Consider the following 115,343-nt stretch of genomic DNA (forward strand, 5'->3'; position numbering starts at 1 on the left):
ATTAGGGGTAGCTTACTATACTTCCAGAAATTCCGACAATCAATCATTTTTTATAGGAAACCGAAAAAGTAGTTGGTGGTTAGTGGCTTTTGGTATGATAGGCACAAGTTTAAGCGGTGTGACTTTTATTTCCGTTCCCGGAACTGTGGGCAAAGTAGGTACCAGCTATGCTTTCGGAGGTTTTGAATACTTTCAGTTGATTTTAGGGAATTTTATCGGATACGTAATCGTAGCCATGATTCTTCTGCCTTTGTATTATAAAATGAACCTAACTTCTATATATACATATTTAAGTAAAAGGTTTAATTCGGAAGCACATAAAACCGGTTCTGCATTTTTTATTATTTCCAGAGCCATAGGTGCAACTGCAAGATTATATCTCGTGATAAATGTTCTTGACATTTTTCTTTTAAAAAGTTTGGGAGTTCCGTTCTGGGCTACTACGGTATTAATTCTGTTAATGATTCTATTATATACTTTCGAGGGAGGAGTTAAAACAATTGTCTTTACCGATACACTTCAGACTTCTTTTATGCTTATAAGTCTTATTGCCTGCATACTGTTTGTAATGAAAAGCCTGAATTTAGATTTTATTCAGGCAATTGATTCGTTAAATGCTGAAGGCTATTTACACACATTTAATTTTGACTATCATTCGGGGTCATTTTTTTTAAAACATATTTTGGGAGGAATGTTCATCACTATAGCTATGACAGGATTAGATCAGGAAATGATGCAGAAAAACATATCTGTAAAAAATCTTAGGGACAGTAAAAAAAACATGCTCACTTTTGCTACTGTACTATTACTTGTTAATTTCTTATTTTTATTTATGGGAGGGCTTCTGTATTTATATGCTATGAATCATGGGGCTGAATATGAGGTTTATAGTAATGGTGACGTTATAAAAAATATATTTGGATTTAGCGATTCATCAGGTACGATAAAAAATATTATGGGAGATAATTTATTTCCTACCTTATCTTTAGGAGGATATTTCCCTCAATTGTTATCTATAATTTTTATTATAGGTTTGGTTTCTGCTCTTTTTCCATCTGCTGACGGAGCATTAACTTCTCTGACATCTTCTTTTTGTGTCGATATTCTAGGATTACCAAAAAAACAAAACCTTACAGAAAAGAAAAAGAAAATGATAAGAATCAGAATTCATTTGATTTTTACTTTTATTTTTCTTTTATTGATATTGGTGTTTAAGAAAATTAATAATGAATCTATAGTTTACATTATTATGGATTTAGCAGGTTTTACCTACGGTCCTTTATTAGGTCTTTTTGCCTTTGGAATTTTTACAAAAAAATCCCTCCCAAAAAACGGAATGATATTTACCGTTTGTTTAATTGCTCCTATTATTAGCTATTTAAGCAGAATGCTTATTTCTAAACTAGGATATGGAATCGGATTAGAATTAATTATCCTTAATAGTGGATTAACTTTCCTTGGATTATTACTTATATCGCAGAACAAAAACAAAATAAAGATATGAAAACATTAGAAAAGAGAACAGATATTATTTTAGAGTCATCTATAGATACAACTGATAAACTTCAAAAGATTTGTCAGCTTTTATATGATGAAATTGATTATTATAACTGGGTAGGTTTTTATTTTAAAAATGGTGATAAAGACGAGTTGAAACTGGGACCTTATGTCGGAGCTGCTACAGATCATATCATTATTCCCTTCGGAAAAGGTATTTGTGGACAGGTAGCAGTATCAAATGAAACCTTTATGGTTCAGGATGTGAATGAACAGGACAATTATTTATCCTGTAGTATTGATACTAAATCTGAAATCGTAGTACCTATTTTCAAAAATGGTAATAATATTGGTCAAATAGACATCGACAGTCACAAAATAAATCCATTTTCTATAGATGATAAAACTTTCCTTGAAAACCTTTGTAAAAAATTAGGCTTATTGCTTTAATTTTAGAATTTAGTTAAATTTAGTTAAAATATTAAACCTTTTCTTAGTTGCACTGTCAATAGTGCAAATGAAAAATAATAAAGTTATGAAAAAGGTATTAATAGTAAGCGCTTTTGTTTTAGCTTCCGGTGTAGCATTTTCTCAAACAAGTAAAAATGTAGAAGATCCTATCAAAAGAGAAGAAAGAGCTAAAGATCTTAAAGATAAAATGGCAAAAGAACTTAATTTGTCAGAAAATCAGATTAAACAAATCAATGCAATTGACGATAAATATAAGTCTCAGGAAGAATCTCTCCATGCACAGGCAGAAGCTATTCATGAAAAAAGAAAAAAGCTGAGAGAGGATAAAAAAGCTGAAATTGATAAAATTTTTACCGAAGAACAAAGACTTAAATTAAAAGACATGAAGGATAAGTATCATGGTAAAAAGATGCATCATAGCGACAGCAGAAAAGGTAGCTCTAAAAGAAAATAGTCTAATTTATTACCTAATAAAAAATCCGGATATTCTCCGGATTTTTTATTGGTATATTTTTTCTTAAGCAAATTTTTGCATATCAATCAGGTTTTTATAGGTGCCGTTTTTCTCAAGTAATTCCTGATGTGTTCCTTGTTCTATAACTTTTCCTCTTTCCATTACAACGATTAGGTCAGCATTAATAATTGTTGATAAACGGTGAGCTATTACTAATGATGTACGGTTTGTCATAAGATTGTCTAAAGCTTCTTGTACTAAACGTTCACTCTGAGTGTCTAAAGCAGAAGTTGCTTCATCCAATATCATTACCGGAGGATTTTTCAGAATGGCTCTTGCTATGGCTATCCTTTGTTTTTGTCCTCCAGATAATTTAGCTCCACCTTCTCCAATGGAAGTGTCAAACCCTTCAGGCTGTCTTTCAATAAATTCTAATGCATTAGCCACTCTTGCAGCATTCATAACATCATCCATAGATGCATTAGGATTACTTAATTTTATGTTATTAGCTATTGTATCATGAAATAAAATAGATTCCTGAGTAACCATACCTAAAAGCTTTCGATAACTTTTAAGGTTCAAATCTCTTAAATCATGTCCATCAATCAATATTTTACCTCCAGAAACATCGTAAAAACGAGCTAATAAATTAGCTAAAGTAGTTTTTCCACCCCCACTCTGTCCTACAATGGCAACGGTTTTTCCGATAGGTATATTAATCGTAACATCTTGTAAAACCGGTTGTTTTTCTTCATATTGAAATTCAACATTTTGGAAAGTAATACCCTGTTTAATTTCTGTTAATTCTACCGGATTTTCAGGTTCATATATTTGAACGCTTGTTTCAAGAGTTTCAACCAATCTGTCAGTAGATGCACTACCTTTATGTAAATTAGTTAAAGAAGTAGAAAGGGTTTTTGCCGGTTCCAGTAATTGAAAAAACAAAGCTATATAAATAAGAAAAGAAGATAAATCCATTCCTTTTCCTTCAAGAATCAGTGTACCTCCATACCATGTAATAACAATCATTGCTACCGAACCTAAAAATTCTGATGAAGGTGATGCCAATTCATACTTTTTCATCATATTTATAGATAGTTTTCGTAAGTACAGCACGCTATTCATAAACCGCTGTCTCATGGATTCTTCAGCATTGAATATCTTAATTACCTTTCCTCCGTTTAATGTTTCATCAATGATAGATAAAACATTTCCTGATTCATTGAGTCCTCTACGAGCATCTTTTTTTAAGCTTTTACCTATGGATGAAATAATCCATGCCATAAATGGTAAAACCACCAACGCAATGATAGTCAATGATGGACTTATTATAAGTAAAGAGGCTAAAGTTATAAGAATAGAAAACGGAGTTCTAAATAGTTCCAAAATTGCATTTAAAATATTTCCTTCTACCTCTCCTACGTCTCCGGAAAGCCTAATCATAATATCTCCTTTTTTTCTCTCTGTAAAAAAAGAAACCGGTAAAGCCAGAATTTTATCAAACATAGCCAGACGGAGATCTTTTGAAACTCCACTACGTAATAGAACTATAAAATACTGGGCAATGTATCTGAAAACATTACGTAATAAAAATAAACAAACTACCGCTATACACAAATAGGTCAGAAACGTTTTAGCTCCTACCTGTTCTATATTATGTTGAAGATATAAATAAAATTCATATTTAAGCCGTGTAAACCATCCCGACCAACCGTCTGTTATTTGTTCCTGCACATGGGCAAGTGTTTCTTGTTGTTTTACACTTCCTCCCAAAAGCATGTCTAAAATAGGCATAATGGAAAGAACGGAAACTACAGAAAATAAAGAATATAAAATATTAAAAAAAACCCCTGAGAAAAAGTATTTCTTGTAGGGATAAGCAAATTGTTTAAGAATTTTTTTAAGTGAACTCATATGATGTAATAAGCTTACAAAGGTAATTAATTTTTTTTGTTAATTTAAAAACTAGCCTGTATACCTATATGCACTTTTGAATCTGAAAAGTTGACCGGTTCTGAATCATGTTTACCAACAGCATAATTAAGAGAAAATATACCAAAACGTGTTAAAAAATTAATTCCGATTCCGGTTCCTAATAAAAAAGGATGAGAATTTCTGTATTTATTTTCGGTCCAGGCTACATCGGCAAAAACTGTAAAAAACATTTCTTCAAAAGGAACATATCTATACTCTAAAGAAGCAGCCAGATAAGCATTTGCATATATAGATTGTTCATTAAAACCTCTTATGCTCTTTAGTCCTCCCAATCTATATAATTCATTAATTGTTAATGTATCAGATAATAATGTTGCAGCATCAACTCTGGATTTTATATAATGAGAAGATGAAAGTTTAAAGAGTTTTTCTATTTTAGCAGATAATTCATACTCAGTTAGATTGTTTTGGTTTTCCGGAATATTCCTAAAAATACTTCCTTTTATTGCATACAAATTTTTATTTCCCAGCAGGGAAAGATTACTTTTTTCCAAATATTGATAGGTTAATCCTAATCCTGACTTTGAAAAGTTGCTGTTATTGGTATCTGAATTTAAAACATATCTAGAATTTTCAAAACTTCCCTCTACTCCTATTCTTTGGTTATAAGAATATTGATAGTATAAGTGCTCTTTAAGTTTTATATTAGCAAATGTACTGTCTTGCTTGAAAATGTTTAGTTGAGTTTCCGTACCTAATTTTGTTTTAAATAAATAGGGTACATGAACCTGAAAATCAAAGTTCTGAGATTTTTCCGGCGTGGATAACCAGTTTAAATTTATGGTTTCAAATGAATTAAATATATTACCCAATGACAAACGTATCTGCCCGTTAAGCTTAAGTTTTCCGTTCTGATCGTTTCCAAAACCTAAAATTCCATCAAAAGAACTCGCTTTTTTCTTTTTTAAATATAAATATATAGCTGTCGAATCGGGTGTAAATAATACTTGAGGATTTTTATCTTCCAGAATAAAATTTGATGCTTTTAATTTATCCGATATTTCTTTAAGCCTTGAATCTTCATAAGGCTTACCTATAAAATCATATTCCAATTCTTTTTTTATTCCTTTCGGGAGATTTGTATACCCAGCAATAACAAAAGAATTAATTATTCTTTTATTGTTTAAATCAACAGAAACTGTAGCTTCAACCGGTAGCTTTGAAAAATTAAAATCTGTTGTAATCTGATTAAATGCATACCCTTTTTTAAGGTAGTAATAATGTATTATATTTACTAAAGAATCTACGTTTGAAGTAGAATAATCATGTTTTAAATGTACCGCCAACTGAGAAAGAGAATCAAGTTTTACAAGAACTTTTTTATAAAATACTCCTCTGGTAATATATATATTTACATCTTTCTCCCCTTGTTTTACTGAATCTATTTTCAAGGTATAAAACCCTTGATTTACAAGTGAATCAAGTACAGAATTAATTTTTTTAGGTTGTGCTGATATCTTGAACCATAACTGCTTTTCAGTATAAAAATTTAATTTTTTATTCTGTTCCTGAGCAGATACTAACACAACAGACAATAAAAAAACTATATGAAACAGATATTTAACATTCATATACAGTCTGTTAAAAGAAGAATAATTTAAGATATTAATTACAAATTTATAATTTATTATTAAGATTAATGCAAATACTCATTACTGTTGTTCTCAATATAAGTGATTGGAAATAATTACAAATATTTTAATGCTTAGAGTTTTGTTCAGATTAATTTTTTGAGTTTAAAAATTGTTTATTTACTTTCTTCCATTTTTCTGGATATTTATTTAAATAACTTTGGTGATATGATAACGGAAACAACATAGATGTTTTATCTTTACTTTTAAAATTAGTATAAATTCTCTCTGATTCATTTACAGGTATTCTTGGATCCCTGCCTCCATAAAGAAATAAAACAGGTATTTCGATTTTTTTTGCATATTCATCCGGATTCATTTCAAAAGCGTTAAAACCGTTAACTACTCCTCCCCAGAAGGTAACTAAATACGAAAGAGTCTTTCCTACATAAGGTATTTTCATTCGAACTTTAACAGCATCAATCATTTTACCGTACGGAGCTTCCAGAATAATACCTTTTACATTTAAATGATAATCATGCTGTGCTTTGATTATGGCTGCTGCACCCATTGAAAAACCTGCCAAAAATATATTTTCTTCATTAAGATCATTACGTGCATATTCATACGCTTGTCTGACATTTTCCGCTTCTTTATATCCAATGGTACACTGATTACCGGATGAATTACCGGCACCATTAAAATCGACTAACAAAACACTATATCCCAAATCTTCATAAACGTAGGCTCGATCCAGCATTGTTGATTTCTCTGCACGAAAACCGTGAAAAAGTAAGATAATGCCTTTAGATTTTTTTTCTGGTGATAATAGCCAGGCTTCTAAAAACTTGTCTTTTCCCAACTTAATTTTTTTTACTTCATAACTTTTTTCCGGTAAAATATCAGAACTGGGTTTAGGTATATCAATTCCCTTTATCAATGTTTTAAAATCCAACTTTAAATTACTTCCGGAAGTTTGTTTTTCAACAAAATGAGTAAGGCTATATGCTTGTAAAGCTAAAAAAACATTAATAATTAAAAACAGGGATAGTATTATTATAATAAAGAACTTTAACCATCTATTTTTTATCATGAATCCAAATATATATATTAATTAAATAAAAAAACTTTAAGCCGTTTTAAATTCAAACTATGTTATGAATTGTATTAATAATAATTTAACTCTAATATCTGTTAAAAATTATTAATTTCGTGTATTAAATTTAAGATATAATTTTATGGATCTTCAAGACCAGTTAAAAAAACTTTTTCCTGAGCATGAATTTCAGGAAGAAGAACAACAATCATCTGAAGAACATTCTTTGTTTTTACAGGACGAACCTATAGTGTGTAAATATGAAAAAAAGGGAAGAAACGGGAAACCTGTAACTATTCTTGAAAATTACAACGGTTCCGATGAAGATTTAAAAATGCTTGCAAAAGATATAAAATCGAAATTAGGTGTAGGCGGTTCTGTTAAAGATGATACGATTGTAATCCAGGGAAATTTCAGAGATAAAATAATGGAACTCTTAAAAGAGAAAGGTTTTTCTGTGAAGCGGGTCGGCGGTTAAACCGAATTCAGAAAAAATATAAATTTTAGTTCTTAATTCAAACCACATGCAAAATGACACAAAAATTAGCAAATTCAGAATTAATTCTTAATCCAGAAGGTAAAGTATATCATTGTAATTTAAAACCTGAAGAGCTTGCAGATACTATTATATTAGTCGGAGATCCGGATAGAGTTCCTAAAGTATCAAACTACTTCGACACCATTGAAGTTGCTTCTCAAAAACGTGAAATAGTTTCACATACCGGTACGTACAAAGGTAAAAGACTTACTGTAATTTCTACAGGAATGGGAACAGATAATATTGACATTGTTCTTAACGAACTTGATGCTTTAGCAAATATAGATTTTGAAAATAAAGAAATCAAATCAACTCCTACCCAGCTCACTTTCGTACGATTAGGAACCTCAGGATCTTTACAAGCAGATATACCTGTAGATAGTATAGTTGCTTCTGCTAAAGGTTTGGGGTTTGACGGGTTAATGAGCTTTTATAATCATACTGAGAGCTTTTATTCAGATCAAATGATTGAGGAATTTGTCAATCAGACTCAGTGGAATTCTAAAAGAGCACTACCTTACCTTGTAGATTGTTCCGAAGATTTGTTACATCATATAACAAAAGACTCATCCATTTATCAGGGAATTACAGCAACAGCGATAGGATTTTACGGACCTCAGGGAAGAATTTTGAGGTTGGATCTGGATGATCAGGCTATGAATGAAAAACTTGCAAATTTTCATTATCAACATCATAGAATCACAAATTTTGAAATGGAAACATCTGCCATATATGGCTTATCCAAGCTTATGGGGCATAAAGCTTTATCATTAAATACCATAATAGCCAATCGTGCTTCAGGTACATTCAGTACTGATCCGTACGCTGCTATAGATTCAATGATAACATTTGCCCTTGACAGACTTAGTAAATTTTAATCTTATCTTTATTTAATCAAATGAAATATATTAAAATAAAAGCTTTTAAATTGTTTTTTTTAATTGCTTTAACCGTAGGATATTCTTTTTCCTATGCTCAAACTGAAAGGCCTAAATTAATTATTGGTATTGTCGTTGATCAAATGCGAATGGAATACCTTTACAGGTACGATCCTTATTTTTCAAACAAAGGTTTTAAACGATTGATAAAGGATGGATTTCTTTATTCAAATATGCATTATAATTATGTACCTACACACACTGCACCTGGACATGCATCTATATATACAGGTACCACACCTGTAAATCATGGAATTATGGGAAACAGCTGGTATAACCGGGAACGTAAAAAGAAAATGTATTGCACTGAAGATGATACAGTAAGTCCTTTAGGAACACCGGCTCAGGAAAGTGAAGGTAAAATGTCTCCTAAAAATTTACAGTCTACAACCATTACAGATGAATTAAAATTGTCAACAAATTTCAGAGGCAAAGTTTTTGGAGTAAGTATGAAAGACCGGGGGGCTATTTTACCTGCCGGTCATTTTGCCGATCGTGCGTACTGGCTTTCGGATAATGGAAACTTTATCTCAAGTACATTTTACGGTAAAGATTTTCCTGCTTGGGTAAATACGTATAATCTGGAGAAAAAGTATATGAAATATATTAATGAAGGATGGAACCTTTTTAGAGATAAATCTCTATATAAAGAGAGCCTTTCAGATAATAATTCGTATGAAATGATGTCATTTACGGCAGATCAAAAAGCTGTATTTCCATATAATTTAAAAGAAGCTTACGATAAACAAGGTGCAAAAGTTTTAAAATCCACTCCTTTTACAAGTGATATGATCGTTGATTTTGCTAAAGAATTAATTGTCAGAGAAGATTTGGGTAAAGATGCTGATACTGATTTTTTAGCTTTAAGCTTTTCTGCCACTGATGTGATTTCTCACATGACTTCGCCAAGATCTATGGAAACTCAGGATACTTATATGAGATTAGATGAAAATATTGCTGATTTACTCTCATTTTTAGATGCCAAAATAGGCAAAAACAATTACTTATTGTTTTTGACAGCCGATCATTCCGGTGCTGAAAACCCTCTTTACTTAAATGATAATGGATATGAAGTTGCTTCTATTGATTACAAAGAAGTAACAAAAAAACTTAAAGATTTTTCTGTACAGACTTTCGGAAAAGATTTTATTGAAACTTATTCTACACAAAACATATATTTGAACGAAGATGCTATTACATCATCAGGTAAAAACCCAAATGAAATTATTGAAAAATTAGTCTCTTATGTAGAAAGTTTTCCTTGGGTTAAACGAGTGTATACTGAAGCTCAAATTTTATCTGCTAATCCTACTGATGAGCATGCTTCAATGATTTTCAGAGGATATGATAAAACTCAAAACGGGCAATTATATGTTCTTTTAAAGCCTGCATATATGGAATATATGAAGGAAGGAACTACCCATGGTGCAAGCTATACTTACGATACGCATGTACCTGCTCTATTTTACGGCTGGAAAATTCATCATGGAATAAGTCATAAAAAACAAGTGATTACCGAAATAGCCCCTACTTTGTCTCAAAAAGTACAGATTACATTTCCTAATTCAACTTCTGCTCAGGTCCTTAATGAAATTTTAGAATAATTTTTAAAAATTAGAGTTGAAAGACCTTGGCTATTGAACTATTAACTTCAAACTCTGAGGTCTTTCAAAATTATCACCTGTAATTTGAACCATATATATTCCTGATTCAAGCTCTGAAATTTCCATTTCAGATTTATTATTCACTTTTTTTATCAACTTACCTTCTTGGTTATATAAAAATATTTTTTTTATTTTATCAGGATTTGTACACAGGATGCTAAATCTGGAAGTTGCTGGATTGGGCGAAATTTGGTAGTCTGTTTTCTTATGAGTAGTTTCATCAACAGCCAGCAATGGATTGATTATATTCATGGTTAACAAAGCCCAACCTGCATCTCCGATATAACAAGGAGGACTGGGGTATAAACCGTTGTATTCTCTGAGAAGCAAATTAAGTTGCCTATTGGCTTTATTCAAATTTTCATTTTTAGAAAATATATAACCTACAAAAGCATTAAAATATTGATTTTTTTTTCGGAGTGCCAGTCTGGAAATTTATGTTCAACCATTTTTCTTGAGTATTCTGAGCGCAAATCACTGAATTGATCCACTTCAAATAACTGTGGCCATAGCGTAGGTACTATTCCTCCCTTATTTCCATACCAAATATCGGGATTCGAATTTATATTCAGTTCCCATTTATATAAATCTGTTGTATAATCATATAATAAATTTTGAATTGCAACCTTACAATTTTCAGCTTTATTTTGATAATATTCTGCTAAAACCTGGTCATTATAAATTTCATTTTCTATTTTAGATAAATACAAAAAACCTTTATAAACTTCACAATTGTCCATCGTATAATAAGCAGAATAATCTTTTTTGGCAATAGTCAAATTATTTTCTTTCAAAAGATTATTTATAACATAGTGTGCAGAAAGTTCTAATTTCTTTTTAACATCAACAGTAAAAAGTGTTAAGTCTTTGGAATGTTTATAATACTCATAAGTAACAACCCAGAAAAGTGCTAAGGCACTGTCTTCGGCATCTATATCATTGCAGAAATATTTTAAATTTTTATTGATACAAGTAGTACCTTCTCCTGAAAGGGTATAATAATGATTTAAGATATTACCTCTAGAATCTAAATGCTTGATAAACCAATCTATCCATAGTTTCACAAAATTAAACTTTTCAGAATGTTTACTATTTAAAATACCTAAACAAGCAATATGGCTGAAATAAGGATAAACAGAAAAATACGCATTCCCTGATAGGGAATCTTCTATTACCGGATAGTCACTTGTTTTTATCGCACCATACGAAGTTAATTCACGATTAGTATATTGCTGACGAAAAATATACCCGGCTAACCTATCTCTATCCTCCTCTGTAAAGTTTTGACTATATGCTGAATTATGGATTTGAAAGACAAGTAAACAAATTATAAAATATTTTTCCATAAACTATTGATTAAACAAAATTGTTTATCTCAAATATAATTGTTTAGGAAAAACTATTTCATTAAAATTTACTTTTTATTGACCATATAATAACTAATATATAATATTATAACCCAGACAGGTATTAATTCCACGGATAATTCCATGCCTGTCATCCACATAATCGGTAAAATAGCTGCAAGAAAAATCAAACAGATATAATTTCCTACAGGATACCAGAAAGCTGGAAATTTAGTTTGAACTATCCCCTGTTTTATTTTATTTTTTTTGAAGTATAAATGGGTTAGGCTTATCATTATCCAATTAATAATCAGTGCAGAAACAACTAAAGACATAAGATAACTAAGAGCTTTTTCCGGAATTAATTTATTAATAACAACACAGATTGCAGCAAATAGTGCCGACACTAGTATTGCCATAATAGGAACATGGTTTTTGTTTAAACGAATTAAAAACTTAGGTGCGTTTCCTTGTACTGCAAGGCCATAAAGCATCCGACTATTACTATAAACACTACTATTATATACGGATAAAGCTGCTGTTAACACTACTAAATTCAAGACATTTGCAACAATACTGGTGAAATAAAAAGTGGTACCTAATATAGTGAACTGAAACCCTTTTAGTGAGCTGAATATAGTTACAAAAGGACTGCTCCCCGGGGTTATATCTCGCCAGGGAGATAAGGAAAACAAAATAATTAAAGCTCCAACATAAAAAATTAAAATTCTATAGATTACCTGATTAGTTGCTTTCGGAATGGTTTTTTCAGGATTTTCAGCTTCTGCAGCAGTAATGCCTATAAGTTCTAATCCGCCAAAAGAGAACATAATAAAAGCCATAGCTGCTAATAAGCCCTGATATTTACCTTCTGCATCTAATGAAAATATTCCTTTTGGAAAAAAACCACCGTCATTCCATAAATTAGAAATACTGGCTTGTGGACCTGCACTTCCGCTTATTAAAAGATACGCTCCAAATGCAATCATTGCTACAATGGCAAAAACTTTTATAATTGAAAACCAGAATTCAGCTTCTCCATAAATTTTAACGTTCGCAAGATTCAATAAATTAATAACAACAAAGAAAAAAAGACTGGATAACCACAAAGGTATTTCAGGCCACCAAAACTGTACATAAACACCTATAGCAGTTAATTCTGACATGCTGACCAATATATAGAGTATCCAGTAATTCCATCCGGAAGCAAAACCGGCAAAATTACCCCAGTATTTATATGCAAAATGGCTAAAACTACCGGATACGGGTTCTTCAACGACCATTTCCCCTAATTGTCTCATAATCATAAATGCTATAAAACCTGCAATGGAATAACCTATAATAACAGAAGGACCAGCCAAAACAGCTGCCGGACCAATTCCTAAAAATAATCCTGTACCTATAGCTCCGCCCAAGGCAATTAACTGAATATGACGATTAGAAAGGCCTCTTTTTAATCCTTTTTGTTCTTTAGACTCTTTATTTTTCAAGATCTTTGTTATTTTAAATTGACAGCTTCGCAAATATAACTGAAATGAGCTTAAATAAAAAAGAAAACCGTTCATATTATCCTGTTTAATATATTTTTATTTAAATCTTTAGAATCAAAACATTTCTGTTTAAATTTGCAACTTGTTTTAAACAATTTACCTGATATATTACTCATGTACAAAGAATTTTCTCTTTCTGAAAAAAAACGGATTCGTTCCGGAGTTTTTGCTTTTTATTTTGCACAAGGTATATGTTTTGCCAGCTGGGCAAGCAGGATACCAGATATTAAAAATTACATGAACATGGATGATGCTTCATGGGGAAATATTCTTTTAATGCTTCCTATCGGGCAAATTTTAGGTATGGCTCTTTCGGGATTTCTTATTTCTAAATTAGGAAGTAGAAAGGTCTTATTAATTGCCCTGCCTTGTTATAGTTTATGTCTAATAGCTATCGGATTGTCTCCTAGCCCTTTATTACTAGTAACCAGCCTTATTTTATTTGGTTTTTTTGGTAATTTTTGCAATATATCAGTAAATACGCAAGGAATTATAGTTGAAAATATTTATAATAAATCCATTATGTCTTCTTTTCACGGAGGTTGGAGCGTAGCCGGTTTTGTAGGATCTTTATTTGGTTTATTACTTGTTAATCTGGGGCTTGAACCTTATCAGCATTTTATACTGATTCTTTTTATCGTAGTTATATTTATGGTTATAAATTATAAATATTTACAGCCTGACATGAAACCCCGAGAGGTTAAAATTTCTGTAGATTCTCCGGTTGAAAAAAAGAAAAATAAACCGGAAAATTTTTTATTTTTCCTGGGTATAACAGCTTTCTGTGGAATGGCTTCAGAAGGAGCCATGTTTGATTGGAGTAGTATTTACTTTGAAAAAATAGTTAAAGCACCTGAAAATATAGCTCCTTTAGGTTTTGCTGCTTTCATGGTTATGATGGCTTCTGGTAGATTTTTCGCTGATGCTGCCACCCGTAAATGGGGAAGGTTAAGAATTGTACAAATTTCCGGAATCTTAATTTCCTTCGGGTTATTTTTAGCTGTAATATTTCCTCACATTATCGTCACTACTATTGCTTTTATGATTATAGGATTAGGGGTTTCAAGTATCATCCCTGTAATATACAGTCTGGCCGGACAAAAAACTAAAATTCCTACAGGCATGGCACTTACTATTGTTTCCAGTATAGGATTTATCGGTTTTTTATTAGGCCCTCCTATCATTGGTTATATTTCTCATGCAAGTAATTTAAGATACTCTTATGCTTTAATAGGAATATTTGGAATTTGTATTTTTGTATTATCATCCAAATTAAAAATATTTAAAGAAAAAGATTAAATTTATTTCTTTTTTAATTTATCAAGAGTTAGTGCAAGATAATATCTGACATTTAAACCCGTAAGAAGTAGTATATAAAGATAATAAGGTCTTGAATAATATTTTTTGATAAATATTTTCATGGCTCCAAAAAATCTTTGATAATATTGTTTATTTTTGACTGTTGATTTTCCTTTGTAATGAACAACTGTAGATTTCCCATAGTAGTAATTTTGATATCCTAATCTTAAAATTGTATAGCTAAGATCAATATCTTCTCCATACATAAAATAGGATTCATCAAATCCTCCCGCTTCTTCATAAACTTTTCCGGAAACCCAAAAAAAAGCTCCTGTAAGAATTTCAATTTTCCCGATTTCATATTCACTTATACTAACATTGTAATATCCTTTAGACTGTATATTTTTGGAAAAAAATTTCAAGTACGAAAAAAGCTTACTGAATGTATTACTAGGGTTAGGTATGTTTCTTTTAGATTCTAAGCGATAATTTCCATGTTCATCAGTCATACGAACACCTATAGCTCCCAAATTCTGTTGGTTTTCTGAAAAAACATATAGTTCTTCAAGTGCTGTTTGTGATACTATGACATCGGGATTAACAAAAAGTATATATTTTCCTGAAGACTTTTGAAAAGCTATGTTGTTAGCTTTTGAAAAACCTAAATTTTCAGAATTTTGAATCCATGTAATTTGAGGGAAATCTGAAATTATAAATTCATAACTCCCGTCAGACGAATCATTATCTATTACTATAATTTCAACATTTAAATTTCTGGAAGCATCATTAACACTTTCCAAACAACTTTTTAAATAAAATTTCGAGTTATAATTAACTATAATAACAGAAAGTTGTATCATTTATTTTAGCCCCTGCTGATAAGGAATCCTGTTTTGTATGGACCGTATTAATGTTAATTCATCTGTATATTCAAGTTCATCGCCAACCCCGATTCCCCTAGCTATTGTCGTGAATTTTGCGCTCGTTTCTCCAAGCATTTTATATAAATAAAACATCGTAGTATCTCCTTCAATAGTTGCGCTTAATGCAAATATAATTTCCTGAGTATTTTCTTCTTTTACACGAGTAACTAATGGTGTAATACATAAATCCGATGCACTAATACCTTCCATGGGAGATATTCTTCCTCCCAAAACATGATATTTACCACTAAATTGTTGGGTACTTTCAATAGCCATAACATCTCTAACATCTTCTACTACGCAAATAATATTTCCATCACGGTATGGATTTGCACAAATAGAACAGATTTCAGTATCAGATAAATTATTACATTCTTTGCAATGTTTTATATCATGTACTAAATGCCCCAATGCCTGTATAAGATTATCAGTCTGAATTTCTGGTACATCTAGAAGGTGTAAAGCTAAACGTAAAGCCGTTCGTTTTCCTATACCCGGAAGCTGTGAAATTTCTTCCACAGCTTTTTCTAAAATTTTACTGGAAAAATTCATTTCCTGAATTATTTTTCACCAACAACTTTTTAATGTCCTATGGATGTTAAATATTTTTCTGCATCCAAAGCTGCCATACAACCTGAACCCGCAGCAGTAATTGCTTGCCTGTAACGTTTGTCTGCAACATCTCCGGCAGCAAAAACTCCAGCTATATTTGTTTCTGTAGTAAAAGGTTTTACTGTAAGATATCCGGTTTCATCCATATCTAATTTCCCTTTGAATATATCTGTATTAGGTGAGTGTCCAATAGCGATAAACAGACCGTCAACGTCAAGAATTTTTTCTTCTTGGGTTAGATTATCAATGACTACAGCCTGAGAAACCAAATTATTTTCGCCTTTAAGATTAGTTACTTCATGATTATACATCAATACTATGTTGGAGGTAGCTTCTACTCTTTCCTGCATTATTTTAGAGGCTTTGAGATAATCTTTACGAACAACCATATAAACAGTTTTGCATATCTTAGCCAGATAAGTAGCCTCTTCAGCAGCCGTATCTCCTCCACCTACAACAACAACGTTTCTACCTCTGTAAAAAAAGCCATCGCAAGTAGCGCATGCTGATACTCCTCCTCCACGATATGTATCTTCAAATTCTTTTCCCAAATACTTTGCACTTGCACCGGTAGAAATAATAATCGTACGTGTCTGGTATTCATTACCGGAAGAAGTTTTTATTGTGTGAAATTCTTTTGAATTACTACCAAAAACAACTTCTGTGACTTTGTCTACGATAACTTTTGTACCAAATTTTTCCGCCTGATTTTGTAATTGTATCATCATTTCTGGACCGGTTATTCCTTCAGGATAACCCGGAAAGTTTTCAACTTCAGTAGTAGTAGTTAACTGCCCACCCAGTTCCATTCCTGAAATTAAAACAGGGTTCATTTCTGCACGTGCGGCATAAATTGCAGCAGTAAATCCCGCAGGACCAGAACCGATAATAACAGTTTGTAAAATATTTATATTTTCTGACATTATTTATGTATTAATGAATACTGCTAAATTACAAAATTAATAATTGAGTTGTCTTGTTGTAATATTTAATTTTCAGATACTGTTATTATCAATATCTTTCAACAGACTATTTAATTTTTATTTTTTTTATAACCATTTTAATTTCAGTTATTAAGGAAATAAAAAAGGTTTCTTTTTTTTAATTTTATAATAGGAACTTAAAAAATAGATTAATTCTTTTCTTGATTCTCTTATACATTCATTTATCATATCATAATCTGTTGGAAAAGCTACTGGTGTTTTTTTTATCAGATCTAATTCCCTACGATTAAGAGCTCTCTCATCACCTTCAAATTCAGCAAATACAGATTCAAAAATAAATTTAGAAGTTATAGATGATTCACGCCTAACATATCCATATAAATCATAAATTTCAATATTTCCATTTGGATCATAAACTTCAATAGTTGCATCTAATTTAGCATCTTTTGTCCTTTTAAATTCAGTAACTGTAGCTCTTACTATAACATGCTTATCTACTTTTTTAGTATTCCCTAAAGAATCTTTTATAACATTACCCCTTCCATCTTTTTCATATTCCCAGCCATCAACAATATCTTTATCAAAGTTTTTTGATTTTTTTGTAAAATCATCTTTTCCAATATATAAACGATTCAAAACTACCCTTATCTCATGATCCATATTATTAGGTTTACTGGTAGAAATACGCATCCAGAAACTATTTACTTCATTATTTAAGTTATATAAAAGATTATCTTTAAAGTTTTCAGGCAGTGGATGACCTGTTTGATTTACCGCAGTTACATACATCCTTTCAATGCCATTTTTGTAAGCCTCTTCTAATTTAATATTTACATCTCTGTAATTATAATCTACTTCCTGTACTTCTTTTAGTAGATTATATGCTGATCTGGCATTACTTTTTTTCTTAGTTGTCAAATATTTAAGCGCAGACGTATAGTAGTCGTTTAAAAAATCTTCTTTTGCTTGTTCAAGTTCTAATAAATAGTTTTTTACTGAAAATTTTAATTCTTTATTGTTTTTATATAAAGGTAAATAAGGTTTAATAAGGTTTTCTCTATCATATAAAGTCTTGACCAAATAATATATATCTTTATAATTTGGATCTGATTTTGTTCTCATATTTTGTAAACGGAATTCATCTTGTCTATTTGCTAACATATATGAATTTTGTAATAACTCTAATTGCTTGACTTTCTTTCTCTGACTTGAATTTTTAGAAAAAAGTTTTATAGAGGTTTCAAAGGCTTCTGCATAATTACCTTTAACCATTTTATTGCTTGCAGATTTATATGCACTGCAATTGTATAGTATTGATAGCAATAATGAAAAAATGGAAAATTGAATTAATTTTTTCATAGTAAATGTTTTTAAAATTTTCATAGTAATATGTTAGTTTTGTTGCTTAGGTTGTAACTTTACAGTAAAATTTAATGTAAATTTAGTTATGAATAAATTAAATATAACGCTTTTTTTATACTTATTATTATTAATACCTTGCAATTCGTCATCTCAAGCGTTTAGAAAAATCAATGGTTTTTCTAAAGCTGTTAACGAACGTTTAGAAATTTTCCTGAATTCTACAATTACAAAAACTGATCGAAAAGTTGCTGTTTTTGATTGTGATGGAACCCTTTTGGGTCAAGCTCCTTTTTATCTTTCCGAAGAAGCTATTTACAGCTATGCTAAAGCCAATTTTTATAAAAAGGAAGATGAACTTTCCAAAGTAAAAATGAATTATGTTTACGAGCTATTGCATCCTAAAGAAGAATACGATTATTTACAAAACAGTCTGAATTTTCTGGCAGGTTTATCACCTAAAGAAATAGAGCAGATAGGACTACATACATATCATGAAAAATTTCATGGAAAATTTTATCCTGAAATGAAACAACTTTTAGAAAATTTAAAAGAATATGGATTTGAAATCTGGATAATTACTGCTTCAACTGAAGTTTTATATCAAGGATTTATTAATCAGGAATTAGGAATTCCAAAAGAAAGGATAATTGGAATGAAATCTGTTATAACTGCTGATAATATTGTTTCCAATCAACTAATGATACCATACCCTCAAGACAACGGTAAAGCAGAAGCCATTAATACCTATATTAAAACTCAGCCGTTATTAGTTGCAGGTAATAGCCGTGGTGACATGGAAATGATGAATTTGGCTTCAAAAATAAAAATTATAGTTAATCCAGATAACACATATATTGAAAATGGAATACATTCAGGAGCTATGAAAGGTTATACTGTTAAAGAGTATTGGAATCAAGATCCTGATTGCTTAGAAGTATATTGTAATGATGTTAACGATCATAAAATCTCTTATGCAAGTGAAGAATTTGGTGTTACACCGAACCAGGAACATAAAAAAAATAAATAATTTTTTGTTGACTTTTAAATAATTCCTAATTCATTTCCGGTTTCTTTAATAGCATTAATAGCTTTGTCCAGATTATCAAGAGAATGTGCAGATGAAATTTTAAGTCTTACCCTGGCTTTTCCTGTAGGTACTACCGGGTAAAAAAAACTTGTACTCCATACTCCCCTGTTAAGAAGATTATCAGCAAAATCCTGAGCTAGCTTTGCATCATATAACATTACAGGAATAATAGATGATTCACTTTCCAAAGTATCAAAACCTAAATCTGTAATTTTTTTTCTAAAGTACTTGATATTATTTGAAAGATTAATCGAGAGATCTTGATTTTGAATTAAGATATTAATAATTTTATCTTGAGCGTCTATTACTGGAAAGGAAAAACTATTTAACGTTTTTTGTGATTTATAACGATGTTTTATCTGGTCAATAATATCTTTCTTTCCGGATACAAAATGTCCCAGATTTTTTCCTGAAATATTCCCCAAAGATGATACAATTAAATCTGCTTGATTTTTAATTTGATAGTATTCATAAGTTCCTCTTCCGGTTGTACCTAAAACTCCCGTTGCATGTGAATCATTCAGCAAAATTACAGCTCCAGATTTTTCTGCCACATAACATATATTCTTTAAATCAGCAATAGTTCCATCTAAACTAAAAACTCCATCTGTTACTATAAAAATGTTTTTATAATCAGATAGTTTAGCTTTTTTTAATTGATGATTCAAATCATTTATATCATTATTTTTATAGGAAAAAAAAATTGAATTTCCTGATTTAATACAATCAATTAAAGTATAATGACATTGTTCATCATAAAAAATTATATCCTTTTCAGTAAATAAAGAATCAAATATCCCCCCATAAGCATCCTGAAATGTAGTGAATAATAAAGTACTTTCCTGATTAAGAAATTTAGATATTTTTATTTCAAGTTGTTTAGTTAATGATCTTATTTCATTCATAAAAGGTGTTGTTGATAATCTATACCTTTTAGCAGAATAAAAAGTATCAAAAGTATCACTGGATTGATAAGTGTAATCTAGCCCCAGATAATTAGAAGAACAAAAATTTAAAATTGTTTTTCCATTAATGATATTTTCAAAACTTTTAGAGGAACAAACATTTTTTTCTTTTTGGGATGTTTTCTTTTTATTAATCAATTCTAATTCTGAAGCTGAATAAGACTGGTTATCTTCTGAATACATATAACAACGTTTTTCTAAGGTTTCTCTAACAAATATAATAATATTCTAACAACGATTTTATTAATTAATATTATATTAACACTGGTCTTTAAAACAGGGTTCTTGGATTCTATAATTTATTCATTATTAATGAGTACATTTGTAATTAAGTGACTTAACACTAGATAACATGAAAAAAACAATACTTATTACAGGAGCAAATGGAGGGGTTGCTCAACATTTATCTTCTCTACTTAAAGAAAATTATAATCTTCGTTATTTAACACGTAACAAAAAAAAAGAAAACGAATTTGAATGGGATCTTGTCAATAAAAAATTAGATATCCGGGCATTGCAAGGGGTTAATCATATCATACATTTAGCCGGTGCAGGTATCGCAGATAAACGATGGTCTCAGGAACGAAAAAAAGTTATACTATCTAGCCGAATTGAGTCAGCTCAATTATTATTAGAATCTTTAAAGAAACATTCTTTGCATATTGATTCTTTCATTTCTGCGTCTGCTGTGGGTTACTACGGAATGAAAACATCTGATAAAATATATAATGAAATGGATAAGCCGGGTGATGATTTTTTAAGTGATGTGTGTATACAATGGGAACAGGCGGCTGATAACTTTCTTTTAGAAAATGTTGCGGATAGAGTAGCTAAAGTTCGTTTGGGTGTTGTATTGTCAGATAGTCCCAAGGGGGTTATGGAAATAATAAAAAAAACTATAAAATATTATGTAGGAGCTAATTTGGGCTCTGGTAAGCAATATATGCCTTGGATTCATATTGATGATTTATGCAATATATTTAAAGAAGCGGTAATCAATACTGAAATTTCAGGCACATATAATGCTGTTGCTCCTGAACCAACTACAAACAAAGGATTTACTCATTTATTGGCAGATATGATGGACAAACCTTTAATTATGCCTAATATACCTGGGTTTTTAATAAAATTAGCATTGGGTGAATCTGCTGGGATGATTTTAGAAGGTAGCAGGGTGTCATGCGATAAGTTATTGCAAAGTGGTTATAAGTTTAAATATCCACAGCTCAGAGAGGCTTTACAATCTTTATTATAAAGTTAAATTCTTTAGAAATATTTTAGAATGTATGCACAGTAAAATATTTATTTGAAAATAAATACGTACTCTAAAAACTATTTAATTTAAATCAGACACTAAATAAATTTAATATATATTAAGAAAAATAATTTTGAAAATAAAATTTTTATTGTAAAAAAACACTAATATAACTATAAAAACACTATAATATTACGCTTAAAGCAATATTTATTATTCATTAAATTTACAAATTATCCTTTATTCTAATATATTTATTAAAATTTACACTAAATTATTAATAACGCTATGTTTTATGTATTAAAGTTAAGTATTTGTAACAGTGATAAATTATTATTCATTTTATTATTTTAGATAAAATAAAATTACTATTTTTGAGCAGGTATAAAATTATAGACAGATTATGCTAGTCCAAAAAAAACCAATCTTATAGTATACTATACAAGATTGGTTTTTTATTTAAATATTTTGTTTTAACAATTCTTCTTTTAAATTCCTACATTTTATTTTTAGGATACTGTATGTAAAAATTAGAGGCAGTCTTTAATATATATTCTTCATTAGATGCTGTATCATCAATATAAGATTCCTCCACAGGCTTATCATCATTACCATATAAATCTTTGTAAATATTTGCCCGGATATAATGAAAATACCTGCCGTCTTTGACAATTAAAGAAAGTGCAGTTAATATATCTTTATCTTTAGAATCCTTATATTTATAAAAATCAATAAGAAAAGGAATAGCTTCAATTGCTTTTACTTTAACTAAAGCTTTTTTGTAATTCAAGCCTATAAATTTATCCTTTAAACATGATTCTTTAATAAGCGCTATAACTTCTTTTTTATTACTTGTTAAAAAGGAGATTTGTCTGTCGCTCCATTTTTTATTAGATTTAAAATCGGGCAAATAACCAAATATTTTATTTTCTTCATCAGAAATTGCAGGAATATTCAAGTTATTTTTGCTAACGGATTCAGGATATAGCATGGTATAAGTAAACTTTTCTTTTACAGAAAGTTTTTCAAAATCTTTGTCTGATAATTTAGAAATATCATTTTTAGTATCCTGATTGAGTGATTCCGAAGATTGTTTAAGTTTAGATATCAGCTTTTCAACTTTAGATAAAGCATAGGATGGAACAGCTTCTTTTAAACGGGAATCTTGATATTTTGTTATATTAATATCTTCCTGAGCACTTGCAAAATTGACAGCCCATAAAATACAAAAGAGTAAAATTGTTTTTTTCATAATTAGATTAACTTCATAAAATTTGTATACTTATGCATAAAAATAAAAAAAGAAATAATAATAAACATTCAAATTGTGAAAAATATTCTTTTTTATATAAATAAAGTTATAAATTAAACTTTATTTTAAAACAAATATATAACAATATCTAATCCAATATATATTTTAAAATAAATTAAGCGATAGTTATTAAGAAACTTTAAATCTTATAATAAAAATTTATACTTATTTTAAGATACAAACAGGGATCCATGGTTAAACATAAATCCCTGTAGATATACTAAATTATGTATTTTAAAAAATATTTGTCCTGATTATATTTTGAGAACGTTCCGGACCAACGGATACTAAGTATACATCAATACCCAAATAATCTTCAATAAAATGCAGATACTCCTGAGCGACCTGAGGCAATTCTTCGAAAGTTTTCACATTTGAAATATCTTCTTTCCAACCCGGTAATTCTTTATATACAGCCTGGTAACCTTCCAACTTCTCTGTTGTTGCAGGAAATGAATCTATAAGTTTGCCCTCAGAAGTTTCATAAGCAGTGCAAACTTTAATGGTTTCAAAACCGCTTAAAACATCTAATTTTGTAATTACCAAATGAGTTATTCCGTTGATCATACAAGAGTATCGTAAAGCGACCAAATCCAGCCAACCGCAACGTCTTGGCCTTCCTGTAGAAGCACCAAACTCATGTCCTATCGTTCTTATATGCTCACCTGTTTCATCTTCAAGCTCGGTAGGAAAAGGTCCGTTTCCTACACGTGTGCAATATGCTTTTGATACCCCGATAAGATTTTGAAGGCTTGTGGGAGGAACTCCTGCTCCTACAGATACTCCTCCGGTAGTTGGTGAAGATGAAGTAACATAAGGATATGTTCCGAAATCAACATCCAGCATTAAGGCCTGTGCTCCTTCAAAAAGTATATTACTATCTTGTTGAATGGCATAATTTAATTCAAATTCACTTTCAATTATACGGTTTTTTAATCTCTGACCGTATTCGTAGTACTTTTGAAAAATGTCATCAAAATATAACGGTTCTTTATTGAAAAGCTTTTCGAATAAAGCATTTTTAACCAATAAATTTTCCTCAATTTTAGCTTTAAGAATTTCAGGATTTAATAAATCAATGGCTCGAATTCCCACCCGGGCCACCTTATCCTCATAACAAGGCCCAATGCCTCGTTTAGTTGTTCCTATCTGACTTTTACCGGCAAACTCTTCCCTGTAAGTATCAAGCAGAATATGGTATGGCATGATAATGTGTGCACGACTGCTAATGTAAACATGATCGGTTGCTAATCCTCTTTTTTCAATCTGATCGATTTCATTAAAAAATGCTTCCGGATTAACAACAACTCCATTTCCTATAATACATTTACCTTTGCACTGAAGAACTCCGGACGGAAGAAGATGCAGTACAAATTTATCTTCGCCTACATATACTGTATGACCGGCATTATTTCCTCCTTGATATCGTACTACATAGTCAGATTTTTCCGCTAAAACATCTGTTATTTTTCCTTTTCCTTCGTCGCCCCATTGCAAGCCGACAACAACATACGTTGACATATTTTTTGTTAAATTTTAGTTATTAAATAGTTTCAGGAAAGAAACACAGAGTAGATTCTTTCCTTACAAAATTAAAAGAATTATTGAAATAAATTCATTTTTCATAATAAAAATCAATTGTTTTTTATCAACAAAAAATTCTTTACCTGTTAAAAACTTTCATCTTTTCAAAATTATCTCAAAGAGCATACTCGATTATTTTAAAACTCTTTTAAATCTCTTATTGTGAATTTCCATTCCGGTGTCTTTACTATTTCGTCATCTAAATTTAATTCATACCAAGGCGATAAATCCAAATTATTTAAATTTTTAACTATATGTATACTTTGTGCAGGCATGTAGCTTTGTGCCAGCATATAAACTTTTTTATTGTTTTTAGGATTAACTGCCATATCTACGATAATCATAGCATGTCCCGGTGATCCACCTTTTATAAATACATCTCCTATTTTCATATCTCCGTATCTTTTTATTTTCATTTCTGAAGATAATGAATATGTACCTGCGTAAATATATGTATAAAATAAATATTTTTTAAAATTTGAATAGCTATAATCCGGATTCTCTTTCCTTACCCATTTAAATTGATTTCTTACAAATTGTACTCTGAAACCCTCTGCCCATTTCTTAAATTCTATATTAAAATCTTTATTAAAACTAAAATGAATGTCAGAAAATCTTTTTTCACCATATAAGTATTCTGCACGTAATCTTATGACAGCATCAGCACATTGTTGTAAATTCTGGTCACCAATATCTATATTTAAAATCGCTGCATGTATATTCTTAGGTTTTAATCTGCCATCGTAATAATATACTTTTGCTGTGTCGGGCAATAATGGAAAATTACGTAAATAATGTTCAAACGAATTATCCTGTACCAAAGTTCTTACATATCCTGAAGGTACTTCAAAGCGACTCTGTATTGTATTTCCTTTGGCTATTACAAATGATTTTTCATTTTTTAAATTAATAAAGTTAATGCTATCATTGCTCTTGGAAACTTTATTTCTTGAACATCCAGTTAATAACATAAAAAAAAGCAAAAGGACAAAAAATACTTGATTTACCATGTATAACATTTATTTGTAAAACGATTATAAAAAAGATATAGTATATAAAATAATAAAGCCTGATTACTTAATCAGGCTTTATATTTATAAATTTTAATGTCTTGCCGGTATATTTTTTAAAATTTCAAGTAAATAGATCCAGTATTTCTGAACTGATGAAATGCTGACTTTTTCTTTAGGAGAATGAGCTCCTTTAATCGTAGGACCAAAAGATATCATCTCCATTTCAGGGTATTTTTCACCAATAATTCCACATTCCAGTCCTGCATGACAAGCCATAACCATTGGTTTTTCTAAATTTTGATCTTGATATATTTTTATTGCAGTTTTAAGAATTTCTGAGTCAGGATTAGGTTTCCATCCAGGATATGAACCTGAAAATTCAACATTCATTCCTGCAAGACTCAAAACAGATTTTAAGGAATCAGCTAGCCATAATTTACTACTTTCTACGGAAGATCGGGTTAAACACAAAATTTTAGCTTTTCCATCGATAAGTTCAACTCTGGCTATATTATTAGATGCTTCAACCAAATCTGCTATTTCAGGACTCATTCTAAAAACACCATTATGCAATGCAGTCAGAGCTGAAACAAATGTAAAAGTATCCTCCTTAGTTAACGTTTGATTTTGTGAATCCTCCCAGCTTAATAAAATTTCTAAATTTTCTTCAATATTTTTGAATTCCTCTACTATATCTTTTCTTAACCGATCAAAAATACTTTCGATGGTATTCTTTTTTTCATTAGATATCACAAACTTAACTGTTGCTTCGCGAGGGATTGCATTTCTTAATCCTCCCCCATCGAAAGATTCAACTTTAATACCTGAATCAAGAAATGCATAAAGAAAACGGCTGACCAATTTGTTAGAATTTCCTAATCCCTTGTGAATATCCATTCCAGAATGTCCTCCGTGCAATCCTATAATTTCTAATTTTGCACTAATCTCATGAGAGTTAGCGGCTTCAAGCGGGTACGTTTTGAAAGCTGAAACATCGATTCCTCCAGCACAGCCTATGTCAATTTCATCGTCTTCTTCAGTATCTAAATTTAAAAGTATGTCACCTGATAAAAAACCTTCCTCCAGTCCAAAGGCTCCAGTCATTCCTGTTTCTTCATCAATGGTGAAGAGTGCTTCTATATCGGGATGTTCAATATTATCTGATGCAAGAATGGCCATTATTGAGGCCACTCCAATCCCATTATCTGCGCCTAAAGTAGTTCCTACTGCACTCACCCAGTCTCCTTCAATCTGCATTTTTATACCCTCTGAGTCGAAATCAAAATTTACATCATTATTTTTTTGGCAAACCATGTCGAGATGAGACTGCAAAACCACCTTTTTTTTAGTTTCTAAGCCAGAAGTTGCAGGTTTTTTTATTAAAATATTTCCTACTCTATCTTCTAAAGTCTCTAAATTTAAAGAATTACCAAAATTTTTAATAAATTCACGTACTTTTTCTTCTTTTTTTGATGGTCTCGGAACTGCATTCAAATCAGAAAAAAAATTCCATAACTTGTGTGGCTCTAATGACCTTATTTCTTGATTTATCATATTATTTTCTAAAATTTACAATTTGTATTTTTCAAAGTTCGTAATTTTTCATTTAAACTTAAAATTATTAAAATTGATTCTTTACTGATTAATACCAATCTTACTTATCTGAACTTTCGTTAATTTAAATCCATCATTAAAATGCTTTTTTTTATTTAATAACTTTATAACTCTAATTTATTCCTGAATTTTGTTTTTAAAATGACACACAGCTGGTTTTAAACTAAATATGTTACATATAAAATAATTTTTAGCTAATAATCAGAAAAAATAGAAATTAAAATAAATAAAAATATATTAGTTTATCAACCATTTTTCCTTTAATTTGAAATAATTTTCACATATATACGTTATAAACATATTAAAAATAATACTGTGAGTTTTAAAAAAAATGATCCTAAAATAATAAAAGGCTGGGTATTTTACGATTGGGCCAATTCTGTATATTCACTCGTAATTACATCAACAATATTTCCTATTTTTTATTCAAGTCTTACAACCGACACATATAAGAAAATATACAACTCATATCAGGATGTCTGGTTTGATGAGCCCATTCAATCAAAAATCGAAATTTTAGGCCATTTTTTTGCTCCTGATGCATTATTTAGTTATTCTTTAACTATTTCTTTTATTCTTGTTGTTTTATCTACTCCTGTTTTATCTTCCATAGCGGATGTAACAGGTACTAAGAAAAAATTTCTGAAATTTTTCTGTTATTTAGGCTCGTTTTCCTGCATGGCTCTTTTCTTTTTTACGGATAAATCAAGAATAATCTATGGATTATTTCTTAATGTTACGGCAAGTATTGGCTTTTGGGGAAGTTTAGTCTTCTATAATTCGTATCTTCCTGATATAGCAACTGAAGATGAACAGGATAGAGTTTCAGCAAAAGGTTATATAATGGGGTATGCAGGTGCAATGATATTATTGATTCTTTGCCTTGTTCTTATTGAAAAAGTAGCTAATGTTGAAAATAAAGAATTTTATACCCGCTTAAGTTTCATTTTAACTGGAATCTGGTGGTTAGGATTTGGACAATATACTTTTTCTGTTTTGCCTGACAATCCTAAACAATCAGGAGTTAGAAAAAGAAGCCTTATACTAAGCAGTTTTTCTAATCTTAAAAAAATACAAACTGAACTATTCGAAATAAGAAACTTGAAATACTTTTTATTTAGTTTTTTCTTCTACTCTATCGGAATTCAAACTATTTTTTTAATGGCTGCTTTATTCGGAGCCAATGAAATTAACCTCAATAGTTTTAAACTAATCATCTCTATACTTCTCACACAATTAATTGCTATAATCGGAGCTTATCTTTGTTCGGCTTTATCTAAAAAAGTTGGTAATAAAATGGTGCTGATTATTTGCATCTGTATCTGGATAGGTATTTGTATTGCCGGTTTCTTACTTGATAAAACCAATCCCAATATTGAATATTATTTTTATGTCGTAGCCGGAATGGTAGGTCTTGTCATGGGAGGTATTCAGTCTATATCCCGCTCTACGTATAGTAAAATGCTTCCAGAAAAAGATCAGCATATTACAACAACTTATTTTAGTTTTTATGATGTAATTGAAAAATTTGCTATAATTGTAGGTTCATTTATTTACGGACTTTTAATAGATTTAACTGGAAACATGCGTTATTCGATTCTTGCTATGTCAGTGACATTTATTATAGGTTTGTTTTTCATGTTTTTTGTTAGATTCAAAAATACAAATACAATTAATTAATAATGTAACAGATTATTATAAACTTAAAAGCAAATATTTTAGATTCAATGAAAAATTTAGAAACTATCCAGGAATTTTCTATCATTGGAATTTCTGTAAGAACAAATAATACTGATAATAATGCATCTGTAGATCTAGGTGTATTATGGGAAAGATTTTATCTTGAAAATATAAGAAATCAAATCATTAATCGTATTTCTGAAGATATATATTGTGTGTATACCGATTATGCTTCTGATTATAAAGGAGAATATACGGCAATTATTGGTTATAAAGTAGATTCTATTGATTTTATTCCTGATGGGATGACGAGTTGTTCTATTTCACAAGGAAATTTTCTAAAATATAATGTGAAAGGTAGCATTGCATCTGTAGCAAGCGTATGGCAAAAAATATGGGCAGAAGATTCTGTACTTAATAGAGAATATACTGCTGATTTTGATGTATATAAGAGCGTATCCACAGATATAGATCATATTGATATGGATGTCTTTGTCGCTGTATCTTTACGCTAGTTGACTTTATTTATTTATTTTCTTAAATTAGGAAGTATATAAATTAAATGATATTTTACCAAATTATCAATGGGTTTTTTCACAATTTCTCCAACGGAAACGTGATATTCTGAAGCAACGGTTTTAATGATATCTTCATAGTAATGGGCTATGGAACCGATAAAATTTATCTCTACCGATTTTGCTTCGGCAAAAATAAGAACCTGATTTTCAAAAAAAGCTTTAAATGATTCATAAACAAGATTTAAAATAAAAGGTTCTCTTTTATGCTCTGCTATAAATCGATTAAAAGTAGCTATATAGGAATTAGCCTTAGGTTTTTGATATACATTTTCTAAAACATCTTCAATTGATAAATTATATCTTTCTTTAAAAGCCAAAGATAAATATTTGGGCATTTTATCTGTAAAAAATGAGTGCAACAACTTTTTTCCTAAATAAACACCACTTCCTTCATCGCCCAGAATCCATCCCAGCGAAGGAGTTTCTTTTTTTAAATTTGATCCGTCAAAATAGCAAACATTAGAACCTGTTCCTAAAATGCATATAAGTGCAGGTTTTCCAAAATATGCAGATAGAGCTGCTCCTTTTAGATCATGATCAACCTTAATTTGTGCATTTACGAAAATTTCATTTAATGGTCTTTTAATGATATTATTTAACGCGTCTGAAGAACAACCGGCTCCATAAAAAAAAACAAACTTAATTTGTGAAGAAAGTTCCATCAGCTCCTTCATATTTATAAGTGCATTTCTTACTATTTCTGAATTTACAAAACGTGGGTGAAGTCCTTCAGATTCCATTTTTTTAATCTCTTTACCATCAAAACTTACAACTACCCAGTCGCATTTTGTTGAACCTCCGTCTGCAATTAATATCATTTATAAAATTTTAATATGCTAAGTTAAGTTTTTAATCATAAAAATTGTAAAACCTTTATACTAAATATAATTATCTTCATATTTATAAGTTTTTAATACTTAACTTATTAATTTATGTATAATTTAAAAGTTAATTCTGTAAATTTGATATTCTAAAATTTATATAAATATATGACAACAAAATATGCTCCTATAGACAAAAATTTGTTTATCAAAAACAGACAAAAATTTGTTCAGAAAATGGCACCGAAATCCATAGCATTTTTTAACAGCAATGATATTTATCCTATCAGTGCAGACAGTACTTTACCTTTTCAACAGCACCGCGACATATTTTATCTTTCTGGGATAGATCAGGAAGAATCAATATTGGTTATCTGCCCCTATGCATATCTGGAAGAACATAGAGAAATGTTGTTTGTAAGAGAAACAAACGAACATATAGCCGTTTGGGAAGGTGAGAAATATTCTAAAGAGCAGGCGTATAATGTTTCGGGTATAAAAAACGTATATTGGTTACAGGACTTCAATAAAATCATTGAAACGGTAATTCCACAAATGGATAATATTTATATAAATATAAATGAACATTATCGTGCTGAAAAAGTTGTTGAAACCCGAGAAGACAGATTTATAAAAAATTTGCAGAAAAAATACAGGGCTCATAATTATCTGAGAAGTAACCCTATTCTTCAGCATTTACGCTCAATAAAAGAACCTGAAGAAATTGAACTGATTCAAAAAGCTTGTAATATTACTGAAAAAGGATTTCGAAGAATTTTACCATTTGTTAAACCTGGTGTATGGGAATATGAAATTGAAGCTGAATTACTTCATGAATTTATAACCAATAGATCGAAAGGATGGGCTTATACACCAATTATTGCATCTGGAAAAAATAGCAACGTTTTACATTATATTCAAAATAATAAAGATTGTAAGGATGGTGAACTGATACTTTTGGATGTTGGTGCTGAATATGCAAATTATTCTTCGGATATGACCAGAACTATTCCTGTAAACGGAATCTATTCGGATAGACAAAAAGAAGTTTATCAAGCTGTAATGAATGTAAAAAATGAATCTACCAAGTTATTAATTACCGGGAATAACTGGTATAGTTATCATATTGAGGTTGGGAAAATTATGACAGAAGAATTATTAAAGCTTGGATTGTTAACCAGAGAAGATATAAAAAATGAGGATCCAAAATGGCCGGCATATAAAAAATATTTTATGCATGGTAATTCACATCATATGGGACTGGATACTCATGATTACGGAATACTTACTGAAACCTTTGTACCCAATATGGTTTTTACTGTAGAACCTGGAATTTATATTCCGGAAGAAGGTTTTGGAATAAGAATTGAAGATGATGTCGTTATCCAATCTAATGGAGAACCTTATAACTTGATGAGAAATATACCTATTGAAATTGAAGAAATTGAAGATTTAATGAACTCTAAATAAAACTATTAAACCAACCTTAAAAAACTATTATTAAATGTTTAAATACAGAGAAATTGAAAGAGTAAAAACTATATCAAAACAGGATTTTTATCAAAAATATTACAAAACTCAGACTCCGGTTGTAGTTGAAAAACTAACAGAGGAATGGCCGGCCTATAAAAAATGGAGTTTTGATTATATTAAACAGGTTGCAGGTGATAAAATTGTTCCTTTATATAATAATGATCCTGTAAGTGCTGATAAAAAAGTAAATGAGCCTGATGCCCGAATGAAAATGTCTGATTATGTTGATATGCTTCTAAAAGGACCAACGGATCTGCGTATTTTTTTATTTAATCTTATTAAGCAGGTTCCTGATATGCAAAAAGACTTTTTCTTTCCTGACCTAGGGCTGAAATTACCAATAAAAGATTTACCTATGCTTTTTTTCGGTGGTCAGGGCTCCAATGTTTTTATGCATTTTGACATTGATTTGGCTAATATTTTACATTTTCATTTTGATGGTGAGAAACAATGTATTCTCATGTCTCCTAATGATACAAAATTTATGTATAAAATTCCCTATGCTACTATATGTAGGGAAGATATAAATTTTGATCATCCGGATTTTGAAAAATGGCCGGGACTAAAACACGTAACCCCTTACCGTGCAAGATTAAGTCACGGAGAAATGCTTTATATGCCGGAAGGCTGGTGGCATTATATGCAATATCTTACCCCTGGTTTTTCTATGAGTTTACGTTCTTTAGCATTAAAACCTGCTAATTTCACCAACGCAGTTTTAAATATTTTCGTTAAAAGAATTTATGATAATTATATGCGAAAGCAAAAAGGCCAAAAATGGATTGATTATAAAAATGAACAAGCTATTGTTAACACTAATAAAGTTTTAGCTTCCATTCACTAAGAGCTATTTTTTTGTATATTCAAAATAATTTTTGACAAACTAAAATTAATTATTACATTTGGAAAAATAATATTTATAAAAATATGACAACATTACTTTACATCGGTGTATGGCCTTTCGCTAAATTTGTAGGTTTTTTATTATTTTTAACTATTGCATTAGCTGGTTTCTGGTGTCTGACATTTCTTATTAGCATATTACCTTATTGGCTGACATACGGAATTGCAGAAAATGCCGGAAAAGTGAATGCTGATGTTAAACCTGAAGATGTTAAAAGGAAAACATTGCCTCAACAAGAAGGTATCGAGGTTGTTTATACAAAATAAGTTTTCAATTTACTATAAATAAAAAAAACTCCTGAAATTCAGGAGTTTTTTTTATTTATAGTAATATCTGTCTTAAGATATGAATTTTAGAGCTTCATTAGCTATTTCCAACTCTTCATTTGTCGGAATAACTAAAATTTTGATTTTTGAATCATTGGTTTGAACTTCTACCACATCATCCGGAGAGTTTAAATTTTTATTTTTATCTTCGTCAAGTTTAATACCAAAGAAATCCAAATCCCTACAGATAAGCGAGCGTAAATTGAAGTCGTTTTCGCCAATTCCTGCAGTAAAGACAATTGCATCTGCTCCGTTTAATGATGCAAGATAAGAACCTATATATTTTTTAACACGATAAGCATATAGATCCAGACATAATACTGAGTCAGTATCGCCATTATAATAAGCAGCTTCTACGTCTCTCGCATCACTCTTTCCGGTCATTCCTAACATTCCTGAATTTTTATTTAACAAAGTGTCCAGATCTTCAAATTTAACGCCACATTCCCGAACCATATAAAATAAAACTGAGGGATCTATATCTCCGCTTCTGGTGCCCATAACCAAGCCGCTTAATGGCGTAAATCCCATTGATGTATCAATGCTATGTCCATGTTCATCTACTGCAGTAATACTTGAACCATTGCCTAAATGAACTGTTATTACTTTTGCATTATTATTTTTAAGATAGCTTGCTGCCTGAGCTCTAACGTATTTATGACTGGTTCCGTGTGCACCGTAGGCACGAATCTTGTGATCAGTATAAAAATTAGCAGGTATAGCATATCTATATGCTTTAGGTGGCATAGTTTGATGAAAAGCTGTATCAAACACTGCTACTTGCGGGGTATCAGGAAAAAATTGCTGAGATACTTCTATCCCTAATAAATTTGCTGGGTTATGAAGTGGAGCCAAAGGACTCATTGCTTTAATTTCATTTTTAACCTCATCCGAAATTAAGGTAGGTATACTAAATTCTCCTCCCTGAACTACCCTGTGACCTACAGCTTTAATTTCGGAAGGATCATTAATTACTCCGATTTCTTTATCTGTTAATAATTCGACAATTAATTTCATACCTTCAACATGGGTCGGAAATTCCTGCTTTATTACTTTTTTTTCAAGAACATTGTCTTTCAAAAATCTATGAGTAATGGTTCCACCGGTAGTTCCTATACGTTCAACTAATCCTTTCGATATCACAACAGAGGAATTCATTTCCAGCAATTGATATTTGATGGAAGAGCTTCCTGCATTTATAACTAATATTAACATATTGTAGATTTGATTTATTATTGCAAAAATAGTCTTTTTAATTGGATTTATTTTAGGACTATACAGATAATGTAGCTTATTGTTTAAAACTTTATAACGATTACTTAATTATAAAAAATCACTTCAATTAATAAAATATTATTCTTTAAATCATTAAAAAACAAAATCCGGAAGTAAATTCCGGATTTTTTTATTATTGAAACGCTAAATTAATATCTGTATTCATCAGATTTAAACGGTCCTTCAACAGTTACTCCAATATAATCTGCCTGTTTGGTTGACAGAGTATCCAATTCTACACCAATCTTAGCTAAGTGTAAACGAGCCACTTTTTCATCCAGATGTTTTGGCAAAGTATAAACTTTATTTTCATATTTTTCTGAATGTAGCCACAGCTCTATTTGTGCTAAAGTTTGATTACAAAAAGAATTACTCATGACAAAGCTTGGATGTCCAGTTGCACATCCTAAATTTACCAGTCTGCCTTCTGCTAAAACAATAACGTCTTTTCCGTTTAAAGTATATTTATCCACCTGTGGTTTAATAGTTACTTTTGTATTCCCATAGTTTGTATTTAACCATGCCATATCAATTTCATTATCAAAATGTCCAATATTACAAACTATAGTTTTATCTTTCATCATTTCGAAATGTTTTCCCTGAATGATGTCACAATTTCCTGTACATGTTATAACTATATCTGCCCGAGAAATAACATTATCCATTTTTCTTACTTCAAATCCATCCATAGCAGCCTGTAAAGCACATATAGGATCTATTTCTGTAACAATTACTCTTGCTCCCGCACCACGGAAAGAAGCCGCAGAACCTTTGCCTACATCACCATAGCCTGCAACCACTACAACTTTTCCTGCAAGCATAATATCTGTAGCTCTTCTGACAGCGTCTACTGCTGATTCTTTACATCCGTATTTATTATCGAATTTAGACTTTGTAACAGAGTCATTTACATTGATTGCAGGAATAAGTAACGTTCCGTTTTTTACTCTGTCATGCAACCTATGTACTCCGGTTGTAGTTTCTTCGGAAAGACCTTTAATACCTTTGACAAGTTCTGGATATTTATCCAAAACCATATTAGTTAAATCTCCACCGTCATCTAATATCATATTTAAAGGCTTTCTTTCTTCACCGAAAAATAAAGTTTGTTCTATACACCAGTCAAATTCTTCATCATTCATACCTTTCCAAGCATAAACTGGTGTTCCGGCTGCTGCTATAGCCGCTGCTGCATGGTCTTGAGTTGAGAATATATTACAAGAGCTCCAGGTTACTTCGGCTCCTAATGCCTGTAGAGTTTCAATTAGAACTGCCGTTTGGATAGTCATATGCAAACATCCCGCAATTCTAGCTCCTTTTAATGGCTGTTCGTCTTTATATTCTTCACGTAAAGCCATTAATCCCGGCATTTCCGCTTCTGCTAATTCAATCTCCATTCTTCCCCAATCTGATAAAGACAAATCTTTAACTTTGTATGGAATATATTCTGTTTTTGTACTCATATCTACTTTATAAATTTTTAAATTATTCTTTTTAATTAAGAAATATAACTGTTAAATTTTATATATCTAAGAAAGTTGGTTTTCAATTGTATTTTTAATGATCTCTGCCTTTTTGGTTAACTCCTGCTCAGTCCAGAGTAAAGAAATCGGAATTGTTACTGTTTTGCTCATTATTTCATCTGATTGTGAATAATCTGCATTTGCATAATTAGGTAATAATTCTTTATGTTCTTTATATAGAGGTGCCAATGTTTTTATCAATTTAAGATGATCCCATTTTCTTATATAGTGCCAGTTATTATCAAACCAATATGCATTACCAATTCCATTGGAAGCTAAAGCTTGAGATACATTTCTGGCTTTTTCCTGTGATGGCAGAAATATGCTTAAAAAAGATGCATTGTCTCCATTTTCATCGGGAATTCTTCTGAATTCTAATCCTTCAATTGTCTGTAATGAATCTTTAATAAACTTCTTGTTTTTTCTTTGTATTGATAAGATAGTGTCCAGTTTGCCGAATTGAGCTAAACCTACAGCCGCATTTAATTCTGAGATTCTGTAATTTAATCCTAAGTATGGATGGCTTTCAGCACCACGGTTGGTTCCTACATGATCATGCCCATGATCTGTATACTGGTCCGCATGTTTATAATATTCTTCATTATTTGTAATCATTGCTCCTCCTTCTCCACACGTAATCGTTTTTACAAAATCAAAAGAAAAACAACCTATATCTCCTATCGTTCCTAAGTATTTTCCGTTATAGGTAGCTCCAAAAGACTGACATGCATCTTCAATAAGAAGGATACTATGTTTTTTTGCAATGGATTGCAATGCAGAAATATCAGCCATTGAACCGCACATATGTACAGGCATAATCACTTTTGTTCTGGAAGTAATAGCATTTTCAACAGATTTAGGATCCATTGTAAGTGTATTATCAACATCTACCAGGACCGGAATAGCTCCTACGCCTAAAACTGCTTCAAAACTAGCAACAAAAGTAAATGTCGGAAGAATTACTTCGTCTCCGGCTCCTACACCTGCAACATTTAAAGCCGTAATTAAAGCTGTAGTTCCACTACTGGTTAATTGTACGTGGCCAACATGCATTTTTTTCTCTATGGCATGTTCCAACTCTTTAGCTTTCCAATGATTGTTTCTTACAGATTCAAAATTGTAACGCATTAAAATTCCACTTTCAATAACATCATTCAGGTGTTTTTTTTCTTCTTCACCCCAAAGCTCATATCCTGGCATATATTATTTTTTTAATTATTTAAATAAAATGATTAACAAAGATAATGATTTGACGTGAAAAAATTTAAATCTTTATGAAAGAAAAAGAGGGGATATACAAGCAGGGTTGATTTCTAAGGATAAATAATTGATAAGACTAATTAAATTCCTAATGGGCAGAAAGTCAATTAACTGTATATTCCCCTCGCTAAGAAGACATATCTTAATACTATTGTTTTCTAATGAACATTAATATTCCGTAAATGTAATAATAATTTTCAAATATCAATATTTTTTTTAATAAAAAAGAAAAAAACCTATTGCTTTATATTATTTGTTATTATTTTTAATAATACATCTAATATTGACATTTTATTATTAATTGATAAATATTCTTGCTTGTATTATATTCAAACACTATTTTTAATACATTTGCATTAATAACACTTAAGAAACTTTATCATGGGTATAAGAATTTTGCCATATTACATTATCCTGTCATGCTTGTTGGGCTCCTTCAGTTTACTATCAGCACAAATTATATCTTCGTCTGCTATTAATATCAAAGACCAGAATGGTAATTCAGGATCTGTTTTAGTTAATTGTGACTATAAATTTGATATCAATGGTTGTATTTCTTTAACAGCGGAATACCCTGAAATCAATTCATCAACAGACTATTCTGTGACTTCCATAAATTATAGTCCCATTGGTAATTTTTCTGAAGGAAATGAGATTCTTATCGATAGTGATGATAAATGGAGCAATGTACAGAATCTTCCTTTCAACTTTTGTTTTTATGGTAAAACCTATAATTCTATTGTTGTAGGAGACAATGGTGTCATAAGTTTTGATACGGAATCTGCCGGGACTGAATGTCCTTATACTATTGCCGGCTCAATACCTAGCGAAGCACTAATTCATAATGCCATATTTGGAGCTTATCATGATATGACCAATGATAATGATGTGTTTGGTTGTACCAGCGATTGTGGGAAAATATCTTTATATACGACTGGCACTGCTCCGTTTAGAAAAGCTGTTGTAAATTATTACAGAATGAATCATTTTGGTTGCGAAAATGTAAAATCTACTTTACAAATTGTATTATATGAAACAACGAATATAATTGAAGTTTATATTAAAGATAAACCTTATACTTGTGATATAGGTAATGAAAAAAGAGCTTTAATAGGTATCAGTAATGAAGATGGTTCTAAAGGAATATCTCCGGCAGGAAGAAATACAGGAATATGGGAAACACAAAATGAGGCTTGGAGATTTACTCCCTCCGGAGCAAACAGCACATCAGTTAAGTGGTATGATTCTAATCATAAAAACATTGGTACAGGTAGTACTGTGAATATATGTAACAGGGAAAATCAGTCCGTTTCTGTCGAAGTTACCTACAATACCTGCACTCCTGTTACTTTAACAAATTCTATAAATATTAATTATTCTTCAGACTATCCAGTTATCAAAAGTGTGATTCATAATGAATGTTATGAAGGAGAAACACCTAATCAACTCGTAGATTTTGAAAATCTTATACCGGAAGCTGTAGGAAGCCAAACAGGATTAAAAACCACTCTTCATAAAACACTCTCTGACGCTAAAAATGGTATTAACCCTGTGAGTGGATTGAATACTTACTTAATGAATACTCTTACTCAAACCTTTTATTTAAGAGCTCAAAGATCAGATTCCTGCTTTGATACTTCTGTACTGACAATCAATTTAAAGAGAAAACCAACACTTACAGAAGGAAAAGCTATAATTGTTTGTAGTGAATCAACAAGCGGATCTGAATTAATTTATCTGGGAAATTATAATGCTCAAATAACAGGGTACGAATCATGGATGAGTTTGAGTTACTACAATAGCTACGAAGATGCTACTAAAGGCATTAATCCTATTACAAGCTTACAACTCTCCAATACAACTAAAGTGTATGTTAAAGCTTCTAATCCTGATATGACTGAATGTTTCTCAATTATACCGGTTTCTTTTACGCTTCTTCATGCAATTAAAGCTGATTCCATTGAAGTAAATCTATGTGATGATGATTTAGATGGTAAAGTTATTTATGATTTAACCTCATATCAAAACACAGTTGAAAACAATCAGTCTTTTAGTTTTAGTTATTATGTTTCTCAAAAGAATGCGGAAGAAGGTGTAAATCCAATCTCTGATCCGAAAAATTACTCAATACAAAATAATACCATTATATATGTTAAGATAGAACAAGATGGAGCCTGTTCCACCATCAAAACTATCACATTTAAATTTAAAAATACAGGTGTAAGTAACCTTACTGTAATTACATGTGATGATGGTACGGGGAAGGCTATTGTTAATTTAGAGTCTTACTACAATCAAATGGCTGAAAATGCAGATATAACACTTGAAGGAATTTATCTCACTTATCAAGGAGCAGCATCTAAAGATTTGTCTCAAAAAATTTCAAATCTTTCCAGTTTTACGGTTATAGCACCTTCAACAACAGTCTATGTTAGATTTACGGATAATTCAACTTCTTGTAACTTTATTCGTTCAATTGAATTTAAAATTATACAGAAAATCGAAAAAAAACCTGAATATTATATTTGCGATATTAATAATAAAGGAGAGGTAAATTATTACCTGCCCTATTTAAATTCAATATATTTAGCGGGTTACCCAACCTCAAGTATTACTTATTATAGTTCTTTAGAAGACTATAATTCTGGAAAAAATCCTATTACTTACATACTAGTTAAAGGTGAAACAACAGTTTATGTAAAAGTAAATGTTATATCAGGATGTGCTTATTTATATAAGGTAAATCTTAAACTCAAGCCTTTTACGGTAAATAACGTTGAAAACATTGCGGTTTGTGATCAAGAAAATGACGGTAAAGAAACATATAATTTAAATAGTCTTCCTACTCTTTTCAACTTAAGTAATTATATAACTATTTTTTATTATAGTTCAGAAGAATCAGCGCTTGTTGAATATAAACCTATTGTTTCTACTTCTGCTTATTTAATAACTGCTGCAACCAGTAAAATTTATATGAGAATAAATTATGCGGGTACTTGCCCAACTATTATACCTGTTCAGTTTGATCTGATTGAATCTGTAGTTACTAATGATTTATCTCCTATTAATGTTTGTGATAAAGATTTAAACCAAACGGAAATAGTAGATCTATCTTCTTCAATTACAGAAAGTGGTATTGATAGTTCAAAAATTTCAACAGATTTTTATCTTTCCCAAGCTGGTGCTGAAGAACAAAAAACAACAGAAAAGATTAATGATATAAAAAATTTCGTAGTAAATAAACAAGTAACTACGGTTTATATAAGATTTCAAAATAAATCTACTGGTTGTTACTCAATCAAACCTCTAAATATAATTATGAATACATATCCGGTTGTTATTAAATCCGGGTTATATGTATGTGATTTTGCAAATGACGGAAAAGAAAATATTTCATTAAGTTCATTAAATTCTCAACTAGTAAACGATACTAAAGGCTTTTCTTTTAGTTATTATACCACTGAGGAAAATGCTTTAAACCTGCAAAATGAAATTACTACTTATGATGTTACTACTTCAACAACATTATATGTAAGAATTTCTTCAAACTCTGCATGTTATGTAATTCAAAAGATTAATTTTCAGTTATCATCCCCTCCTACTGTTTATAGTCAAGTTATTGAAATATGCGACAATAATGCAGATAATAAGGAAGTTGTTGACCTGACCTTGTATGAAAAACCTTTAGTAAACAACACGGTAAACACTTATACGTTTACTTACTACATCTCATATGAATCAGCTTACCAAAATTCTCAATCAATAAACAACGCTAAAAATTATACAATTACTAGTTTTCCTGCAACTATTTATGTAAGAGTTCAAAATTCTCTTAACTGTTTTTCAATAGCTGAATTAAATTTTAATACAGCTAACATAATTAATGCTAAAAATGGAATTGCTAACTTATGTGATAATAATTCCGATATGCAAGAATATGTTGATATAACTTCTTATGTTTCAAACATGCTCATATCAACAGATCAAAATATAACTATTTCGTATTATAAAACAGAACAAGGTGCTAATTCCAAAAATTCAGCGGACTTGATTGATAATCCGGAAAAATATTCTGCAACATTTGCGCAGGAATATGTTTGGTTACGGTTTGATAATCCGGATACCGGATGTTATACTATACGTTCTCTAGAAATTAATATTACTCCTCTTCCTAAACTAATTAATGGAAAATATTTAGTATGTGATACTAATATTGATAATCGTTTTACACTTAATCTGGATGATTTGAGATACGTAGTTATTTTCAATCCGGATGGTTTTACTTTTACTTATTTTCATTCAATTTCTGATGCTCAAAATAACAATAATCAAATAACTGATTTTCAAAATTATACAGTTGAAAAATTTAATAAAGACATTGTTGTAAAAGCGACTAATGAATTTGGTTGTAGCTCAATAAGAACTGTTACCTTATATACGGCTGATAAAATACCGGTTTCTGCGGAATCTGTTATCATAGAAAACTGTGATAATGATTTTGATGGTATAACTAGTTTTGATTTAACATCTGTTACTTCTGACATTACAAAAGATTCTACAGCCATATTTACTTTTTACAGTACACTTATCGATGCTCAAAATCAAACAAATAGTATAAGTAATCCTTCAAGTTATAGTAATATTAATCCTGTTAATGATATGGTGTATGTTAGAATATCTTCTACTAAGTATTGTCCGTCATTAAGTAGCATAAATTTAAAAGTTTTACCCGTTCCGGTAAGTCCTTTGGAAAAAGATCTAAAAATTTGTCCTAATAGTATTTTGGTACTTAATGCAGACACTGGAAACGAAGAAGATTATTATGAATGGAGTACTGGTGATAAGGGGTATAATTTACATTCAATAACAATTAACAATGCCGGAACTTATCAGGTTACAATAACAGGAACCAACGGATGTAAATATACTTACAAAACAACAGTAACAGAATACTCTAAAATTGTTATCACTGACTTATTCGAAGGAGATGATTATATTACAGTAATTGCTGAAGGGCCTCAACCTCTTGAGTATTCAATGGATTTAATAAACTGGCAGGATCAAAACACTTTTTACAATTTAAAACCAGGAGTATATACTTTTTATGTACGTTCAAAAGCTAATGGATGTATTTCCGTTCAGAAAAAAGGAGTTATCTTTAAAGTAACAAATACAATAACGCCTAACGGAGATGGATTTAATGATAATTGGCAGTTATGCGGATTAGAAAATTTTGACTCTCAACCATCAAAAATAAAAATCTTTGACCGATATGGTAAAGAAGTATTTTCACAAAGCTCAAATACTTGTTTCGTATGGAATGGTTTTTACTTAGGAAGGCCATTGCCTACAACTTCATATTGGTATGTCATCGATATAATTGATGGAAGACAATTTACCGGATGGATATTACTCAGAAATTATGATGAAGATTTTCGCTAAACCAAATTAAGTAAAAATTAACCTTAATTTTATAATTTTAATGTATTGATTAAATAGTAAATTTGAATAAAATAAAGACTTAATAAAATGAATGAATTAAAGTTTAAAACAAATATAGATTGTGGAGGCTGTGTCAATGCTGTTACAAACTATTTAAATGATGTTAAAGGTATTCTTAAATGGTCTGTGGATACTTCTATACCTGAAAAAATTCTCACTGTAGAATCAGATACAGCAACAGATGAAGAGATTATAAATGCTGTTAAAAAAGCCGGTTTCAATATTGAAAAAATATAAATTTAAATTTCATTAACAAATTATATAATACGTTGATTTACATTAACGTATTTTTTTTAATTTTTAATTTAACTTCTATAACTTTTTTGCACTAAAAATTTTTATCCATATAATTATGAAATCATTAATTATTTAATTTGTAATTTAATTGCAACTTCAACTTACATTAAAGTAATAATTTAATTATAGAGATACTTATTAAAAAAATTGAATTGTAGAGATATAATAAGTTCTCGATTAATGAAAATAATTACTATTCCTAATGACTTTTTATAAATATTTTAAAGTTTGTAGAAATTTGTATGATAATCAATATAGTAATTTTCAAATATTATTTTAAACATAAATAGTTGAATATTAATTTTATATCAAGATATAACATAAAACAATTATTGAATATGTACAACTTTTTGAAAAACATTATAAAATTTATTATTTTTTAATCAAATGTAAATAATAACAATTAATTTTGCAGATATTGTAATATTATATACTATGAATCAACGATATCTCTCACCTGTATTTACTCTGTTCCTGATTATTTTTATAACTTGTGCAACTTTTGCTCAGTCAACAAAAGATCCTGTCATTCAAATTGTTGATCATAATTCTAACCCTAATCCAGTTATTTCTTGTGATTATAAATTTAACAGTCCCACCAAAAAATGTTTAACTTTAACTGTTAATTATCCGGAAATAAAAAAAACGTCTGATTATATAGTTAAATCCATTGAATATCTTCCTGTGGGTAATTTTTCTGACGGAGCAGATGTCTCCATAAAAAAAGAAGATGACTATTGGAGTAGCCTGATTGAATTGCCCTTTTCCTTTTGTCTGTATGGTAAAAATTTCAATTCATTAATCTTAAATGATAATGGTTCCATTTCATTTAATACTCCTGATTACGCAAATCAAGGAGCTCCTTATAATTTACCTATAGCTAATGATGAAGTAAGCTCTGTGTTAAATGAAGGAAAATTGTTGTCTTATTCCATCTATGGATTGTTTCATGATTTGATTCTGGATCCAAATTCCTTGGAATGTATATCAACCGGAGGTTGTGGTAATATAACCACTTATACTACAGGAACAGCACCCTATAGAAAATTTGTTATTAACTATAACAATATGAATCACTACGAATGTACCAGCAACATAAAATCGACCTTTCAGATTGTTCTTTACGAAACGACAAACATTATCGACGTGTATGTCAAACAAAAGCCTAATTCTTGTAAAAAAACTAAATTTGAGAAACGTCCTAATGTTGCTTTAATAGCTATAACTGATGGTAGTGGAAACGGTATAGCCCCCGCGAATAGAAACGATATAACTGAATGGAATACAGATAGCTCTGGCCCTGAAGCCTGGAGATTTGAACCTCAGGGTATTATCACTCCTGAAATAACCTGGTATAATGCAGATAATGAACCAATTGCTTATAACAATCAATCAGTTGAAGTATGCCCTACTTTAGATACTACCTATAAAGTAGAAGTTAATTATAATTCATGTGGTGTAGAAAAATTAACAACTTCTATACCTATAAAATTTAATACTGAATTCCCTTCAGCTAAATCAATAGAAAAATATACCTGTTTTAATTATGGTATTCCGATTACAGTAGATTATAAATTGCTAGCTAACGAAGCTACTTTGGGAAATCTGGAAAAATATAATTATTATTTTTATAACAGTTACGAACAAGCGATTAAAAATTTACCAGCTGACCGAGTATCTTCCGTTTATACATTAAACACTTATGATTCTAAACTGATTTATTTAAGAGTAGAAAATAAAGATAATCCTAGTTGCAATACAATAGTAGATTTAGTATATTATTTTAAAGAAAAACCCGATCTTACTGGAGAACAAAGCTTTCATATATGTGCAAAGAAAGGTAAAGAAACTGTCATTAAGGATATAATAGCTAATGGCCTAATAGATTTTAGAACTAGAAATGCTGAATGGTGGTCATTATATTTTTATACATTAGAAGATGCTCAAAATTATAAGGAAGGTGGTAATATTAAACCTATTGATGTTTTAAAACTTCCTCCTCCGACTTCTTCCACTAAGGTTTATGTAAGAATTATTAATCACTGGGTACCAGATTGTTCTGTCTTAATTTTACCAGTAAACCTATTAGTTCATGAAGAAATTGAACTTACAGAACTCCCCCCTTATATCAGTTGTGATCCTTTTTCGTTTGATGATGATTTGACTAAGCACATAATTAATGATTTTCCGGATTATCAAAAATATTCATTTACTTATTACAAATCAAATAATGATGCTGAAGATCAAATCAATCCTATTTCAGAAAATACTTCTGTATATCCTAATGTAACCAAATATCCTGTTAATAATGGAACTACCATATATATCAGAGTCAACAATTATGGAAATGAATATTGTCCACCTATCATTAAACTTAGCTATCAATTAAAAATTGGCAGTATTAAAGACATAGAGTTCAAAGTATGTGATACTGAAAATAAAGGGAAGGTTGAAGTTAATTTAGAATCTTATTTTAATCAGGCAAAAGGAAGTATTAAGGTTTCAAATGTTAAATATTACGATTATTTTGGAGAGATAAGTTATGATAAAATAAAAAATTATGATATGTATGATACAGCTTATATTAAAGTATCATACACTGAAGATGGCTGTGATTTTTCAATGAGCATTTTTATAGAATATCAAAAATATATTCCAAAAATGACGAGTTACCCTGTATGTGATTTAACACATAGCGGCAAAGAAAAATTCACACTAAAAACACTAGACTATACATTTATACTGGGTTATCCTCTTAATTCTAAAATATTTTATTATGCAAATGAAAAAGATTTAGGTACAGGTAAAAATACAATTAAGGAAATGGATGTTATTGCTAATCAAGATAACTTTGTTTATATAGAAGTATTGGTTTGGGAATCTTGCCATTTTTATTATAAATTACCTTTAAAATTAGTACAACAGGTTTTTGCTAATACCAATAATTATAAAGCTAAAATATGCGATAACAACCTGGATGATAAAGAAATACTTGATCTTACCATTTATAAAAACAATGTAATTGAGACCACAGATCTGAATAGCTACTCTTTTTCATATTATTTAACATATAACGATGCTCACAGCTCTTCCAATGCTATTGTTTTACCAACTAAATATTTGGTTCAGAATCTTTCTTCCAGTGTAATCTATATAAGAATTGATGATAAAAATTCGACATGCTTCAGCATAGTTGAATTGACATTTGAAAATATAAACTTTATTCAAGCAGAAAATGCTTCAGAATATTATTGTGATATCAAAGGTAATGGATACAAAGACGAGATTAATATTATATCATTAGTCAATGAAAAAATGATACCGGACACACCATATACTTTAAAAATATCATTTCATGACAACGAAGAAGACGCTAACAATCACTCTGAAACATCAATAACAAAAGATCCTGAAAAATATTATTTTAATAACGAAGCTCATATATGGGTCAGATTTCAAAAAGAATCTTGCTATATCATAAAAAAACTAAGTTTATACATGGAAAAAACTCCAAAACCCCGACCAGCTTTTTATACAGTCTGCGACGAAAAATTTGATGGAGTTTACATTTTAAATTCAAAAGATGTAGAAACAATTAATGCAATGATTATAAGAGAAAATACAGATCAATATACTTTCAATTATTATCAAGATAACGCCGGAACTATTTTGATAGATCCATTAACCACTGTTTTAACCTCCCTTCCAAATTCAAATCATGTTTTATATGCAAAAGCTTCTAAGAACGGATGTGAATCATTAATTACATCAATTACCATATCAACTGTCAGTCAGGTGCCTTTAGTTTCTATCAGTGAACCTGCACAACAATGTGATGATAATTTTGACGGAATTGCTTCTTTTAATCTTTCAGAATACGTTAAGCAATTACATGATCCTTCTCAGCCTCTTCCTGAAAATCCTCAATACAGTATTTACAGCTCATATGATGATGCCCGCAATCAGAATAATCCCAAAAGCTTAACAAACTATACTAACATTAAGCCTAATGAAGACGAAGCTTATGTAAGAGTTAGCTCTACCTCTCATTGTCCTTCTATCATGAAAATTAATTTGGTCGTACTGCCATTGCCTGTCAGTTCATTGGCTAAAGAATACAAAATATGTCCTAATGAATCCTTAGTTATCAACGCTGATACCGGTAATACAGAAGATTATTATAAATGGAGTACAGGAGAAGAAGGAACCAATTTAACAAAAATTACCATTAACGTAGCAGGAAACTATTCAGTTACAATATCAAACTCCAACGGATGTAGTTTCACTTATACAACATCAGTAACCAATTATGAAACAGTAAATATAAAAAGTACTGATGCAGGTAATGATTATATAAGTGTAAATGCAGAAGGGCCGGCCCCATTAGAATATTCAATTGATAAAATAAACTGGCAGGACAGCAATGTATTCAATAATCTGGAACCGGCTGTATATACCATCTATGTACGTTCTAAAAATACACCATGTAATCCGGCAAGTACCAAAGCCGTAATTTTTAAAATTCCTAATCTGATAACTCCTAATAACGACGGATATAACGATTCCTGGACCATGTGTGGCTTAGATTTATTCAACGGTGAAAAATCCTCAATAAAAATCTTTGACCGATATGGTAAAGTTATATTTGAGGAAAACTCCGACACTTGCTTTGTTTGGAATGGCTACTATTTAGGCAGGCCATTACCTACCAATAGTTATTGGTATTTGATAAATATACCTGATGGAAGAAAATTCACCGGTTGGATTTTATTAAAAAATTATAATAGTCTTCAGATGAAATAAACGAATAAAATATTAAAACAAAATAACGCCGGAATATTTTCCGGCGTTATTTGTTATCACAAATGATTTTTAATTAATCTTTTATTTTTTTACTAACACCAATTCATCTTTACCATTTAGGTCCTGTTTCATGATTTGGAAATTAAGTACATTATCCTTAAATGTTTTCTTTAAATTTTTGCAAAAACCTCGTACCACTAAAGAGTCAACCTGAAAATGTAATTCCTCATTTTCAGTTATCTTATACTTACCATAAGTAGACGGAAAACAATCATTGCCACAAGGTGCAGTATAATAACTCTCATAAGTTAAATCATCATTTAATTTCAATCTGTTGCCATATACATAGAATTCAGAATCTTGCTTGTATAATTTATATTCATTGAGATTTTCATATCCGATGACCGCATTGGTTGACCACTCTCCCACTAAGTTATGAGATTGGGCAGATACAGATTTACTTAAAGTTAAAAGTGCGGTTATTAATAAAAATTTTATTTTCATGTTGAACTGGTTTTCACTATAGATGCTAAAAGAATTAAAAATCCATAATTATTTAAAAAATAATTCTTACTGATTACAGTCTGATAGCTTCAAATAATTGGGACGGATTTACAATTTCATCCTGAGCAGCTACTAATTGTAACTCATATTCTCCTAATTTGTGAGTTTCAAGCATTACAGAGTATACGGCAGAAGTCGTATGCTCTAAAGCCTGTTTTTTCGTTTTACCTAACAACAAATGAGTCAATAATAATCCGGAAGTTAAATCTCCTACTCCTACGGGTTGACGTACACCAAAATCTACCAAAGGACGTGAAATATGCCAGTTTTCTTCTTTTGAAACCAATAACATCTCAAACATGTCGGATCTATATCCGGCTCTGCTTAAATGTTTTACCAAAACCATCTGTACTCCCTTGTCAATTAATATACGGGCCGCTTTAATAGTATCATCAACAGAATTTATTTCCTGATCGGTTAATATTTCCAGCTCAAGTAAATTGGGTGCCATAATGTCACTTACCTGTATGGCCTGGTTTTTAAAAAAGTCAGACACTCCCGGAGCTACAATACAACCTTTTTCTGGATGCCCCATAACTGGATCACAAAAATACAAAGCATTAGGATTCTTAGACTTAACCATTTTTACAATTTCTAAAATAGAGTTACCTTGTTCGGGTGACCCAATATAACCGTTAAGAACAGCATCACATTTTTTAAGCTGATTAATACTATCAATTCCTTTAACAATATCTAAAAGATGATTGGCAGTCATAACCTCTCCGGTCCACTGACCATATTGCGTGTGATTAGAAAACTGTACTGTATTTAAAGACCAGACCCCCACTCCACATCTCTGCATTGGAAATTCGGCCGCACTGTTCCCTGCATGTCCGTAAACAACATGAGATTGAATTGATAAGATATTTTTCATTGACTCTATGGTAAATTTATTAATAAACAAATTTACAAACTTTTACAACCATTTTAACAATTAAAAGAAAGGCTGTAAGTAAATATCCATAATATATAATAAAAAATTAAATTCATGTTAAAAATCGTTAAAGCGCAAAAATCATTAATTTTTTGGTATTACTTTTGAAAGTGAATAAGCATTATAACAAGTTAATATAATTTGTACTATGAAAAAAAATAGATTTGAAATTAAACGAATTGCTTCTTACATTATAATTGGTGTAACCAGTGCTCTGGTATCAGTAGGCGCTATCTCATTCGCCATGAATAAAAATACCAAACTAGGCGATTTCGAATTATTTAAACAAGATAAAAAACAAGAGGCTTATTTTACCTCTGCATCTTCTAATTTATCTAATTATAACCCACCGGATCTTACTCTTGCAGCTGAGAAAACAATTAATGCAGTGGTTAGTGTAAAAAGCTATGCTGCGTATACGCAACCTCAAAGAAAACAAATGATAGATCCTTTCGATTTCTTCTTCGGAGATCCTTTTAACAGCTCTCCACGTCAAAAACAACAGCAGGATCCTAAAGACACCCCAAGCGGTCTGGGTTCCGGAGTTATTATTTCTTCTGACGGGTACATAGTTACCAATAATCACGTTATTGACGGTTCTGATAAGATTGAAATAACTCTGAATAATCAAAAAACATATACAGCTACTCTGGTAGGAACTGATCCTAACTCAGACATAGCTTTGTTAAAAATTGATGAAAAAGGACTAAGCTTTTTGAACTTTTACAATTCTGATAATGTAAAAGTAGGTGAATGGGTACTTGCCGTTGGTAATCCTTTTGGCTTAACATCAACAGTAACCGCAGGAATCATTTCGGCAAAAGGAAGAAGCCTGGATCTGTTACGATCTAACTCAAGAGCTCCTATTGAATCATTTATTCAAACCGATGCCGCAGTTAATCCCGGAAACAGTGGAGGTGCTCTGGTTAATACCAATGGAGATTTGATAGGAATAAACACTGCAATTTCTTCACATTCCGGAACCGGAACCTTTGAAGGATACAGTTTTGCAGTACCTTCCAACATTGCTAAAAAAGTGGTTGAAGATATCCGTAAATACGGTATCGTACAACGAGGATATTTAGGAATCGGAGCTCTGGATTTAAGTGATGCCAGCGCCGTAAAACAATATAATACTCAAAATAAAGCTTCATTAAAGCCACAACAAGGAGTATTGGTAACTGAGGTTCAGGAAGACGGAGGAGCTAAAGATGCAGGAATTAAAAAAGGAGATATCATCACCCAGATTGAGGGTAATAATATCAAAAATTTCCCTACCCTTTCTGGTATTATCGGTGAGAAAAGACCCGGAGACGAAGTAAAAGTGACTGTTTTAAGAGACGGATCTTCTAAAACATTTACTGTTAAAATTAAAGATGCTAAAGGTGGAACATCAGTTAAAACCAAAGCAGATTTAAGTGTAGCTGAAAAACTGGGTGCCGAGTTTCAGGAACTTACTGAACAGCAAAAAGTAAACTATGGTTTAGAAAGCGGAATTGGTATTGTTAGTGTTGACAACAACGGAAAACTAAAAGCTGCGGGAATAGGTGAAGGATTCATTCTGATTGAGGTGAACGATAAACCCGTGAATAGTGAAAAAGATATTGAAAAAATACTAAAGAACTATAAAGGTACGGTTTCCGTAAGATACGTAGATCCGTATGGAAGAATTTACCGTAGAGGTTTTAAAATGGAATAATAAGTAGTTTATCATATAGCTAAATAAGTTTAAATAAAAATGCAACTGTTTATTTACAGTTGCATTTTTTTATTCCATAGACTATATAAAACACAAATTATATTTTGGATTATTTTAATCACTTTTTGCAATTTCAATGGTAAGTAATCATAGTTATATTAGGGTTTATTAAACACTTTCTATATTCCGTGTCAAAGAAAAGACCAAATACCAAAAGTTACTGTTTTATAAGTATTAATTTTTTACTAAAATTATTCCTGTTATTATAAATACAAAACTTTACCATCTTAATGATAATAAATTAGTTAGGGATTTAAAGAAATAAAACTTTGTTTAGCTATGCAACATTTTCCAAAGTTCATCTTTTAATTCCACAAGATGGGCTCCGGTCACCGCTGAAATAAATATCAGTTTAAAATCTTCTGGAAAGGTTTTTCTTATTTCCTCTTCCAGTTCCTCATCTATCAAATCTGATTTAGAGATGGCTACTAACTTACTTTTATCAATAAGTTCCGGATTATATTCTTCCAGCTCTTTAAATAAAATCTGGTATTCTTTATAATAATCCTCAGCATCCGCAGGTATTAAAAATAACAATACAGAGTTTCGTTCAATATGTCGTAAAAAACGATGTCCTAACCCCTTTCCTTCGGCAGCACCTTCAATAATTCCCGGAATATCTGCTACAACAAAGGACTGATAATTTCTGTATTGAACTATTCCTAAATTGGGCACTAAGGTTGTAAATGCATAATCGGCTATTTTAGGCTTAGCAGAAGTAATAGCAGACAATAAAGTGGATTTTCCGGCATTTGGAAAACCTACCAATCCTACATCTCCCAATAGTTTCAGCTCAAGCAAAATAGAAGCCTCTTCTCCGGGAAGACCCGGCTGTGCATATCTGGGGGTCTGATTAGTCGGTGATTTAAAATGTGAATTACCTAAACCACCTTTTCCTCCTTTTAATATAATTATTTCCTGCTTATCCTCCGTAATTTCGCAGATAACCTCTCCATTTTCATCCTTAGCTACTGTGCCTACGGGTACTTCAATGTATATATCAGTTCCGTTTGCACCTGTCAGTTCCTGTTTTCCTCCCGGTTTACCATCATTTGCTTTTATATGTCTTGAATATTTTAGAGCTAAAAGTGTCCATAGCTGGGCATTTCCTCTTAGTATAATATGACCACCTCTACCTCCATCACCTCCATCGGGTCCCCCTTTAGGTATATATTTAGCTCTGTGTAAATGAGCGGATCCTGCACCTCCATGTCCGCTTTTACAATATATTTTCACATAATCAACAAAATTTGACTGCATAACTACTTTTTCTTTTTATAAAAAAAGGATTACTATTTGCAATAATAATCCTTTTCGCTTTATTTTTTTATTATTATATCCATTTAACCAGCACATCTGATAATACGGCTGTTATTTCTTCCCTGTTTCCTTCTCCTTCAATATCAACAAACTTTTCCTGATCTATGTAGTATTGAGAAACAACGGCTGTTTTATCGTAATATTCTTTGATCCTGTTTCTGATGATGTTTTCGTCAGCATCATCGGATCGGCCGCTGTCAATACTTCTTTTCTTAATTCTATGCACTAGAGTTTCATCTTCCACATTTAAAGCAATCGTTACTTTAACAGTGGTTTGGAAAAGCTCTTCAAGTAAAGAATCTAATGCTTGTGCCTGACTGGTAGTTCGGGGATATCCGTCTAGGATAAATCCTTTTTGCTCAGAATTTCTTTTAAGTTCATCCTTAAGCATTTCTGTAGTTAGTTCATCCGGCACCAAACTTCCTTTATCCATGTATGATTTTGCCTCTATACCCAGCGGAGTATTGTTTTTCATGTTGTATCTAAACAAATCTCCGGTGGAAACATGTTTTAACTGAAATTTTTCGGCTAAAATCTCTGCCTGGGTACCCTTTCCGCTTCCCGGGGGGCCAAATAACACGATTATGTTCATTTTATATTGGGTTTGGTTACTCTTCTTTTAGCTGATACAGATCTTTGTAATTTCGTCCTAAACCATCATAATCCAAACCGTATCCAACCACAAATTTATTAGGTATATTCATCCCTATAAGGTCTATATTTAAATCTTTTTTATAAACTTCGGGTTTGAAAAATAAGGTAGCAATTTTAATGCTCTTCACAGGTTTCATTTCCAACAGGCTGTATAAATATTCCAATGTATTCCCCGTATCTATAATATCTTCTAAAATGATAACATGTCTGTTGGTTATATCAATAGTTACATCCGTTACTAACTTGATTTTTCCTGAGCTTTCTGTACCCTGATAGGAGGCCAGTTGTAAAAAACCTATCTCACAATCACCTTCATATTGTTTTAGAAAATCACTGAAAAACATAATTACTCCATTTAAAACACCTAAAAAAACAGGTACTTCATCTTTATATTCTTCATACAGGGTATTCGTCATTCGTTTAATTGCATGCTCAATTTCCTGAGAGGTAACAAAAGGAGTAAATGTCTTATCCTGAATTTTAATTTCTTTCATATAAATTTAAATACAGCGCAAATATAATGATATTGAATTAATTTGAAAGTCCGTTTTAAGTGAAAATTCTTTTTTATACAGATGTTTTACTGAATTGTTACTTTTCTGAAAATTTACTGGGCGGAACAATTAATACCGGAACTTCCGATTTTTTTATAACATCTTTGGATACGCTTCCCAAAATGGCTTCCATGATAACACCTCTGCCATGTGAGCCCATAACAATCAAATCTGCATTTCTTTGTGTGGTTTCACTGAGTATCACTTCGGCCGGTGTTCCTTGCTTTATTATGATTTCAACTTCTACTCCTTCACCTTTTAATTTCTTTTCATAAGTAACCAACTGCTGTGTCTCATCTTTCATTCCAGCTTCTTCCAGCTCCGGTAAATACTGAAATCCGATATCTCCGATTACAAAGCCCAAATCCAAACTGGCAACATGCAATAAATATATTTTGCTTTGAGTGGCTTTAGCATAATAAACTGCTTCTTCCAAAATATGATCCGTAGATTCGGAAAAATCTACAGGTACTATCATTGATTTCATAATCCTAGGTTTTAATTATCTTTCTTTAAAGATAAATATATTTTTTTAATTTTATTATAAAAATCCTTATATAATAAATTTTACTACTTTTGCAGACTAAGATTTATAATAAGAAAATGCAATTATTCACACAAATAGCTCAATTACTACTATGTCTTTCTATATTAGTAGTTCTTCATGAAGCAGGACATTTTTTTGCTGCTAAATTTTTTAAGACAAAAGTTGAAAAGTTTTATTTATTTTTCGATCCCTGGTTTTCCTTATTTAAGAAAAAAATCGGAGATACGGAATACGGAATAGGCTGGCTTCCTTTAGGTGGTTATGTAAAGATAGCCGGAATGATTGATGAAAGTATGGATACGGAACAAATGAAAAAAGACCCGCAACCCTGGGAATTTCGTTCCAAACCCGCCTGGCAGCGTTTAATAATTATGCTTGCCGGTATTATTGTCAATATTATTCTAGCTATCGTCATATATGCCTGCTTGCTAATGACTACCGGTGAAAAAACCATTGATGCTCAAAAACTGACTAACGGATATTCATTTTCCGAAGCGGGTAAAAAGTTAGGATTTAAGGATGGGGATAATATTTTAAAAGTGGATGGTAAAACCATAGCTTCATTTAATTCTTTACCTATAAATATTTTATTTGGTGATCATGTTACCGTTCAGAGAGATGGAAAGATTATTAATTTCAATCTTTTGCCCGAAGAAAAAAAACATGTTTTAACAAGTGAAGGCCGAGGATTCATTTCACCAAGGATCATTACCCGTGTAGATTCTGTACTTTCAAATGGTACAGCCTATAAAGTTTTGCAAAAAGGTGATGTAATCACAGGAATTAATAATACCCCTACTCCGTATTTTGATCAGTTTAAAACAGAATTAACCAAACATAAAAAGGATACTATTAAGCTAGATATCATTCGTAACCATCAGGCTTTAGTAAAAAGTATTTATGTACCCGATAGTGTAGTCTTAGGATTTTCAACGGATGTAGTGGCTTCATTAAAAAATGCGACCACTTATAAAAAATACGATTTTCTAGATGCCTTCAAAAGAGCTCCGGTTTTGTCATGGGAAATGTTAGTAATGCAGATTAAACAGTTTAAGTTAATTATAAATCCTAAAACTGAAGCATACAAACAGGTTAGCGGTCCTTTACGATTATATAAAGCATTCTCCCCTGAATGGAACTGGGAACAATTCTGGAGTTTTACTGCTATGTTTTCTATTTGGCTGGCTTTTCTGAATATTCTGCCTATTCCCGGATTAGACGGAGGACACGCCTTGTTTACTATAGTTGAAATGATTACAGGACGTAAATTAAGCGATAAAGCTATGGAAAAGGTTCAAATGGTTGGAATATTTATTATATTGGGACTGATGATCTTGGTTTTCGGAAATGATATCTGGAACATTGTTCAAAGCATAATTAATAAATAAATTACAAATAAAATTTTGTAATTAAAAAAAAACTAATATATTTGCACACGCAAAATCCTCCTTAGCTCAGTTGGTTAGAGCATCTGACTGTTAATCAGAGGGTCGCTGGTTCGAGCCCAGCAGGAGGAGCAAAAATTATAAAAAGGTTATAGATTCTTACATCTGTAACCTTTTTTATTTACTAAAATTTGCCTTTTTTCTGTAAGTTGTAATTATCATCTGTTTATTTATTCACTAAATCCGTGAATCATTTTTTATCCTAATAAAAAGTAATATAACTACTACTCACTATATCTAAATACGTATTTAATCTGTATATTTCCATATAAATCCTCTACAGGTTTTACTATTTCCTAAAACTGCATCACTTACACTGCAATGAGATGCATTAACAAGTTTAGCTGCCACAGTGATACTTGGATATTTAGCCAGAAAATTACCGGACAAATCATATTGATTGACTGCTCTTATTTTTTGTTTAGGAGGCGTAATTTTTTTAGGTTGTTTTCCTTCCAGCCATATAAATCCTTTGGCATGATTCGTATTAGATTTGATGGCTTTACGTATTCCTGATTCTGATAAACCTGTCTTTTGAGCAGCTTCTTTTATACTTGAAAAAATTTTTAATCGATTGCCTTGTAAATCAAACTGACTAATTACTTTAAAGGTATTAAAAACTAAATCTGCAGTTTCTATTTTTTGAGGAGCAGATCCTTCTTTCCATATAAATCCTCCTGCTGTATGACCTTTTCCTTGAAGACATGAGCGGATACTCCCTCTGTTTATTTTAGTAAGCTTTTCAGCTTCTTGTATATTTTTGTATCCGGCCACATATTTTCCTTTTTTGGTATAACAACTTAGAGGTCTCTTAGCTATAGTGAGTTGGACAGAAGGAACGTCTGAGGGATCATTTCCATTTTTCCAGATAAATCCTCCGGCATGTAAACGTTCTCCTAAAACAGCTTTCCCAATGGATGTAGAATTTATCCCTGTTAATTTAAAGGCTTCTTCCCTGCTGATATAGGTTTTTATGTATTTCCCTTCCAGGGTATATTGAGATACAGGCTTGAGCGCACTCATGCGAAATCTATCTTTAGATTGCTGGGAAAAATTGTAATAAGATACTTTTTTGAGCCCCGACGCTATAAGTTTTTTTGTTAGTTCGGAAGGGGTAATTATGTAAAGATTCTCTGCCATATTATTTAAGGGATCATTATCCTTATGCATTACATACAGATGTTTCTTTTTTATATCCGGCAATCGCTTAATAAAAATTGAATAGACCATTCGGGATGTCATAAAAGTTCTTTTTTGATAATCCTGGCTGACTTCAAACTGTAAACATCTTACCTTTCCTTTTGTGTATTGTTTCTTTTGACTTAAAATAAGATCAGTGCTTCTATATTTAATACCTTGTAATGAATAAAGTTTTCTGGCCAGAGATTTAACTCTTCCTTTATTAGAAATCATATAAGAGCCCTCATAACCCGGAATTTCTTTCCAGATTTCCCCTTGCATATCTTTTAAAGAATGGTTTTCGTACGGATATAGACCTTTTATATTCATATTTGTAAGATAAATTACCTTCTATTGAAACTGTAAAACTAGTATATTTTCAGATAAAAAACTATCAATCATAGTATTTGTTCAATGTAAAGTATTTTTATATTCTAACAAAATTTATGGATTTTCTTTCAACCATTTTTGCCATCTTTCGGCAGTTTCGGCATAGGTACAAATTATAATTTTACCATTTTCTACATAATAATCCAAATGATGTACCGGCAATATTTTTTGAATTATTCCAACCAGTGACATTTCTAAACTAATATCATCTCCTCTTTGAATATTATTGGTTTCAATGACTTGTTTTACCCCTTTGGATAATTCTATTTTTCCATGAGATTCTTTGACATATAATTCCATCTCTTCTTTTAACTTTGAAAATTTAAACGTAATTTTTTGAGTAGATAGAATAGCGCTTACATCTCCTCCTACCGGAGCATTGGGTAGGTCCAGATTATTCAGCACAACCACAGCGTTTTCTACTATGGTTGGTGTAGTACTTTGGGTTAAAACTATAATCTCAGCAATCAGTTTACTGTCATTTATAGATTTTATAACTTTTGCATCTTCCTTACGCTCATCTCCAAATTCTGCCATAAAAGAAATTGCCTGAGATATTAAATTAGGAATCCTATAGTTTTCTGACTTATCTCCCATTGCATTAAGAACTCCTATAAGATGCATATCTATGACTCTTTCCTCTGCAACCGGATCAAAATCTATTAAATCTGGTTGTGGTTCAGGTTTCTGTCTGTTTAATAATTTTTTTAGTTCGTTTATAGTTAATTTTTTGTTTTCTGATAAATTTAACTGATTTATTGATTCTATTCGTGTAAAAAGACTTACCTCGACATTCACTATTTTTTTGTATAATTCGGAATTATTCATAGTCATATTTTTATAATTAGTTACATTTTGACCTATGCATGAGGCAAGGTTGAATATTATTGCTGTTACGATTAATATTTTTTTCATTTTCAGCTTTTTATTAAGGACCTGTATATGTTGCAGGATGTGTTACTATTGAACTTGTTGTAGTTGCATTCCATATTTGAAGGATTCTCGATTCCCAAAAAACATTTTTTAAGGTTAATGGTTCTGGCGGAGGAATGATTCCTTTAATATTACCTCCTGTCAAATTTATTACAGTAAGTACATCAGGAACATCTAAATTAAGGTGAACCCTCGTTTCAAAATCAATATGTGTATAAGCCCAGGGCATTGTAGCACTTGCTGTATCTGAAGAAGGCTTATCTTTTAAGGTTGCTGTTTTACCTCCATTTGAAATGCTATATACCCCATCAGCATATCTGGGATTTAATCCGATTCTATCCAATGTCCAGTCTGGATAATGGCTTATATGTCTTTGATTATAATCTCGTACAGTAGGCCTTGTCATTCGTTTAGCGACATCCCATCGCTCTCTTCCTCCTTTTTTCCATTGAACAAAGGTATACATTTCTGTTGTGTTCGGTTCTTTGACCGTAAAATCAGCAGAAAAATCTTTAATTTGTATCCCAGAGGAATTCGTTGCATATAAATTAACATCTATTTCCAAACTAACTAAATTATTAGAAATCTCCACCGATTTTACTAAACTTTCTTGTTTTACTGAGGAAGCCGCTTGAAATGATAAAACCTTAAAATAAATTTTCATGCTGGTAAAATCGCTTAAAGGCTGTCTTGCCAAATCTCTCCACCAGTCTAAGGGCATGGTATAGGATGCTTTTCCGGAGGCATCCAGTTTTAATGCAGTATCTCCGTTAGTATAGCTGCTAAACGTTTTTACAGGCACCCGGTCTTTCGGTAAATTGTTTTTATCCCAGCTACCGGCTATACCAACCGTATTTTTCAATAATTTTTTGTCTATTTTGACCACCTGTATATCTATAAATTCTCCCGGAGTTCCCTCCGAAATATCAAATTCCAGATTGGGATAAAGGGCGTTGAAAAGAGTTCCGTCTTTTTTTAAAACCACGGTATATTCATTTTGTCGGGCTTTAATCTGTATTTTCTTCTTAGGAGCCGGAACCGGAGCTGCTTCCGGATTTATTTCCGGTTCGTTAACCTGTCCGCTGTCGGTTATTTTCACCTCTACTCCTCCATAAAGGCAGGGAATAGTGCTTTTTAGCAGTAATGGCGGGCGCTCCTGAACTTTCATCATTCCGGTGTTTTTCCAATCTCCTAAAGTCATTGCTGCTTTACAGGGCAGGGAACAATTCGGACTTTTTTTACAGTTTCCCGTAAAAATAAGACTGAAGGAACTTTTTTCTTCAATGGTTGCCGTTTTCTTTTCCTGTGTGGACGGTGTATCAAAATTCACCTTAAGAATTCCTTTCGGAGCCGTGCATAAGGAACATTCCAGTTCGGCTCCGTCAATAACCAGTAAATCCTCTAACGCTGCCTGCCTCTCTTCTTTTCTTTTTTTTCGTTCGGGCTCCAGATATTTACTGTTTTCTTCCTCCAAAAGTAGTATTTCGCCGTTTTTTTTATCTTCCGGCGTGGCGGTTCTGCCCATGGTAGGAAGTTCTTCAAATTCTTTTTCCTTTAGGTCTCTTTCCTTTGCTTTTTCCAGCATTCGGGAATAGTTGCTTCTTTTATTCAGCCAACCCATAGTACGGTGTATTTTGTGTGATTATATTGATGAGTTATTTTCAGGGATGCTTCCTGTAAAATTCCTGAATTATATATAAAACTGCCCAGGTATAAAGAGCCGGAATCTGTTTGTGCCGGTTTTCCTTTTACGGTAAAAGTAGTTTCTTCGTTGGCAGAATGGGATATACACTTCCAGTTTTCCGAAAAGATATCCTCTGAATATGGAAATACAATTTTCCGCATAACGCTTTCATCAGGTGTAAGACTCCCCAGATGACTCCCGTTAAAGAACATGCCGTACATAGTATAACTGAGTATATACTCCGATATTTTTTGCTCGTCTTCCAGCACCTGGCTCAAAAAGTCAAAATAATTTTGTACGGAAGCTCCTCGGTTGAAGGTTTCCAGCTGTTCCCGTTCCTGATGCCAGCGTTCTTTGATTTTTTTTAAGTTTTTAATGGAAACTATTTTTCCCTCACCGGTGAGACAGATTCTGAGATCATCAAAAATATAGGCTGTTTCCTTAAGCAGATTAAAAGCGGGAGCTGTTGTACCTTGTATAAATTCCGTCTGAAAACCAAGAAGATGGAAATGATGCAAACCGTTAGCCTTTCCGGTATACATAATCCCCGTGTTCCTTATCCATATTTTCTCCCTAGATTTTGCGAAACCTTCCCGCAAAGTATGGCAGGTTCGGAAACGGTAGCGGTAAAGTTTCCGGGGCTGCATTTGTATGTTATCCAAGTGTTCCGTCTGCATTATAAAACTGTCTTTTTCTGTTTGTATTTGGTTCATAGCCCAATTTACCCCAATACGATGACCAATGCAGGTATTCGTTCCTTAGTTTTTTTAGCTTTCTATCCCAGTCCTGCACACAAATAGTATCCAGATCCGTTTCTCTCTCGGGGGGAGATTCCGATCCGGTATTTCCGGTTAGAGCCTGAGGATTGAGCGAACTCCTTTCTTTTCTTAGTACCCAGTCTTCATTTTCCTCCAGGGTATATATCTGCAACCGCTCTTTGATGGTTTGAAGAAATTCATTGCCATCTAAGGAATATTTATCAATTTCTCCGGGTATATAGGCATTTCCAATATAAATTTGGGATTCGTCCCTCATAAAATGGAGAAAAATATAACTGTATTCTTTTCTTAGGTTTCGTTCCCCTATAATTTTCATATAAGGACGTTTTGCATATCCATATTTCCCCAATTTCAATTGAGACTCGGTATACCATCCGGTTCGAATGAGCTGGTGGTAGTAGGCTTCTATTTTCTTATACCTCAGTGGACCTCCTTCTTCAATCAGTCTTTTTTCACTTCCTGTATCGATATAGTTGGTATAACTGCCTCCAATATCGCTGTGCACGCCCGGAAAATTCCTCTCTATGCGTTTTTCACCGGGTTTTATCCGGGTAAGGGGGAAATAGGTACGGTGCTCGTCCATGGAAGTGAGATGTACAATTTTCTGCGGATTGCCCAGTTCATCCAAATGCAGTTTTTTAATTTTTTCTCTAAAACTGGGAAATATGAGGCTGTCGGGGTCATAGGACGCTACCGTATCGTAAATTCCTAAAAAACGCACCCGTACCTGTACGGCTTCCACCAGTTCCCGATCTATTCCTGCTTTAAGCAAGGCCAGGCCTAAGTTGCCCATGGCAGGCAGTTTTTGGTTTTTTAGCCATTGTTCGTCTACACGGGTACCCTCATGATCTTTATAATATGCAGCCTGGATGCCCGTGCGACCTGCACGGCTGGGTTGGATTTGTGCTGCATATTCCCTTTTTTGCAGGTTATAAGCACAATACCGGGCCGCAGCTGCCCCCCGGCTAAAACCAAAAATATCCAAAGTGAGAAGGATTGAATTAAGCTGAGGATTGTTTTTTTTATATTTTTGAATAGCATCGTCAACTCTCTTAACCAGTTCTTCACAGCCTTTGGTAACCTTTTCCGGAATGCCGGTGTCGCCGCTTCCGTAGGCATAACCCCGGGTGGAATCCCCCTCCCAGACCTCGGTGCCAATGCCTTCCACATAAATGGTATAATCTCTTTTACAGCTCATGGATTTGCGGGCCACATTGGAAAAATCGTTCAGGTAGCTGTTGTTTTCAATATCTACCCGTTTCCCAAACAACCAGTATTTCTTTTTCTGGGCCATGGTGGTGTAGATTTCTTTTTCTTCTTTTGAAGGTGAGCCGTATCCGTCCACCCCTCGTACCTTTTTCCATATTTTGGTATTTTCCCGGTTGTTCAGCGTGCCGTCAAAAAACAGCCCGTAGGTTAGGGAAAGGTTGCCGGGCGTGTCCTCCGGTTTTCCGGAATTATAGACTAATACTTTTCCCATATCAGAATATTTTTACTTGGCTTTGGTATAAGCCTGTTTTTTTTTCTTTCGTTTCCAGCCATACGGAGGCATCCGTTTGATCCTGGCTGATTCGTATCGTTAGCCACAATTCTTCCCCGGGACTCAACTGACTGCCCACTTCCTCAAAGGCCTGAAATATTTCTTCTTCATTAAATTTTACGTATCCTCCACAATTTTCTTTGTTTACTTCTTTCCACCGAAAACTTATTTGTTTAGGAACCGGCCGGGGGATGGGAGTATTCCATTTGAGCTGCTGCGGAATGCGGAACTGATTAATCTGAACATCTCCAAAGAGAATTTCTTCTTCTCCATTATAAAAATCTAAGGTCATTTCATCCAAAATCGCTTCTTCAGGTAGAACAAAATTTACCTTCCAGGGATAAGGTTTACGATAGCTGTCCCACAGTCCGAAAGGAATGGGTTTCCCCTGATGGGCCTGCTGCACTTCCGGGGGTACTATTCCCGGGTTTTTCATTACCGATTCCTGATATTCTGGCCTAAGCATACTATATACCGGTTCTTCTTTTAATTTATCAATAACCTCTTGCGGAATAGTGTTTTTTTTTGCCTGGTATCTTCCTATTTCTATCTGCCTTCCTACACCCCCTACCCAGATAACGACCACTCCTCCGGGGGCAAAACCTACATTAATAGTTCGGTATGATTCTTTAAAAGGTTCCGGTCTTTGCTTGTTCATGGAAGGAGTGTAATAGCCCCGGGAGAAAAGCCGGTAGATTTTTTCCCGATCAATGGCTGTATCTACTTCGTAAAAGGTTTTTTCGGCATAGGAAATCCAAATCACATGCAGGCGGTCTGGAAGGGGTTTGAGCCCATTGCTCATGCTTCGCCCTTCACTTCCCCATTCTCCATTGTCTACAATACCAGAAAATAAGCTGGTAAATCTGCCATCGTTGGATTCCAGCCCTCCTCTAAACACATCTACCGGATAGCCTGACGGACAGGAAATCGTTTCTTTCCATTGAAATTTTTCATTCATCTGTTGTTTGTTTTGGTCCTGACAGGAAACTGCTACGACCGAATTAAGTATCAGTAGCACAAGCAGGTATTTTTTTATCTTTACAGGATTCATTTTTTTATCTAATTTAAAACTTTATTTTTTAGCGGTAACAGTTTTTGTTTATCTCAAAATATTTTTACCTCGCTTTGGTGTAAGCCTGTTTTTTTTCCGTTGGCCTCCAGCCATACGGAGGCATCCGTTTGATCCTGGCTGATTCGTATCGTTAGCCGCAATTCTTCCCCGGGACTCAATTGACTGCCCTGTTCCTCAAAGGCCTGAAATATTTCTTCTTCCTCAAAGGTTACTGCTCCGCTTTTTAAAACCTTGTTTTTATCTATCCAGCTAAAGGTTATTTGTTTAGGAACCGGCCGGAGGGTGGGAGTATTCCATTTGAGCTCCTGCGGGATGCGGAACTGATCAATCTGATCATCTCCAAAGAGAATTTCCATTTCCCCATTATACAAAAACAGTGTCATGTCATCCAAAACCGCTTCTTCAGGAAGAACAAAATTAACCTTCCAGGGATAAGGTTTACGATAGCTATCCCACAGTCCGAAAGGAATGGGTTTCCCCTGATGGGCCTGCTGCACTTCCGGGGGTACTATTCCCGGGTTTTTCATTACCGATTCCTGATATTCTGGCCTAAGCATACTATATACCGGTTCTTCTTTTAATTTATCAATAACCTCTTGCGGAATAGTGTTTTTTTTTGCCTGGTATCTTCCTATTTCTATCTGCCTTCCTACACCCCCTACCCAGATAACGACCACTCCTCCGGGGGCAAAACCTACATTAATAGTTCGGTATGATTCTTTAAAAGGTTCCGGTCTTTGCTTGTTCATGGAAGGAGTGTAATAGCCCCGGGAGAAAAGCCGGTAGATTTTTTCCCGATCAATGGCTGTATCTACTTCGTAAAAGGTTTTTTCGGCATAGGAAATCCAAATCACATGCAGGCGGTCTGGAAGGGGTTTGAGCCCATTGCTCATGCTTCGCCCTTCACTTCCCCATTCTCCATTGTCTACAATACCAGAAAATAAGCTGGTAAATCTGCCATCGTTGGATTCCAGCCCTCCTCTAAACACATCTACCGGATAGCCTGACGGACAGGAAATCGTTTCTTTCCATTGAAATTTTTCATTCATCTGTTGTTTGTTTTGGTCCTGACAGGAAACTGCTACGACCGAATTAAGTATCAGTAGCACAAGCAGGTATTTTTTTATCTTTACAGGATTCATTTTCAGCTAAAAGGTTAGGTTCACCCTTTATTGATTTTAGCATCAATGGCTCCTACAATGGTTGAAATTCCTGCACTTTGAACCCAAAAATCGCCTCCTATAATTTTATAGGTCGAAGTTGAGGTAGTTTCTGATAAATTTCCGTTTACGGTTACCTGTTTATTTTCATACACCCTCTGATTATACGAAAAAGAAGTATGAGTATGAGCCTGAGCTACCTCTAGCTCATTATCATTTCCTACCCGGGTGCTCAGGTTATTGCCTACATTGATCGTAAAATCATTTCCTACAGTAAAATCCATATTTTTAGGTGCATTCACAGAAATGTTGCCTTCCCCGTCCATAAACATTTTATTTCCACTCGGATCCTCCATGAGTATAGAACCTTGTCCTTCGGCATCGTTGAAAACAATCTTGGTTCCACTCCTCGTTTGTAATACTTTAATGTCATTTCCTTCGGTGTAATAAGCAGCTATCTCTCCTCCATTATAGGCAGTTCCCAAAACTATCGGCGCTTCCGCATTTCCTCCCTGAAAAGCACATACCACAGTTTCGCCAATCTCCGGATTAAAATAGGTTCCCTTATCGGTTCCGCTGTGGGGCTGTATGATCTGTATCCACGGAGTTTGCTGATTGTTCGGTTTTTGCCAGATAAATTGCACACGGACTCTTCCCATTCGTAAAGGATCTTTGTTATCGGTCACGGTAGCATGTTGTATCTGGGCTTTAGGTGTATCCTGCTCATTATAATACGTGGGAACCGTTAAATCTTTTGGAACTCCTACAAAGGTATTGGTATAGCCTTCTCCATCCGAAAATTCGTGAACGATTTCTGTGATACGGTAAGATTCTATAGGAATTTTGCCTGTTTTAAAAGTTGTATTGCCCGGCATGTAGGCATTCATTTTAGCAATATCTCCGATTCTTACTTCAGGATTATTGGTGGTTGCTTCTATAAAAACCAGGTTTTGCTGCTTCTTTCTTTGTCTGAGCACAGACTCTTCTATATCCACCTGATTTTTATGCAGCAGACTCTGATCATAATGTGCAGTAGGAATTGCTGTAAATAAAGTTTCACTGGAGTTAACCGCTGACTGCTGAAAAGGATTTTCTGATTGCTGCACTGCCTGACTTTCTGAATGTATGGTATAATCGGAAGCTTGTTTAGGGTCGTAAGCTGTGTAAGAAAATTTTTGGGGTCCGGTTTCCATTTTCAGTTCAAAATCGTAGATATCTTCTCCTTCGGTAAGTTCTACTATGCGGCTACCCCAAGCTGAAAAGCTGAATATTTCTCCAGTATAAAATAAATACTCCCCATATCTTTGAGCTAAATTTTTAAGAAACTGGAGGTCTGTCTGATTATATTGGGCTATATATTTTAATTTATCTTTAAAATTCGGATTAACATCAAAAGAGACTAAATTCTGCGGATAGTCTTGAGTTACTTCTTTTATAATCTCTTCAAAGGTTTTATCTTCGAAACTGCGACAGTGAAGCCCGTTGTCCATAAGGTAAGCAGGGGATTTTCCTTTAATGATAATTTTTTTTACCCCGTCTTTCTTTTGGCTGGAGACAGAAGTAATAACACCTGTCCAAACAGATGCTGCCTTCCCCCATTGGCGAAAGGTAAAGCTAATGCGGCTGCCCAGATACTGCCTAGAATTCTGTAATATATAAGAATCAGACTCTCCAAACTCATCCGGATCAGCCGTCAGAATGAATTCGTGATCCGCATTGAGTTTCTGGGTTAATTTTAATTGTATGCAGGTATTTGAAAAAAACGGGGTTCCATTGATTTGTACTCCTACATTAACAATATGAGAGTCTCCGTACAGGTTTTCTTTATTTCCACCGTATCGGGCTATACTTCCGCTACGCTTGTTAAGTTCTTCTATTTCTTGTTGACTGAATAATTTGAAGGATTTGTCTTCATCGGATGAGAATGGTTTCATAAGCTATATAACTAATTATTAAAATTAAAAATATTACAAAAAATAAATATAAGGTAAATTTATCAATTATTTTAATATAATAATTATTTTTTAATAATATAATGAATTATAGTAATAATATCAGGTTTTAACCTTACTGAAATCTTATTCATGATATTTTTTATATTTATTAAAAAATAACCATTTATATCTTTCTGTTTTTAATCGGCTAACCATGACTGGGACAGAAAAAATAAAGCTATTTTAATGGTTATCACAGCACGAATGTTTATATCATGAAGCTATCAAAATATGTATATCTTTAATAGTACAATTTTTTTGATTTTATCCCTGATATTTCAATGCTTTTAAATTATTTAACACCAAGTGATATTGTTCACTTTCTATGATTTAATGACCGCAGAGGGATTTCTTTCAATGCTCTGGATGTATACAAAAAGGGAGATTTACCCTATCTGGGACTCAAGGAAGGAGCCGAAATACTTTTTAAAGGTGAAACGATTGAAACTCTTATCGGTTATATTAAAAAAGCCAATCGGAAGGAAGATGTGCTGGAATTAGAAAAATTATCTAACTCCGATAAGGTAAATACAATTGTCTCTGAAAATTAAAATGTTTTTAAACTTAATATTTTTATAGTTAATTAAAAAACCGCTCAATATTAAACGGTTTTTAATTGTAAAATATAGTTTAAGGTTTTTCCCCAGAATAAAAAATCACCCAAGTTCCATAAGGATTATCATCATAATTTAAAGGATTTAATTTATAACTCATATCTAAAATCCCATCTCCATCATAATCTGCTGGTGTGGGTATATGTCTGGAAGTTATTGTTCTCAAGCCAAATCTAGAGTTATAATGAGAAGAAACTATATTCCAGCCACCTCCAGGTACAATACAAGACAAATCTAATATTCCATCTCCATCATAGTCTCCAGGCAAAAAATATTTTGAATATTGATTTGCATAATTTCCTCTAAATTGTTGATCCCATTTTCCAAAACCATTTGCCGCATAATCAACATACCAAATTCCAGTATCTTTATTTACTACACTTAAATCAGTTTTACCATCTCCATCGTAGTCAGCAGGTACTGGAATCGAATTTTCACCTCCATAGGCACCTTTTTTAGATTGCCAATCCCATTTTCCAAAACCATTTGCTGCATAATCAATATACCAGGTACCGCTTTCATCCTTTATACTCAAATCGGCTTTACCATCTCCATCATAGTCAGCAGGTAATGGAATTAAATTGCTACTTCCATATGCACCTTTTTTAGATTGCCAAAACCATTTGCAGCATAATCAATATACCAAGTACCGTCATCACACTTTACACTTAAATCAGCTTTACCATCTCCATCATAATCAGCAGGTACTGGAATTGCTTCCTCTCCTCCATAATTTCCATAAGATTCTACCCATTTCCAAAGATTATTTTCCTTCTTAGAAATTGTACTATTGCTAATGTCACTTAATATGTCCATATCATTCTGAGAACATGACATAAGAAATGAAAGTAATAAAAAAGTAGTAATTTTTTTCATATAGTTTAATTTTTATTCAATAACAAATATAATATTTTTATGTCTCTTTTTATTATCCAAGTTCACTTTCCATTTTTGTACTATGAAGAATCTGATAGTTAAATTTAACCAGGACTTGAGTCAGCAAAAGATGAAAGCTTCTTACTTGGATGAAAGCGTTATGTTGAACTAATCTAAAGAAAAATTACTGGAGCAGCTCCGGTATATCTTCAGTTTCCGGTTGAAAAATAAATTTAGCAAACACAGGTATTGAAAAGTTTAACTATACTAAATTTCTTTTCCGGAACTTTTAGATTTAAAGAAATTCTTTCTCTACTTTTCTTATGCGTTATCTTTAAATATATCATAGGCAAACCACTTTTATTAGGATTACTTCTTAAGCTAAATCTTGTATAAATCATAGAATATAATTTTTTGGTGACACCAACATGTAAGTTGGTGTCATATTGGTGTCACGAAGATGTAAAATTTGTCTATTTTCCATAATCTTCTTTTTTGATGTATATAAACAAAAAAAAGCATCTATAAGCCACTTTATCCATGGTTTATAAATGCTTTTAAATTTAATTTCAGAATCCGAAATTATTCGTTTTCTGTTACTTAGTGACCGCGGAGGGATTCGAACCCCCAACCCTCAGAGCCGAAATCTGATATTCTATCCAGTTGAACTACGCAGCCTCCTTTTTAGTTTTGCAATATTAGTAATAATTTACTCTAACTTCATAAAAATATTTGAAATTTCTTCAGCTTTTTCCTGTACGTACACTGAATCAATAGGATACAATACCTGAAATATCATTTTGTATGTATAATCCAGGTTTTGCAAAGAAACATAATCGTTTTTCGCATTGGTTTTTCCTAACATTTCAAATTTCTTTAATCTTTCATCTAATGGTTTAAAAGATTCAGCTATGTAATTCACCGCTTTTTCCTTTTCACCCAAATCTATATAAGTCTCCACCATATTACTAACTATAAGTCTGTAATAAGAAGATAATTTATACATATCATCTGTTACGAAAGTTTGCGATTTAAGAGGTAAAGCCAAATAGTAGTTTAACTCTTCCAATACTTGTTTTTTATATTTGTCTGCTAATGCCAATCCTTCTTTTTCTTTTCCTATATAAAAATAGGCACTTATAATTGAATTAAATGAAGGACTTGCCGGATATAAATCCAGTGGTATTTCTGTATTTATTAATTCTAAAACATCATTCGCTCTTTTTTTATCACCGGCTTTTGCTAAGGCAATCGCTGCTGCTCCGCAAGACATTCGGTAATTGAGGATATTACTTCTACAAGTTTCATCAAAATAAGCTTTAGGATCTTTCAGATTACCAAACTTATAATTCATAACTAAATGATAAAGTGTATTCGGATTGATTCTCCCTTGAGTTACTCCATCATCTTTTGTATAAATCGGAACTAATTTGGAAACCAGTCCCTGATATTCAAGATAATTTTGTGAATACATTATATTGGACTGTGAATAGGTACCTCCTGAACTGAAATATATTGATCGGTCCCAATTATAATTGGCAAACAGGTTTAATACCGCCAAAGCATCCTTATTTATTCTTGATTTATTTAAAGTTAGGACCACATTGTCAACCATGAGATTCTTATCTTCCGGTTTTACAATTCCATATTTTAACGCATTGGCTTTGTTTACCGGAATATAAATTTTATTTAAAGGTAAAAATCCGTAATCTCTACCTCCAAAATCCTTTGCATATAAACTTTTTACCGCTTTTTGAATTTTTTTATCTTTAAGAAAAGCAATAGCATCTTTGGCTGACATACTGTCCTGAACCGCATATTTTTTAAATGGAGCAAATTCAGCAGGTATGCTATCATTAGGAAAAGAAGCAAATAATTGTTTCCAGGTATTATGAGACAAAAGAATAACCTGATCGTTTACTCCATCTCTATATTCTTCATGGCTCATTGATGATGGCAATGCCGGAGCTTCATACGTTTTTCGAAGCACCTGATCTATATACCAGGCAGTACCTAATAAGGTATAATTCACCACTTTTGCATCCGAACGGAATTCTTCTGTTTCCTGTAATGCCCATAGAGGATATGTATCGTTGTCTCCATATACGAAAAGAATAGGATTATTTTTATCCAACCCTTGCAAATAACTTTTTGAGAAATCATATGCAGTGTATCTCTTACTTCTGTCATGATCATCCCAGTTTTGAAAACCTACTAAAACAGGCACTCCTAAGGTTATAAAGCCTAATGTTAGAGCTACTTTTTCTTTTTTCAGTAAACTTAGTCCATACATTATGGCTGTGACTCCTAAACCTATCCAGATAGCAAACGTATAAAAAGAGGTTACTAAAGCATAATCCCTTTCCCTAGGCTCAAAGGCCTTGATACTTGTATAAAGGATAATTCCTGCACTGGATAAAAGAAACAAGGCTACTAATGCAAAATTCCTACCCGGATCCCGATTTAATTGAAAGAAAAACCCAATTAATCCTAATATAAGCGGAAGGAAAAAATAAGTGTTGGTCGCTTTGTTTTTATATATAGCTGGTAATTTACTTTGATCTCCGAGATGCCAGTTATCAAAAAAACTGATACCGGTAATCCAATTGCCTTTGGTATTTTCATAATATCCCTGATAATCATTTTGCCTTCCTGCAAAATTCCAAAGAAAATATCGTATAAACATATATCCCATCTGATAAGTCATCATGAAATCCAGATTTTGAGATACTTGAGGTTTCTTCACCTTGATCAGGCTGCTAAACTTATTATATGCAGCTATATCTATTTGATCGTGAGATTTTAAATATTTTAAGGAATCAACCACTTTTTGCTGTTCAGCTGCTACTTTAGGCTGAATCTGATTATATAATTGATCATATAATCCCTGCATTTGTTCCTGCGGCAGATTACTTAAATTATTACTTTGAATATAATCTTCAATATAACTCTCTGTAGTGCTTTTAACATAATCAGGATTAGCCGTAAAATCAGGGTAGCCTTCCATGAGTCCGTAATTTTCCATTACTCCTGAATCCGGATTGTACATCCTTGGTAGTATGCTTACATGTTCCGGATTAAATTTATAAGACCATCTTCTGCTGGTTTCCAAATATCTTCCTGTTTTTTCATCTTTTTCATATACCGGGCCATTATCTTCAACCCCGGTTATTCCCTCCGGATCCAAATATGCCGTATAGTTCGCTCCATAAAATACAGGCCAGTCACCGTACTGGGCTCGGTTATAATAGTCAAGCATTCCTATGGCGTTATCCGGATCATTAAGATTGATCGGAGGATTAGCATTGGCGCGTATCGGTAAAACTATCCAGCTCGAAAATCCTATCAGCATAAACCATATGGATAATATGATGGTATTGGCAGTAACATATTGTTTTTTTACCGTGTATTTTAATGAAAAATAAAATACCAGAAGTATTACCAGAAAAGCAAATACAGAACCTGTGTTGAACGGCATTTGAAGATTATTCACAAAAAATATTTCAGACTTACCAAAGAAAGCCATGGTAAGTGGAAATATGATTTTAAATACTAATAAAAATACGAACCCTACTACTATGTTTGCGATTATAAAACTTTTCCAAGTAAACTTGTATTTTTTAACATAATAAATATATCCTAATGTAGGAACAACCAATATAACCATTAAGTGTACTCCTACTGATAGTCCTATAAGAAGTGAAATTAAAATTAACCAGCGATCGGCTCTGGGAGAATAAAAATCATTTTCCCATTTGCACATTAACCATAATAATAATGCTGTAAAACAAGATGCTGCCGCGTAAACTTCTCCTTCAACCGCAGAAAACCAGAAGGTATCCGTAAAAGTAAATGTTAAAGCTCCTACAGCTCCACTCAACATGAGCATGATCTTTTGAAACCGGGTATAATTTTCGGGCTCAGTATCCACGAAAAGTACTTTTCTTGCTATATGGGTAATCGTCCAAAACAAAAATAAAATTGCAAAGGCACTCATAATGGCCGACATAGCATTTATCACTACAGAATATTTAGTACCATCTCCAAAAGCCAGCATTGCCCAAACAGCTCCTAAAATCTGAAAAAAAACAGCTCCGGGAGAGTGAGTAACTTCAAGTTTTACTGCTGATGAGATATATTCTCCACAGTCCCAAAAACTGAAATTTGGTTCAATGGTTAACAGATAAGTGATTGCTGCTATGAGGAAAACAGCCCAACCGGTAAGATTATTTACTTTCTTATAGCTTGAATTCATTGTGCCTTTATATATAATTTGCGAATATAGTAATAATATTAATTTTTTGTGGAACTGAATAAAGTTAAAAAAGTTAAAACTCTGTTAGTTCTGCCACGGTTAATTTATCAAAATTAAAAGCTATACCCTACTCCCATAGACAAAACCTGATTCCGGATTTCATAATTGTAATAATAGTCATTTTTGGATTTATTAACATTTATAAACCCCAGATTATATCGTAAAGTAAAATTTAAACCGTTTTTCAATTCATAATTTGCTCCGGCATTTATGCCCACATCAAAATTCCTTAGGTTTTTATCTCTTTGATTTCTGACAGATTCCGGATACATGTAATTATTTCTTATTTTATGTTTTTTATATAGGGCAAAATTTACCTGAGGTCCCACTTCTGCTCTTAATCCTTTAATGATACGGTATTGAAACATCAATGGAATAGTAATGTAATTTAATACATACTTTTCATCGTAATAAGAATCGGTATGCCAATAATTCCAACCCCATGTATCGTCTGATTCTGCTCCCTGCATGGAGAATAAAACTTCAGGCTGAATTGAAAATCTTTCTGCTACTGGTACTCTTGCATAGACGCCTCCATAGACACCGGCTTTTGCATTATTTGTAGACATGTCACCATACAGAGAAGATATATTGATTCCTGCTTTTACTCCCAGTTTAATTTGTGAGTTTCCAATAAAAAAAGAAAGCAATAACAAAAGAGTTAATTTTTTTTTCATAAAAAAGAGATTTATATTGTTAGTTGATTAATTTATGTATCAATGACAAAGATAGTTATTATAAAATTATCTGTATTTACCTTTTATATTAAAATACAAATACTTTTTTTCATCTGAAGAATAGAAATAAAATTAAATTCCGATATTTGAACCGTAAAAATTTTGATAGAGATAATCGTATGGGATTTTTTAAAAAGAAACTGGCTTTGTTTTGGTCGTCTGTACATGATACTAAGGAGAACCAATGGATACAAAACCCCATAGAATCTCAAAACAAATGGTTTTCTGAGCTTATTTTAAAAGGTTGTAAAACTCAGTTTGGTAAAGATCATTCTTTTTCAGCAATCAATTCTATAAAAGATTTTCAAGATCTGGTTTCAATTTCCGATTATGAAAATTTAAAACCCTATCTGGAATCAGTAAAAAATGGAGAAGAAGATGTGCTTTGGCCGGGCAAACCTCTTTATTTAGCCAAAACTTCGGGAACTACTTCTGGTACCAAATATATACCTATCACTAAAGATTCGGTACCCTTTCATATTGACGGTGCAAAAAGTGCTTTGCTACACTATATTCATAAACGAAAAAATGCAGATTTTGTAAATGGCAAAATGATCTTTATTCAGGGGAGCCCTGAACTTGAAGAAGTCAATGGCATTAAAGTAGGAAGACTTTCCGGAATCTCTGCTCATTTTGTACCCCAGTACCTGCAAAAAAACCGTCTTCCTTCCTGGGAAACTAATTGTATAGAAGACTGGGAAACAAAAATTGATCAAATTATTGACGAGACTGTTCATCAAAACATGTCTTTAATCAGTGGAATACCTCCCTGGCTGGTTATGTATTTTGAAAAACTGGTTGAAAAAACGGGAAAATCAGTTAGCAGTTTATTTCCTAATCTACAGTTATTAGTCACCGGTGGGGTAAATTATAAACCCTATGAAGAAAAAATTGAAGAATTAATCGGAAAAAAACTGGACATTATACAAACTTACCCTGCATCTGAGGGTTTTATTGCGTTTCAGGATAACGTTGATAGCGATGATCTTTTATTAATGGTAAATCATGGGATTTTTTACGAGTTTATTCCCGCTGAGGAAATAGGCAAAAAAAATCCGATACGACTCACTTTAAATGAGGTGGAATTGAATAAGGATTATGCTATCATTCTTACTACCAATGCAGGATTGTGGGCCTATGAAATAGGTGATCTCGTGCGTTTTGTTAGTAAAAACCCTTACAAAATACTGGTTTCCGGAAGAACTAAGCATTTTACGTCTGCTTTTGGAGAACATGTTATATCGTATGAAGTGGAAGATGCTATAAAAGAAGCGGTAGAAAATACTCAAACCGTGGTTCAGGAATTTACCTTAGCACCTCAGGTTACTCCGAAAGAAGGTCTGCCCTATCATGAGTGGTTTATAGAGTTTGAAAAAATGCCGGATGATATAAATTTATTTGCTAAAAAACTGGACTCTGCACTTAGGTGTAGGAATACTTATTACAATGATTTAATTACAGGTAAAATTTTACAGCCTCTAAAAATTTCGCTAATCAGAAAAAACGGCTTCAATGATTATATGAAGGAAATAGGAAAGCTAGGAGGACAAAATAAACTCCCACGTTTATCTAATGATCGTAAAATTGCTGATAAACTAACTAAGTATTTATTGTAAGTTATCATAATCTTAATTAGTTATTTAGCTATTCTCTTATAATTCATAGTCAGATTACCAACACACCCCTATAAATCTTCATGTATATATTTAAAAATATATAAGAACAAAAGAACAAAAATCAGTTATATTTGTCCAAAGAAATTTAAAATTGAAGTTAGTTGTTGTAGTACCGGTATATAATGAAGCCAAATTTTTACGTGAATGTTTGGAATCATTTGCAAATCAATCGTATAAAAATATTACCTGGATAATTGTAAATGATGCTTCCACCGATGAATCACCGGAAATTATACAAAATTTCATTCAGGATAAACCTGAATTTTTATTCGTGAATCTGACTCATAAATCAGAACACAAACCGGGTGCTAAAGTTGTACGTACTTTTTACAAAGGCTTGAATTCTGTTAATTATAAAGATTTTGACGTAATTGCAAAATTAGATGCAGACATAATACTTCCTCCGGATTATTATGAAACCATGATTACGGAACTTGAAAATAATCCAAAAATCGGTATGGTAGGCGGTTTGGTTTACGTTGAAAAAAACGGCATCTGGAATCATGAAACCATAGCAAGCAAAAATCATATTCGCGGAGCTGTAAAAACATACAGAAAAGAATGCTTTGAAGATATTGGCGGATTACGAGAGACCTTAGGCTGGGACAATCTGGATGTATTATTATCTAGAATGAAAGGTTGGGATGTTAAAGTTGTAAAAAATATCTGGGTAAAACTTTTAAAGCCTACGGCTCATGTATATAAAGATACCAAAGCGCTTAAACTAGGAAAGTATTTTTACAATATCGGTTTAGATCCTGCTCTTTCGTTTATTTCGTGTGCCAAAGCTGCATGGAACGATCGTTCTGTATCTAATTTCTTCATTTCGTACCAATCCTATATATCTATGGTCATAAATAAAGAAGAAAGAAAAATTACACCTGATGAAATTTCATTTATCAGAAAATACCGCTGGAAAGAAGTTTTAAATAAATTCGGTATATGAAAATTGCCATTCTGGAGTTTGAAACCCATACTCATTTATTACTTCAATGGAATGCTTTATTGCAAAATTCAGGAATAGATTATCATTTTTATATTTCATCATCTATTTCCTGTCTAATTCCAGAAATTCCGGATTCACTAAAAACTGTACTGGAAGTTAAAGATTACCCACAACTCTCTGATTTTTTAGCTGATAATGACCTTATTATATTTAACACATTACATCGTAATTTTCAAAAATTTAATTTTTTATTTAAAGAAAAAAACACTCAAATACTTGTACATAACGGAAATTTTTTTTTCAATTCGCGAAAACCGGATTGGAAATTGTTTTTAAAAGTAAAAAATTTACACCTTCAATATTATTACCTTAAATTAATTTTTAAAGAAAATATATATTTTACTAAAAAAATAATTTGTGAAGCGAAAGCATATGCGTTTCTTAATGAAAATATAAAACAACATTTTAGTACTGATGAGAAAAAATATATAACCTTACCTCTTATATACAATAAATTTAACGTAGAGCCTAGTGAACAGAATAAAATTAATATCGTTATTCCGGGAGAAGTTTCTCAAAGCAGGAGAAATTATCAATTAGTTTTTAAACTATTGAAATATTTATCTCCAAAACAGATAATGAAATTCACTTTTTTGGGTAAAATTTCTGACCAGTCGATGTTACAATCCTTACATCTTCTCAAAAAAAACAGGAATAATTCTGTTGAAATTTCGTATTTTAGAGAAAGAATTCCTCAATCTGAATTTGACTTGACCATGAACGAATCTCATTTTGTATTATGTCCTTTACATAAAGAAACTCAATTTTATTTACAAAAAGAAATATATGGTCAAACTAAAGCCAGTGGAAATGAAGCTGATTGTATTTCCTATGGCAAAATAGGAATATTTCCACAACATTACCCGTTGAGTAACTGGAATTCTCTTTATTATGATTCCGCTGAAAACCTTAAAACAATTCTGGAAAATCTTACTATACAGGAATATCATAAACTAAAAAATAATCTTGAAGCTCAATTACCTTATTATGACAAAGAAAAGGTAAAAGAAAAACTTATTAACATGTTAACTATTTTATCCCAATCATGAATTTATTACGTAAAAAGGCAATTGATTTGGCTTATTCTTATTGGCCTTCACTATATAAAAAAAGATTTTTTAAAAAAATAAATCAGTTAAATGCTTTAAACATTAAACAAAGAAATGTAGAATTTGAATTTCTTATTCTCTCTCGTTTTCTTGATAAAGACAGTGTTTTTTTTGATATTGGTGTAAATATGGGATATTATATTTACTATGCGGAACAACTGGTACACCCTGAAAATATTGTTGGATTTGAGCCACATCCGGAACTATATAAAAGAATTAAACATTTATTTCCTAAAATACATACTTCTAATATTGCTTTGAGTAATACTTGTGAAGTTCTCAATTTTAAAGTTCCTATTATCAATTCTCATGAAACAACCGGACGCGGTACTTTAAACACTGAATATAAAGAAGAAAATGAAACTTCTTCAAAGATTTACGAAGTACAGACCGAAACTCTGGACAGATTTATAAAAAATCATCAGATTGAAAAAATTTCATTTATAAAAATTGATGTTGAAGGAGCTGAAATCAAGGTGATTGAAGGAGCTAAAGAAACACTAAGAAAATTTCGTCCGACACTATTAATTGAGGTTGAAGAAAGACACCATAATCAAAACATATGGAATATTATACAGCCTATATTGGAACTTGGTTATCTGTCTTTTTATCTGGACAGAGAAACCCTTGAACTGAAAGAGTTCACCTCTTCTACACCTACTTATCAGAATACATCTGAATTACATAATAAGACAGCATATATAAATAATTTCATATTTTTATCAAAATAATTTTACTAATTCTATGGGTGTAGTCGCTAGACAAGGAATTAAATACAGTATCATCAGCTATTTAAGTTTTTTACTTGGTACATTTTCCACAATTTTCATATACCCGGCAGATACCACTTTTTTGGGCCAATTACGATTTATACAGCCTTCAGCTGAAATTATTTTTCCTTTTGTCGTATTTGGTCTCAGCTATGCTAATATTAAATTTTACCAACAATTTAAAGCTAAAAATCAAAATCTGGATTTTTTAGTTTTTTCTATAAAATTTATTGTAATTAGTTTTCTTATCATTTGTCTACTTTATTGGTTATTTGCCAGTCTTTTCCCTTCAATTGGAAATTCAGACTCCTGGAAAATGAAACAATATGTGCTTCCGGTTATACTTATACTTGCTTTATCGCAGTTATTTTCAAAATATATTTCAAACTTTAAACGTGTTGCCATAACTGGAATATTTGAAAATTTCTTCCCAAAATTAGGATCTTTAGTTGCTTTTATCTGCTTTGTTTATCTGGGTATTTCTGAAATTAATTCTTTATATATTTTTATATTTTTCTTTTTTGCCGCTCTGTCAGGTCTTATTGTTTATTTTCTCAGACTGAACAAAGATAAACCTAGTGGTAGTCTCAGTATTCTTTCCGGTAAAAACTTTCGTAAAGAATTATTTTATTTCTGTATTTTTTCTGTTTTAGGAAGTATAGGAAATCAGCTGGCATTACGTATTGATAACCTGATGATATCCGAATTGATCAGTTATAAACAAAACGGAATATATTCAATACTTATGTCTATCGTAGGATTTCTTTCAGTACCTCTGGCTGGTGTTTTTGCTATTTCAGGTCCTATTATAGTTGAAAAACTTGAAAATAATCAACATGCCGAACTTAATGACTTTTACCAAAAAATATCCAAATTTTTATTTTTATTCGGAACGGTATTACTATCCTGTATATTTGCCGGATGTGATTATCTTTTTTTATTAATGAAAAACGGACACGAACTCAGCGAGGCTAAATCTATTATTTATATTCTGGGTATTGCTACTCTTTTTGATATATCAACTGGATTTAACAGCCAAATTATAACCTATTCTCGATATTACCGGTTTAACATTTATGCAATGCTTCTACTTGCTGTATTAACCATTAGCTCTAACTGGATCTTTATTGTATATTTTAATCTGGGTATTGAAGGTGTTGCAATGGCTACAGCAATATCTCTTACTATATATAACATTATTAAACTAATTTTTAATTATAGAATATTTAAGATTCAGCCTTTTACCCGAGTATATTTATATATACTGATAACCGGAATTTCAGCAGTAATTCTGGCATGGTCGATACCTGATACCTCCAATAACTTAATCAACCTCCTTTTAAAGCCATTGGTTGTGATAATCATTTTTCTTATCATAAATTTGTGGCTTAAATTTTTTCCGTTCAAAGAAATTTTTTCTACAAATCTTAAGAGTTTTTTGAGTGGAAAAAAATAATTTGTACAATTTTTGTAAATATTATAGACAAAGTATACTATTTTATAGACAGTCTCAGTTATTAGTATCTATTATATAAAAGGTATTTAATGTACTTTTGTCATCTTAAGAAGCAATATATGAAATTTATTTGTACGATCCTGTTTACCCTTTTAAGTCTGTTACTTTTTTCTCAGCAAAAAAAAATTTTAAAGGGAAAGGTCTATATAAATGAAACGGGTGAATCTGTTTCGGGTATTTATGTTAAAAATCTTAATTCTGATTATACAACTATAACGGATTTAATTGGAAATTTCTACATGCCTGCCGAGAAAGGAGACGCAATAGTTTTTCAATCCTACAACATTGAAAAAAGAACTGTAATCGTAACTTTTCTTATGCAAGAGAAAGGTATAATGTCTATTCAGCTGGATGTAAAAGAAAAGCAATTGGATAACATCTACATAACTGATTTTAAAACTTACGGCAATATAGAATTAGATGTAAAAAGGATTCCTATGATGAATAAAACGAATGAACTTATGGCGAAATTAGGTAACTTATATCCTACCATGAAAATGGATGGAAGCACTGATGTTGCTACGGAATCAGCTAAGCTAAGTACTATGAAATTTGGTATTGATGCTGTATTTGATGTTCTTTCTGGAGATAATAAAAGAAGAGAGAGACTTTCTGCTTATGAGGAACAGATTAAAGAAATTAAAACTATTCATGAATATTTTGGGGATGAATATTTTTTGGGATTAGGACTTGAAAAAAATCAAATTGATGAATTTATTCTTTATACTTACCTAAATCATGATGTAAGATTTTATTATAAACATGGAAATTATTTTCAGATTTTAAATACGTTTGACAAAAACATACTTGCGTTTAAAGCTAGAAAAGAGAACAAAGTTATTTCTTCAAATCCCAAAATAGGGGAAACTTATTTCCCAGATAAAAAGGAATAATATTCTTACGGATAATCTTCTATATAAATTAAAATCTATTTACATAGTTAAATAGGTTTAACCGACTTTATTTAATTAGTAATTATAATTTTTCACATAACTATGCTTTTTTTTACTAAACAAAAAGAGAGCTTAGAAGTCTTTTTTTAAAACTGGCTATTTAGAATAACTATTTTAAATGATACACATTTTAAAAAATCAGATTAAAATTTACTATTTATTTACAAATAGCAAGAGAGTACCTAAAAAGATACTCTCTCAAACCAGCCCTGTCAAAGGCCTATATATTAACCTTTAAAAACCTTCAATTTTTCAGTAAGCTTAGGTACTACTTCAAATAAATCACCTACTACGCCATAATCAGCCGATTTAAAAAACGGTGCTTCAGGATCATTATTAATCACAACAATAGTCTGACTATTGTTTATACCGGCTAAATGCTGAATAGCACCGGATATACCAATAGCTATATATAATTTAGGTGCGATAACCTTTCCGGTTTGTCCTACGTGTTCAGCATGAGGTCTCCATCCTGCATCAGAAACAGGTTTGGAACAAGCTGTTGCTGCTCCTAAAACATTGGCTAAATCTTCAATAATTTTCCAGTTTTCCGGACCTTTCATTCCTCTTCCTGCACTTACAACAATTTCAGCCTCTTTTAAATCTATTTTTCCTGTATTTAATTCTGAAGATTCAACTTTATAACCAGGATCTGTAGGTAAATTTACCTGCGGATTTTCCTGAATCCCTTGCACAGGGCTTTCTTTACATCCAACGGAGTTAGCAGATACAGTAATAATTAACTTAGATGCTGTGGTTTCCACCGTAGCTATTCCCTTTCCTGAAAATACATTTCTCTTAACTTGAAAAGGAGAGGCTGATATAGGGAGAGAAATTACATTAGTAATGTATGCAGCATCTTTTTCCTTTACTAAAAAAGGAGCTATAGAAGCACTTTCGTTAGAATGAGAAAATAGTATATAATTTCCATCGGCCAATTGTGAAATAACTCCAGCAAAAACTTTAGGATCAAATACTTTTAAAGCTTCATTTTTTACATTTAAAACTTTAGTGGCACCATATTTATATAAATCATCAGGTGAATCGTCTGAATTAATAGTAATAACTGTTACCGTATCACCAATCATGTCTGCCAGTGTTTTTGCATAAGAAACAACTTCAAATGAAGATTTCTTATATTTTCCGTTTAAATTTTCCGTATATGCGTAAATCATTTTTTCTTTTTTAAATTAAACCATCATTATGTTTAGATAACTTTTGCCTCTTCATGTAATAATCGAACCAATTCATCAAGATTATCTTTATCTACCAAAACAACACTGGAACGGGTTTTGGGCTTTTCATAAGCTATAGTTGAAACTTTAGATCCGGAATACTTGGGCTCGATAACTGTTAATGGTTTAGTTTTCGCAGTCATAATACCTCTCATATTAGGAATTTTTAATTCATTTTCCTGTACCAAACCTTTCTGACCTGCTAATACCACCGGTAAATTAAGAGAAATAACTTCTTTACCGTTATCCAGCTCACGGGTTACCTTAGCTATGTTACCCTCTACCTCAAGACCTATAACAGCATTAACAAAAGATAAATCCATTTCCGCAGCAGTCAAACCCGGAACTAAACCTCCGTTATAATCTAACGATTCTTTTCCTAATAAAATTATATCATAATTTCCTTCTCCTGCTACGGCTGCAATTTCTTTAGCTACAATTTCACTGTCAAGCGGTTTTGCATTAATACGAATAGCCTCTTTTGCTCCGATTGCAAGGCATTTTCTCAGTACGGGTTCTACCGAACTGTCTCCTACGGATAAAACCGTAACCTCAGCTCCTTGTTGCTCCTGAAGATAAACTGCTTTACTTAAACAGAACTCATCCTGCGGATTTATAACATATTGTATTCCATTAGTATCAAATTGAGTATTATCTTGGGTAAAATTAATTTTCGATGTAGTATCTGGCACACTACTTATAGCTACTAGTATTTTCATCTTTCATGTTTTTTCTAAGGACTAATATAATAAAAAATATTATGCGTGCATAAGAAATGCTTTTTTTATTTATAATTTATCTAAATATTAATGTATAAGTTTTTATATGTACTCATGTATTAATGTAATTATACGTACTATTTATCCTTTATATAAAACTGAATAAGATATATGAATTGATTTTAATGTTATAAATCAATCTTAGTTACTTTGTAGTAAAATATTAACTTCATAGTAATATAGTAATAATAGATTTGCTATAACAATACAGCATAAAAAACAGCTATGAAAATATTTTTAAGAATAATATTTGTCTTTTGCCTTTTTTATTGTCATGAAATTTTTTCTCAGGGAATTAATGGTAGTATACAGGGTAAAATACTGGTAGATGATAATAAAAACCTAAGCTCTATATGGGTGGAACTGGTTAACGAATCAACTGGCTTTAGTACACGAACACAAACTAATACTACAGGTGAATATTATTTTCAGCAACTTCCACTGGGGGGGCCATACAATTTAAAAGTTACAGACGATAACGGCGGAGAATGGGAAGAAAAGGGATTTATACTTAATCAGGGAGATCAACTTACTGTTGATTTTAATTTACAAGATCAATTTTCTCAATTAGAAGAAGTGATAATCAATGCAGCTCCTGTAACTAAAACCATAGCTAAAATAGGCGCGGTTACTTCCGTAACGGCAACCGATCTGGCTCGTTTACCTGTTAATGGAAGAAACTATACTTCTCTAACAGATTTATCTCCCTTAAGCAGTGGTTCCAACTTATCAGGGCAGTTAGGATCTTCCGTAAATTTCACAATAGATGGGATGACTGCTAAAAACCCAACTTCCGGAGGTAGTACTAATCGTAACGGAGGTCCCTATGCTATATCGATGGAAGCTATAAGAGAATTTGAAATTGTAACCAATCAATACGATGTAACCTACGGAAGAAGTGGTGGCGGAACCATAAGTTCGGTGACAAAATCTGGTACGAATACACTTAAAGGTAGTTTGTTTACCTTTGGTAGAGCTGATTGGCTTTCCAGTCCATACGATATAAGAGGAAACAAACGAAAGGCTGATTTCTCAACTTACCAATACGGCTTTTCCCTTGGCGGTCCGATAATCAAAAATAAAGCTCACTTTTTTATTGCCTGGGATCATCAGGATGATAAACGTCCGATTTACATCGCAGATATTCATAGTATAGAGGATGAAAAAAGATATAATGTTTCCCAAACAACCTTAGACAGATATCTCGCCATTGCCAGAAATAAATACGGAGTAGCTTCTTCTCCTCAATTTGGAGCTTTTAATAAAAAACAAGGTACAGATGCAGTTTTTTTTAAGTTGGATTGGCAACTTAATGATACTAATTTGTTTACGCTTCGTAATAATTACATAAACGATAGTAATCATCAGGCAATCGGCGATAACACATCTATAAATTTATATGAGGTATATGGAGATGTTAAATCTGTAGACAATAGTTTAATGGCTTCCCTCCGCTCCGTCTTTTCAACCCAAGTGACAAATGAGCTTAAAATACAACATTTATATACAGCTGAAAAAACATCTCCTAACAAACAATTACCATCTCAAAACATACCCAGAGCTATTGTAGAAAGAGTTGAATCTGAAATTGAGGGAAAAATGGCTTATACATCTATTCAGCTGGGAGGACAACGATATATACCTGAAAATTTTTATAACAATGTGATACAATTGGTCGATAATGTATACTACACTACTGATCGTTTTAAATATACTCTGGGTATTGATTTGATGTATACCCATATGAATTCACGTTATGGTAGCGAAGCTAATGGTCGGTTCTATTTTTCAGGTTTGGATAATTTTGATACCATGAAACCCTATCGATATACCAGAGAAATATATACTTCGGATGAAGAAAGGGTCAAACAAAATATTCTTGCATCAGGAGTTTATGGACAACTTCAGACACAATTATTCAACGGGTTTCAAATGACAGCCGGCATTCGACTTGATTATACTGATTATATGAATACAGGAAGATTTAACCCTTTAGTTTTTGAAGAACTAGGTATTAAAACCAATAATAAGCTAAATACCTTACAATTTCAACCGAGAATACAGTTTACCTGGGATATAGATAATCAGCATAAAGATATATTACGTTTGGGCGGGGGAATTTTCGGTTCAGACATAAATAATTATGCATTAATAAATAATATGGTGTTTGATGGATCCCGTATGTCTTCTGTAGACCTTGTCGGTAGTTTTGTACCTACACCCGATTTTATAAGCTACAGAGAAAATCCTTTATCGGCTCCGGGAAAAAATCTCTTGTCAGACCCCAGCATTCCTCGTATGACAACTATTAATACCAATGCAAAAAATGCAAAAGTTCCTACAGTTTACAAGGCAAACTTTACCTACTCTCATTTTTTTAACAGCAGGTTTAAAATCGGACTCAGCTTTTATACTACACTGGCACGTCATAATTATATGTATATCGATAGAAATATGGTAGATGAACCTTTTTTCAGAATTGCTTCTGAAGCAAACCGTGCTGTCTATGTTCCTGTATCTGGTATTAATCCTGTGAATGGTGTTACAGACTGGACAACCGGAAGAAAAACCAGCAAGGTGGGCCGTGTTCTGGAACTAACTAGTCAAGGAAAAATTAATCAATTTGCTTTTATTTTTGATACTTCTTATAAATATCATCAAGACGGACAGTTTTCTTTTAGCTATACATGGAATGATTCTAAAGATAATACTTCTTATAATGGAAATGTAGCTAATTCTGCAACCTTATCCTTAATGGTTAAAGAAGATCCTCGCAATCTTAGGAATATGACCTATTCTGATAATCAGTTTCGCAATAAAATTATTTTTTACGGAACCTCTCCTTCTTTCTGGGGCATTAATATAGGACTTAGATTTTCAGGTTTCGGAGGTACCCGGTATTCATTAGCTGTAAACGGAAATGTAAATGGTGATTTTGTGTCCACCAATGATTTAGCATATATTTATAATCCTGATGATTTGACAACACCTGCCCATATCAGAGAAGGATTACATGCCATTCTGGCAAACCCGAAAGTTGAACAAAGTTTTAAAAACTACATCAAAAAAAGTTATGGTAAAATTGCTGAAAGAAATGGTGGTGTTAATCGATTTTACGGCACTTTCGATCTCAGGATATCTAAAAAATTTAAAACTATATTAACTCAAAATATTGAGCTGTCTGTAGACATATTTAATTTTTTGAACTTATTGAATAAAGATTGGGGAGCTGGATATTTTCTGGGTAAGCAGTATATTTATTCTATAAAAAGTTTTGATGCGGATAAAAAGGAGTTCGTTTACACGGTTAATCCTAATGCCGGTATTTCTTCTAGAAACGGTAACCCTTATCAGATACAGATAGGTATTCGATATAATTTTTAAAAACATAATCAATTAATATTATCCAATGAAAAACGCGATTGTAATTTTATTATTCATGAATATAAATTTGTTTTATACCCAAACACGTGTAATTGCACACAGAGGTTACTGGGATACTGCGGGCAGTGCACAAAATTCTCTGGTATCTTTATCCAAAGCAAACGAAATAAAAGTTTATGGTTCTGAATTTGATGTTTTAATAACTTCAGATGGTATCCCTGTTGTAAATCACGATGATGACATACAAGGTCATGTAATTGAGAATACACCCTACTCCCAACTAAGTAACTTAAAACTTCCAAACGGAGAAATTCTTCCTACACTGGAACAATATCTCATTTTGGGTAAATCTTTTGCGGATTTACAATTAATTTTAGAAATTAAACCTCATAAAAAACAAGAAAACGAAAAAAGAGCAGTTCGTGAAGTTTTGGCTTTAGTAAAAAAATATAATCTTGAAAAACAGATTGAATTCATATCATTTAGTATGAATATTTGTAAAGAACTAAAATCTAAAAATCCGAATTCTGAAATATATTATTTGGGAAGCGATGTAAGTCCGAAAACAATCAAAGAAATAGGGTTAACAGGGATCGATTATTATTATAAAGTTTTATTAATCTCTAAACCTGAATGGTTACAGGAAGCAAAAGAAATGGGTTTAAAAATTAATGTATGGACTGTTAATGAAGATAATGACATGCATCTGTTTATTGATAAAAAAATAGATTTTATAACGACGGATGCACCAGTAAGACTTAAAAATTTGCAACAGCCTTCATCTTTAATTAAGTAAATTAACCTTTCAATTTTTTGATCAAAACAAAAAAACCTTACCGGATAGTAAGGTTTTTTATATTATTATATCAACAGTTATACGACTTCTGAAGACAGACCTCTTCGTAATAAAGCATTATTCATGGGAATGAGATCTTCAAGAGAGCCTGTTTTAACCTCACATTTTCCTTTGTAATGAACCAAATAGGTACACTGCTGGGCCTGCTCTAAACTATGACCACATACTTCAATCAGGCTATCGATTACAAAATCAAATGTATTAACATCATCATTATGAAGAACTATTACATGTGGAGTTTCTTCTTCCACTAATGTATCTACATTCTCTCGTTCTTTCCAATTAGGCTGATTATTATAAATCATGGGTTAATAATATTGAAATCCAGTTATTTTTTGACCACTTCTGAACAAAATTTAAGCCATACTTTTCACATTCATTGATAATATCTTCAAAATCATGTTCATATATGCCACTTAACAATAATTGACCGGAAGCATTTAAATTTTCCGCGTATATATTTATATCCTGTAAAAGTATATTTTTATTTATATTAGCTAAAATTATATCAAATTTATGATGACCTAAAAGGCTTGCATCCCCTAATTTGATTTGAATGGATATTCCATTTTTCGTAGCGTTTTCCACTGCATTACCATACGACCACTCATCAATATCTATAGCTTCCACAAAGTTAGCTCCTTTCATTTTGGCAAAAATACCCAGAACTCCGGTGCCACTTCCCATATCCAATACATCTTTGCCTTCAAAATTCATAGACAACATAGCGTGGATCATATTGTAGGTAGTTTCATGATGACCTGTACCAAAAGACATTTTAGGTTCAATAATGATAGGGTAAGGAATATCAGTTCTTTTAGGATGAAAATCTGCATGGAGATAAACCTGATCTTCAATGTTTACAGGTGTAAAGTTTTTTTCCCATTCTTCATTCCAGTTAATATCAGGTGACTTTTGCCTTTGATAGGTAACTTCGACTTGATCTGAGGATAAAACAGGAAGTTCTTTTACAAGTTGTTCGTCATCTGAAGATTCTTTAATATAAGCCATAAAACCTGTATCTGAATCAACAAAACTTTCGAATTCTAATTCAGCCAGATAAGCTATTAAAATATCTTTCCATGGATTCAGAGGTTTTACCGAAAATTGGTATTCTATATACTTCATATATATTATTTGCGAACGCAAATTTAATTAAAAACAAGAAATGGAAAAATCTCAGAACTACTATTTAATTTAAAAAATCAAAAAACATCCGAATCCCTGAAAAGAAAATCAACAAAAGAGTACACTATTTCGTTTATTGCACTCTTAATTTAGTCGATTAAATAATAAAGTTTTTAATGTTACATTAGAGCCCAGCTTTTAACTTAAATTCAAAATTCTCTTACTATAATCAATCTTACTTTCCTGTCTATGAGAAGAAGTATTATCTTCAACTTATTAGCAAAATTCGGAAGAAATTTTCAAATAAAAATGAGGAAATCCTCAATTGATAAAAAAAAACATATTATATAACAAATATGTCAAAAAAATTTTAAAAAAGATATTTTATACCATATTTTTTTTCAGTGTTTTCATTTATAATATAACGTATAAAAAAACTAAAATATTTGAAATTTTATATTAAAAACAATATTTAAATGCATGATTTTAGTCTATTTACGTATAATAGAAACAATTTCGTTATTCAAGTATTGTAACATATATTGACAGATTTTCACCTTTTTCATCTCTGTAAAAGCGTTTAACACCAGATTCAATTTTATATAAATCTTTATTCATGTAAGGAGAAATTTTCATTTTATCATCATCACCCAGATACCCCAAATCATATCCTTGTTCATTTAAAACTACAATCTCGCCGTTAAATTTGTCTCTATCCTGCTGAAGAATAACTTCATCGTAGCTTCCCATATCCAATAAAAGCATCTGACGGTTTCTGCTTGTTCTTTGTGCATTATCCTGAGTCCCTTTTACATTGAATTCGAATTCCTGAATAACTGTGATGAATCTTTGCAATGGTCTGGATACTTCTTTCTTTTCCAGATCTGTGGTTATTGTAACAGCTCGCTTTTTATTTTTAGCTATAAAATAAAGTAATATTGCAGCTAAAACCACTAATGCTGAAAATATCCAAAGAAAAGTATTCATTATTTATTTATTTATAATTTCCGCAAATATAATAATATAAAAACATGTAATAATTAAGTATTTGTTTATCTTTACCTATTATAAATATAATTTATGAAGTTTATTTTAGTATTGATATTCTTTGTTTCTTCTTATAACTTTCAAGTAAAAGCACAAATTTTTACTTTAAAAGATAGTATTACGATCGATATTCCTGATAGTTATATATTATTACAATCAGATGCTTTCAATTCTTTATATTTTGCCTCTTACCAAAATAATTCGCTCATAAAAATAACCCAGGATTTTAAAAAATATACTCTTGAAAATTTCAATCCTACAAAAAAAATATTTATTGTTAATTCCTTATTTGTAGTTATGTGGGACAAAGTAAATAAAACATTGGAATTTTTTGATGATAAACTAAATCTTACTCAGGATCCTGTGAAAATACTGCCTGACCAGATAATTAACTCACAACTTTTATATGTTCAGGATAATAAAAACCTGACCTATTTTGATGAATTTAATTCCGGTTCTTTTATACAATATGATTACAGGAATGATAAAAATCTTGTATTTTCTAATTCTTTAACCGGCAAAATTCTAAAAGATTTTCAATTAAAAGACATTTATGCGACGAAATACAGCCGTTACCTTTTAGCTAAAAAGATTTCTAAACAAGATTCTCTTAACAACTTTAGAATTATTCGTCAAAATAATATGAATGGTGAGGTTCAATATTTTGATATTCCGGATTTAAATTATTATTTCTGGAATGAGAACAAATTCGAATGGATTGATAAAAATTATTTTTACTCCTATGATTTTGAAAATGAACCTAAAAAGATTAAACTCCCTGCAAAGGCTGAAAATTATTATATATTAAACGATCAATTATTTCTATGGAAATCTAAGGTTATGTATCTTTACACTCTGAAATCAGAAATTTAAATCTTAACCCATGCATATTGCAATAACCGGAAATATAGGAGCTGGAAAAACTACTTTGACTCAACTATTAGCCAAAAATTACCAATGGATTGCTCAGTTTGAAGATGCGGATGACAATCCTTATCTGGATGATTTTTATTTTGACATGGCAAAGTGGTCCTTTAATCTCCAAATTTACTTTTTAAGTTCTCGCTTTAATCAAATAAAAGAAATTAGAGAAAGTAAAAAAAACATTATTCAGGATCGTACTATTTATGAGGATGCATATATTTTTGCGGCAAATTTACATGAGATGGGATTAATGCAGACCCGGGATTTTAATAATTACCTTAATCTTTTTAATTTAATGAAAGATTACATTCAGGCTCCGGATTTACTTATCTATCTTAGAGCTTCGATCCCAAAACTGGTAAGTCAGATACAAAAGAGAGGGCGAGAATATGAATCCTCTATCAGCATAGATTATTTGAATCGTCTTAACGAAAAATATGAAGAATGGATTTCTGGTTATAAAGAAGGAAAATTATTGATTGTTGATGTTGATCAAATAGATTTTGTTGACAATAAAGAACATTTGGGACTAATTATCGATCAGGTGGAATCTAATATCCATGGCCTGTTTTAGCATAACGCGAGTTAAATTGTTACTTTTTTGTAGATATAGTTTATTATCATTTTTGATTAATATAAAACTAATAAGGTAGAAACTTTATAATATTTTTTATATGCTAATAATAAAAATATATCTGATAAAACAAAACTTCATCTTACATTCCGATTTTTACTAAATAGAAATTTAAGATAAAGATTTGTAAATATAATTTTAAAGTAATTTATTAATTAGCTACATCACTTATAAACTTGATTCTCATAATTCGTAATTCATCATCAGAATAATCATCACCAAACTCTTGTAACAAAACGGACATCTTATCACTTTCTGACTCCATTAAAAAGTCTATGATTTCCTCCTGTTGATCATCATCTAACAATTCATCAACATAATAATCAATATTTAACTTAGTTCCCTGATAAACAATACTTTCCATTTCACTCAATAAATCATCCATGGAAAGATCTTTAGCTTTGGCTATATCTATCAAATCTAGTTTTCTATCAGTACTTTGAATAATAAATACTTTATGTGAAGATTTATTTGCAACATGTTTTATTACCAAATCTTCTGGACGTACAATATCATTTTCTTCTACATATTGTGCAATATACTCCACAAATTCTTTTCCGAATTTCTTGGCTTTGCCCTCACCAACACCAAAAACATTAGCTAATTCCTGTAATGTGGTAGGATATTGAAAAGCCATATCTTCAAGACTGGGATCCTGAAATACGGCAAAAGGAGGAATATTATTTTTTTTCGCAACTTTTTTACGAATATCCTTGAGATCATCAAACAACTTTTTATCAAGAGCATTCCCTCCTCCTGTAGGCTGAACAGCAATCTGATTCTGTGCATCAATTTCCTTTTCAAAATCAATGTCCTCTGCCATTAATATTTCTCTTGAATTTTTTAAAAATTCTTTTCCTGAAACTGAAAGTTTTAATACTCCGTAAGTTTCTATATCTTTAATTAAAAAATCATGAACAATGGCCTGCCTAATCACTGATTTCCAGAAATTGTCAGTTTTATCTTTACCTATACCAAAATAATCTTCCGTTCCTAATTTATAGGATTTAGTTATTACAGATTCTTTTCCCATAGCAACATTAACCAAATCTTTCAATTTTAATTTTTCTTTGGTTTTTTCTACTATAGAAAGAATTTGTGACACCTGCTCAGATACATCAATTAATGGTTTAGGATGCAATGCGTTATCATCCATTTTTGCTCCCAGACCATTTATTTCATCAAATTCTTCACCGAAATAATGTAGTAGATATTTTCTTCTGGACATTGAGGTTTCAGCATATCCTACTACTTCCTGAAGAAGCTGTAAGCCTACTTCTCTTTCCGAAACAGGTTTAGCGGCTAAAAATTTTTCAAGTTTTTCAATATCCTTATAATCATAAAATGCTATACAATGGCCTTCGCCTCCGTCTCTTCCTGCCCTACCTGTTTCCTGATAATAACTCTCTAAACTTTTAGGAATGTCATAGTGAAAAACAAAACGAACATCCGGTTTATCAATACCCATACCGAAAGCAATAGTTGCACAAATTACATCAACTTCCTCCATCAGAAATTTATCCTGGTGTGTAGCCCTGGATTTTGCGTCTAATCCTGCATGATAAGGTAATGCATTAATTCCGTTAACTCTGAGAAGTTCCGCCAGCTCTTCAACTTTTTTTCTGCTTAAACAGTAAATAATTCCTGATTTTCCCAGATTATCTTTTATATATTTAATGATTTGTTTTTCAGGATTAACTTTAGGTCTTACCTCATAAAACAAATTAGGTCTGTTAAATGAAGATTTAAAGACCTTGGCATCCGTCATTCCTAACGTTTTCTGTATGTCGTCCTGCACTTTAGGTGTTGCGGTAGCAGTAAGTGCAATAATAGGCGTTTTCCCTATTTTTTCTATGATAGTCCGCAGATTTCTATATTCTGGCCTGAAATCATGACCCCATTCAGAGATACAATGCGCTTCATCTATTGCAAAAAAAGATAATTTTATAGTTTTAAAAAAATCAATATATTCTTCTTTGGTCAAAGATTCCGGAGCTACATATAATAATTTGGTTGTTCCGGAAGTAATATCATCTTTAACTCTTTTAATTTCTGTTTTATTTAAAGATGAATTCAACACATGGGCGATACCTTCCTGAGAAGAAATGCCCCGTACAGCATCAACTTGATTTTTCATTAAAGCTATCAAAGGAGACACTACTATAGCTGTTCCTTCCAATATTAACGCCGGCAACTGATAACATAAAGATTTTCCTCCTCCTGTTGGCATTAAAACAAATACATTGTTCCCTTCCAATAAACTGGAAATAACCTGTTCCTGCGGCTCTTTAAATGAATTAAAACCAAAATACTTTTTTAATGACTTAGGTAAGTCTTTTTCTAAAGATTTCATTCTTTAACTTTAGTTTTTTAATTAAATTTGCCATTATTAAAGTTTAAAAATACAATTTAATTTCAAAATACAAAAAAATATTATTTAGTTTGGAAAATGAAAATATATTAAAAGCCGGAAAAGAAACTATTTTGTTTGAAATTACAGAACTGAAATCTTTATATAACCGATTAGGTAGTGATTTTATAAGTGCTGTAAAATGCATTCTGAATTCTAAAGGAAAATTAGTTCTTTGCGGGGTAGGTAAAAGCGCTCATATTGCTAACAAACTCGTAGCTACATTTAATTCTACCGGAACTCCTTCGCAATTTTTACATGCCGCAGAAGCTAAGCACGGAGATCTGGGATTAATTACAAATGATGATGTTGTTATCTGTATTTCTAACAGTGGAACTTCTTCTGAAATTGTTGAGGTAGTCCCTTTTCTTAAAGATTATTCGTCCAAGTTAATAGCTATGACTGCTAACAAAAATAGTATCTTAGCAGAATATGCCGATATATTTCTTGATACTCATATAGAAAAAGAAGCAGATCCTAATAATTTAGCCCCTACCACATCTACAACGGTACAACTTGCTTTGGGAGATGCTATAGCTCTTGCCTTATTACAAGCCCGTGATTTTACATCTTCTGATTTTGCTAAATTTCATCCGGGGGGAGCATTAGGTAAAAAATTACTTTTGAAAGTAGAACAAGTGATTAAACAGGATCGAAAACCGGAAGTAAATTTATCAGCCCATTTAAAAGAAATTATTAACTCTCTGACTTACTCTTCATATGGAATAACCGTCGTTATAGAAAATGATGTTGTTAAAGGGGTCATAACTGATGGAGATTTGAGAAGAACTTTGTCCAAAGATATTGATTATAATGAATTAACTGCTAAGGATATTATGTCATTGAATCCTAAAACCATCCAGAAAGACGAACTGGCTAGTAAAGCTTTCGAAGAGCTGCGTGAAAATCAGATTGGTCAGTTGGTTGTATTAGAAGGGGATAAATATATTGGTATTATAGATTTACATACTTTGTTAGACGAAGGGTTTAAATAATAAAAAAATTATAACTTCGTAAACTTTTATAAAGTAACAGATGAGTAAAAAGAAAAAAATCAATACTGGCGAAATGCCATTTCTAGCCCATGTAGGGGTTTTAAGAAAGCATATACTTCGCTGTTTGGTTGCTGTTTGTGCAGGAGCTGCTTTAGTAGGATATAAAATGCATTTTGTCATGGATCATATAATTTTTGGTCCTGTTCAAAATGATTTTATAACATTCAGAATAATGAACACGGTGAGTGGTTTGTTTGGATCTAAAGAAGTTTTTAGCATGCCAGCTCATTTTCCGATTTTAGTAAGAAGAATATTTGAACAGTTAAATACAGCTTTTTATGTGGCTGTTGTCGGAGGTTTTATCTTGGTTTTTCCATATGTGATTTATGAAATGTGGAAATTCATAGCTCCTGGTTTAAAACCTAATGAAAGGAAAAATTCCTTGACATTTTTTTTATCAACTTATTTTTTATTTCTTTTCGGATGTTGTTTTGGATATTTTCTCATTACTCCTCTAACTATGCATTTCGGGTATTTTTTCAATATTTCGGACACTATCAATATACAGATAGACCTTTCCAATTACATTAGTATTTTGTTACAAACCGTTTTGGGTATGGGATTGGTATTTCTTTTACCTGTAATTGTATATGCTTTAACTGCTGTAGGTATACTGACTCCAAAATTTTTAAAAACCTACAGAAGACATGCTGTAATTGTTATTTTGATTTTAGCAGGTTTTATTACTCCCGGCGATATACCTTCCATGCTGGTTGCTTCTATTCCTCTATATATGTTGTACGAAGCCAGTATTTTAGTTTCAGCCGTAGTATATAAACGAAATTTATCAGATAATAAAGAAGTTTTAAAATCTTAATGGTTTAAATTTTAACTAAACTTTTTTAATACTTTTTTAACTTCAAGTAGATAGTTTCCATTAAAAAGTATAGCATGTACCATTAGGGGATACAATTGGGTTAAAGGTAACCTTTGCTTCCAATTTTTTTCAAGTGAATACTCTTCTGAGTATGCTTCATAAAAACAAGAAGGAAAGCCCCCAAATAGAAGAGTCATACCTAAATCCATTTCTCTATGTCCATAATATACTGCCGGATCTATTAAAACAATTTTGTTATTGCTTGAGACCAAATAATTTCCACTCCATAAATCCCCATGCAGTAAGGCGGGTTTTTCCTCCGGAAAAATTTCATTCAATTTTTTACATACATTTTGTCCTTGTTTTAATTCCTGAGCGCCAATTTTTTTTTGATTAAATAGTATATGAGCTAATTTTAATATTCTACATTCTGAATAAAACTCTTCCCATGTATGAGAAGGTGTATTTATTTGCTTAATACTTCCAATATAATTATCCTCTTTAAAACCGAAACAGGGCTGAACTATTTGGTGCATTTTAGCAAGGGAAACACCAAAATCCTCCCATGAAGGTGTTTTGCTTCTATTATCTGCAATCCATTCTAATACAAGATATTGAATATTATTGGATTCTCCTGTAGCTATTACTTTTGGTACGGAAACGAATCCGGAATCTGACAAGTATAATAATCCGTTAGCTTCTTTTCTAAACATTTGAGGATAGGGTTTTGCCCTATTTAACTTTAGAAAAAAGTTTCCATTTTCTGTTTCAACCCAAAAAGAATTGTTAATATCTCCTCCTGAAAGAGACTTATATCTGATTATTTTGAAGGGCAATTCAGAAAATATAAGATTTAAATCCATTTTTTACTTTAATGTCAGTAATACAAAAATACTATTTATTAAAAAACAGTACTTTTTTACCCTTCAGTTTTTTCCTTTTTAATTACGTTACCATTATGATAATAAATAACCTCAAAAATATTATTTGCAAAAGGTTTATAAGTAACGCTATCGGCTTTTTGACCAGGTACATCTATTTTCTCATTGGGTAAAAATATTATTGTTCGTGAGATATAATCATCATTTTTATATAATAATCTTTCGACCAATATAGACTTATCATTGTCCGAACTATATTTTTTATGCCACCCCTCTTTCTTTTTATTTACAAATCCTCCCTCCCATTCAAGTTTATTCGTATCATTGTAAAATTTAATATAACCGTTTCCATTATTACCTAAATCCACTTTGTATAGTTCTTTACCCTGTTCAGTGTATACAATATAGGTATTAATAAAATTATTCCATCCATCCTTTTCATACTCAATGTGTAGCTTTCCTGAAGGATAAAATATTTGTTGCTTTCCTTTTTCCTCATCCTGTTCATATTTATGAATCTCGGCAGGTTTGTCTGTATTTATATTATAGTAAATGAGATTTCCTTGTAAATAACCCAGTTTATTATAATTTGATTTTCTAATTAGCTTCCATTGTCCGGATTCTGACTGTTTCTGAAATGCTAACCATTCACCTAGTTTACGACCTTTATCTAATTCTCCTTGAGAATATAATTGCTTTTCTGCTTCGAATATTTTAAAATATCCTTGCAATAAAAATTTTTTATTATAAAAAACAGTATCTGTTTCTTTTATATATAAAGAATCAATCGGTTTATTAAAAGTAGAGTCTTCATATTTTATCATAATACTGTGTACTATTTTGGCAGATTTATCTTCTGTATTTTTAGTACAGCTTTGCCATACTACAAATAAAACAAAATATAATAATTTTTTTTTCATTAAAATACTCTTAAAAATTTAATGTCTTTTTTATTTATTAATCTACTATTTTGAGTATCATTGCATTTTTCTGTACCAAAATCACTACTGCCTCTTCCTGCTCCTCTGGAACAAAAACTTACTTTATCTTTAAAAATCAAACCTTCTTCCATTACCTGACTTACTATCTCTACATGCAATCCACTGTAAAAAGATACAATATCACCTCTTTGTACTTCGCTCTTTTTAATTTGTTTAAATATGCCTTCCTCATTCCAGATTTGTTTTGCTGAATAATATTTTGATGAAGAAGTTAAACTATTTTTGCCTGCCATATACAAGGCTTCACCGACAAACAAATTACATGTCCACTTTGCTGAATCTCCATAGAACACTACATAGTATCTTTGATCCCATTTGTCATAAGCTTTTTTCAGACTTTCATAATCAGAATCCTTGACATATTTATTTTTATCCATGCCAGCTAAATACATAAGATAAAATTTTTGTGCATTCACAAACCATTCAGGCTCTGTCCATTTTTGAGAAAAACCTTTAGAGTTAATTGGAAATTTTGGAGGTCTTCTTTTAGCTCCGGCAAGATTAGGGTTTTTAGTGAAAAAAAACCTTTTTCATTATAAAACTCTTCATAACTTTTCATTAATATTGAATCAGCAGCCAATTGCTGTGCTTTTAATGCTATTAATTCTGACATAAACTAAATTTTATACTTAAATATCAAATATAATATTTATTTATATATTATTATAAATATTTAAAGCCTTATTATTTCTGCATAAGTAAAATTAATATTTATTTTTCATAAAAGACATTTTTGTCCTCTATTATTTTTTATTATATTTGCAATGAAAAAAAATTATTTATGTTTTCAAAAAGTTGTGAATATGCCATCCGGGCAACTCTATTAATAGCCAATCATTCCTGTAAAAATCAAAAATCAGGGATTAAGGAAATTGCAGAAGAAATAAATTCTCCTGTCGCATTTACAGCTAAAATATTACAAATACTTACTAAAAATAAAATCATTAAATCATTTAAAGGCCCTACCGGAGGTTTTTATATTGAAGAAATATCTCTTGAAAAAATAAAACTTTCCGATATAGTTACGGCTATTGACGGTGATTCGGTATTCAGGGGATGTGCACTAGGACTTCCGCAATGTTCCGAATTAACTCCTTGCCCTGTCCATGACCGCTTTAAACATATCCGTGAGGAGCTTAAACAAATGCTTACTAAAACATCTTTACAGGATTTGATGCTGGGAATAGACCACGGACTTACTTTTTTGAAAATTGATACCCATTAAATATAACAATTATGAATGCAATCTTTAATAAAACCATTGGTGAAATTGTAGCTGAAGACTTTAGAACTGCTGCTGTTTTTTCTAAATATAAAATTGATTTTTGCTGTAGAGGCGATAAAACTGTTGAGCATGTTTGTGAAAAAAAATCTATTAATTCTGATGAACTGGTTAAAGAACTTGAAGAATCAATAACTTCTAAAAACGAGTCTGTAGATTTTAATTCTTGGCCTTTAGATTTATTAGCAGATTATATAGTTAAAACTCATCACGAATACATCAGGGAAAAGGTTCCACCATTAACACAATTTTTAACCAAAGTCTATAAAGTACATGGAGAAAGAAATCCTGAACTAAAAGAAATACTTGAACTTTTTTTACAATCTTCCGAAGATTTGCTTACACATTTAAAGAAAGAAGAAATGATACTATTTCCTTTTATACGCAAAATGGTTGAAGCAAAATCTAGTAATCAACCGATGCAACCGGGGCATTTTGGAAGCATTGAAAACCCAATAGCCATGATGATGGATGATCATTCAGTTGAAGGAGACAGGTTCAGAAAAATTTCGGAATTATCTCATGGATATACTCCTCCTGAAGGAGCTTGTAATACTTACAAAGTTTCCTTTTCAATGCTAGATGAATTTGAACAAAATTTACACAAGCACATTCATTTAGAAAATAATATCTTATTTCCTAAATCTATAAAAATGGAGGCGTCTTTTAATTAGTAAAAAACCAATGAAAAAAAGCTGGGTCATAATTAGTCTTTTTTATTTTTTTCTTGCTGCATTAGCCGGATTAATTTTAAGATTTTCCCAGCTTTATAATCTTCAAATTCCCTACAATAATTTCTTACATACTCATTCTCATATAGCATTATTAGGATGGTTGTTTTTAATGTATTATACCATAATTTATGATCAATACATACCTGATAATCAAAAAACAAAGCGTAGTTATAACATACTTTTTCAATTAACCCAGCTAAGTGTTTTAGGTATGCTGGTCAGCTTTCCCTTTCAAGGATATGCTTTTTTTTCAATTTTATTCTCTACCTTATACATTGTATGCGCATATGTATTTTGCTATGTCACCTGGCGTTATCTTTGTTGGAATAAACCAGATCAGCTTTTTTTAAAAACATCCTTATTTTTTCTGCTGCTTTCAACATTGGGTATCTGGACACTAGGGATGACAATGGCTAAGCTTGGAAAAGACTCTGTTTTTTACTCTATATCCGTACAGTTTTTTTTACATTTTCAAATAAACGGCTGGTTTTTATTTGGCTTACTGTCTTTTATTATTAATGTATACCATAAATACACTAAAGAGTTTCCAAAAAAAATAAATTGGTTTTATATATCAAGTTTGCTTGCTACATTATTGGGTTTTGCACTCCCTCTAATGAAGGATTTAAAATTAGATATTCTTTATTGGTTGCAAAATACGGGAAATATATTTCAATTGTTTTCTCTTATATATTTTATTAGGTATATTCATCCAACATTAAAAAAAGCATTTAAATTGAAAAGCCAGTATATTTATTATATTTATATAGTTTTTTTAATTGCCTATACATTTAAATCAATCATACAATTACTTTTAATACTTCCAGAATTAACAGAATATTCAATCTTAATCAGAAATCTGTATATTGGATTTATACATCTAGTTGTGTTAGGTATGTACTCTACATTCTTATTTATTTATATTGGATTTTTTTCCTCATTTAAAATCAATACCCAAATTTTTTATTTAGGGGCTATAGTTTTTACCGTAGGATTTTTAAGTACAGAATTTTTACTTTTTTTACAAGGGATATCTTTATTTTTACCATGGAAGGTATCTTTAATATATTTTCAAATGATTCCCTGGTTTTCTCTATTTCTTCTTTTTGGAATCTCAGGCATTATAATTAGCATAATGTTTACATCCAGAAAAAGAATATGATCTAAAATAATAAAACTATACTAAACTAATAAATATCAGTTTTGCAAATAACTAAATTATAAGTAAATTTAATTTAAAATTTTTTAATAAAAATCAGTTAAACATGAAAAAAATAACAAAAATATTAAGCTTACTAGCTTTAGGACTTTCAATGACTATTATATCTTGTAATAAAAATAGTGAAAATTCAGGAAAATCGGATCCTCTAGCAATTGCAGCCAATACAACAGCTGAAGACATACAAAAATCTAAGGAAGAAAGGCGTGCAAATTTACCTGAAAACGTACTGGAAATTGAAGGTGCTGATAATATGCAATACGATATTACAGAGTTAAAAGCAAAGGCTGGAAAACCAATTACTTTAAAACTTACTCATGTAGGAAAAGCCAGCAAAGCTGACATGGGCCACAATCTAGTAATTTTGAAATCAGGAACCGATATAGATGCTTTTGGACGTGAAGCTTTAAAATTTGCTTCCAATGATTATATTCCTACAGATACTTCAAAAATAATTGCACATACAAAATTATTAGGGGGTGGTCAATCAGATACAATTACTTTTACAATAAATGAGAAGGGAACGTATGATTTTCTATGTACTTTTCCAGGACATCATGTACTGATGAGAGGTAAATTAATTGTAGATTAAAATATATATATTTACTAACAAGCAGACTATTAATTGTCTGTTTGTTAGTTCAGTAATAATAAAATTAATAGTTATACTTATCTTTCCATAAGCTTTTTAAATATTCTTTTATTTTACTTTCTTTAGAGTTAATTCCCGGAATATAAAAAGTTTCATTAGATGCTTCTTCAGGAAGAAAGTCCTGATATACAAAATTACCAGGGTAGTTATGCGAATATTTATAATCTACACCGTAATTTAAATCTTTCATCAGTTTAGTAGGTGCATTTCTAAGATGTAAAGGTACTGGAAGATTACCTGTTTTTCTAACAAAAGAAATTGCAGAATCAATTGATAAATAAGATGCATTGGATTTTGGAGAGGTTGCAAGATAAATCGCACATTGACTCAATAATATTCTGGATTCAGGATTCCCAATGACATTGACTGCTTGAAATGTATTATTTGCAAGAATCAATGCTGTAGGATTGGCCATTCCAATATCTTCAGAGGCTGAAATTACCATTCTACGGGCTATAAACTTTATATCTTCTCCTCCTTCTAACATACGAGCCAGCCAATATACCGCTGCGTTAGGATCAGATCCCCGTATAGATTTAATAAAAGCTGAAATTATATCATAATGCTGTTCTCCATCTTTGTCATATAGGGCCATATTTTCCTGTATAACCTTCTTCACTTCATCATTTGTAATATCAATGGATTCATTATCCTTAAATTGCTGAACAACTAAATCTAGACCGTTTAACAATTTTCTTGCATCTCCTCCTGAAAATTGCATGAGAGCTTCTTCTTCTTCCAGATTTATTTTTTTCTTAGACAAAAAAACATCTTCGGTTACAGCTCGGTGGAGTAAATTAGACAATGCTTTTTTATCTAAAGAATAAAGGGTATATACCTGACAACGGGATAATAATGCGGATACTACTTCAAAACTAGGATTTTCTGTGGTTGCACCAATTAATACAATCCAACCTTTTTCTACAGCTTGTAAAAGACTGTCTTGTTGTGATTTATTAAATCTATGTATTTCATCTATGAATAAAATGGGACTTTTGCCGCTAAAAAGATTTTGTTTCTTAGCTTGTTCAATAACCTCTCTAACCTCTTTCACTCCTGAACTTACTGCACTCAGAGTATAGTATTCTCTTTTCGATTCGGATGCAACTATTTCAGCTAAAGTAGTCTTACCCGTACCCGGAGGTCCCCAAAGAATCATAGATGCAATATTACCACTATCTACCATTCTTCTGATAGGAGCTCCTTCACCAATTAAATGTTCCTGATATTGGTATTCATCTAAAGTTTTAGGGCGCATCCTTTCGGCTAATGGGGGTTGATTCATATTATAAGTAGAATTAAATGAATAAATAAATGTACAACCAATTCATATTGTATCAAAAATAATTTATTATATATTTTTTAATACTTTGATAATAAAATCGTTATTAACAATTTTATTATCAAAGTATATTATTATAACTCTATTAAAATTATTAATTGGATTTTAAACAATGGAAATACTTAATTTAAGTTAGTTTTGATAAATAACTTTTCCATTTTTTTTAAGCAAATATTTACCATTTACATTATCAACTTCCCAAACTCCGTTTTTCCAGCTTTTGTCATTTTGCTTAATTAAAACGACAGATCCGGGAACTGAAGCCTCAAACACTTCAACCTTATCTTTAACCTTTAAAACATAAGCAGCTGAAGTTGAAACACTTACAGGAGATAATTGAACTCCATCTTCAAATGTACGGATACAATCATTTTTTAACTGAGACCACTGGTAACCTGCGGAACCTTTACATCCGTGTTTATCGCTGTCATTACCAACCAAAGTCTGATTGGCGGGACGTGAACATGAGCATAAAATACATAAAACTCCTATTAAAATTCCTAATTTTTTCATAAATTTATATTTAAATTTTATTTTCAAAAAAAGGACTTTATTTTATACTTAATATTGAATCCAGATATTCACGATCATTAGCAAGTCTGGGAACTTTGTTCTGACCTCCCAGTTTACCTCTTAGCTTCATCCAGTCATAAAAAAGATTTTTACGTACAGAATGTACTATCGGAAGATTAAGTGTCATATTATTATATCTTTTAGCTTCATAATCTGAATTAAGTCTTTGTAACTCTTTATCCAGTATTTGAGTAAAATGATCTAATGAATCCGGTTCTTTTGTAAATTCAATTACCCATTCATGCGCACCCTTTTCTTTTCCATTCATAAAAACAGGCCCTGCCGTATATTCGGATATAATTGCTTTTGTCTTTTCTTCAGCTATTTTAAGAGCTTTTTCGGCATTTTCAACCATTAGTTCTTCACCAAAAGCATTAATATAAAATTTAGTTCTGCCTGTTACTTTTATTCTATAAGGTATCTGAGAAACAAATTTAACCGTATCTCCAATTATATAACGCCATAAACCACCATTTGTACTTATAATCATTGCATAATTAGTATTTAACTGAACTTCTTCTAAAGATACTATCGTCGGATTCTCATTATAAAATTCATCCATAGGTATGAACTCATAAAATATGCCATAATCTAACATGAGAAGCATATCCTTAGATTGATTAGTATCCTGCATAGCAAAATATCCTTCTGAAGCATTATAAATTTCATAATAATTTATAGGTCTTGAAAATATAGAGCTATATTGTTCCGCATAGGGAGTAAAGCTTATTCCCCCATGGAAAAAGCACTCAATATTAGGCCAGACTTCATCTATATATTTTTTTCCAGTGGTGTCTAATACTTTTCTCAACAAGACCATCATCCAAGAAGGAACTCCGGTGAAACTACCTACATCCTGAGATAAAACCTGCTCAACTATTGCCGGCATTTTAATTTCCCAATCTTTTAACAAGGAAACTTCTTTATCGGGTGTACTTTTCCATTCAGCCCAAAAGGGTAAGTTATCAATAAGTACAGCAGAAAGATCGCCATATTTGGAATCAAAACCATCATAATTTTCGCGTGTACCTCCTAACCTTAAATTTTTACATTCAAATATTTTTGTATCAGGATTGTTAAAAGCGTACATTGAAAATAAATCTTTTCCTGCTTTATAATGACATTCTTCTAAACTATCGTTAGTAATCGGAATAAATTTACTTTGAGCATTAGTAGTACCGGATGATTTTGCATACCATTGAATAGAGCCAGGCCATATAATATCTTTTTCTCCTTTTCTTGCACGAGTTATGTAAGATTCAAACTCTTCGTAAGAAACCAGAGGTACTTGTTTTCTAAAATCTTGATAGGAAGAAATGTCTTTAAAATTATATTTCTTTCCATATTCAGTATCTTTAGCTTTATATATTAGTGTTGATAATATTGCATTTTGAGTATCAATAGGATTGTTAATAAATACTTCCATTTGTTTAACTCTTTTTTTAACATACCATTGTATAAAAGTATTTACGATACCTGACACCATAATTTAAAAGTTTTTTGAATGTTAAAATTACGTATAATCATTTATTAATGCAAAAACATTATTAATAATATAAGATTTGTTACTTACATTACGTTACTAGTTAAATAATATTTATACTTTTGCCTCGCGTAAAAGCATAGCTAACTGATGTATGTATAATTATAGAAAGAAAAAATGAACTTTTCACAGTTAATATTAGATAATAAAAAACTAGATACTAAAACAGCCTTAAATTTTAAGGAAGATAACGAATGGAAAAGTTATTCGTGGAAAGAATTTCACGATTTGATTATGCAAACGGCCCATTCTCTGAAAAAACTGGGTGTACAACCTAATGATAATGTAGCTATTTATGCTGACAATATTCCCCAGTGGATGATCATGAATTTTGCAATATTATCTACAGGCGCCGTTACAGTCCCAATTTACGGTACTTTGACTGCAGATCAGGCTAAATATATCATAGAGGAAGCTGATATTAAAATAGTATTAGCAGGTAATCAGAAACAATACGATAATTTACTAGAAGTATACTCGAAAAGTACTTCTATTGAGCATATTATTGCTGCAAAAAACACTATTGAAATTAAGAGTAAATTTTCTTCTCATTTCCACAAACTAATACAAAATGAATCTGCTCATTTTGATGTTTATGAAAAAGATGACGATGAAATAGCTTCTATCATATACACTTCCGGAACTACCGGAGAACCTAAGGGAGTAATGCTTTCTCATGGAGGTTTTATAAATGTATGTGAAGCTCATATCAAATTTTTTAATATTTATCCTTCTCACGAAAATTCTCTTGTCTTTCTACCTCTAAGCCATGTTTTTGAAAATTGCTGGAGCTCGTTTGTACTTTCGTGTGGTGGAGAGTTGAGTTTTTGTGAATATCCTAAAGAAATTGCCCAGTATTTGCTAGAAGTGAAGCCGACAACTATGTGCTCAGTGCCTAGGTTATTTCAGAAAATATATAATTCTATTAATGAAAAAATCGAAAACAGTTCAAAGGCTGCACAGAAGTTTTTCAAATGGTCTATATCTGTAGGTGCTAAAGTATCAGAGCTTAAAAGAAAAGAAGAAAAAATTCCGTTATCTTTAGCATTAAAATATAACTTAGCCAATAAACTTGCTTTCAAAAAAGTAAAAGAACAACTAGGCGGACGTTTATGGTTTATTCCTGTGGGAGGTGCTTCGATAACTTCCGATATAACACGCTTTTTCGATGCTATTGGTATTCATTTAACCATTGGTTATGGATTAACTGAAACGATGGCTACTGTTACGGCGTTTCCTTTTACTCATTATGAGCATGGAACTGCAGGTAAACCAGTTACGGGAGTACAAGTGGCTATTGGTGATGAGGATGAAGTTCTTATTAAGGGATATGGAGTTTTTAAAGGATATTATAAAAAAGAAGAAGAAACCCAAAAGGTTTTCACAAAAGATGGATGGTTTAAAACTGGGGATGCTGGTAAGTTTGATGAGAAAGGAAATTTAATTATTGTGGATCGTATTAAGGATTTACTTAAAACTTCTAATGGAAAATATGTTTCTCCACAACCTATTGAAAACATGCTAACTAATGATAACTATATACAGCAAGCTGTAATTATTGGTGATAACCAGCCTTACGTTACTGCACTGATTGTACCTAATTTTGAAGCTCTTAAAAAGTTTGCTAAAAATTTAAATATTAAATTTAATTCTACTGATGAACTTGTTTCGATAAAAGGTATTAAAGATTTTTATAATGAACGTATTAATCAATTGCAAGCGCATTTAGCAGGTTTTGAACAAATAAAAAAATTTCAATTACTTCCTTCAGATTTTGATATGAATTCCGGGGAAATTACTCCTACATTAAAAGTCCGACGCAAAATTGTTTTAGAAAAATTTAAATCATTAATTGAAGATATGTACAAAAAATAATTCGAGAGATAATTTTTTGAAAGTAAAAGCAGTATTAAATTAATACTGCTTTTTTTAATTAACTGTTAATTAAAATTATATAAAAATCTTATTTATCCAGTGATTTTTTTACTTGTGGAGCTATTTTTGTTCCATATAGTTCGATAGCATGCATAATGTCTTTATGCTCCGGAGCTCCCACATCCATATGAGCTGCAAACCTTGTTAATCCGAATAATTCTTGCTGATATAATATTTTATCTATTGTTTGATTTACATCTCCAACAAAAATAGCTCCATTAGCACTTCTTCCAGCATTAAACTGACTTTTGCTATATTTCTGCCAGCCTCTTGAGCTTCCAATTCTATCCATTTGAGCCGAATAATATGGATAGTATTTATCTGCTATTTCTTCGCTGTTATCTCCAAATAAAGCATGTGAATGAATACCTACCTGGTAGTTATCCATACTATGACCATTGTTAATATATTCTTGTTTATATAAATCAAACAAGGGTTTAAAATTTGCAGGATTACCTCCAATAATTGCTATCATCAAAGGTAAGCCCAGTTTAGCAGCTCTGATAACAGATCCCGGAGTTCCTCCGGCTGCCAGCCATATATTTAATTGATCATTTTTTGCTCTGGGTAATACTTGCTGATTATTCAATGAGGCTCTAAATTTACCTTTCCAGGTTATATTATTTTGTTCATTTATTTCTAAAAGCAAATTTAATTTCTCTTCAAATAACTCGTTATAATCATCAAGATTGAACCCGAATAAAGGAAATGACTCAATAAAACTTCCTCGCCCTGCCATAATCTCTGCTCTCCCATCGGATATCAGATCTAAGGTGGCAAAATTTTGGTAAACTTTTACTGGATCTGCTGAACTTAAAACTGTAACAGCACTTCCTAGTTTTATATTTTTTGTCATTGTTGCAGCTGCAGCAAGAATAATTTCAGGACTTGAAACTGCATAGTCAGCTCTGTGATGCTCTCCTATACCAAAATAATCCAGACCTACTTCATCCATTAACCTGATTTCTTCTAATAATTCATTTATTCGTTGCTGTGCCGGCTGAATTTTCCGTGTATGTGGATCTATTCTTATATCTCCAAACATGCTTATTCCTAGCTCCATATTTATATCGTCATTAATTGTTTTAGTAAATTTACGACGATTTAGCTTTAAAAATTATTAACCTAGGATAAGAATTTATAGGAGCTGCAAATAAAAAAACCTTTTTAGGTTTAATCTAAAAAGGTTTGTAATTTATGATAAATTTATTATAATTAATTTGAAAGCCATTGCTTAGATTTTTGCAAGGCATTATCCAGTCCTGACGTATTACTACCTCCAGCAGTAGCATAAGAAGGTTGTCCTCCTCCCCCTCCGTTAATTTCACGGGCAAGTTCTTTAACTATTTTTCCAGCATGTAATCCTTTATCAACCAAATCATCAGATATGCCTACTGAAATTGTTGGTTTATCATCTGTTTTTGTACCAATGATAATAAATAAATTTTCTTTTTCATTTTTTAATTGGAACACTAAGTCTTTGATTGCTGCATTGTTTAAATCTGTAATTAAACCTAAGTAATTTATTCCATTTATTTCAACTATTGAGTTTAACCAATTAGATTTTTCATTTAATGCTTTTTCTTTTAATAATATCTCTGCCTGCTTTCTTAGTTGTTCGTTTTCGTTTATTAATTTCTCTACTGATTTAACCGGATCATCTGTATTTTTTAATAAAGCACGCAGTTCATAAAATTGAGTTGTCTGCTCTTTAAGGAAATTTATCCCAACTTCTCCAGTTATAGCTTCTATTCTTCTTACTCCTGCAGAACTTGAAGATTCACTCATAATTTTAAAGAAAATAATATCCTGAGTATTTTTAACATGAGTACCCCCGCAAAGTTCTACGGATTCTCCAAATTTGATAACTCTGACAACATCTCCGTATTTTTCACCAAATAATGCCATTGCTCCCATTTCTAAAGCTTTTTTAAAAGGTACTGAACGATTTTCATCCAAATCCAGTCTTTCATAGATTTTCATGTTCACCTTTTTTTCAACTTCAAAAATTTCTTCATTTGTCAGTTTACTAAAATGAGAAAAATCAAACCGTAGATATTCAGGTCCAACATACGAACCTTTTTGTTCAACATGAGTACCCAGCACTTCTCGTAAGGCTTCATGCAATAAATGGGTTGCTGAGTGGTTTTTTGTTATAGCTTCTCTCCTTTTTTTATCAACTACTGCATTAAAAGGAAATTCAGGGTATTTGGGTAGTTCTTTTACAATATGAACTATTAGATTATTTTCTTTTCGGGTATTGATTATTTCAATCTTTTCATTTGGGTTTTCTATATATCCTATATCTCCTACCTGTCCACCACTTTCAGCATAAAAAGGAGTTACCTGAAAAACCAGCTGATAAAACTCACCGTCTTTATTTTCAACTTTTCTAAATCGTGTAATTTTAACATGTGTTTCCAAAAAATCATACCCTACAAATTCTTCTTCAGAATCATCTTCTAATATTTCCCAGTCATAATTTTTAAATGTACTTGCAGATTTAGATCTTTCTTTTTGCTTAATCATATGCTCTTCAAAACCTAGTTCATCTACTGATAAACCTTTTTCCTCTGCAATAATTCTTGACAAATCAGAAGGAAATCCATAAGTATCATATAATTCAAAAACTACATCGCCGGGTATAACTTTTAAATCAGGGTTCGAATCAATGAAAGATCCTAATCTTACCAATCCTTGTTCTATAGTTCTTAAAAAGCCTGTTTCTTCTTCTTTTATAACTTCAGTAATCAATTCTTCCTGTTGGTCTATTTCGGGGAAAAATTTCCCCATCTGACTTTTAAGAACTGAAATTAATTCAAACAAAACTGGTTCTTTTTTATTAAGTAATCTATATGCATATCCTGTAGCTCTTCGCAAAATACGTCTGATTACATAACCTGCTCCTGAATTGGAAGGTAGTTGTCCATCTGCAATTGCAAATGCCACTGCCCTTACGTGATCTACAACTACTCTAAAAGCTATATCTGTAGCTGTATTATTTCCATATTTGTACCCTGTAAGTTCTTCTACACGCTTAATTAAAGGCGTAAATACATCTGTATCGTAGTTTGATGTTTTATTTTGCAATACCATACACAGTCTTTCAAACCCCATTCCCGTATCAACATTTTGCTTAGGTAATTTTTCTAAACTTCCGTCGGCTTTGCGTAGAAATTCCATGAATACAAGATTCCATACTTCAATGACCTGAGGGTGATCCTGATTAACCAATGTTTTTCCATCAATACTGGCTTTTTCATCGGTCGATCTTATGTCTACATGTATTTCAGAACATGGACCACAAGGTCCTGTATCACCCATTTCCCAAAAATTATCTTTTTTATTACCTAATAAGATACGATTTTCGTCTATGTGCTGCTTCCAGTAATTAAAGGCTTCCATATCACTTGTTAACCCTTCCTTAACATCTCCTTCAAAAATAGTTACATATAAACAATCCTTAGGTATTTTGTATACTTCGGTTAAAAGCTCCCAAGCCCAGTCAATTGCTTCTTTTTTGAAATAATCTCCAAAACTCCAGTTACCCAACATTTCAAACATGGTATGGTGGTAGGTATCTTTACCTACGTCATCCAAATCATTATGTTTTCCGGAAACCCGAAGACACTTTTGGGTATCAGCCACCCTGACACTTTTAGGTTCTTTATATCCAAGAAAAAAGTCTTTAAACTGGGTCATTCCTGAATTGGAAAACATAAGTGTGGGATCATCTTTTAAAACTATGGGTGCAGACGGAACTATCGTATGCTTTTTAGATTCAAAAAAATCAAGAAATGTTTGTCTGATTTGCTGTGAAGTCATATCTCTACTGAATTTTGGCTTACAAAAGTACTAAATTTAAGAGGATTGTTAGTATTACATCCGAATAAAATTATTGTATTTGCGTGTTTTGATTAAAAATAATAATTGATTGTAAATCCTCAAATGGATATTGAATCCACTCAACTTGCTTTTTTATTTTATTTTTTTTGTCAAAATATAACCAAGCGGTAAACTGAACTTTATCATATTTACTGTTATTGTAATAATAAGAATTGTAGTGCCCACTTACAACAACAATACTGTCATTTGCAAGCATTTGATTTATAGAAACTGTTTTAGAACCTTCATACTTTTTATCATTCCAAATAGAAAGACATTTATTTTTTATGTTTTCTTTATTTTTATATGAAGATTGTGAAACGGCATCGTTCCATATAGGATCTGAATCTGAATAAAAATCCAGAAATTGTTCTATATTCTTTCCTTCTGAAAATACTTTGTAATATTCTTCTGTTTTTTTTATATTTTTTCTTTGCTCAACCTGAATACAACTCATAAATATTAAAGGTATAAGCAAAATGATTAAAACTTTATTCATAGTCTACATTTTATAATAGTCAAAAATACAATTTTTCACATAAACCTCAATATATATAAAACACTGAATAACAATGAATTAACAATATAATGATATTAAAACGCTAAAAAAATTAACATATTGAAGTTTATTTAACATTTTTTTAACAATGCATGAATTTTCCTTTGTCTACTGATAATTGGCGGTCTTTTATATGTGATTTCAAGTCTAAATAAATATTTTAACACTTTTTAATTTTTGCCAATTGTAATTTTGCCCAGCAAATGAAACAAAAAAACAATTTATGAAAAGAGTAACATTAGCAGTAGTCTTATTAATGTCTCTTTCTTTTACAGCAATGCAAATTAATGATACTGAAACAGATCATATTACCGAACATTCTAGGCATAATTTAGTAAAAGGAGATACTTTACAATTTGACTCTATTACAAATGATACTTTAACTAAAGAAATTATTAAAAGTATTGAAGAAGAAGCTGTAGAACTTTCTTTATCAGGGAGAGTTTCTTGGTATGGGGACAGATTTCATGGAAGAAAAACTTCCAGCGGTGAAAAATATGATATGAATGAATATACTGCCGCACATAAAACTTTACCTTTTGGTACTAAAGTTAAAATAAGAAATCCTAAAAACGGTAAAGAGGTAATTGTTAGAATTACAGATAGAGGACCTTTTGTTCCTAAAAGAGTTTTTGATTTAAGTAAAGCTGCTTTTGCTGAATTAACTAGTCTTAATGCTGGTGTGTTAAATGTAACTTATGAAGTTTTATAAAAATTAAAAGTAATATTATATGTAAAACTCCGGAAATTTCCGGAGTTTTTTCATATATATAATATTTAGATTCTTTATTTCAAATTAAATAACTTCTCCGTATAAATCAAAATCTTCAGCTCTAACAATTTTAACATTAACGAAACTACCTATCGATAAATAGGTAGATTCCGCAGGAACCAAAACTTCATTATCAACGTCAGGAGAATCATATTCAGTTCTTCCTATAAAATAATCCCCTTCTTTTCTATCAATTATACATTTGTAAGTATTTCCTATTTTTTCTTGATTTAATTCCCAGGAAATCTTGGATTGTATTTCCATAATTTCATTAACCCTTTCTTGCTTTTCTTCTTCAGAAACTGTATCATCTAATTTAAAAGCGGTTGTATTTTCTTCATGAGAATAAGTAAAACAACCAAGTCTGTCAAATCTTTGCTGTGCAACCCATTCTTTTAATTCCTCAAAATGCTCTCTGCTCTCTCCCGGATATCCGACTATTAAAGTAGTTCTAATGGCCATATCAGAAACTTTAGCTCTAAAATCATTGATGAGTCTATTCGTTTTTTCTTTCGTTGTCCCTCTTTTCATTGATTTTAATATATCGTCAGAAATATGTTGAAGGGGAATATCTAAGTAATTACAAATTTTAGGCTGTTCTTTCATGATATCAAGCACATCCTGAGGAAAACCTGTAGGAAAAGCATAGTGAAGTCTTATCCATTCTAATCCATCAATTTTCACCAATTCATTTAATAAATCAGCCAAAGCTCTTTTTTTATAAATATCTAACCCATAATAAGTTAAATCCTGAGCTATCAGTATCAGTTCACGGGTTCCGCCTTTAACCAACAATTTTGCTTCTTTTACCAGTTCTTCGATGGGTGTTGAAATATGTCCGCCCCGCATTAAGGGAATCGCACAAAAACTACAGGGTCTGTCGCATCCTTCTGAAATTTTCAGATAAGCAAAATGTCTAGGAGTGGTAACTAAACGTTCACCCACCAGCTCATGCTTATAATCAGCCCCTAGCGCTTTTAATAAAAGCGGTAAATCTCTGGTTCCAAAGTATTGATCTACGTTAGGAATTTCTTTTTCTAAATCCGGTTTATATCGTTCGGATAAACATCCGGTAACAAATACTTTATCAACTTTACCTTGTTCTTTTTGCTCAACGTAATCTAAAATAGTGGATATACTTTCTTCTTTTGCATTATCGATGAATCCGCAAGTATTAATTACTACGATGTCTCCTTTTTTTTCATGAACTACTTCTTTTCCATTAGCTTTAAGCTGACTCATCAGGACTTCTGAATCATATACATTTTTTGAACAACCTAATGTTATTACATTGATTTTCTTTTTTCCAACCGATTTAGTACGCATAAGTTACTTTTAAGTTTGCAAATGTAAGATGTCTTGAGAAGATATAAAAAATAAATGGTAGATAAAATACTAAACCAGGTCTAAAATTTTCTTAACCCAATTTTTAGTACTGTATTTTTGTAATATATCATCCGGTAAATCTTTGTAATCAGAATTTAGAAATTCATCGGGAATTACAATATTTTCAGGATCTATAAGTAAGATATTGTTAGAATCATAAAAATCATAATTGACAATATCTTTGTTTGTTGTTATCAACTTTTTGTGATAACCTAGAGATTCAAATACTCTGAATGTTAAACCAACTTGCTCAGGTCGCTGTATATCAATCATGATACTTGAAGTATCAATTTTTTCTAAAACAGTATCTCTGGAAACCATGCGGTTTAAATATTTAATTTTGGTACGAATATGCGGTCTGTAAAGATTAATTTGCCTTCTATTAACTACTAAAAATTCATATGAAAAATTTTTTTCGTCTAAAACAGAAGCTATTTTTTCCAAAATTGGAGTTCTATTATCTAATGATGAAATATTAAATGCTTTTCTAGTCTGATTAATCTTTTTTTCCTTTAATTCGTAAATATAGTTAGGAATAAATTCTAAATTATATTTTTTTGCATCGCTTTTATCATAAGTGTAAATTTTATCAAAATAATTAAAGGTGTTAGTAATCGCCGGCATTCTTTGTACTCCGTCATAATGATAAGCTATCATTTGATTACTTTTAGATTTACATAATGAAAGTGTTTCAGGAGATAACCATTCTGCATGTATGATTATAATTTTATCCTGTTTACCTATATGATTTAATTCATTTTTAATGAAATGATATAAGTGATATCTCTTGATATTAGACTTAAAAAATGTCTTATTAATTAAATTTTTAAACCTATCCCATAGGTTTGGATATTTATATCGATTTTCATATATGTCTATATGATAGGCATCAATACCTAACTCTTTCATTGCTGAAACGATATATTTATCGTACCCATAATAATCTAAAGAGATTAAGGTTACTTTCATTATTAATTAAAATTTACTAATTTTTATAAAGCACTAATAAAAAGCATTATTATAACAGTTGCAAATATAACATGTTTTAAAGATTTATTAAATAGTATAAAGATTTTTTGTATTTTTTTTAACTTATTAATTTATTTGCTTTTTTTGTTCCTTCATAAATATCATATTGAAAAAATCTACATTCCAGTTTACCATTAAATAACTTTATCTTTCTGGAAGGTCTTAAACCTACTTTTTTAAAAGCTTCCAAATCTGCTGTTATAAACCAGGAAAGTGTATTTTTATAATTACTTTTTAAAGTATCTCCTATTTTTTTATAAAATTCATTATCATCAATGGATATTCTTTCATCATAGGGTGGATTAAAAACTAATAAAACCGGGAAGAGTTCTTTTTTAGAATCGAAAAAATTCTGTTTTTTTATTTCTATAAATTCTGTTAAATCTGCAGCGTCAATATTAGTTTGAGCAGTTTGTATTGCTTTTTCAGAAATATCATACCCTACTATTTTCCCGGAAAATGGTTTGATACGATTGAGTCTGGTTTCTTTAATTTTATTAAATAATTCGAGATCAAAATTAGCCCAGTTCATAAATCCAAATTTAGTTCTATGTAACTGTGGGGGAATATTCATGGCTCTCATAGCTGCTTCTATTAGCAAAGTTCCTGAACCACACATAGGATCTAAATAATTACCTTTTCCATCCCAACCAGCTAATGATAATAATCCGGAAGCAAGAACCTCATTTATAGGAGCTTCAAAATTTGCTTTTCTGTAACCTCTTTTAAATAATGGATCTCCACTACTATCTAATGATACTGTTACCTGATCATTACTGATATGTAAATGAAACTTGATATCGGGATTTTTAGTGTCAACATCTGGTCTTTTTCCAAATTTTTTTCTAAAGCTGTCTACTATTGCATCTTTCATTTTTAATGAGGCATATTGCGAGTGCGTAAAATACTCTGAATATACCGTTGAATCTATTGCAAATGTCTGATTATTATACAAATATTTATCCCATTGAAATTTTTGAAGTTCTCTTTCAAATATTTTTTCATCTTTTGCTTGAAAAGAATAAATAGGTACTAATATTTTCAAAGCTGTTCTCAGAGAATAGTTAGCTTTATACAAAAATCCTAAATCTCCATAAAATTCTACTGCCCTGTTTTTACTTATTATTTTAGATGCACCTAATTCTTTTAGCTCCTGCACAAGGATATCTTCAAGTCCGAAAAAAGTTTTTGCCTGTATTATAAATGACTCCTGATTTAAATTCATTATTTAGTATTTCTGTAGCAAAAATAGGTAAAAGTGTTAAGATTATTACTAATAAAAAAAGGTTATCCAAGTTGGATAACCTTTTCGTCACAAAATTATGTTTATTTATTCTTTGATAAATTTTAATTTTGATATTTTTCCCTGATCATTTTTTACTTGAAGTATATAAACTCCAGATTTAAGGTTATGAACCGGAATTGCTTGTTGTTGGGTTACATTTTTTTGAATGGTTGTAATATTTCCGCTCATAGTATATAAAGTAATTTCTGAAGGAATATTTAACCCTTTTATATATAGGTTATTATCTTTTACATAAGGTTTCAAAGTTTCTTCAGTCTGAACCATCAGAGTTCTACTGTTCCAATCTATATCTCCCCAAATATCTTCTTCTAAAACTGTTAAAGGCAATCTATCCATATAATATCCTCCCTCTTTTCTTTCAATTACTTTAATTCCATTATCATTAACATAAGGCATGATGATATAATCTCCTCCCTGAACTGAATTGGGAATACTACAATTATATAATGAATTCTTTCGAGAAACAGTTATATCTGTATAAAAATCTCCATTGGAGTAAAATAATCCTATTTTAGTTTTTTCCTGATTACTGGTTGGCATTGAAACTTTAAAGTTTTTTTCCATTTCAGTCTGGAATAACTTATTTATAAAGCTAGCTCCGTTTTCTTGAATGTTTAATTGCATGTAACTGGTAGTTTCAAAATCCGCTGATGCTATGTGTCTTCCACTTGTTTTGTATTCAATTGTCAAGGGTAATCGATCTATCCATGGACTATTTACCTCCCTTTCAAGTATGATTTTTTCACTTTTATCGTCTTCAATATAAGGAACTAAGATAAAATCACTAACATTATCTGGCAATTGGCAAGTATACTGATATCCTTCTTTAGAAAGCACAGTTAACGAATCTCTATAAACTCCATTTTTAGGGTTGTATATTCCGAATTTCACACCTTTATTAGTTAAATCATCAGTTCTCAAATAAATTTTAACTTGTTCTTTTTCTTTAAATATGTATTTATTATCTTCTTTAATTATTCTAAGATGAGAAGTTATTTTTGGATATTTTTTCACAGGAACTGTACCATATTTCTGAATATAAAACCCTCTAATCCAACCTTTAGGTAGTTCAACATAACCACTTGGAATTTTATCCTCTAATGCTAATTTCTTTATATCAACGGAAGAAATATCAAAACCTGCAATTATATTTGAATTTTCATATTTTTTTAAATCACTTTCTTTTATATAAAGTTTATATCCTAATTCTTCATCTGGAATTCTCTTTGAAAGTCTTATATTAAGCTTATGATATAATGGAGTTCCAAATTCAACAATTTTATTTAGATTATCTATTGTTACA

Annotated in this window: 95 protein-coding genes and 2 tRNA genes (2 of these 97 running past the window's edge); 38 read left to right on the forward strand and 59 right to left on the reverse strand. The window is 31.4% G+C overall.

Annotated elements, in window-relative coordinates; genetic code table 11:
• The 3 genes from EQ921_RS08415 to EQ921_RS08425 all read left to right on the forward strand — a co-directional run.
• Positions 1 to 1,504 carry the 3' portion of a sodium:solute symporter gene (locus EQ921_RS08415; RefSeq protein ID WP_128331313.1) on the forward strand. 50 nt of this gene lie to the left of the window's left edge, so only the last 1,504 of its 1,554 coding nucleotides appear in the window; the start codon falls outside the window, past its left edge; the stop codon is at positions 1,502 to 1,504.
• Positions 1,501 to 1,947, forward strand: coding sequence for a GAF domain-containing protein (locus EQ921_RS08420; protein ID WP_128331314.1), 447 nt, complete (start codon positions 1,501 to 1,503; stop codon positions 1,945 to 1,947). The genes EQ921_RS08415 and EQ921_RS08420 overlap by 4 nt, the downstream gene beginning before the upstream one ends.
• Before the next feature lie 85 nt (positions 1,948 to 2,032).
• Positions 2,033 to 2,422 carry a Spy/CpxP family protein refolding chaperone gene (locus EQ921_RS08425; RefSeq protein ID WP_128331315.1) on the forward strand — a complete coding sequence of 130 codons (390 nt, stop codon included), beginning with the start codon at positions 2,033 to 2,035 and terminating at the stop codon, positions 2,420 to 2,422.
• A 63-nt stretch (positions 2,423 to 2,485) separates the two neighbouring features.
• Here EQ921_RS08425 and EQ921_RS08430 read toward each other — a convergent pair whose 3' ends face one another.
• The 3 genes from EQ921_RS08430 to EQ921_RS08440 all read right to left on the reverse strand — a co-directional run bounded on the left by EQ921_RS08430 (position 2,486) and on the right by EQ921_RS08440 (position 7,081).
• A complete protein-coding gene (locus EQ921_RS08430; RefSeq protein WP_128331316.1) occupies positions 2,486 to 4,336 on the reverse strand; it encodes an ABC transporter ATP-binding protein in 1,851 nt (616 codons plus the stop codon).
• A gap of 44 nt (positions 4,337 to 4,380) precedes the next feature.
• The gene (locus EQ921_RS08435; protein ID WP_128331317.1) at positions 4,381 to 5,988 is read right to left on the reverse strand and encodes a BamA/TamA family outer membrane protein; all 1,608 of its coding nucleotides are present in this window, start codon (positions 5,986 to 5,988) and stop codon (positions 4,381 to 4,383) included.
• Between the two features lie 151 nt (positions 5,989 to 6,139).
• On the reverse strand, positions 6,140 to 7,081 hold the full coding sequence (locus tag EQ921_RS08440) for a S9 family peptidase (protein WP_128331318.1): 942 nt from the start codon (positions 7,079 to 7,081) through the stop codon (positions 6,140 to 6,142).
• Between the two features lie 145 nt (positions 7,082 to 7,226).
• Between EQ921_RS08440 and EQ921_RS08445 the strand changes: the two genes are divergently transcribed.
• The 3 genes from EQ921_RS08445 to pafA are packed head-to-tail and all read left to right on the forward strand — an operon-like array spanning position 7,227 to position 10,164.
• Positions 7,227 to 7,562 (forward strand): translation initiation factor, encoded by a 336-nt coding sequence (locus EQ921_RS08445; protein ID WP_128331319.1) that lies wholly within the window; start codon positions 7,227 to 7,229, stop codon positions 7,560 to 7,562.
• A 53-nt stretch (positions 7,563 to 7,615) separates the two neighbouring features.
• Complete coding sequence (locus EQ921_RS08450; RefSeq protein WP_128331320.1) at positions 7,616 to 8,500, forward strand: nucleoside phosphorylase; 885 nt, start codon at positions 7,616 to 7,618, stop codon at positions 8,498 to 8,500.
• A gap of 20 nt (positions 8,501 to 8,520) precedes the next feature.
• Positions 8,521 to 10,164 carry an alkaline phosphatase PafA gene (gene pafA, locus EQ921_RS08455; protein WP_128331321.1) on the forward strand — a complete coding sequence of 548 codons (1,644 nt, stop codon included), beginning with the start codon at positions 8,521 to 8,523 and terminating at the stop codon, positions 10,162 to 10,164.
• 30 nt (positions 10,165 to 10,194) lie between these two features.
• Here pafA and EQ921_RS08460 read toward each other — a convergent pair whose 3' ends face one another.
• From EQ921_RS08460 to EQ921_RS08470, 3 genes are all read right to left on the reverse strand, one after another.
• The gene (locus EQ921_RS08460) at positions 10,195 to 10,581 is read right to left on the reverse strand and encodes a T9SS type A sorting domain-containing protein (RefSeq protein ID WP_128331322.1); all 387 of its coding nucleotides are present in this window, start codon (positions 10,579 to 10,581) and stop codon (positions 10,195 to 10,197) included.
• Positions 10,582 to 10,607: 26 nt separating this feature from the next.
• Positions 10,608 to 11,570: a hypothetical protein gene (locus EQ921_RS08465; RefSeq protein WP_128331323.1), complete on the reverse strand. Its 963-nt coding sequence runs from the start codon at positions 11,568 to 11,570 to the stop codon at positions 10,608 to 10,610.
• Between the two features lie 68 nt (positions 11,571 to 11,638).
• A complete protein-coding gene (locus tag EQ921_RS08470; RefSeq protein WP_255424467.1) occupies positions 11,639 to 13,063 on the reverse strand; it encodes an amino acid permease in 1,425 nt (474 codons plus the stop codon).
• A 171-nt stretch (positions 13,064 to 13,234) separates the two neighbouring features.
• Between EQ921_RS08470 and EQ921_RS08475 the strand changes: the two genes are divergently transcribed.
• On the forward strand, positions 13,235 to 14,419 hold the full coding sequence (locus EQ921_RS08475; RefSeq protein ID WP_128331325.1) for an MFS transporter: 1,185 nt from the start codon (positions 13,235 to 13,237) through the stop codon (positions 14,417 to 14,419).
• 2 nt (positions 14,420 to 14,421) lie between these two features.
• Here the strand turns inward: EQ921_RS08475 and EQ921_RS08480 are convergent, their stop codons facing one another.
• From EQ921_RS08480 to EQ921_RS08495, 4 genes are all read right to left on the reverse strand, one after another.
• Positions 14,422 to 15,279 carry a glycosyltransferase family 2 protein gene (locus EQ921_RS08480; RefSeq protein WP_128331326.1) on the reverse strand — a complete coding sequence of 286 codons (858 nt, stop codon included), beginning with the start codon at positions 15,277 to 15,279 and terminating at the stop codon, positions 14,422 to 14,424.
• Positions 15,280 to 15,894: a recombination mediator RecR gene (gene recR, locus EQ921_RS08485; protein ID WP_128152654.1), complete on the reverse strand. Its 615-nt coding sequence runs from the start codon at positions 15,892 to 15,894 to the stop codon at positions 15,280 to 15,282.
• A 29-nt stretch (positions 15,895 to 15,923) separates the two neighbouring features.
• Entirely contained in the window at positions 15,924 to 16,877 is a 954-nt protein-coding gene (gene trxB / locus EQ921_RS08490) for a thioredoxin-disulfide reductase (RefSeq protein ID WP_128331327.1), read from the reverse strand.
• Between the two features lie 150 nt (positions 16,878 to 17,027).
• Positions 17,028 to 18,257, reverse strand: a complete 1,230-nt coding sequence (locus EQ921_RS08495; protein ID WP_128331328.1) for a hypothetical protein — start codon at positions 18,255 to 18,257, stop codon at positions 17,028 to 17,030.
• An 88-nt stretch (positions 18,258 to 18,345) separates the two neighbouring features.
• Between EQ921_RS08495 and EQ921_RS08500 the strand changes: the two genes are divergently transcribed.
• Positions 18,346 to 19,287, forward strand: a complete 942-nt coding sequence (locus EQ921_RS08500) for an HAD family phosphatase (protein WP_128331329.1) — start codon at positions 18,346 to 18,348, stop codon at positions 19,285 to 19,287.
• Positions 19,288 to 19,301: 14 nt separating this feature from the next.
• On the opposite strand, the gene EQ921_RS08505 is transcribed toward EQ921_RS08500, so the two are convergent.
• Positions 19,302 to 20,495: an aminotransferase class I/II-fold pyridoxal phosphate-dependent enzyme gene (locus EQ921_RS08505; protein WP_128331330.1), complete on the reverse strand. Its 1,194-nt coding sequence runs from the start codon at positions 20,493 to 20,495 to the stop codon at positions 19,302 to 19,304.
• 169 nt (positions 20,496 to 20,664) lie between these two features.
• Here EQ921_RS08505 and EQ921_RS08510 point away from each other — a divergent pair, with 169 nt between their 5' ends.
• Positions 20,665 to 21,567, forward strand: coding sequence for a TIGR01777 family oxidoreductase (locus tag EQ921_RS08510; protein ID WP_128331331.1), 903 nt, complete (start codon positions 20,665 to 20,667; stop codon positions 21,565 to 21,567).
• 496 nt (positions 21,568 to 22,063) lie between these two features.
• Here EQ921_RS08510 and EQ921_RS08515 read toward each other — a convergent pair whose 3' ends face one another.
• From EQ921_RS08515 to EQ921_RS08530, 4 genes are all read right to left on the reverse strand, one after another.
• A complete protein-coding gene (locus EQ921_RS08515) occupies positions 22,064 to 22,819 on the reverse strand; it encodes a hypothetical protein (protein WP_128331332.1) in 756 nt (251 codons plus the stop codon).
• A 294-nt stretch (positions 22,820 to 23,113) separates the two neighbouring features.
• Positions 23,114 to 24,400, reverse strand: coding sequence for an adenylosuccinate synthase (locus EQ921_RS08520; RefSeq protein WP_128152647.1), 1,287 nt, complete (start codon positions 24,398 to 24,400; stop codon positions 23,114 to 23,116).
• Positions 24,401 to 24,600: 200 nt separating this feature from the next.
• Positions 24,601 to 25,434 carry a DUF4846 domain-containing protein gene (locus tag EQ921_RS08525; RefSeq protein WP_128331333.1) on the reverse strand — a complete coding sequence of 278 codons (834 nt, stop codon included), beginning with the start codon at positions 25,432 to 25,434 and terminating at the stop codon, positions 24,601 to 24,603.
• A gap of 132 nt (positions 25,435 to 25,566) precedes the next feature.
• Positions 25,567 to 27,030, reverse strand: a complete 1,464-nt coding sequence (locus EQ921_RS08530) for an aminoacyl-histidine dipeptidase (protein WP_128331334.1) — start codon at positions 27,028 to 27,030, stop codon at positions 25,567 to 25,569.
• Between the two features lie 375 nt (positions 27,031 to 27,405).
• Here EQ921_RS08530 and EQ921_RS08535 point away from each other — a divergent pair, with 375 nt between their 5' ends.
• Positions 27,406 to 28,770, forward strand: coding sequence for an MFS transporter (locus EQ921_RS08535; RefSeq protein WP_255424462.1), 1,365 nt, complete (start codon positions 27,406 to 27,408; stop codon positions 28,768 to 28,770).
• Between the two features lie 47 nt (positions 28,771 to 28,817).
• Positions 28,818 to 29,285: a GyrI-like domain-containing protein gene (locus EQ921_RS08540; protein ID WP_128331336.1), complete on the forward strand. Its 468-nt coding sequence runs from the start codon at positions 28,818 to 28,820 to the stop codon at positions 29,283 to 29,285.
• 14 nt (positions 29,286 to 29,299) lie between these two features.
• Here the strand turns inward: EQ921_RS08540 and EQ921_RS08545 are convergent, their stop codons facing one another.
• Positions 29,300 to 30,166 carry a BadF/BadG/BcrA/BcrD ATPase family protein gene (locus EQ921_RS08545; RefSeq protein WP_128152642.1) on the reverse strand — a complete coding sequence of 289 codons (867 nt, stop codon included), beginning with the start codon at positions 30,164 to 30,166 and terminating at the stop codon, positions 29,300 to 29,302.
• 171 nt (positions 30,167 to 30,337) lie between these two features.
• Here EQ921_RS08545 and EQ921_RS08550 point away from each other — a divergent pair, with 171 nt between their 5' ends.
• The 3 genes from EQ921_RS08550 (at position 30,338) to EQ921_RS08560 (ending at position 32,872) form a co-directional block, all read left to right on the forward strand.
• Positions 30,338 to 31,639, forward strand: coding sequence for an aminopeptidase P family protein (locus EQ921_RS08550; RefSeq protein ID WP_128331337.1), 1,302 nt, complete (start codon positions 30,338 to 30,340; stop codon positions 31,637 to 31,639).
• Positions 31,640 to 31,673: 34 nt separating this feature from the next.
• Positions 31,674 to 32,546 (forward strand): cupin-like domain-containing protein, encoded by an 873-nt coding sequence (locus tag EQ921_RS08555; RefSeq protein ID WP_128331338.1) that lies wholly within the window; start codon positions 31,674 to 31,676, stop codon positions 32,544 to 32,546.
• An 83-nt stretch (positions 32,547 to 32,629) separates the two neighbouring features.
• Positions 32,630 to 32,872 (forward strand): hypothetical protein, encoded by a 243-nt coding sequence (locus EQ921_RS08560; protein ID WP_128152639.1) that lies wholly within the window; start codon positions 32,630 to 32,632, stop codon positions 32,870 to 32,872.
• A 72-nt stretch (positions 32,873 to 32,944) separates the two neighbouring features.
• Here EQ921_RS08560 and EQ921_RS08565 read toward each other — a convergent pair whose 3' ends face one another.
• The 3 genes from EQ921_RS08565 to EQ921_RS08575 form a co-directional block, all read right to left on the reverse strand.
• A complete protein-coding gene (locus EQ921_RS08565; protein ID WP_128331339.1) occupies positions 32,945 to 34,147 on the reverse strand; it encodes an acetate/propionate family kinase in 1,203 nt (400 codons plus the stop codon).
• Between the two features lie 209 nt (positions 34,148 to 34,356).
• On the reverse strand, positions 34,357 to 35,670 hold the full coding sequence (ahcY, locus tag EQ921_RS08570; RefSeq protein ID WP_128331340.1) for an adenosylhomocysteinase: 1,314 nt from the start codon (positions 35,668 to 35,670) through the stop codon (positions 34,357 to 34,359).
• Positions 35,671 to 35,736: 66 nt separating this feature from the next.
• Positions 35,737 to 36,930: a DegT/DnrJ/EryC1/StrS aminotransferase family protein gene (locus EQ921_RS08575; protein ID WP_128331341.1), complete on the reverse strand. Its 1,194-nt coding sequence runs from the start codon at positions 36,928 to 36,930 to the stop codon at positions 35,737 to 35,739.
• Positions 36,931 to 37,371: 441 nt separating this feature from the next.
• On the opposite strand from EQ921_RS08575, the gene EQ921_RS08580 reads away from it, so the two are divergent.
• From EQ921_RS08580 to EQ921_RS08590, 3 genes are all read left to right on the forward strand, one after another.
• Positions 37,372 to 42,432: a T9SS type B sorting domain-containing protein gene (locus EQ921_RS08580; RefSeq protein WP_128331342.1), complete on the forward strand. Its 5,061-nt coding sequence runs from the start codon at positions 37,372 to 37,374 to the stop codon at positions 42,430 to 42,432.
• An 87-nt stretch (positions 42,433 to 42,519) separates the two neighbouring features.
• A complete protein-coding gene (locus tag EQ921_RS08585) occupies positions 42,520 to 42,729 on the forward strand; it encodes a heavy-metal-associated domain-containing protein (protein ID WP_128331343.1) in 210 nt (69 codons plus the stop codon).
• Positions 42,730 to 43,224: 495 nt separating this feature from the next.
• Positions 43,225 to 47,592: a T9SS type B sorting domain-containing protein gene (locus EQ921_RS08590; RefSeq protein ID WP_128331344.1), complete on the forward strand. Its 4,368-nt coding sequence runs from the start codon at positions 43,225 to 43,227 to the stop codon at positions 47,590 to 47,592.
• Positions 47,593 to 47,673: 81 nt separating this feature from the next.
• Here the strand turns inward: EQ921_RS08590 and EQ921_RS08595 are convergent, their stop codons facing one another.
• Together EQ921_RS08595 and pdxY are read right to left on the reverse strand one after the other, a co-directional pair.
• The gene (locus tag EQ921_RS08595) at positions 47,674 to 48,021 is read right to left on the reverse strand and encodes a hypothetical protein (protein WP_128331345.1); all 348 of its coding nucleotides are present in this window, start codon (positions 48,019 to 48,021) and stop codon (positions 47,674 to 47,676) included.
• Between the two features lie 148 nt (positions 48,022 to 48,169).
• Positions 48,170 to 49,030: a pyridoxal kinase PdxY gene (gene pdxY / locus EQ921_RS08600; RefSeq protein WP_128331346.1), complete on the reverse strand. Its 861-nt coding sequence runs from the start codon at positions 49,028 to 49,030 to the stop codon at positions 48,170 to 48,172.
• 208 nt (positions 49,031 to 49,238) lie between these two features.
• Here pdxY and EQ921_RS08605 point away from each other — a divergent pair, with 208 nt between their 5' ends.
• Complete coding sequence (locus tag EQ921_RS08605) at positions 49,239 to 50,789, forward strand: Do family serine endopeptidase (protein WP_128152630.1); 1,551 nt, start codon at positions 49,239 to 49,241, stop codon at positions 50,787 to 50,789.
• A 333-nt stretch (positions 50,790 to 51,122) separates the two neighbouring features.
• On the opposite strand, the gene obgE is transcribed toward EQ921_RS08605, so the two are convergent.
• The 4 genes from obgE to EQ921_RS08625 form a co-directional block, all read right to left on the reverse strand.
• Positions 51,123 to 52,109 carry a GTPase ObgE gene (gene obgE / locus EQ921_RS08610; RefSeq protein WP_128152629.1) on the reverse strand — a complete coding sequence of 329 codons (987 nt, stop codon included), beginning with the start codon at positions 52,107 to 52,109 and terminating at the stop codon, positions 51,123 to 51,125.
• 73 nt (positions 52,110 to 52,182) lie between these two features.
• Positions 52,183 to 52,761, reverse strand: a complete 579-nt coding sequence (locus EQ921_RS08615) for an adenylate kinase (RefSeq protein WP_128331347.1) — start codon at positions 52,759 to 52,761, stop codon at positions 52,183 to 52,185.
• A 16-nt stretch (positions 52,762 to 52,777) separates the two neighbouring features.
• The gene (gene hpt, locus EQ921_RS08620) at positions 52,778 to 53,317 is read right to left on the reverse strand and encodes a hypoxanthine phosphoribosyltransferase (protein ID WP_128152627.1); all 540 of its coding nucleotides are present in this window, start codon (positions 53,315 to 53,317) and stop codon (positions 52,778 to 52,780) included.
• 97 nt (positions 53,318 to 53,414) lie between these two features.
• The gene (locus tag EQ921_RS08625) at positions 53,415 to 53,864 is read right to left on the reverse strand and encodes a universal stress protein (protein WP_128152626.1); all 450 of its coding nucleotides are present in this window, start codon (positions 53,862 to 53,864) and stop codon (positions 53,415 to 53,417) included.
• Positions 53,865 to 53,980: 116 nt separating this feature from the next.
• Here EQ921_RS08625 and rseP point away from each other — a divergent pair, with 116 nt between their 5' ends.
• Both rseP and EQ921_RS08635 read left to right on the forward strand, forming a co-directional pair.
• On the forward strand, positions 53,981 to 55,312 hold the full coding sequence (gene rseP, locus EQ921_RS08630; RefSeq protein WP_128152625.1) for an RIP metalloprotease RseP: 1,332 nt from the start codon (positions 53,981 to 53,983) through the stop codon (positions 55,310 to 55,312).
• A 55-nt stretch (positions 55,313 to 55,367) separates the two neighbouring features.
• Positions 55,368 to 55,441, forward strand: a tRNA-Asn gene (locus EQ921_RS08635).
• A gap of 177 nt (positions 55,442 to 55,618) precedes the next feature.
• Here EQ921_RS08635 and EQ921_RS08640 read toward each other — a convergent pair.
• The 14 genes from EQ921_RS08640 to EQ921_RS08700 all read right to left on the reverse strand — a co-directional run bounded on the left by EQ921_RS08640 (position 55,619) and on the right by EQ921_RS08700 (position 72,582).
• On the reverse strand, positions 55,619 to 56,878 hold the full coding sequence (locus EQ921_RS08640) for an NUMOD1 domain-containing DNA-binding protein (protein ID WP_128331348.1): 1,260 nt from the start codon (positions 56,876 to 56,878) through the stop codon (positions 55,619 to 55,621).
• Between the two features lie 114 nt (positions 56,879 to 56,992).
• Positions 56,993 to 57,853, reverse strand: a complete 861-nt coding sequence (locus EQ921_RS08645; RefSeq protein WP_128331349.1) for a hypothetical protein — start codon at positions 57,851 to 57,853, stop codon at positions 56,993 to 56,995.
• Positions 57,854 to 57,866: 13 nt separating this feature from the next.
• Positions 57,867 to 59,492: a DUF4280 domain-containing protein gene (locus EQ921_RS08650; protein WP_128331350.1), complete on the reverse strand. Its 1,626-nt coding sequence runs from the start codon at positions 59,490 to 59,492 to the stop codon at positions 57,867 to 57,869.
• On the reverse strand, positions 59,480 to 60,232 hold the full coding sequence (locus tag EQ921_RS08655) for a hypothetical protein (protein WP_164875610.1): 753 nt from the start codon (positions 60,230 to 60,232) through the stop codon (positions 59,480 to 59,482). Before EQ921_RS08655 ends, EQ921_RS08650 begins: the two co-directional genes overlap by 13 nt.
• Positions 60,210 to 61,814, reverse strand: coding sequence for a DUF2235 domain-containing protein (locus EQ921_RS08660; protein ID WP_128331352.1), 1,605 nt, complete (start codon positions 61,812 to 61,814; stop codon positions 60,210 to 60,212). Before EQ921_RS08660 ends, EQ921_RS08655 begins: the two co-directional genes overlap by 23 nt.
• A gap of 1 nt (position 61,815) precedes the next feature.
• Positions 61,816 to 62,925, reverse strand: a complete 1,110-nt coding sequence (locus EQ921_RS08665) for a DUF2931 family protein (protein WP_128331353.1) — start codon at positions 62,923 to 62,925, stop codon at positions 61,816 to 61,818.
• Between the two features lie 53 nt (positions 62,926 to 62,978).
• Positions 62,979 to 64,055, reverse strand: coding sequence for a DUF2931 family protein (locus tag EQ921_RS08670; protein ID WP_164875611.1), 1,077 nt, complete (start codon positions 64,053 to 64,055; stop codon positions 62,979 to 62,981).
• A 53-nt stretch (positions 64,056 to 64,108) separates the two neighbouring features.
• On the reverse strand, positions 64,109 to 66,040 hold the full coding sequence (locus EQ921_RS08675; protein ID WP_128331355.1) for a type VI secretion system Vgr family protein: 1,932 nt from the start codon (positions 66,038 to 66,040) through the stop codon (positions 64,109 to 64,111).
• Between the two features lie 690 nt (positions 66,041 to 66,730).
• Positions 66,731 to 67,291 carry a VCBS repeat-containing protein gene (locus tag EQ921_RS08680; RefSeq protein WP_128331356.1) on the reverse strand — a complete coding sequence of 187 codons (561 nt, stop codon included), beginning with the start codon at positions 67,289 to 67,291 and terminating at the stop codon, positions 66,731 to 66,733.
• Entirely contained in the window at positions 67,291 to 67,530 is a 240-nt protein-coding gene (locus tag EQ921_RS08685) for a hypothetical protein (RefSeq protein WP_128331357.1), read from the reverse strand. The genes EQ921_RS08680 and EQ921_RS08685 overlap by 1 nt, the downstream gene beginning before the upstream one ends.
• A gap of 293 nt (positions 67,531 to 67,823) precedes the next feature.
• Positions 67,824 to 67,991, reverse strand: a complete 168-nt coding sequence (locus tag EQ921_RS15015) for a hypothetical protein (RefSeq protein ID WP_370449517.1) — start codon at positions 67,989 to 67,991, stop codon at positions 67,824 to 67,826.
• 203 nt (positions 67,992 to 68,194) lie between these two features.
• Positions 68,195 to 68,268 (reverse strand) — tRNA-Arg (locus EQ921_RS08690).
• A 31-nt stretch (positions 68,269 to 68,299) separates the two neighbouring features.
• Complete coding sequence (locus EQ921_RS08695) at positions 68,300 to 71,845, reverse strand: DUF2723 domain-containing protein (protein WP_128331358.1); 3,546 nt, start codon at positions 71,843 to 71,845, stop codon at positions 68,300 to 68,302.
• A 113-nt stretch (positions 71,846 to 71,958) separates the two neighbouring features.
• The gene (locus EQ921_RS08700) at positions 71,959 to 72,582 is read right to left on the reverse strand and encodes a porin family protein (RefSeq protein ID WP_128331359.1); all 624 of its coding nucleotides are present in this window, start codon (positions 72,580 to 72,582) and stop codon (positions 71,959 to 71,961) included.
• Between the two features lie 179 nt (positions 72,583 to 72,761).
• Here EQ921_RS08700 and EQ921_RS08705 point away from each other — a divergent pair, with 179 nt between their 5' ends.
• The 6 genes from EQ921_RS08705 (at position 72,762) to EQ921_RS08730 (ending at position 79,612) form a co-directional block, all read left to right on the forward strand.
• A complete protein-coding gene (locus EQ921_RS08705) occupies positions 72,762 to 74,258 on the forward strand; it encodes a GH3 auxin-responsive promoter family protein (RefSeq protein ID WP_128331453.1) in 1,497 nt (498 codons plus the stop codon).
• A 151-nt stretch (positions 74,259 to 74,409) separates the two neighbouring features.
• Complete coding sequence (locus tag EQ921_RS08710) at positions 74,410 to 75,264, forward strand: glycosyltransferase family A protein (protein WP_128331360.1); 855 nt, start codon at positions 74,410 to 74,412, stop codon at positions 75,262 to 75,264.
• Positions 75,261 to 76,373: a hypothetical protein gene (locus EQ921_RS08715; RefSeq protein WP_128331361.1), complete on the forward strand. Its 1,113-nt coding sequence runs from the start codon at positions 75,261 to 75,263 to the stop codon at positions 76,371 to 76,373. The genes EQ921_RS08710 and EQ921_RS08715 overlap by 4 nt, the downstream gene beginning before the upstream one ends.
• Positions 76,370 to 77,164 carry an FkbM family methyltransferase gene (locus EQ921_RS08720; protein WP_128331362.1) on the forward strand — a complete coding sequence of 265 codons (795 nt, stop codon included), beginning with the start codon at positions 76,370 to 76,372 and terminating at the stop codon, positions 77,162 to 77,164. The genes EQ921_RS08715 and EQ921_RS08720 overlap by 4 nt, the downstream gene beginning before the upstream one ends.
• Positions 77,165 to 77,177: 13 nt before the next feature.
• The gene (locus EQ921_RS08725) at positions 77,178 to 78,659 is read left to right on the forward strand and encodes a lipopolysaccharide biosynthesis protein (RefSeq protein WP_128331363.1); all 1,482 of its coding nucleotides are present in this window, start codon (positions 77,178 to 77,180) and stop codon (positions 78,657 to 78,659) included.
• 119 nt (positions 78,660 to 78,778) lie between these two features.
• Positions 78,779 to 79,612, forward strand: a complete 834-nt coding sequence (locus EQ921_RS08730; RefSeq protein ID WP_128331364.1) for a hypothetical protein — start codon at positions 78,779 to 78,781, stop codon at positions 79,610 to 79,612.
• A 287-nt stretch (positions 79,613 to 79,899) separates the two neighbouring features.
• Here EQ921_RS08730 and EQ921_RS08735 read toward each other — a convergent pair whose 3' ends face one another.
• Positions 79,900 to 80,847 (reverse strand): electron transfer flavoprotein subunit alpha/FixB family protein, encoded by a 948-nt coding sequence (locus tag EQ921_RS08735; RefSeq protein ID WP_128331365.1) that lies wholly within the window; start codon positions 80,845 to 80,847, stop codon positions 79,900 to 79,902.
• Between the two features lie 32 nt (positions 80,848 to 80,879).
• Entirely contained in the window at positions 80,880 to 81,626 is a 747-nt protein-coding gene (locus EQ921_RS08740) for an electron transfer flavoprotein subunit beta/FixA family protein (protein WP_128152606.1), read from the reverse strand.
• 285 nt (positions 81,627 to 81,911) lie between these two features.
• Here EQ921_RS08740 and EQ921_RS08745 point away from each other — a divergent pair, with 285 nt between their 5' ends.
• Positions 81,912 to 85,070 carry a TonB-dependent receptor gene (locus EQ921_RS08745; protein ID WP_128331366.1) on the forward strand — a complete coding sequence of 1,053 codons (3,159 nt, stop codon included), beginning with the start codon at positions 81,912 to 81,914 and terminating at the stop codon, positions 85,068 to 85,070.
• Positions 85,071 to 85,095: 25 nt separating this feature from the next.
• Positions 85,096 to 85,866, forward strand: a complete 771-nt coding sequence (locus EQ921_RS08750; protein WP_128331367.1) for a glycerophosphodiester phosphodiesterase family protein — start codon at positions 85,096 to 85,098, stop codon at positions 85,864 to 85,866.
• Between the two features lie 77 nt (positions 85,867 to 85,943).
• Here EQ921_RS08750 and EQ921_RS08755 read toward each other — a convergent pair whose 3' ends face one another.
• From EQ921_RS08755 to EQ921_RS08765, 3 genes are all read right to left on the reverse strand, one after another.
• Positions 85,944 to 86,231, reverse strand: coding sequence for an ATP-dependent Clp protease adaptor ClpS (locus EQ921_RS08755; protein ID WP_128331368.1), 288 nt, complete (start codon positions 86,229 to 86,231; stop codon positions 85,944 to 85,946).
• Positions 86,221 to 87,054 carry a 50S ribosomal protein L11 methyltransferase gene (gene prmA, locus EQ921_RS08760; protein ID WP_128152602.1) on the reverse strand — a complete coding sequence of 278 codons (834 nt, stop codon included), beginning with the start codon at positions 87,052 to 87,054 and terminating at the stop codon, positions 86,221 to 86,223. Before prmA ends, EQ921_RS08755 begins: the two co-directional genes overlap by 11 nt.
• A 519-nt stretch (positions 87,055 to 87,573) precedes the next feature.
• The gene (locus tag EQ921_RS08765) at positions 87,574 to 88,041 is read right to left on the reverse strand and encodes a hypothetical protein (protein ID WP_128331369.1); all 468 of its coding nucleotides are present in this window, start codon (positions 88,039 to 88,041) and stop codon (positions 87,574 to 87,576) included.
• A 93-nt stretch (positions 88,042 to 88,134) separates the two neighbouring features.
• Between EQ921_RS08765 and EQ921_RS08770 the strand changes: the two genes are divergently transcribed.
• Both EQ921_RS08770 and EQ921_RS08775 read left to right on the forward strand, forming a co-directional pair.
• Positions 88,135 to 88,974: a hypothetical protein gene (locus tag EQ921_RS08770; protein ID WP_128331370.1), complete on the forward strand. Its 840-nt coding sequence runs from the start codon at positions 88,135 to 88,137 to the stop codon at positions 88,972 to 88,974.
• Between the two features lie 10 nt (positions 88,975 to 88,984).
• Positions 88,985 to 89,599: a deoxynucleoside kinase gene (locus EQ921_RS08775; protein WP_128152599.1), complete on the forward strand. Its 615-nt coding sequence runs from the start codon at positions 88,985 to 88,987 to the stop codon at positions 89,597 to 89,599.
• Between the two features lie 211 nt (positions 89,600 to 89,810).
• Here EQ921_RS08775 and recQ read toward each other — a convergent pair whose 3' ends face one another.
• Positions 89,811 to 92,012 (reverse strand): DNA helicase RecQ, encoded by a 2,202-nt coding sequence (gene recQ, locus EQ921_RS08780; protein ID WP_128152598.1) that lies wholly within the window; start codon positions 92,010 to 92,012, stop codon positions 89,811 to 89,813.
• Positions 92,013 to 92,101: 89 nt separating this feature from the next.
• On the opposite strand from recQ, the gene EQ921_RS08785 reads away from it, so the two are divergent.
• The gene (locus EQ921_RS08785) at positions 92,102 to 93,064 is read left to right on the forward strand and encodes an SIS domain-containing protein (protein WP_128331371.1); all 963 of its coding nucleotides are present in this window, start codon (positions 92,102 to 92,104) and stop codon (positions 93,062 to 93,064) included.
• Positions 93,065 to 93,104: 40 nt separating this feature from the next.
• Positions 93,105 to 93,941: a twin-arginine translocase subunit TatC gene (locus EQ921_RS08790; RefSeq protein WP_128152596.1), complete on the forward strand. Its 837-nt coding sequence runs from the start codon at positions 93,105 to 93,107 to the stop codon at positions 93,939 to 93,941.
• An 11-nt stretch (positions 93,942 to 93,952) separates the two neighbouring features.
• Here EQ921_RS08790 and EQ921_RS08795 read toward each other — a convergent pair whose 3' ends face one another.
• From EQ921_RS08795 to EQ921_RS08810, 4 genes are read right to left on the reverse strand one after another with little or no spacing between them, the layout of a single operon-like run.
• Positions 93,953 to 94,804 carry a fructosamine kinase family protein gene (locus tag EQ921_RS08795; RefSeq protein ID WP_128331372.1) on the reverse strand — a complete coding sequence of 284 codons (852 nt, stop codon included), beginning with the start codon at positions 94,802 to 94,804 and terminating at the stop codon, positions 93,953 to 93,955.
• A 56-nt stretch (positions 94,805 to 94,860) separates the two neighbouring features.
• Positions 94,861 to 95,742, reverse strand: a complete 882-nt coding sequence (locus tag EQ921_RS08800; RefSeq protein ID WP_128331373.1) for a hypothetical protein — start codon at positions 95,740 to 95,742, stop codon at positions 94,861 to 94,863.
• Positions 95,742 to 96,215, reverse strand: coding sequence for a hypothetical protein (locus EQ921_RS08805; protein ID WP_128331374.1), 474 nt, complete (start codon positions 96,213 to 96,215; stop codon positions 95,742 to 95,744). The genes EQ921_RS08800 and EQ921_RS08805 overlap by 1 nt, the downstream gene beginning before the upstream one ends.
• Before the next feature lie 20 nt (positions 96,216 to 96,235).
• Positions 96,236 to 96,436, reverse strand: a complete 201-nt coding sequence (locus tag EQ921_RS08810; protein ID WP_128331375.1) for a hypothetical protein — start codon at positions 96,434 to 96,436, stop codon at positions 96,236 to 96,238.
• Positions 96,437 to 96,604: 168 nt separating this feature from the next.
• On the opposite strand from EQ921_RS08810, the gene EQ921_RS08815 reads away from it, so the two are divergent.
• From EQ921_RS08815 to EQ921_RS08830, 4 genes are all read left to right on the forward strand, one after another.
• Positions 96,605 to 97,048, forward strand: coding sequence for an Rrf2 family transcriptional regulator (locus EQ921_RS08815; RefSeq protein WP_128331376.1), 444 nt, complete (start codon positions 96,605 to 96,607; stop codon positions 97,046 to 97,048).
• A gap of 20 nt (positions 97,049 to 97,068) precedes the next feature.
• The gene (ric, locus tag EQ921_RS08820; RefSeq protein ID WP_128153345.1) at positions 97,069 to 97,779 is read left to right on the forward strand and encodes an iron-sulfur cluster repair di-iron protein; all 711 of its coding nucleotides are present in this window, start codon (positions 97,069 to 97,071) and stop codon (positions 97,777 to 97,779) included.
• A gap of 10 nt (positions 97,780 to 97,789) precedes the next feature.
• Positions 97,790 to 99,001, forward strand: coding sequence for a hypothetical protein (locus EQ921_RS08825; protein ID WP_128331377.1), 1,212 nt, complete (start codon positions 97,790 to 97,792; stop codon positions 98,999 to 99,001).
• Positions 99,002 to 99,104: 103 nt separating this feature from the next.
• Positions 99,105 to 99,650 carry a plastocyanin/azurin family copper-binding protein gene (locus tag EQ921_RS08830; RefSeq protein WP_128331378.1) on the forward strand — a complete coding sequence of 182 codons (546 nt, stop codon included), beginning with the start codon at positions 99,105 to 99,107 and terminating at the stop codon, positions 99,648 to 99,650.
• A 64-nt stretch (positions 99,651 to 99,714) separates the two neighbouring features.
• On the opposite strand, the gene EQ921_RS08835 is transcribed toward EQ921_RS08830, so the two are convergent.
• From EQ921_RS08835 to EQ921_RS08845, 3 genes are all read right to left on the reverse strand, one after another.
• Positions 99,715 to 100,995, reverse strand: a complete 1,281-nt coding sequence (locus EQ921_RS08835; protein WP_128152589.1) for a replication-associated recombination protein A — start codon at positions 100,993 to 100,995, stop codon at positions 99,715 to 99,717.
• A gap of 189 nt (positions 100,996 to 101,184) precedes the next feature.
• Positions 101,185 to 101,565, reverse strand: a complete 381-nt coding sequence (locus tag EQ921_RS08840; RefSeq protein WP_128331379.1) for a hypothetical protein — start codon at positions 101,563 to 101,565, stop codon at positions 101,185 to 101,187.
• Positions 101,566 to 101,602: 37 nt separating this feature from the next.
• On the reverse strand, positions 101,603 to 103,114 hold the full coding sequence (locus EQ921_RS08845; protein WP_370449519.1) for a GH3 auxin-responsive promoter family protein: 1,512 nt from the start codon (positions 103,112 to 103,114) through the stop codon (positions 101,603 to 101,605).
• A gap of 171 nt (positions 103,115 to 103,285) precedes the next feature.
• On the opposite strand from EQ921_RS08845, the gene EQ921_RS08850 reads away from it, so the two are divergent.
• Positions 103,286 to 105,043, forward strand: a complete 1,758-nt coding sequence (locus tag EQ921_RS08850; protein ID WP_128331380.1) for a long-chain fatty acid--CoA ligase — start codon at positions 103,286 to 103,288, stop codon at positions 105,041 to 105,043.
• Between the two features lie 88 nt (positions 105,044 to 105,131).
• Here EQ921_RS08850 and EQ921_RS08855 read toward each other — a convergent pair whose 3' ends face one another.
• From EQ921_RS08855 to EQ921_RS08865, 3 genes are all read right to left on the reverse strand, one after another.
• On the reverse strand, positions 105,132 to 106,166 hold the full coding sequence (locus tag EQ921_RS08855) for an LLM class flavin-dependent oxidoreductase (protein WP_128331381.1): 1,035 nt from the start codon (positions 106,164 to 106,166) through the stop codon (positions 105,132 to 105,134).
• Between the two features lie 152 nt (positions 106,167 to 106,318).
• Positions 106,319 to 108,928 carry an alanine--tRNA ligase gene (gene alaS, locus EQ921_RS08860; protein WP_128331382.1) on the reverse strand — a complete coding sequence of 870 codons (2,610 nt, stop codon included), beginning with the start codon at positions 108,926 to 108,928 and terminating at the stop codon, positions 106,319 to 106,321.
• Positions 108,929 to 108,998: 70 nt separating this feature from the next.
• Positions 108,999 to 109,487: a hypothetical protein gene (locus EQ921_RS08865; protein WP_128331383.1), complete on the reverse strand. Its 489-nt coding sequence runs from the start codon at positions 109,485 to 109,487 to the stop codon at positions 108,999 to 109,001.
• A gap of 283 nt (positions 109,488 to 109,770) precedes the next feature.
• On the opposite strand from EQ921_RS08865, the gene EQ921_RS08870 reads away from it, so the two are divergent.
• Entirely contained in the window at positions 109,771 to 110,259 is a 489-nt protein-coding gene (locus EQ921_RS08870; protein ID WP_255424463.1) for a septal ring lytic transglycosylase RlpA family protein, read from the forward strand.
• Positions 110,260 to 110,343: 84 nt separating this feature from the next.
• Here EQ921_RS08870 and rimO read toward each other — a convergent pair whose 3' ends face one another.
• The 4 genes from rimO to EQ921_RS08890 all read right to left on the reverse strand — a co-directional run.
• Positions 110,344 to 111,645 carry a 30S ribosomal protein S12 methylthiotransferase RimO gene (gene rimO, locus EQ921_RS08875; RefSeq protein ID WP_128331384.1) on the reverse strand — a complete coding sequence of 434 codons (1,302 nt, stop codon included), beginning with the start codon at positions 111,643 to 111,645 and terminating at the stop codon, positions 110,344 to 110,346.
• A gap of 69 nt (positions 111,646 to 111,714) precedes the next feature.
• The gene (locus EQ921_RS08880; protein WP_128331385.1) at positions 111,715 to 112,674 is read right to left on the reverse strand and encodes a hypothetical protein; all 960 of its coding nucleotides are present in this window, start codon (positions 112,672 to 112,674) and stop codon (positions 111,715 to 111,717) included.
• A gap of 118 nt (positions 112,675 to 112,792) precedes the next feature.
• On the reverse strand, positions 112,793 to 113,959 hold the full coding sequence (locus EQ921_RS08885; protein ID WP_128152580.1) for a class I SAM-dependent RNA methyltransferase: 1,167 nt from the start codon (positions 113,957 to 113,959) through the stop codon (positions 112,793 to 112,795).
• Positions 113,960 to 114,064: 105 nt separating this feature from the next.
• Positions 114,065 to 115,343, reverse strand: partial view of a T9SS type A sorting domain-containing protein gene (locus EQ921_RS08890; RefSeq protein WP_128331386.1) — the 3' portion only. It continues 647 nt past the right edge of the window; 1,279 of the gene's 1,926 nt are visible here — the last part of the coding sequence; its start codon lies beyond the right edge, outside the window; it ends in the stop codon at positions 114,065 to 114,067.

Origin of the sequence: Apibacter sp. HY039 (assembly GCF_004023655.1) — a bacterium.
GTDB lineage: Bacteria > Bacteroidota > Bacteroidia > Flavobacteriales > Weeksellaceae > Apibacter > Apibacter raozihei.

Bases quoted from the DNA above. Each gene is read 5' to 3' on its own strand.
- EQ921_RS08420 (WP_128331314.1), top strand. From the start codon at position 1,501: ATGAAAACATTAGAAAAGAGAACAGATATTATTTTAGAGTCATCTATA.
- EQ921_RS08425 (WP_128331315.1), top strand. From the start codon at position 2,033: ATGAAAAAGGTATTAATAGTAAGCGCTTTTGTTTTAGCTTCCGGTGTA.
- EQ921_RS08430 (WP_128331316.1), bottom strand. From the start codon at position 4,336: ATGAGTTCACTTAAAAAAATTCTTAAACAATTTGCTTATCCCTACAAG.
- EQ921_RS08435 (WP_128331317.1), bottom strand. From the start codon at position 5,988: ATGAATGTTAAATATCTGTTTCATATAGTTTTTTTATTGTCTGTTGTG.
- EQ921_RS08440 (WP_128331318.1), bottom strand. From the start codon at position 7,081: ATGATAAAAAATAGATGGTTAAAGTTCTTTATTATAATAATACTATCC.
- EQ921_RS08445 (WP_128331319.1), top strand. From the start codon at position 7,227: ATGGATCTTCAAGACCAGTTAAAAAAACTTTTTCCTGAGCATGAATTT.
- EQ921_RS08450 (WP_128331320.1), top strand. From the start codon at position 7,616: ATGACACAAAAATTAGCAAATTCAGAATTAATTCTTAATCCAGAAGGT.
- pafA (WP_128331321.1), top strand. From the start codon at position 8,521: ATGAAATATATTAAAATAAAAGCTTTTAAATTGTTTTTTTTAATTGCT.
- EQ921_RS08465 (WP_128331323.1), bottom strand. From the start codon at position 11,570: ATGGAAAAATATTTTATAATTTGTTTACTTGTCTTTCAAATCCATAAT.
- EQ921_RS08475 (WP_128331325.1), top strand. From the start codon at position 13,235: ATGTACAAAGAATTTTCTCTTTCTGAAAAAAAACGGATTCGTTCCGGA.
- EQ921_RS08480 (WP_128331326.1), bottom strand. From the start codon at position 15,279: ATGATACAACTTTCTGTTATTATAGTTAATTATAACTCGAAATTTTAT.
- recR (WP_128152654.1), bottom strand. From the start codon at position 15,894: ATGAATTTTTCCAGTAAAATTTTAGAAAAAGCTGTGGAAGAAATTTCA.
- trxB (WP_128331327.1), bottom strand. From the start codon at position 16,877: ATGTCAGAAAATATAAATATTTTACAAACTGTTATTATCGGTTCTGGT.
- EQ921_RS08495 (WP_128331328.1), bottom strand. From the start codon at position 18,257: ATGAAAAAATTAATTCAATTTTCCATTTTTTCATTATTGCTATCAATA.
- EQ921_RS08500 (WP_128331329.1), top strand. From the start codon at position 18,346: ATGAATAAATTAAATATAACGCTTTTTTTATACTTATTATTATTAATA.
- EQ921_RS08505 (WP_128331330.1), bottom strand. From the start codon at position 20,495: ATGTATTCAGAAGATAACCAGTCTTATTCAGCTTCAGAATTAGAATTG.
- EQ921_RS08510 (WP_128331331.1), top strand. From the start codon at position 20,665: ATGAAAAAAACAATACTTATTACAGGAGCAAATGGAGGGGTTGCTCAA.
- EQ921_RS08515 (WP_128331332.1), bottom strand. From the start codon at position 22,819: ATGAAAAAAACAATTTTACTCTTTTGTATTTTATGGGCTGTCAATTTT.
- EQ921_RS08520 (WP_128152647.1), bottom strand. From the start codon at position 24,400: ATGTCAACGTATGTTGTTGTCGGCTTGCAATGGGGCGACGAAGGAAAA.
- EQ921_RS08525 (WP_128331333.1), bottom strand. From the start codon at position 25,434: ATGTTATTAACTGGATGTTCAAGAAATAAAGTTTCCAAGAGCAATGAT.
- EQ921_RS08530 (WP_128331334.1), bottom strand. From the start codon at position 27,030: ATGATAAATCAAGAAATAAGGTCATTAGAGCCACACAAGTTATGGAAT.
- EQ921_RS08540 (WP_128331336.1), top strand. From the start codon at position 28,818: ATGAAAAATTTAGAAACTATCCAGGAATTTTCTATCATTGGAATTTCT.
- EQ921_RS08545 (WP_128152642.1), bottom strand. From the start codon at position 30,166: ATGATATTAATTGCAGACGGAGGTTCAACAAAATGCGACTGGGTAGTT.
- EQ921_RS08550 (WP_128331337.1), top strand. From the start codon at position 30,338: ATGACAACAAAATATGCTCCTATAGACAAAAATTTGTTTATCAAAAAC.
- EQ921_RS08555 (WP_128331338.1), top strand. From the start codon at position 31,674: ATGTTTAAATACAGAGAAATTGAAAGAGTAAAAACTATATCAAAACAG.
- EQ921_RS08560 (WP_128152639.1), top strand. From the start codon at position 32,630: ATGACAACATTACTTTACATCGGTGTATGGCCTTTCGCTAAATTTGTA.
- EQ921_RS08565 (WP_128331339.1), bottom strand. From the start codon at position 34,147: ATGTTAATATTAGTTATAAATGCAGGAAGCTCTTCCATCAAATATCAA.
- ahcY (WP_128331340.1), bottom strand. From the start codon at position 35,670: ATGAGTACAAAAACAGAATATATTCCATACAAAGTTAAAGATTTGTCT.
- EQ921_RS08575 (WP_128331341.1), bottom strand. From the start codon at position 36,930: ATGCCAGGATATGAGCTTTGGGGTGAAGAAGAAAAAAAACACCTGAAT.
- EQ921_RS08580 (WP_128331342.1), top strand. From the start codon at position 37,372: ATGGGTATAAGAATTTTGCCATATTACATTATCCTGTCATGCTTGTTG.
- EQ921_RS08585 (WP_128331343.1), top strand. From the start codon at position 42,520: ATGAATGAATTAAAGTTTAAAACAAATATAGATTGTGGAGGCTGTGTC.
- EQ921_RS08590 (WP_128331344.1), top strand. From the start codon at position 43,225: ATGAATCAACGATATCTCTCACCTGTATTTACTCTGTTCCTGATTATT.
- pdxY (WP_128331346.1), bottom strand. From the start codon at position 49,030: ATGAAAAATATCTTATCAATTCAATCTCATGTTGTTTACGGACATGCA.
- EQ921_RS08605 (WP_128152630.1), top strand. From the start codon at position 49,239: ATGAAAAAAAATAGATTTGAAATTAAACGAATTGCTTCTTACATTATA.
- obgE (WP_128152629.1), bottom strand. From the start codon at position 52,109: ATGCAGTCAAATTTTGTTGATTATGTGAAAATATATTGTAAAAGCGGA.
- EQ921_RS08615 (WP_128331347.1), bottom strand. From the start codon at position 52,761: ATGAACATAATCGTGTTATTTGGCCCCCCGGGAAGCGGAAAGGGTACC.
- hpt (WP_128152627.1), bottom strand. From the start codon at position 53,317: ATGAAAGAAATTAAAATTCAGGATAAGACATTTACTCCTTTTGTTACC.
- EQ921_RS08625 (WP_128152626.1), bottom strand. From the start codon at position 53,864: ATGAAATCAATGATAGTACCTGTAGATTTTTCCGAATCTACGGATCAT.
- rseP (WP_128152625.1), top strand. From the start codon at position 53,981: ATGCAATTATTCACACAAATAGCTCAATTACTACTATGTCTTTCTATA.
- EQ921_RS08640 (WP_128331348.1), bottom strand. From the start codon at position 56,878: ATGAATATAAAAGGTCTATATCCGTACGAAAACCATTCTTTAAAAGAT.
- EQ921_RS08645 (WP_128331349.1), bottom strand. From the start codon at position 57,853: ATGAAAAAAATATTAATCGTAACAGCAATAATATTCAACCTTGCCTCA.
- EQ921_RS08650 (WP_128331350.1), bottom strand. From the start codon at position 59,492: ATGGGTTGGCTGAATAAAAGAAGCAACTATTCCCGAATGCTGGAAAAA.
- EQ921_RS08655 (WP_164875610.1), bottom strand. From the start codon at position 60,232: ATGCAGACGGAACACTTGGATAACATACAAATGCAGCCCCGGAAACTT.
- EQ921_RS08660 (WP_128331352.1), bottom strand. From the start codon at position 61,814: ATGGGAAAAGTATTAGTCTATAATTCCGGAAAACCGGAGGACACGCCC.
- EQ921_RS08665 (WP_128331353.1), bottom strand. From the start codon at position 62,925: ATGAATCCTGTAAAGATAAAAAAATACCTGCTTGTGCTACTGATACTT.
- EQ921_RS08675 (WP_128331355.1), bottom strand. From the start codon at position 66,040: ATGAAACCATTCTCATCCGATGAAGACAAATCCTTCAAATTATTCAGT.
- EQ921_RS08685 (WP_128331357.1), bottom strand. From the start codon at position 67,530: ATGGACATATTAAGTGACATTAGCAATAGTACAATTTCTAAGAAGGAA.
- EQ921_RS15015 (WP_370449517.1), bottom strand. From the start codon at position 67,991: ATGATTTATACAAGATTTAGCTTAAGAAGTAATCCTAATAAAAGTGGT.
- EQ921_RS08695 (WP_128331358.1), bottom strand. From the start codon at position 71,845: ATGAATTCAAGCTATAAGAAAGTAAATAATCTTACCGGTTGGGCTGTT.
- EQ921_RS08700 (WP_128331359.1), bottom strand. From the start codon at position 72,582: ATGAAAAAAAAATTAACTCTTTTGTTATTGCTTTCTTTTTTTATTGGA.
- EQ921_RS08705 (WP_128331453.1), top strand. From the start codon at position 72,762: ATGGGATTTTTTAAAAAGAAACTGGCTTTGTTTTGGTCGTCTGTACAT.
- EQ921_RS08715 (WP_128331361.1), top strand. From the start codon at position 75,261: ATGAAAATTGCCATTCTGGAGTTTGAAACCCATACTCATTTATTACTT.
- EQ921_RS08720 (WP_128331362.1), top strand. From the start codon at position 76,370: ATGAATTTATTACGTAAAAAGGCAATTGATTTGGCTTATTCTTATTGG.
- EQ921_RS08725 (WP_128331363.1), top strand. From the start codon at position 77,178: ATGGGTGTAGTCGCTAGACAAGGAATTAAATACAGTATCATCAGCTAT.
- EQ921_RS08730 (WP_128331364.1), top strand. From the start codon at position 78,779: ATGAAATTTATTTGTACGATCCTGTTTACCCTTTTAAGTCTGTTACTT.
- EQ921_RS08735 (WP_128331365.1), bottom strand. From the start codon at position 80,847: ATGATTTACGCATATACGGAAAATTTAAACGGAAAATATAAGAAATCT.
- EQ921_RS08740 (WP_128152606.1), bottom strand. From the start codon at position 81,626: ATGAAAATACTAGTAGCTATAAGTAGTGTGCCAGATACTACATCGAAA.
- EQ921_RS08745 (WP_128331366.1), top strand. From the start codon at position 81,912: ATGAAAATATTTTTAAGAATAATATTTGTCTTTTGCCTTTTTTATTGT.
- EQ921_RS08750 (WP_128331367.1), top strand. From the start codon at position 85,096: ATGAAAAACGCGATTGTAATTTTATTATTCATGAATATAAATTTGTTT.
- EQ921_RS08755 (WP_128331368.1), bottom strand. From the start codon at position 86,231: ATGATTTATAATAATCAGCCTAATTGGAAAGAACGAGAGAATGTAGAT.
- prmA (WP_128152602.1), bottom strand. From the start codon at position 87,054: ATGAAGTATATAGAATACCAATTTTCGGTAAAACCTCTGAATCCATGG.
- EQ921_RS08765 (WP_128331369.1), bottom strand. From the start codon at position 88,041: ATGAATACTTTTCTTTGGATATTTTCAGCATTAGTGGTTTTAGCTGCA.
- EQ921_RS08770 (WP_128331370.1), top strand. From the start codon at position 88,135: ATGAAGTTTATTTTAGTATTGATATTCTTTGTTTCTTCTTATAACTTT.
- EQ921_RS08775 (WP_128152599.1), top strand. From the start codon at position 88,985: ATGCATATTGCAATAACCGGAAATATAGGAGCTGGAAAAACTACTTTG.
- recQ (WP_128152598.1), bottom strand. From the start codon at position 92,012: ATGAAATCTTTAGAAAAAGACTTACCTAAGTCATTAAAAAAGTATTTT.
- EQ921_RS08790 (WP_128152596.1), top strand. From the start codon at position 93,105: ATGAGTAAAAAGAAAAAAATCAATACTGGCGAAATGCCATTTCTAGCC.
- EQ921_RS08795 (WP_128331372.1), bottom strand. From the start codon at position 94,804: ATGGATTTAAATCTTATATTTTCTGAATTGCCCTTCAAAATAATCAGA.
- EQ921_RS08800 (WP_128331373.1), bottom strand. From the start codon at position 95,742: ATGAAAAAAAAATTATTATATTTTGTTTTATTTGTAGTATGGCAAAGC.
- EQ921_RS08805 (WP_128331374.1), bottom strand. From the start codon at position 96,215: ATGTATTTAGCTGGCATGGATAAAAATAAATATGTCAAGGATTCTGAT.
- EQ921_RS08810 (WP_128331375.1), bottom strand. From the start codon at position 96,436: ATGTCAGAATTAATAGCATTAAAAGCACAGCAATTGGCTGCTGATTCA.
- EQ921_RS08815 (WP_128331376.1), top strand. From the start codon at position 96,605: ATGTTTTCAAAAAGTTGTGAATATGCCATCCGGGCAACTCTATTAATA.
- EQ921_RS08825 (WP_128331377.1), top strand. From the start codon at position 97,790: ATGAAAAAAAGCTGGGTCATAATTAGTCTTTTTTATTTTTTTCTTGCT.
- EQ921_RS08830 (WP_128331378.1), top strand. From the start codon at position 99,105: ATGAAAAAAATAACAAAAATATTAAGCTTACTAGCTTTAGGACTTTCA.
- EQ921_RS08835 (WP_128152589.1), bottom strand. From the start codon at position 100,995: ATGAATCAACCCCCATTAGCCGAAAGGATGCGCCCTAAAACTTTAGAT.
- EQ921_RS08840 (WP_128331379.1), bottom strand. From the start codon at position 101,565: ATGAAAAAATTAGGAATTTTAATAGGAGTTTTATGTATTTTATGCTCA.
- EQ921_RS08850 (WP_128331380.1), top strand. From the start codon at position 103,286: ATGAACTTTTCACAGTTAATATTAGATAATAAAAAACTAGATACTAAA.
- EQ921_RS08855 (WP_128331381.1), bottom strand. From the start codon at position 106,166: ATGGAGCTAGGAATAAGCATGTTTGGAGATATAAGAATAGATCCACAT.
- alaS (WP_128331382.1), bottom strand. From the start codon at position 108,928: ATGACTTCACAGCAAATCAGACAAACATTTCTTGATTTTTTTGAATCT.
- EQ921_RS08865 (WP_128331383.1), bottom strand. From the start codon at position 109,487: ATGAATAAAGTTTTAATCATTTTGCTTATACCTTTAATATTTATGAGT.
- EQ921_RS08870 (WP_255424463.1), top strand. From the start codon at position 109,771: ATGAAAAGAGTAACATTAGCAGTAGTCTTATTAATGTCTCTTTCTTTT.
- rimO (WP_128331384.1), bottom strand. From the start codon at position 111,645: ATGCGTACTAAATCGGTTGGAAAAAAGAAAATCAATGTAATAACATTA.
- EQ921_RS08880 (WP_128331385.1), bottom strand. From the start codon at position 112,674: ATGAAAGTAACCTTAATCTCTTTAGATTATTATGGGTACGATAAATAT.
- EQ921_RS08885 (WP_128152580.1), bottom strand. From the start codon at position 113,959: ATGAATTTAAATCAGGAGTCATTTATAATACAGGCAAAAACTTTTTTC.